This window comes from Shewanella psychrophila (genome assembly GCF_002005305.1).
Taxonomy (GTDB): domain Bacteria; phylum Pseudomonadota; class Gammaproteobacteria; order Enterobacterales; family Shewanellaceae; genus Shewanella; species Shewanella psychrophila.
Genome location: NZ_CP014782.1, coordinates 1614801 through 1730143 on the forward strand (window position 1 = coordinate 1614801; position 115343 = coordinate 1730143).

A 115343-nucleotide genomic window follows, 5' to 3' on the forward strand; every position below is an offset into this window, starting at 1 on the left:
GGTATAAACAGTGATAAAATGGTAACCATATTGCTGCAGATTTGCTTGCTGCGCTGTTGTTTGTACACAACCAAGTGCGCACATAGCAAAAAATAACTCGTAATTTAGCTATACTGCTATTGAGTCAGTTTTATATAAAGAAAGGGAAAAATGAATGAACATTAGCACTGAAGATGATATTAGGCTTGTACTAGCCAACAATCTAGAATACTTAATGACCCTTAACGGACTAGGGCAAAAAGAATTGGAAAATAGAACAAGTTCTTTTCACAAAGTAAATCAACGCACGATTTCATCATATTTAAGAACAGATGGGGAATTGGGCAACGCAACAATATTAAAAGTTCAGGCGCTAGCCAGAGCATTTGATTTATCAGTATCAGAACTGCTTAATCCAAACTTGAGAAGTAAAGGTAATAGACAACTTGAAACACTATCACTCCAAAACACAGATGAAGAAATAGCTCTGGTAAACAACATAAAGTTAGATGACATTAACTTTATGAAAGGCCTTATTAAGTTTTGCATTAAAGAATCAGCTTTTCTTTTGGTTGAAACGAATATGATAAACCAAGATCAAGCTAAAACTATTTTTGATCTTACAGAAGATATATCAACAACATCCACCTTAATTCTCAGACATAAGGGCATAGATAAAACTACTGGGAAATTATCTAACACGTTAAAATCTTATATAAAATAATAACTAATATAAAAATCTGACCAAAGAACTTAATGCCACTGTTTTAATCTTTTCTCAGAATATAAGACCGTGTGCAGCCGCGATCAGCCCCTAGTGTTGAACGAGGCCACGGCGCTGACAACTTGTCAAATAATATTTATAACTTGATAAATCCAAAAGGAATAGCCTATCGATTTGCATCAAAAGATAAAATAATCTCACCAAGAGTCAGTTACAATGTCTCACCATTAGTCGATACAACAAGTAAAAGCTCTAAACAAAGCATTGCTTAAATTCCTATACACCAGATTTAACCACAACTCCAAACCTCTTGACCTCCTGCAAGACGTTAGCAGCAAGCTAACACTGCTACATCAAGCCTTCCGAGAGAAAATTCCTAGGTATACAAGAGATTTATTGCTTCTTCTCTCAGCACTTGATTAAATGCTTCGGTTATCCGGCTCTTCAACCAAGCCTTGATACCATTAACACTCTTCTATGAACCTATTATGACAGATTCTACAACTTATCATTTAATTATTTAGTGATTCCCTAAATAGAGGCTTCCATCCTCATGAGACCTAACGTTTACGTAAATTAACACATAGCCCCTCCCACTCTTAAAAATATTACTTTCACTTTAATTAAGTAACTTAATATATGAATCTAGCTTATTCTGCCAAATCATCATCAACTCAAGTTTGTAAGATCCCGATGGGATTGATTGAATTTCAATATACTCTAACAGAAATGAACGATTTTTATCGTCATAAAAACAACTATATTTACATTTAAAATAGTAAATTATCGATGAAATAATTAAAACGTGCAAAAAAATTAGATCATTAGCAAACAAAATAAAACAAAATAATTCGGCGTTCATATTTAATACCCTTCATTTCAATCTATAGATAACGATTATATTAATCGAAGAGACAATAACTTTAAAGACTATTCAATATACAAGATCAAAAATAAAGCTAAACAGCTACATCTCAACCATACCAGACAAAAACAACAACCAATAACAAACAAGTAAAAACATAAAAACCACACAACAAATACGCAGCAATCACATTTCGAAAGCATGTCAAAGAGAGGGCAACAATATTCACCACACTTTCTATTAACTTGAAATATAAAGTTAATAGAAAGTGGTAATGTTAATGATTATAATTCTCGGCTCTAATTTAAATAAAACTCTGAGTTAGTTAATTTTATTGGGCAGGTACAATTAAATGTGATGTCGTTCAAGCAACTCATATGAGTTGTCGGTGAGAGGTCAAACACAATGATACCAAAGCATATCTCACATTGTTTTACAGGCCATTAAGCCTTGTCTATAAGCTCAAATCCAGAATATAAGAGCTTTACCTTATTTCTGTGCAGCCTAGAGAGTAGCAGAGTGGTAGCCCCCCATCCTTAATCGCAGACTTACCGCTCCTCTTCCTCAAAAATATCTTCTAATGGCTGATTCTCACGAAGTTTCGATTTAAGTAATGAGAGTTTATGATGCTTATACCACCAACTAACAATAAAGGCTCCCCCCCCTATGACAACACCTGAAAGCTCCGACAACTCCGTAATAGAAAGTGAATAAAGCGTGGACACTATAACCGAAAAAATTAGAGCTGATTTGTCAATTGCTGTAATAAAAAACTCAGTGAATGCTCCAATCCAATAAGTCCCAACAAACAGTTCATTTAATAACATATTTACCTCTATTCCTATCTACCGATAAAGCCAGTAATGACCAGCTAAGGCAATGTCTACCCTAGCCGGAACACCGTTCATGATTGGGGCAGTCATCACACCTTCTCCCTCTCCCAACCAACAACGGCAAAGATAGACTTAAGAAATCTAATCCATCATCAGTCACCAGCCTCTTCAAGAAGCATTGGTGTCTCAGGGTATGCAAATGCCTGCAACTCAGCCACCACCAAACCGGGTGTTTCTAATGGATGTATCTTATCACCGATGCTCCTTTCTAACCGGATTACATTGACTTGCTGTGCAGGTAAGTCCTGATCAAAAATCACCTGCTGTGAAGCTCGATCGACACCTCGAATGGTGCCCCTCCAAAGTTCTGTATCAACCATTTTATTATTCCTGTCTAGCAAGGTAACCACTGCATTATTGATTTTGTCTACATAGTTATCGCTAGGCTCGAGATCAAAACCGGTGATTGCCAACTGCTGTAAAACCGTAGGATTTATCAGCGACAGTTCTATGAAATGTTGTTCAACACCTTCATCAGATTTAAAGCAAGTATCACTGCTACTATCATTAATGTTGGCACCAGAACCTAGTGCTCCTGAATTATCTCCAACCTCGAGGTCAACTTTAGTCAGCGCTTTGTTCACTAACTTCGCCTCGGTCTTGGTAACTGGTGCTACTTCAGCAACAGCCTCAGCCAAAGTAATAGGCACTGTCACCGACAGATTCAGCACCAAACGGGGATTATTGTCTAATGCTTGCCAAAAATTACCTAAACTATTGAGCCCATCTTTTGGCGGCATCACCCGTGTGTAAGCACCAGGGATATTCTTCAAGGTGCGGTTATTAATTAAGGCATTAATAATAGTGTTCATCACCATCATTGATTGTGACTCTACTACATCTGATGTGTCTGAAACAGTATCCCAAAAAGTGATGATGTAGTTACAACACATATTAACTTTCCCCGGTGCAAAGCTTCTAGTTAGATAGTTGTAATCTGGTGATTGCGAAGAATTTAATTGCAAGTCCTCATGAATATCGAACAAGAATACATTGACCGTAGGGACGGTAATATTTTTAAATTTGCTTTTCTCGGGGGCGCCAAAAATAATTTCGACACCTTCGCTCCCCGAGTCTGCAGGCAAGTATTCCCTGAGGATGCCCAATATCTCTTTATTAACTTCAATAATATTTTGATTTACTGCTGGTTGTACCATCAGTGCTCTCCTCTCTTTGGTGTTTACAGCGCAATGCGGCCAATCTTAGATAATTCACGCTGCGTGGCTCGATGAATGTGATGTTCGCAAATATATGGCGTATCTGCATCTGCCGCAAAATAGGCAGCTAGCAGGGCTATATTGCGAATATTGGCACCGGTTAACCGGGTACGGGCCGCAATGGCATGCAAGTCAATCTTTGGATCAAGCTGACACCCCTCAGGCCATACACTTTGCCAAAGCGCCTCTCGAGTATTGGTATCGGGCGCGTTAAAGCGGGTAATGAAGGTAAAACGCCGACTGAACGCCTCATCGAGATGGTTGCGGTTATTGGTTGCTAGGATCACTAAACCAGGATAGCGCTCCAACCTTTGCAATAGATAAGCCACATCAATGTTGGCGTTCCTATCCTTTGAATCACTCACTTCAGAACGTTTACCAAAGAGCGCATCGGCCTCATCAAAAAATAATACCCCAGCATCGGCTTCGGCCAAATCGAAGATCCGCGCCAGGTGTTTGGCAGTTTCTCCGATGTATTTATCCACCACATTGGCTAAATCGACTTTGATCAAATCCACACCAAGCAGACCAGCAACCACTTCTGCCGCCATGGTTTTTCCCAGACCAGAATCACCGTGAAACAGCGCACTGACGCCTGTACCATAACCCACTTTTTTAGCGAAGCCTGACTCCAACACTTTATCTCGCTGGCTGGTCGCCGCCAGTAACTCTTGCAGCTGCTCTTTTAGCTCATCAGCCACAATCAATTCTTCAAAAGATCGCATAGGTTCGATCCGCTGCGCCAATTTACCGAAGTTTTTTTGTGAATGAAGCCTAAAAGCCTGATTTAAATCTTCGCTGCTCACCATACTATTTGGCTCTCTCAAAGAGCGATAACACCTTGCTTCTTGCAGTATGTGTGGCAAAGAGGCGTGATTAAAAGAAAAGCGACGACACACGTGGCTAATATCAGTTGGCGCATACTCCCCCGCAGTCAAAGATTGTTGTAACAGTAACTGCTTTTCCAGATAAGAAAGGATCGGCATCGTGAGCGCAATTTGTGGCATATGCGGTATTACCACCCGAGCGCAATCTTGCTCACACAATCCGACAATACGAACATGAGACTGATGAACCATGTCTGCCCAGTCACTCAGTAGCGTTTTTCTTGAATCGGCAAATTCATCCCAGCCACGTACCACCAAAATGGCGCCTCGCATCCTGACTTCACGCAATGCTTGATTTAATGTTGTCTTAGCGTCATGCCTAGATTCTGGTAGCTTAGTCACATCCAGCTCCAGCAGCATGATGTTTTGCGCAGATGCAGCAGCGTTCACCGCCTCAAGGCGACCACTGCCCTGCGCCCCTTTTAACAACACGATAGGCAATAAATTATCCTGTTGATTATATAGCTGAGCTTGTAATCCATCACGCACATTGCTGGGGCACAAGCCTTGATTTGAGTTCATCGGATGCCACTTGGCACAATCCGCGAGCAAAGGTGTTAAAGAAGCATGTCCAACCAAATAATGAAAGACTTCAGTTGTGGTTTGAAATAAGGACTGTGCCCAACCTTCACCTTTTTGCTTATTACTCTTGTAAACCTTGATGAGCTCATGGCGCAATAAGGTTGAATCGGGTAAAAAATCCCCTTGTCGCGTTAACAGTTCATCTGCCGCGGCACCAAACAGGTGTAACGCCAGCTCAATGGATGGGTTATTTCTATCCTCAAAATGTTGCAGGGCAGCAAATAATGCATGGTAGCGACTATCCAAGTGCGTCAATAGCCCAAGTAGCAGAATATTAACTTCTGAGTCCGTGAGTTTAAAGCGCTCTATCAGAGTCGATAATCGACCTTGAGAAGAGTTGATTGAAAGCTCACTGACTGGCATAAACGAGGATGTCTGCATCCAGTGTGGCATGCCTTTAGGCTGTGCAGTGTGGTGTAGAATATCCTCCTCATCCAATAGAAATTCTTCAAGTACGTGTTGCTTAAGTGCTGGCCGACGTTGCTGCGTATACTGTTGCAGGCGCAGATCAATCTGCTCAATCGCACTGAATAGATCATGATGGTCGTCAACGGATCCTGAGGGCGAGATTAGATTTATCATATAAGTGTCTCGAAGGTGTAAATTGAGGCACGCTCAACAGCGTGGCTCAGGGTTGGCAATGATGTGGTTTAACAGGGTTAAGATGAAGATAAACAGGTGTTATAGCGGCTCATCCCATAACACCTTAATTGGCTGCTCTAGCCAAGGCAGGGCGATCATATTCACAGGCCAGGGCCAGTCGTTAAGTAACACATCAAAGCTCGCAGGAGCGATATGTAGCACAGGCTCAGCATCATCAGCAGATAACCAACCGGGACGTTGCAAAAACCATTGCTGAATATCCCCAGCAGAGAGCTTTTGCCATGTTCCTTGCAAGGCCTTTGGCAAATTGTCCAACCAACTTGTTAAGAATGCTTGTGTCGCCTCGTTCAATACTACAGGCTCAGACGTCGCCTCTTGCGTCAGTCCACACAACAGTAAAACAAGTGGTGAATTGATATTTTGTTCGTCATCTTGCCAAGACTGAGTGAACCAAGTTAAACAAGACGCCGCTTGCAACTGCATGTCACGACTCAAAAATTTATTATCCTGGGTTAACTGTAACTGACGAAACACACTGGGTAAAAAAGGCCACAACAAACTTAAGCCTGCTGCAGGAATGTGGATCCATGAGCGGTCATTGTCCATCCCTTTATTGCGCAAGGCAATCCGTGGTGCAGATGCAGACTCCTGTGCCCCCCCGCTATTGTGCAAGGCAATCTGTGGTGCAGATGCAGACTCCTGTGCTGCCCCCCTATTATGCAAGGTAATTTGTGGTGCTGATGCAGACTCCAGTGCTATCCCCCTATTGTGCAAGGTAATTTGTGGTGCTGAAAGCGGCGATTGCCCCTTCTCACGAACCGGACCATATTCAGTATTAACTATCGGCCGATCCACAACACCTATCTGCTCCGATGCAGACCCCTTATTGAGCAAGGTAATTTCTGATGCACAAAGCGGCGATTGCCCCTTCTCACGAACCGGACCATATTCAGTGTTAACTATCGGCCGATCCACAATATCTATCAGCTCCAATGCAGACTCCTGTACTATCCCTTTATTGAGCCAGTTATTGAGCAAGGTAATTTGTGATGCACAAAGCTGCGACTGTACGCGCTTACGCAGCTTTTCATCTCGCCAAAGTACCGTTAATCCATTAGCCTTAACGCTCATGTTTTCCTTGGCAGATAATACCTCCTTAAACAATTTAATTAGCACTTGCTGTTCATATACCGTGTTAACTGTCGGTCGAACAATCGGCTGATGAGGTAGCAGAGTGAATTCAGGATGTACCAGACTGTAGTACAATGCACAAAGTTGCAGTGTAGCAGGGGTTAGGCTGCCTTTCACAACCAATAACGGCACCCACTCTTGGCACAGTTCCTTAAACTTTGAGGCAGGCAGACTACGATGTAATTGCCTTGCCCCACTGTATTCGAGGCAAGCCTGTGCCAGTTTTCCTAGCGCCAATTGAGGTCTTACGCCTAACAGCTCAACAAAGGTTTTATCTATCACGCTAGTAGAGGAAACCGCTCCCGCTGTCAGTAAGCTAAGCTGCTCATCGGTATTGGCAACAGGTTTCCCCGCAGAGTCATGGTCCGTATCTAGCTCTGACAGTAATCGCTTAAGCTCACGCTCCAGCAGTATCTCCAACCTTTGACAAAAATGATGCTCGAAAGCATAAGCGGATAACTCCCCTAAATCGATAACCAGAGGTTTAAGCAGGCAAAACATTTGACCGCCAGCACCGAGCCGCGACAATACGCGATCGAGCCGTTTTTTTAGCTCAGTATGAAACAGCTGGCTGCAACGCTGACTAAAATATTCGCCATGGTTGGCCGCTAGAGAAAGGGAGATGCGCAGTTTGTCTATTCGGTGAGTGGATACCGGTAAAGTATCGGCCATGTAACACTCCTGATTGACTAACTATTGGACAGTGTAGCTGTACGATGAGGCCCTGAGCCTTTATCAGCGATAAGGCTGAGGCCTTTAGACATTTTCAGCCGTCCGAACCTGCCCAGCTAGGATAATTAAATTATTGAAGTCTTCTGCTTTCGGCACCATACCAGTTTTGAAGCTTTGAGCTAAGTTGCATGGGATAATACCCCTATCTTGCTTAGGTTGCTTACTTGTATCATTGTTCACATTTACTCTTTTAAAATTGAGTGAATAAGCCTGCATAGAGATTCATCCCCATACAGGGCAGTAAGTTTGAATATGTCACTGATACTTATTTTGTCTAAGGTACTGCTTCCTCTGGGTTGACCTGGAAAATAGCGCGTTCGTAGATGTAATTTTGACGAGTCGCATCATCAATTGTTGCCAGGTCGTTGAGCTGCTCCTCATTCACAATAAATGAATAGCCGATCCCATGCAGATTCGACGGCTTACGGCCCAGGGTCAGGAAATTAAGCACGGTATAAGAATCAACTCCCATCTTGCAGCCATCGTCTACCCAAGGATCTAGTTGCTGAGAGAAGGAATCGAAATCGTCTTGATCCATCCACTGGAGCAAGGCCTGACAATGATGTGGTAAGTCGGAGCGCAGAATGTCTTTGATCCACTGTTCAACCTCTAACCACTGTTCAGGCTTAGCTAAAGCCTGTTTATTAAGGACAATACTCAGCATAAAGGAAAATCGATCTATCGGATCATCTGAATCTAGATACCAGAAATAGGAGTCCTTGATGACCGTACCATCTGTTATGAGATCCCCGGCGGAGTTTTTCAATGTCACTGTGTGGTTATATCTATCTATGCTTTCGATAGTATATTTTTCTCCAGCCACATCCCGTGTATCTGCTGTCACCGTATCTTGAGCTACTACAAGGATGTTACCCTCTTTGGCAAGCACCGGAAAAGGCTTAAGCGTAAACTTTTGTCCATTCTCACGGAAAGTATCATCGACAACGGCCATAATATTAAAGGCTATATCCGCAATAAAGCGGTCCGAGGCGATAATGTTGACTTCCGTGCCCTCCGCAACAATATCTTCCAAGTGGTTAACTAAAGGGGTTGAGGCTATCTTGATAAAGATAGCCTCAGGTGTAACTTGGTCAACCAGCAAGCACTCAATCGGGAAATAATTTTCTCCTTCCCCAAGTCGTTTGTTAGGAGCTGTCAGGAACTTCAGTGTCACTAACATCCCGGCTCGATACTGATTATTCGAGTTATTCAAGGATAGTTTAAGACGTTCTTTATCCCCGTCGACTTCCCTAGCAGTCACACTAGCCAGGTCAAAACTAGTTACACTAGGAGAGAGTGGCATTGCTCGCCGCGTCTCGACAACACGAATCAACCCAGAGTCAATCCCAATTTTGCCAGCAATGCGTTGAGTGATGTTGTCGTAGCCAGCCCTGTGATATTGATCATAGGGTAAATGTGCCAACTGCTCGCGCTGGCTTTTGATATAATCCTCTCGCAATTTTGAAAACACATTTTGACCGACCGTCTCATTAAAATAACCAGTCAGATATTGTAAACTCGCCAGTGTTTGCCCGTAGTCTTCACTGTGAGCTTTACGGAAAGAGTTAAGTCCCCGTTTATACCCTTCATGAACCGTATCCGATACACTGCCGTCATTAAAGGGCCACTGTGTATCCTCCAAGTTAATACTCTTGCCCAGCGCCGTTTGGTCAAACGACAACAGCCGGGGGATCTGTTCCAATTGCTGGTACTCATTGGCAAGCACTTGCTCGATTGGCAATAAGAACTGATGCAGTTTTGTTGGAGAATCTTTAGGAGTCACGGGCTGCAACAAGTTATAACAAGCGGGGACCACCTCGGTCACAGACCCATACTCAGCCACATTGTTATACTGCCCCACAAAGCTGACTATATCGCTATTATCAATCAGTTTTTTTGGGGGGATCCAAGCTGCTATATTACCAAAGTCTTTCGATAATTCATCCTGACTCTTTGTTTTTAGGCTGACATTAGCAAGAATACTGTCAACTGTATGACCAAAAGACAGGTACATGTTTGGATCTACTTCAACGGTCAGGTCTGTAGGGCCAGTAATAATCTTGCTGACGCCAGATATCGCCTGTAGCTTAGCAAGTAATTGGCTGTATTTAAATGTGACTGCTTGGGTGTAATTCCTAGCAGGTATCAATTCAGGAAGCCAACCGTGCCTTAAAAATGGGCCATTAAATATGTCCTCATTGGCTAAACCTTGCATGTTAAGATCTTGCGTCGAATAACGCTCGATAGGTGAGCAAGCAAAATCTTTGATGGTTCGATAAACCTCAGCATAAATCTTGGCGCAGGAATCCAGATCAGTTGCGCTAATATTGCCTTCAACTTCAATCTCGAGTATCAAGTCTTTCTCTGAAACACCGAGCCAGTTAATATCAGTGAATTTTTCACCTATATTTTCTATCTTCGATAGATATGCTGGGAGCAGACGTTTAGCAGTGTTAAGAAGAGTATAATTCTGCTGCAATTCCTCGCCAGGAACTAAGTACAGGCTATAGTTACCTAATAATTCTCTATCATTACTTCCATCGGCAGAGCCAACCTCCTCTTCAAATGTAAATTCGTGACTATCTGTATCATAGTAATATTTATAGCGGTCCGACTGCGATTCTTTTGCAATATAAACATCGGCAAACAAAAAGAACGCCTGCTTAAATTTATCCCCACCGTTTTGCAGGTTAAGGTCGTCATCGTTACAGTGCAGATCCAGTAGCACTTTACGAAAATCGTCCATAGTGACAGGGCCACAAGTCAGCCCCAGTTGAGGCCCGAAGCTATCAGGAAAAACCGCTAGCTTGGCCACATTATCTATGGGCTGGGGGATGAGGAGATCTTTGAGCGGAAGTGCTTGTCGCCTTGCTAGCTCGGTCACTCTGTCCGTCACCCCCTCGAGTAAGGTGATACCTGGATCATGCTCAGCTTTATCAGACCAGATTTGGCCAGAAAAGTGCTCTAATGATTGTAATGCCCGTCCCCAGAAACTCTCAACACTTGTTTCAGGGAGTGTAGTATCGTTATTGTCCATGTCTTACCTCTAAATTAATCAAGAAATGGTGATGTCGATATAGTCAGCAGCAAACACCAACACCTGCCCACTCTCTGCTAATATGGATTCTGTATCTGATGACTTGGTCGGTTTAGCCAAAGTCAGTGCAGTGACATCATCGACCAATGGGTGGCACTGTATACATGCTAAAACATCATAATAATCAAACTGGTTGCCAACCCGAGGTCCTAGCTCTTGCTTTGACGCCCAGGGCATATAATGTTGCAGCAGTGATTTTGTTAACTGGGCTTTAGCATAAACAGGATTAACATCAGGCTTGAAGTCGACAGTGCACACTAGTGACACAATTATGTATTCAGGGTTAGCCACAAGGATATTTGCCCATTCAGAGCCGCGTGTGGTTAAATCGCTCTGCACCTCACTCAACTTCTGTTGGCCTAGTGCTGGTTCATTAAGTGTACCGACTTCATTATTGACCGCCTTAGGCACCAGCACGTATTTTTGTATTTTGTCTGTCTGAGTACCAAGGACCACATCATACAGATATGCAAACTTGTCTTTGGCTAATGTGATTATATCTGCGCAAGAAACTGCACGATTACGATGCGACAGCTGATTGGCGACTCTAGAGTTAAATTCTGCGGTTGATTCTGCCGCCTTGCCTCCCCATGATTGCCATGGCTGCACGACTTCTGAAACACCTTCAATATCCGTCTGCAGCGCTGCGATACTTTCAGGCGCTAATACTTGACTCGTTACCGTATCTGTCAATTGGTTAGCATTCGATAACACCGCTGTAGAGGCGTTGGTCAAGATGCCGTTTAAAGTTATCCCCTTTACATTCACCATCTGAAAACCAGCAACGGCGAGATACTTATCCCCATCATCCAACCAAGCCAAATTTCTTTCTAGGCGTATAGTTTTTACTCTATTTTTTACTTCAGGCCATGTGAACGTAACAGACTTTTCAGTACTGCCCTCTGGATCATTAATTATCTCAGTGCAAATTACACGTCCATCTTCGTCCATCAATATGAGTTTAGCTTGATCAATGTGACGCCCAGGCCTGGTTATATTTCTGAAATAAACAGTTAGCAGATTAAGGTCACTAGGCCCCTCTAACGTAACTTCTATAGAGGGAGTTGTGTCTACGCTGCCAGAATGCCAACAAGTGTCTATATCGCCATCGATAGCACGATCTTTAACATAATCATTATCCCATGTACTAGACACAACACAGCTTTCCAACCCAACGCTGTTGTCACCCCTTATCCATTTCCTGCCGTTATTTATAGCATCCATTGGCAATATCGCAGACCATGTGCCACTTTGTGACAAGCCGCTGGTGTTATCAACTAAAGATGAATCCAGAGATTGCCAAGAGCGATTAACGTCAAGATAACTCCACTGTACACTTCTTTTATCGGGAGTATTTAAATCTAAAAACAGCGCGAGTGTATCTCCCAGGCTAAGGTCTTTGAAACCGATATAAATGTATCTTTTATCCAGCTCGATACCATCGGTTGGCCATACTTTTATAGCTTCGTCATCTTCATCGAATTTCCCATTCGCATTCGCATTCGAATTCGCAGCTATAGTACTCATGTCATTAATGTCATTATCACTCACATATAGCGCACTGAAGTGATTTTTATTCGCTAACACATCTTGTTCCAGGCAATACTCTATGTCGGTGCCATTGTCATCTTGCCCCGCGAGTAGCACACTGCCTTTCGCTACCATGACTGCTGAGGCTTGCTCCTCCTCTAATAACACCGACACAGCAACCTGTGATGGCTCAGCTTCTCGCGCTGTTAGCCCGAGAAAATCACGATAATACAAATCACGATGTCTTGCAGGAAAGCGATTCATCAAGGCTTGTGGGGTTTCCAGCATTTTCATCAAGGCAAATAAGAATGCTTGCTGCGGGGCTAGGTCCCCTTTCGAGAGCGAGGGATTTGAGTAGAGTTCAGCCAGTTTATCGACAGTTTGGTCTTTAAAATACACATCGGCCCAAGTCGTCTTGTAAGTGACAAAATTGATGTCCTCCACGCACAAATATGAGTATTTAGAAAGGATTCTCTCTATTCTCACTTTTGCCACTAAATCAATGTTACTTATATCAACCTCATATTGGGTTATGCCATCATCTATTTCAAATACTTCAAGAGTTTCCCCCTGTTTGTCCTTTAACGTGATTTTGATATCAGTTAAGTAGTCGGTATCAGATCTGAATGTAATATTTATCTGTTGTTTAATAGGTGCTTTAAAATTGAATTCTACATAGGGGTTAAATGAGTTGTCCGAAGCCCAATCCGCCGTAGTATCATCGAACATACTTTCTATTGAATTTGCCCAATATGTACCACTGACATTAATATCAATATCTGCTCTAGGCACTGAAATAATAGTGTTATCAAATGGAATATTCGCCGCATAGTCATAAATATACTGCAGCTTGTCTTTCACTGTGCGGTTATCGAGTTGAAAGCTTGTATCGTCGTCGATACTGGCTAGATCGCTGGTATTTACCATAAAAAAGTATCCATGATTAACTGACGCATCACAAAGCTGGATGCGTAGGGGATAAATAAAAGTAAGGTGAGTAATGAGCGTGGCGGGCTTTAAAGTCCTTAGCTTACAGCTACGGTTACCCAAGTTTCTGTGGGCGTAAATGTTCCACTTCCAGAGATTTTTTCAGCCCCTTCGTCTTCATGTTTTCCCGTGCTATCTATATAGGTACCCGGCGTTGTTATCGTAAACTCGGCTTCAAACTCCTGTCCTGCTAGGATCAAGATACCAGCACTGTCTACATCAGGCATGTCTTCACTCGCTTGTTGATCATCTTTTAGTTTTTTGATGCTGAGTGTGCCTTGCCCCGCCAGAAAAAGTCCGCGATTATAGCCAACATCTAGGATAGCTGATGCTTCATCGCCTAACACACACACCTGTTTGTTGTTGATGCTTGCGTGCCCCTTCCCACTAATAGAAATATTTGTTTCTCCTATTAGTGTTATGCCACTAAACGATGCTTTGTTATACACAACGTCATCCCCACTGACGATGACATTCCCGCTCATTCCAGTAACCCTTGACCATCAAACATGTCCATAGAAGCTTGCCATTGATGCACCAACTCGCTGTTACTGAGCCGGTACTGTAACAAGACATTCAGCTTTGAGGCTGAGCCACTGTCAGGTTGAACGCTAATATCGATGATCTCTACACGGCGTTCATATCGTAGCACCGACTCGTAAATCATAGCTTCCATATCAGAGATGAGTACGCTGTCAATGTTGGCAAACAGGCGTGAGTGCAAGTCGCTGCCATAAGTATCAAACATCACCCGCTCACCCGATAGCGTCTGAAATAGGATAGACAAACTTTGATTGACATCCTCTTCAAGTGAAGCTGTCATTGTTACGCCTTTATCTAGTGTAAATTCTGGTGGGAAAGCCCAACCAAGGGTTAAATTATTATCCATACTTGCCTCTGCTTATTCCGTCAAATTAATTGTGGGACCTTTAACAGTGATTGTACCGTCACTACCGTCACTATTAATGCCAACAGACTTCGTTCCGGTGATATTTGTTGTACCGTCACTGTTAATGACAACAGAGTCGGTACTCTTAATTGTCACTGCTTTATTCGCCTGATCCAGCTCGATAGTTTGCGAGCCTGACGTAAACGCAAGCGTTTGTTGTTGTGAATTAAGCAACATACTTAATTCGTCCTCTCCTGATTTAATTTTCCAGCCTTTTTCGGTGTGTTCTGCAGGTTTTATTGCTGCGGGATTTTGCGGATTGTGCAACGCACCTATAATAACCGGGTAGCATGGGTCACTTTCAATAAAATTGAGCACGACTTCGTCTCCCGGCTCAGGGTAACAATACAGGCCAGCTTGTTTGCTGGCATAAGGCATGGCAAACCGGGCCCAGAGCTGGTTTTGCTGTTGATCAGGGCCGAGTGCGTGGAGATGCACGCGTATTCGATCCAAGCCTAGCGGATCATCTTTTTTATATTTAGCCACCGTCGCCATATGCATACCACTGATTGACGGTAACGGGGTTAACGGTTCGGCAAGGCCAAGGCTACCTATGGTGATAGTTGTAGTCCACTCCGATGGCATAACGTTATGCACCACCGAGGTAATGATAGCGGTACCATCAAGCTCGTCACCAAAACCGAAAAAAGCAATACTTTGCCCTGGCCTATACTGTGTTGTTCCCGCTAGCTCGAATTCACCTTGTGCCTGCGCCAAGTAAAAATTAACGAGCTTACTGTCAGCCCACGCTTTTATTTCACGGCTATCTTTAGGCGTACTGAAATGGCTCGACCAACTTTTCTTATTTAATGCCCGTTTTCCGCTGACCTCTAACGCTTGGCTACCCAGCGGCGAAGCTGCGGCTTTTTGAGGCTGCATCTTTTGTTTTTTAATATCCCATGAGGAAATGTCTAGCCCCTTAGGTTGATCTAAAGCGGTGAATGTCCAAGTGCCACTTTGCACTCCAACCCCATCTTTGTCGGCAAACAACCTATGGTCGGGTTCAGACTTAAGCTCAGGGGCAATAATCTCAACCTTATCTGGGTGAGCAACCAGCCAGGCACCATTTGTATCTAGGCAACTGCGGATAAAATGCCAGTCACTGCAACGAAATTGCACTTTTTGTTCATGAGTCACTCGACGCATTTGTGTCTTTATTTTCTTTGCATACTTGACCGGGCCGCGACACAATTTCGAGATAATCTGTTGATCATTGTGTTTAAAAAAGACCTGAGAATGGCTTAGGTTGTCTACACGGCTCAAGGTATGATGTACTGTGAGGCTTAATACCCTATCGCCCTTGCTGATCGCTAAAGAATAGCTAGTAATGATGCCTTTAAACAACAATTCATCGTTTTCAGCTTTAACTTCAACTTTCACACCTGTTTTACACTCCGCAACCTCAGCGGCCTCTTCAGATCGACCTTGCCAGCCCCCTGGTATTGACAGCTGTAATTCTGCACTAGGGACCCCGTTGACTTGCAGCTTACTTGTCATGCGCATCAGCTTATGTTTTTGCAACTGTTTTCCTGCAACATACACCTTGATAGAATTCGGAGCGTTACTCTGAGACTTATCTGTGCCTTGCATGACTGACGGCTGTACGCCTCCTTTAATGTCTTCACTTTTCTTATATTTAGGGTCTTCAATCAGTGTCAGTGTAACCTCAGCCCTCAAAGGTGTGCCATCTCGGTCTAAATCTGTATAATTGACTAAAAATGTTTGAACTCTACAACAATATGATGCCCCCATGTCCATGAATAGCCTGCCCCAACTCACTGATAAATAGTTAGGTGCGCCTGATTTTTTACCATAGCACAAAGACCTTATTTGCTTAATTTGATCTGCAACTGAATTTTTATTGCCTGGCATCTTAGCATCACAAATCATGATTACCTTCAGCTCACCAGCTGACTGATGAAAAGTATTAGACTTAGACTCACTGCAAAAATCATCGGTGTGATATATATTATGGTGGGAAAGAGTCAGGGTATCGGGGTTGAACATAACAGGGAGTTCATCCACATAATCTTTCAACTGCCGCTCCTGCTCACTGTACGCGGTAAGTTTAAGTTTCGAGAGCATTTTATTTTGGCCTAACATTATTTAACCTCTGTGATTTAGCAGCCGTCCACCCATCTTATTTATCATTCTGTGCCAGCGACAGATTTTTATACGAACACAGGAGTGGATAATTGATTATGGAGGGGGAGGTGATCTTGGCGTAACCGATCACAGATGACGCCCTTGAGCTTGTTGCAAAGTAAGGCTAGTGTCTTCGACCAGAGCCAGGTGTACCTCAGCCCTCAAAGGGCTGCCGTCTCGGTCAAAAGAAGTGAATATGACAGTACAACCTTTTACCCTGCCCCTGTAATCGCGGAGATCTCCCTCCCCCATGGAAAGCTTACCCCAACTGACGGATAGATAGAGCGGTTCACCTGTCTCGTCGTCAGGTGAGCATAGCGATTTCAGTTGCCTAAGCCGCTCACCCAGAGGGATAGTATTACCCGGCATTCTGGCATCAAATATCAAAACCAAACTAAGGTCACTGGGGCCAGTACTGCTGTATTTGTTAATCTTATCTTGCTGATTAAACACTTTATTCGTATGATACTCTGTATAATAAGACAAAGATAACGAGTCTGGATTATACATAGCTTCGATGCTGGTAACCCACGGCTTTCGTCGCTCTTGGTCTGTATACCCTTGAATTGTCAGCTTAGCTAAAGTCTGCATCTGTTGCCGCTCCTCATCTCTTCTTTAATCAGCTTACGGATCATATTCTGCCAACGTTGCTCGTCCTGCTTAATTTGGGTAACACTTTTTACTGGAGACACATCAGTAACACGAGCCTGGATCACTAACTCCCTGATCTCAATCGTCATGCCTTTATCCCCGGCATCATGCGCATATTTTGGTAACGCAATTCTAAACGGTTGATTAAGATTGCATTAGAATTTGCATCCAAATCCCCTGACTGCCAGCTCACGGGCAACGCATTGTTGATGAACCAGCTTGTCACTGGAACATTACTATTATCAAGCAGCATAATTATTACATTCAAATATGATGGATATTCACCACAAAACTGACGCTCAAATTGTAAAGTCAAGGGAGTTGGGGTCATCACCCCTCGCTCCAACACCAAAGAGCCATGTTCGATTTTACCGGCCAAATGATAATTGCGCATATTTTCGCCACCTTCATTTATCGAGGTGGTTTTTAGCGTACGACTAAGCCCGGATATCTTCTGGAAGGATATGTCGACTGGACTTGGGATGCATGGATATTTTACTGATATTGCTGGGCCCATTCTTCTAGATGTCCTTGGAATACCAGGAATAGCTGGAATGGGTAACTCTCCAAACATGAAACAGGTCGCAAATCGGTGAGATACCGAGGGAGAAAAAGCAATATCGTTGACAGAGTTTATCGTATCTGTCACTGGATTATTAAATGAGGGTATAAATGACACTTGAAACCTCTACAGGTGAAATACAAAAGATGTTACTCAGCGAGCAATCTCTCAATATTTAATTTGGCTAAGTACTTAACGCAACATCGCAACCTTGATAAGCAAACTCATTGGGCGAATACCAAGCTAAATTCAATAAATTCTGCGGGCGCTAAGGGGGATAACTTAATCGTCATAAGCATACGCCCAGCTAAGATATCCTCTTGAGTCATCGTCTCTCCTAACCCCAGAGAAATTTGAAATGCATCATCCTCAATATCTCCGGCTAATGCTCCTTGATACCAAAGCTCATATAACCAGTTATTGACCAGCCCTTTCAACTTATACCAGGTCAGCTCATTATTAGGTTCATACACAAACTGTTGACCCAAAAGACCCAGCTGTTGCTCGCAATAAGAGAGCAAACGTCGAGTTTGCACATACCGTGAGACGAGTTGTGTTGACTTGGATAAAGTGCGGCACCCCCAAATTTTAGTGCCTCGTCCGGGAAAATCACGAATGAGGTTCACCGCAATTTCACAGGGTTGATCAATAAAACCGTAATGAGACCGAGTAGGGTTATTCACCTGTGCCAGTGTCACATTGGCTGGTGCGCACCACAGGCCTTTACCTTGGTCGACTTTTTGAATCGCCGCTATAACCGCGGCCGAGGGCGGCACGACAATATTCGTCGCTTCAGTACCTGGATTAGCAGCTGCATAAGTATCTGGGTAATGTGTTTCCAGATGTGGCCAATAGGCAGCACCATAATTATCGCCGGGTATCTCTGCGTTCAATAACTCTTTCTGTGCAATGATGGGCGTATCAGGCGTATCTAAGATAGCGAACAAGCCTGAGCGTACCTGACATACAGCAAGCAAGTGCTTCCAGGCTAACAGGTGATCCGCAAGCGTTTCCAGTTTGATAATATCAGGAAAGGCCAATAAGCTAATGCTGTCCTCCGCTTCAACTTTAGCGATTAACGGCGTGAACTTATCTTGGATAGCTAACCAGCCACCCTTTACTTCGCTTCCGAGTGAGAAAACAAAACCACTTTGGCCACCATTGTCAAAATAATGTTTGATTGAATAGTAAAATTTAGAATATTGCTCCGTCGGTAACAGATCGTTAAAAAACCTGATCCTAAAGTCCTCAAACGAGGTGATTTCCACTAGGTCTTGATGATCATCACTCTCTGTATAGCCAATAAATAGCGGCACAGCGGTTTGTGGAGCTTCTCGCGAAATGATGCTTGAGTGATTAATGCTCACTCCTGGCTGTTGATTTAGCACATTATACCTCCTGTTATTCACAACTGAGGGAGTAAATACGAGGCCGGCTCAGCCAGCCTCGTATTTACATTCAAACTTACTGAGCAACATCCTGAGTAAATTGCAGGATAATGAACTCAGCAGGGCGGACCGCCGCCATACCTACTTTAACGATCATCTTACCTTGCTTGATGTCATCCATGTCCATGGTGATACCTTTGCCCACCTGAACAAAGAATGCCTCTTCTGGCTTAGTGCCCATCAATGCACCATTTTTCCATAACTTGGTCAGATAGCTGGTGACAGAAGCGCGCACAGCTTCCCAGGTCGGTTGGCTATTAGGCTCAAACATTGCCACTTTCATTGCGTCCTTGATGTCTTTCTCGGCGCTGCTGAATAGACGACGTACCGGCACATAACGCCATTGGTCAGAATCATCACGAGTACGTGCGCCCCAAATGGTGGTAGGTCCATTATTGAATTGACGGATCATATTCAGTGCCCTGCCATCCCCTTGGGTAAAAGCGCCTTGTAGCGTATCTGTGACTTTATACTTAGGCGTCACACCGGCTAAGGTCATATTAGCTGGTGCTTTCCATACCCCGACAGTATTGTCATTTTTACAATATGCACCGGCGATAGCCGCGCTCGGCGGAATATCGTCAACGGTCCAATCCGCTTGTAACCAAGGATAATACACTGCGGTATACGCTGAGCCGCCATAACCTGAAACAGAGGTTCCAATCGTCAATTCAGCTGCTTCATTAGGACCATCATAAATCGCAAACAGGTTGCTACCGAGTCCCGTAAGAGTATTAACAGCATCTGAGAAATCAGAAGTCTCGACACCTGCTTGCACCAACAAGGTGATGTCATCATGCTTTGGCACTTCAGTTAGTAACGAGTCTACAGGGATCAAGTAACAAGTACCGCCGCCGTTGTTAAAATAGACGCGCATGCAGTTATCAACGTCTGTAATCGATGCAGGATAAACATGTACTTTATGTGTAACCTGTAGAGGTAGACCGTCTTGTGAAAACACCACCACGTGATCCGCAGGATTATTTAAATTTGAAACAACACTATACTGAACGCTATCCGCAGTCACAAGAGTCTCGTGCGATGCACGAGGCACCGGTTCGCCGTTCATAAAAAATTCGGCAGTCAGGTCAGCACTCACGGATAAACCACACAAAAACGGCTGGCTTACATTCAGCCCCAGCGCTTTCAGACTCAACATAGCACTTGTTGACCCTGCGCTAATATTCACATCTGCATCAGGGTCTATGTTGATTTTTTGATAATCCATATAGCTATCAAGACGTTTAGCCTTATCGCTACCAAAGCCAATTGCAGCTCCCGTCTTAACGGCAAAAGCTGGTATCGCGGTGTTACTGTGTGATACAGACAGGCTCAGGCGGTTTTGCTCTTCAATATAAACACCTGGGTAAGTTGTTGTTGTTGTCATGTTAAATCCTTAATTAAAATTAGTGAGCGATAAAAGTAACGCGATCAGCAGTCAGGGAAATTTCCTGTACCGCGATGTCATTACTTGTGGCATCAAAAGAAGGCGCGGTCAGGCCTGTAGGGAAAGCATTAACCACGCTCCAGGAAGCCAGCAACTCGCTACCGGTTTCATCCGTCAAACTGATCATCAGGTCACGTTTTTCAACCGCATTCAGACTGATAGTGCTCAACCAGTCATGCAAGGCATTTTTTCCCTTAAATACGCCTTTAGACAGAGTGATATTGCTCACTTGCAGTTGACCCGGCATGCGAAAAATACCGCCGGTGCCGTCTTTATATTCAATTGACTCGTATTTAATATCCAAACCGGAGACCGATTTAAAAGACACTTTTTCATCCCCCAAAGACACGACAAAACGATAAGTTGGGATCGGATATTCTGCGGCAATAGTGTCGGCAGTTGTAGTAGACATAAAGTCTCCTTAGTTAACAGTAATAAAAAATTGATATAACCCTTTGAAGGTTCTTTCGATGAGAATCCACAGGGATAATGCGTCAACAAGACACAAATCCGCCTCGATTGTCAGCAAAGTTATCAGCAGTGAAAGTTATAAACAGAAAAGCGCTAAACCGAATGGTTAGCGGTATCACAATGACTTGCCGCCAGATTTTTACACTAGGTAAAAAGCAGAAGCTAAAGTCAAAAGTCAAAAGTCAAAAGTCAAAAGTGGACTTTAAACTTAAAGAGATAGTTAAGTTTAAAGGAGCTGGCAGCCTTAAAGCCAAAAATTGAATCGACTCATATCAGCCTTATGCTATAAAAAATAATTTAGCTCCCCAAGTGAAAGAAAAGCTACATAACGACCTAAAAACATCAAAAGACCCGATGACTTTACATTTCAACAAAGCCTCGGATCGAGCACCGAGCGAATGCCCAGCTCTCTTAAATCTTCCGCACAAAAATTCAAGACAGATCCGCGTACCACACACCATTTTTAGTCCTAACCCCGATCTTCACAGGTCCTCTCCCAAGGTTACCTTCGGGGTCATTGAATTGTAATTCACCATAGTTCTGCTTATACACCCATGAACCTCCATGTACCCCAAATCCTATACCGTATACGTCCACCGCTGACAACGCCGTCCAATCATTTGCGAGAGCATATCCCTTTAAACCCTCTACTATGACTACCCATCTGGAGAAATTCGAATGCGGAAGACGGTAAGCTCTCACTGTGTACAACGGTTTCGGAAGATTGTTAGAATGATAAACATATGCTATTCCGGTCCTTATATTACTCTCACGAAACGACTCTAAAACACGGGAATTAACCCATTCTTCATTAATGCCTATGCGGGCAGGGACTGAGCCGCTAGCCGCTACATGCTTCAAGCCAGTGCCAGCAAGTTTCTCTACGTTGAGGCCAACCCCGCCAGTATTCACATCCAGAGCGTTGCGGGTATCCTCCCAGCGGTTGATTTTGATGCTAGCTGCATCCGTACCCTCGACAGCCGCCAAGCCAGTGCCAGCAAGTTTCTCTACGTTGACGGCAACCCCGTAATCATTCACCTCCAGAGCGTTGCGGGTATCCTCCCAGTTGTTGATTTTGATGTTAGCACCGCCGTGCGATGCATCCGTACCCTCGACAGCCGCCAAGCCAGTGCCAGCAAGTGTCTGTACGTTGACGGCAACCCCGCCGGCTTCCACCTCCAGAGCGTTGCGGGAATCCTCCAAGCGTTCGAGTTGGATGTGGGCAGCGACTTGAGTTTGACTGTTAGCCTCGACATGCTTCAAGCCAGCGCCAGCAAGTTTCTCTACGTTGAGGCCAACCCCGCCGGCTTCCACCTCCAGAGCGTTGAGGACATTGTCATCACGCTTTAATTGGAGTGCGCCGGAGGTCGCCTCCAGGTCTAAGCCAATACCGGGCCCATTCCCCTGCTCTCCCATGGCGAGGTATCCTTTATCTGCCATGTTGATGAGTTCATTGAAATTCATTTCAGTTGGGACCTGTCCGGCCGCGAACGCTGTTTTTAGGCTTCCTGCTAAATCTGAACTTGGGTTCGCTGCAGATTTGATTTTACTGGTGATAGGCTTTGTCATGATAGTTGTTATCCTGTCGCTTTATTATACAAATCAGTGATTTTTAGCTTGCACAAAAGCGTTATTAAGCTTTTATGCAATTGTCATTGAGTACTGCTAAACTTTTCGCGTTAAAGAGCTACCGAGTTTTTGAGCCGCGGGCCAACAGCACTCTTTTATGCCCCCAAAGACATAACAAGTCGGGACCGGATATTCTGCGGCAATATCCTCGGCAGCTGTAGTAGACATAAAAGTCTCCTTAGTTAACAGTAATAAAAGATTGATATAACCCATTGAAGATTCTTTCGATGAAAATCCACAGCAATAATGCGTCAGCAAGGCTCAAATCCGCCTCGATTGCCAGCAAAGTCATCAACAGTGAAAGTTATAAACAGAAAAGCGCTAAACCTAATGGTTAGCGGTATAGCAATGTCTTGCCCCAGCTTTTTACACTAGGTAAGAAGTAGAAGTTAAAGTCAAAATTGGACTTTAACCTTAATGTGATATTTAAGCTCAAAGGAGTGAATAAGGGTGATTAATCCAACCAGTAATTACGCTATGTGCTGTCAGGCTTACTTGAGCTACACGACCCCGCTTCCCCTGTTGCCCCCGACAAACCCCCTAATCGCCCACTCGACACGAGAGAGTGAGTGAGGATTAAGCTTGTCTTGTTTGCTTAATTTTGGATTCTTGGTTTGCGATTGAGAACAAAGACGAGTATCTGAATGGAAATGCCCCCCACGCTTATAGCTAACTAACACGTTCTGCTCGCCTTGACGCACTTTTTTTATATCGGACATACAACCTCATGTGTAAATTCATTTAAAAATAAGCACAACAAACAAGTGTGCTTATCATTTAAAAAAATTCGTACTAAGCAAACAATGGCCACTTAGTGCCATAGCTTGCTTAGATTTCTTGCCGTTATTACTGCACAGCAAGATCACAGGTTCTAGTCTGGTAAAGAACGCGGCACTACTTGGCCTGCTACATTTTTATAAAAGTAGCCAAAAAATAACTCTAATGACGCTAGCTAAACTGAACTGATAATGGCAATTAACCTCTTGAACTTGGTCACGATGCACAATAAAAACTGACATCAACACACCAACAACAATTACCAGTAAAGAACTAAGAAACACTAGATGCGAGAATTATAATGCTAAACGGTAATTTAGCAACCCCTTTTATTGAAAAAATAAAAAACACTCAAGAATGACTAGTAGTCAAAATAGCGAACCAAACACAAATAACAATAAAAACCAACAAGTTGAAACAACCATCGAGCGACATAAGTAAAGTGATAAATTTATTTACCCATGATTACTTGGTAAAATTAATCTCCTAATATCCCTCTAGGCCACCATTAAAATATGCACAAAAAATAACGTAATGAAAGGGCGAAACGACAAAAGATAACAACAACGCACTGAATTAACGAGACTTAATTTAGTTTTACATCCCTAATCTCACTATTCAAGTTAACGACGTTCGCGTGAATAATGTCCCTCTATCAATCACTAGAGCAATCACTAAAACAACCCAAATTAAGAAATAAACCGCTAAAGAGAGATAAACCGCTAAGAAAAGCATTCAAATAATAAATACAAAAGGATGAAACTAAGTACTAGAAGGTTCTGCTACATCTTTAATCTTCAGAAGTACTCTTCGTACAGACCAGAGAAAATAAAGCTAAAAGTCTGGGCTCGGGAAGCTCGTAGACCGAATATCAGCTCTGCGGGTGTGAGAAGCCTTGCCAAAGTAGTGATGATTAAAAGTACACCGCGAAGCCGTTAACAGGTAGGCAAGTTAATGACACACCTAGAGCTAGTCAGCTGTCAGCTCCCTAGGCATATCTATAAAAGAGCTAACCGGGAGCATATAGGTATACAAGTAACCTTTATGGACTAATGATCGCTGGACTTATTTGGCCGTAAGGTCATGTGTCTGCCATGTTATTTTCACCTGTCAGCCACTAAGGTATCAAGTGGCTGATACACTTGAGGTTAAATTTCAACCAAACGACATCTAGATCTCATATAAAGGGTTAAACCCTTACTCTAAATCACATTTTTGAAACTTATCCAGCATATAATCCCCTTCACGCCTTCAGTGATATCACAAGAAGTATCACCTTGGTCACATGGGACAAATCTCATTTAGTGAGTCTGTCTCGGGGTCTTAAATAAAATGAGAATGATGGATATGTTTAATAAAAAAACGTTAGCAGTGGTTATCGCATCGACACTTGGATTAGCCGCTTGTAGTAACTCAGATGATGACATGATCACTTCCGCGCAGGTTGATCTTCGCATCCTAGAAACAAGCGACCTTCACACCAATATCATGGACTTTAACTACTACAGTGGTCAGGAAGACAAGACCATTGGACTCGCCCGAACAGCCTCGCTTATTACAGCTGCAGGAAATGAGAGCGAAAATTTCGTGCTCGTCGATAACGGTGACCTTCTTCAAGGTAGCCCTATGGGTGATTATGTTGCCGACCAGTTTAAGAAAGACTTAGGCATTGCTGCAGGTGAAACACACCCAGCCTATAAGGCGATGAATACATTAGATTACGTCGTTGGTAATATCGGTAATCACGAGTTTAACTACGGCCTAGACTTCTTAGAGCAAGCCATCTCAGGCGCCAACTTCCCCTATATTAATGCCAACATTTATTGTGACGCATATGATTGCTGGAACGAGCTGCAACGCGGCGATAACCTATTTACCCCATACCTTATTCAAGAGAAAGAGGTTGTCGATATCAATGGCAACAAACATACCATCAAGATAGGTTACATAGGTTTTGTACCACCTCAAGTATTACAGTGGGATAAGCAACATCTTGAAGGCAAAGTCAGAGCCGATGACATCATAAAAACCGCAGAGAAATTTGTTCCTCAGATGAAAGCTGAAGGCGCAGATGTGATTATCGCCATTCCACACTCTGGCATAGGCTCTCCTGAAAACCCAGGCGAAATCGAAGCAGAAAATGCCACCTACGCATTAAGTCTGGTTGATGGAATCGACGCCATCGTGTTCGGCCACAGCCATTCAGTCTTCCCCAGCGAAAATTTTGGCGGTATCGAGAATATCGATATCGACAAAGGAACCATCAACGGTGTTGCAGCGGTAATGCCCGGACGTTGGGGCGATAACTTAGGCGTTATCGATCTAAAACTTGAGCTTAAAGAAGGCAAGTGGTCAGTGATGGGCTCTCAGTCTGAAGCCAGACCGATTGCCTGGACCGATGACAATGGCGACAATGCCTACGTTGAAGCCGATCAATCTATCCGTGATGCGGTTGAACAGGAGCATCTAGGTACACTGGAGTTTGTTGACCAACCTATCGGTGTTGGCTCGGCGAACATGTATAGCTTCCTGACCTTAGTACAAGATGATCCGAGTGTTCAGATAGTCTCAGATGCGCAGCTCAATAAGGTTAAGCAGCAGATAGCGAGTATCCCGGCATTGAAAGACATTCCAGTGCTTTCCGCTGCGGCGCCATTTAAAGCCGGCGGACGCCATGAGGTCCCAAGTGATGCCGATCAGTACGTGCAAGTCGATAAAGGCGAGCTAACCTACAAGAACGCCGCCGACCTTTACCTTTATCCAAATACTATGGTTGCGGTAAAACTTAATGGTGCCGAGCTAAAAGACTGGTTAGAGTGTAGTGCCAATCAATTCAATCAGATTGATATCAGCTCTACAGCGCCGCAAAACCTGATCAACTGGGATACCCACAGAACCTATAATTTCGATGTGATTGATGGCGTGACTTATCAAATTGATGTGTCTGAGCCATCAAAATTTGATAATGACTGTGCCGTTATCGAAGGCAATGAAACGGCAGAACGCATCACAGGTCTTAGCTTTGAAGATGAACAAGGCCTTGTTCATACCGGCGAAGAACTAGCCGCGATGGAATTTATTGTCGCCACCAATAACTACCGTGCTTTCGGTGGTAAGTTTGCTGGAACCGGTCCTGACCATGTGGTACTAGAACTGCCTGATGAAAACCGGGATGTGCTGGCTCAGTACATTACCGCTCAAACTGCAGAGCATGGGGTGGTCAAGACAGAAGCCGACCATAACTGGAGCTTTAAGACGCTTGATACCGCTACAGCATTAGATGTTCGTTTCTAGACTCAAGACACGGAGAAAGCAGCGACTTTCATCAATGAAACTAAACAGCGCACTATGACAAAAGTAGATGTCGATGAACTTGGTTTCGCGGTTTATCAAATTGATTTAACATCAGATCCTGTCGCTAAGTAATTTCTATAATTGACAGTAAAGGCTCCCTAAGGTTAATGCTGGTAAGTTAAGCTTACTGGCATTTTTTAATTCTGGCATACCTCTCTGGCTACGCTTGACCGTTCTAGAAAAAGACCGCGTTCGCCGGGGCTATAAAATCAGGCTTTCCGCCATGTCATAGAACTATTTAAACTGACGAGGTACTCCAGCTGAAATGATTCAGGTCAAGTCCAACCGGACACCTTACTTTGTAATTTTTCAAAGCTGATAGGTGTTAAATCCCCGAGCATAGTATGCAGCCATGAGTGGTCGTAATACCGGATATATTCTTCAACATCTAGCTTTATCAATTCTCGTGTTAAATGAACCAATTTTAACAGCCATTCATGCTTCAAACTTTCAAAGAAACGTTCAACAACAGCGTTACCCAAACAGGCTCCTACACAACTTATAGAAGCAACTATCGAAGCAACTATCCCATGCTTCCTCAACTGCTTTGAAACTGCTTTGAAACTGCTAACAGGTGTATTGTAAGCTTCTGTCACTATGAAACATGACATCTCTTGCTAGCTTACGCAGCGTTAGTATCAGTTGTAATTCCCGCTCAACTAAGCTTACGATCATACATTTTTATATTTTCTCTGCCACCTGTAACTGTTTATATATTATTTAGAAAATAAGTATATTTTTTGATGTTAAGCTGTAAAACCCTCAATAATAGATTCTACCTAATACCTTTTTAAAACTATCAAATTTTTTTGTAACCTAACTAAGAGTGAAGACAAAAATGAAAAAACTTCTATTCCTACTCTCTACTTGCTCGATAACTTTTTCAGTCATGGCACATCCCACTGATAATTTACTCAATGATAACTTAAATATGATTAGTCATAAAAATAGAATCATAGGAGGTCATATTGCTAATGCAGCTCTGTATCCTTCCTATGTTTCAATAAGGGTTATAAGGAAGGACACAGATAAAGAAGAGAATGTCTGCGGTGGTGTATTAATTGCGGACAATTGGGTTTTAACAGCTGCTCATTGTAAATCTGGTTTTGATGCCTCAGGGGACAGCGCTATATTCAAACCTCTAGGTGAAGTAGGAGTTTCACTACGTAATAATGGAAGTTTTGAGGCAAACATAAAAATTGATGATTTTTTTATTCACCCTAATGATCCGACAATGAAATATGGAGGAGATTGGGATGCCGCATTACTTAAACTTTCCGATAAAGCTACAACACATGGGGCTGAAATATCCCCAATTTACCCTACGGAAAAGCCGATTGGTGAAAGTGTAACACTTGTTGGGCTGGGCCTTACTGAAAATGGAGATGGCCATCCTGAAACAAAGTTAAGAAAATTCGACACTTTAGTAACGGAAGATGACCATTGTATTTCAGAAGTTGAGGGTAGTGAGGACATATATAAACCAGAACATAGCCTATGTATTGGTCAAGAGGGTATTGCCCAACGTAGTGGTATGACTGATTCTGGTGGACCAGCTTATATTCGTAATAGTCAAACCAATCAACTAGAAGTCGCTGGTATTGTTCAAGGTGGAGTTCGTATATATGATGATCCTGAACACTGCCACAATAATAGCTGTATTTGGGAATCCGAGGAGTATACACGACTGACAATGACGAGCTCTCTAGTAGAGTGGATAGAAGAGACTGTTACTAACAATCAATGATGCTTGTGGCTTAATAAAATGATTACGGACTTTTGAAGTATCAAGAATCAGCTTAAGATATACAGCTATTGCATTTCACACTGCGGACAGTAATCCCGCAACAACTCTTTACAAAACACGCTTTATGTAAAGAGTTGCTTTGTTCGGTATAGTCTACATGTGGCTTAACATGGCAATGAGAAATTATGACCAACGGGCGTAATGTGAAATGAAACAAACCTTGCTTACCTAAGTGGATCTGGCTACTATCTCATTAAAAATTAATCTACTCACACTAGCTAAAATGTTTAAACATAAATTAACAGATACAAAGAGTCGATGGCTTATTTCATTGATGATGGTATTAAATGTTGGTCTTATCGAAATTCTACTTCTAAAAATGATGCCAGCGGTAGGAATGGCAGGCTTAGCTATATTTCCAGTTATTATTTTCCCATTAGCTTTGTTGAATTTTTTTATTTGTTTCACAATAAAAATAATGAGACGGAAGCAGTCATTAATTATTCTTTTTTTCATACAATTTATATTTTTATTCTTGTTCCATCCTCAAGAAACGGGAAAAAACCCATTGCACATTATAACAAGCTGTATAAATGGTACATATTCCTATGGGACGTGTAACATGAGCTTTTTTACGAAAAAATTCTGTGATTTTTGCCTATAAATTGTAGTAATCGGAGGCAGCCCCCTTGAAATCATCTTTTATTCAACCATAGTCAGGGATAAGCTTCACACTCTTACCAATTAAGATTTCATAAGGATTCAAATACTGTAACAACTTTCTGGGACGAATATTAATTAACAATTGGAGCATTTTCGATTTACTTTCTAATTATTTACTATCGCCAGATTTCAGTCACCTTAGGATCTAAATAGCAGGAAAAGAGTTTAGGCATGGCAATCAGCAAGGCCGTTAAGCTAAAGAGGTATCGAATGAGAACCATATCGATCACCATAGCAAACATACCTAAGCTGATGAATATCGCCAGAACCGGAAGTGCCGCCTTAAATCTGGTTCGTTCGTTCCTGTGGTATTCTAACTCTTCAGGCAATAACAGCTGAACCAGCTCCAATGCATGGGCTTTAACCGTCTGGTTGATGAATACGACTCTATGACGCTGACCTTTGTGCTTAACATAGAAAATATCTGAATTGTGATCACTCACCAATTCAGATATCTCATCGAAGGGAATACGCCGCACTTTTTTGGGGTCGGCTAGTGCAATAAGTTCATCTACTGATGCACTATGTTGATATTCAATTTGTAGCCGTTTAGCAACTCGGCGTTCAAATTCAAAAAAAACCAACTCATCTGCTTGTATTAACACTAAGTATTTATCATCAACATCTAACCAGGAACTTTGTGTATAAAACCCTTCAGGTAGGCTTCCTTGAGAGACTCTGACACACAGATGCTTTAACACAAAATAGGCTATTACGCTGACAAATGCGCTGAATAACACGGCATTTAAAAAGTGCTCTAGTACTCCTTCTGCTGCCGAATAACTATCTACAAATGCAGCTTGATCTAACTGTTTCCACAGATAGGAGTCAGGGTCAAAGTATTCCACAAATAATACCGACCAGAAGGTAGTAAAAATGAATATGGCGAAGGTGACAGACCAAATAACATATTGGCTTTTCTGGCTTGGGGATCGGTATTTTATCATGCTACTTCCCTGTATATGACTGCGTGAGCTTTCCGATGCAAGATCCATCAACTTAGCTCATAGAATGCTGTCAGCTTTGATCATTCACCGCTCCCATCCTGGAACGTAAACTTACAACTGATCAATTACCCGTCACTAAAACTATAGCAGTAAAAACCAGTAATTCTCATTAATGCGAACTTTTCCACTTATTCATACTTAAGGTTTAGATTATCGAATATATTTTCTCTTTCGCCTCTTTGAGCCCAACATCAGGAATAAATTGTTCACTTATCGTCATGATAGAAAACAAGTTATTCCTGAGTTTTTCTTTATCTAAGGGCTTAGCCAACTCCCCATCAACATCCCCAGTGCTCAGGGACGTTTGTAACAGGTGCAGCGCCATATCAGCGAGTAAAAGTCTCTGTTTATTAAGCCATGCTTCATCCCCCTGCACTGCAGGATTATCAAGATAAGCTTGTTCAACAAGACTGTGCATTTTCCAACTTTGGGCAATAAGCTCGTCTCTATCAAGGTCTGTCATTTACCTTTCAAGTCCCCTTTTATCATTTTCGTCCAGGCTCGAAACTATCGTACCTAGGTAACTCAGCGTCTAGCAGTTCCCAATTCGCTTTCGATGATACAAAGTTATGGGAAATGGGCCGCTCTAAAATATCCGAATCGAGAATTCCCAAACGTAGCCTAATTCGACTCTTATCATCGCTATTAGAGCTAAACACAGGAGAGCCACACTGCTTGCAAAAATGACGCGTTCGACCAGGTTTAAAACTAAATTGACTCAATTTATCCAGACCCCTAATTATGCTGAAATCGGCACTATTGACGAAACCATTAGTGGCATAGGCCGTGCCGCTGTTTTTACGACACAAGGAGCAATGGCAATGAATAATGTCTGAGATGTCACCTTCAACTGTCACTTCAACTTCGCCACATAGGCATTTTCCCTGATACATTCTCTCTCCTTTTCTTTTCGAACTATTGTAAAATGTAAAATTAAGTCACTAATATTGATTTCAGTCCAGATATAGCTCGCCTTTACTCACCAGCACACTATTACCACCGATCCAGGTATCACTAACCCGGCCAGTTTGCTTTAGCGCCCGGGCTTTAAGCATACTAGGACGATCCATCTCAACGCCTTGCGCTATGGTCCATTCCAACATACCGTCCTGTAAATGTGAATGATGCGCTAGCAATCCGGCTAATGCACAGTTGGCACTACCGGTAGCCGGATCTTCCGGTACACCATCGAAAGGGGCAAACATCCGAGCCTGAATATCAAACAGTTTCTCTCCTTTTGACGCTTCATCTCGTTTTACATAGAGATGGATATCAGGGGTCACACCTAGGGCTTGTATCTTCTCGAAAGCGTCCAGCTTAGTTCTCGCCCTTGATAACGCATCTAAGCTCATCAGCTCAACCATGAGAAATGGCAACCCCACCGAGGCCACAATGGGCTGATGGGTGCTAAGGCAGATATCATCACTATTGAGCGACAACGCCTCGGCAACGAGAGGTGCATGGATACTCAGTCCCAAGGAAAGCATCTCTGGCGCATTAAGTTCACAGAAAATACCGCCATCGGTACTTTCTGTTATGGAAATGGGCACTAGCCCAGCTTTCTCTTCGAAGATGATAGTTTGCAATACTTGTTTTCTATCTTGGGAAATGAGCTGACCCGTTTTAGCCAATAAAAATGCGGTGCCCACATTTGGATGTCCAGCAAAAGGGACTTCAATAGACGGAGTAAAAATTCGCACCTTTCTGGTGTTTCCATGCTCGGCTGGAAACACGAAGGTGCTCTCAGGAAAATTAAACTCACGGGCTATTTGCTGCATCTGCTTAGGGGTTAATCCTTGTGCATCCGGCAGTACGGCTAATTGGTTGCCACCAAATCGCTTATCAGTAAACACATCACAAATATAATAGGAATAAGACTTCATCGATTAGTTTCCATTTTATGGTTTAATACCAATTGGTTTAACTTTACGTATAACATTCAATGAACACCTGTCATGTAGGCACGATTTGAGTGATCACTTCAGTTTTAACAGAGTTCGCGATAAAGCACTGTTCATGGGACTCTTGCAAAATATTCAGGCATGCTATCCCTCTTTATTTAACCAGATAGAGGCAATCATCCAAGCCAATAGGCTCTGGATATTGAGCTTCTACGAAGCCAAGATGTAGATAAAGGTTTAATGCGGGTAAGTTATGGCTTAAGACAAACAAGGATAAGTTGCCAGGTCTATTTTCTATCCCTAAATGTTGATAGCCAGACTCACTCAACAAGGCGATTAAAACATGGCTGACCTTTTGATTTACAAACCTTCCTGACAAGCATTTTTTACCACGAAAAGCAGGCGCGATAACCAACCGGCCCAGATGACACTTATCATTGCGGCGGTAACACTGGCCAAACCCGGCTAACTCCCCCTCATTGGTGATTAGAGAATATGAGATTAAATCATCTAACTTCAGATCTTCGGTAAAGCTTGTGTCAGTGAAAGGGTACCTAAAATTGGGCCCAGCCCAATTTTTAAGAGCTGCCTCATGGCTAAACCAGGTCATCAACTGCTGTACCTGGTATCTGTCAACACTGAAAAGCTTCATCTTTAATTCCTTTGAGCTATTTGTGCATCTCAAGTTAATGCCAAAACATAAATCTCTGACACAAATGTGTTTGCGAAACTAAGCTTCCAAGATACAGTATTCTCTCATGGCTAAGTAAGCAATTTCTCCGTTTACATTTCATTTATCTATGAATTAGTTGTAACTAAATACTCTGTTTATTTAAGGTTTATATCTATGTCTTTATTGCCCTTTTCTCAAGCATGCGAAAATAACAAGGCCCCAATACTCGAAGTCATCAGCCAAGTCTTTTCATCATCAAGTTTGATATTAGAAATCGGCACCGGAACGGCTCAGCACGCCGTGCATTTCGCACCAGCACTACCCCACCTGACATGGCAAACCAGCGATCAAGCCTGCTATCTCGACGGCATTGAGGCTCAACTTGAGTTCGTACGTTCCCAAGGCGCTCAACACACAGATCCCATCGACAATATCCAAAGCCCGTTAATACTAGATGTCACTCAGACTTGGCCACTGGGAGAGCTACAAAAAGAAATAGACGGTATTTTTACTGCCAATACCTTGCATATAATGGCAAAAGAGATGGTAGAAGCCTTTTTTATTGGCGTGGGTAAACACCTACGCACAGGCGGCAGCTTATGTATTTATGGTCCATTTAATTACAATGGCAATTACACCAGCGACAGCAATGCCAGATTTGATGTCTGGTTAGCACAGCAAGATAATAGAAGCGCTATTCGTGATATTGAATGGATAGCTGAACTGGCCGAAACTCAAGGGCTGAGATTAATAGAAGATCATGAAATGCCAGCCAATAACCGTTTACTGAATTTCAAAAAACTTAACTGACTAATGCTTACCTCTGGATTATTTATAGAGGTAATTTTGTTGTTTATATTAAAGGTAACGCTCATTAAATTTAAAATACAAAACGAGCATTTTTTCACTTCGATGAGCTGAAATAATTTCAAAAAATAAAAATAAAAATAAAACCCTTTAAAATCAAAGCGTTAAAAAAAACTATTTTCTTTACTTAAATGTTACAATATGTATAATTAATGACCACGTTAATAATTTTGAGAGGATAAGATGACAATACTCAATTCACCATTATTCACTCCTCAAGATTTAAATGTATTTATTCCCATCTCCTCAGCTATTCTTTTCTGTTGGTTCACTCAAGATCCAAAAATAAAACTTAACTTTGTCAGCTCGCACTCTCTCTAACTTTTAAAACTAATTTTCAAACTAACTTTTAAAGCTACTTTTGAAATCATTTAATTGAATTAGAGAACTAATGCTATGTTTAATTTACCCCAACCTTATAAAATTAAGGCTGTTGAGCCTATTCACCTACTCTCAGAAAAGGAGCGTTTTCAAGCTTTGACTGATGTAGGCTTTAATCCTTTCCTGTTAAAAAGTGAACAAGTCTTTATTGACCTATTGACCGACTCAGGCACAGGAGCCATGAGCAACCAGCAATGGGCAGCCATCATGCGCGGAGATGAATCCTACGCTGGCAGTTCGAGCTATTATGCATTAGAAGCTGCAGTGACAGATATTTTTGACTATCAATATACGATACCAACGCACCAGGGACGAGGCGCCGAACAAATACTTTTCCCGGTTTTAATCAAAGAAATGAAAGAGAAACGAGGTGGAAAAGAACCGGTATTTATCTCTAACTATCACTTTGACACCACCGCAGCCCATGTTGAACTAAATGGCGCAAAAGCGGTCAATGTCGTCATTGAAGATGCCTATAACGCCAGTACTTTTCACCGCTGGAAAGGTAATTTTGATGTCGATTTATTGCAGACAAATATTGAACATTATGGCGCCGAAAACATCGCGGCCATCATCATGACAGTCACTTGCAATAGTATGGGTGGACAACCCGTGTCTATGGATAATATGGCTGAAGTGTATGCTATTGCCAAATTAAACAATATTCCAGTGGTTATCGATGCTGCACGCTTTGCAGAAAATGCATGGTTTATCAAAGAGCGTGACCCTGATTATTTTAACGTTGATATCAATGAGATAGTTAAAACCATGTTCCACTATGGAGACATGTTTACCATGTCAGCCAAAAAGGACGCCATGGTTAACATTGGCGGGTTATGCTGCTTTAAAAATAGGATCGATCTCTATCAGCAAACTCAAGTACTTTGTATTCCTATGGAAGGGTTTGCCACTTATGGTGGATTAGCAGGCAGAGACATGGAAGCCATGGCGGTAGGACTCTATGAAGCGATGGATTACTCCTACCTCACGGCGCGAATAAGCCAGGTATCTTTACTCAGTGAAAGGCTAGCTGAAGTGGGTATTCCCGTTCAAAGCCCCAGTGGAGGCCATGCCGTATTTATTGATGCCAAAGCCTTCCTGCCCCACATTCCCCCTCATCAATTTCCAGGGCACGCGCTCGCGATTGCCCTCTATCTGGAAGGAGGGATCCGCAGCGCTGAAATCGGCTCCTTACTACTTGGAAGAGATCCAGAAACCGGGAAGCAAAAAGAGTCACCAACAGAGCTTCTCAGACTCGCAATCCCCAGACGCGTCTACACCAATGAGCATATAGACTATGTGGTCAATGCGTTCATTAATGTCATGGAGAAAAAATCAGAAATCCCAGGCTATACATTTACTGTAGAGCCCCCTGTTCTGAGGCACTTCCTCGCACAATTCACCCCAGTTTAAATATTATCAAGACCATCCATGCTGTTCATTAAATAATGAATGGCATGGCTATTTAATTGATGATGTTTACCCGAGTCTATCTCGGCGCAATATGAGGTCATCATCATAAACTAATTAATATAGGTTACTTAGTTATGGAATATTCTAATAATCAACTCTCGCTGATATACGGTGCGGCCGTAGTCGTCAGCACAGCTGTCGGTGTAGGTATGATGAGCCTACCAATAGTCAGTATCGGCATGTGGTTTTTCCTCAGTGTCACAGTCGTGGTATTGACTGCAATATATATGCTCGCCGCGGGCTCATTGTTACTCGAAGTGAATATGAACTACCCCGTTGGGACTGGGTTTCATTCAATGATAAAAGATTGCATGGGGAACAAACCCACTTATTTCAATGATGCCATGATGATATTTAATGGCTTCATTTTATTATATGCTTATATTACCGCCGGAACAGACACAATCAAAGTTTACAGTGAGATTCTAGTTGGGTTTGAAATAAACTCAACATTATCAGCCTTGTTATTCACTGCTGTTTTAGGCGCTATTATCTGTTGCAAGCCCATTATTATCAGCAAGATTTCATGTTCATTAATATTTATTATGTTATGTACTTTTGCTTATCTTCTTATAGACCTTGGTAATACAGTAGAATTAAGCAACATTATAGCTAAGGAGCAATCACTATTCGATAGCACTGTCCCACTCCTGCCCTATGTCATATTAACCCTCCCCTTCTTTATGGCGGCAGCTGGTTACCAACAAATAATCCCCATGCTAAGAAATTTATATAAAAACAAGCCTAAACGTGTCATGAAAAGCATTTTTCTTGGACTGTCCATTGTGAGTATTTTCTATATTTTATGGATGTTCGTCATTATGGGAAACCAAAGCCAAAATGACATGATTGATAAAGTGAATGCTGGTAATACCAATATTGAAGGCATTGTTTCATTGATAAGCCATAACAGTAGTGAGCTTAATGCCCTGCTGTTTTTCTTTGTACAAGTGGCGGTGATCACCTCTTTTATCGGTGTAGCGAAGGGTTTACTTGATTACCTGTCAGACATTTTAATTAATCAATTGGGGTTAACCCCCCGTTATCCACGGTTACTCGTGCTTGTCCCACCGCTTTTATGTTCATTAATGTTCCCACACGGATTTCTTATCGCCATCGGCTTTGCCGGATTAGCCGGGGCGATTTGGGGAGGGATTTTTCCAGCAATATTGGCGCAGATCAGTCGGAAAAAACACGTAAACAATGGAGATGGATATGTCACATTTGGCGGCAAGATGACCCCTTGGTTCACATTGGCCTACAGCGTGTTGATCATCAGCTCTATGCTGCTGTCCTCTTTTGAGCTGTTACCCACCATGCCTCAACGTTAACAATAATGACATTAAAGGACTAATAGCATGAATCATACTCATTTCTCCGTAAATAATTGTTTTGTTTGGCTGGCCATACTTGTCACCATTATTCTTCCAACGAGTCAGGTTATCGCCAAAGAATATCCTGACATTGAGTTACCCGCTACACCTGTGATGCCCCAAGCTCATTCTGCCATCGATATCGATGCTGATTATCTGGCTTATGGCACTGGAGCCACTGAAACAAAGTCAGATAAAGATCCCAATGCAGCTGGAGGCATTATCAGATTGATGTTTAACTGGACACTGATTGAAAACGAGCAAAACGACACAGGTAAATTTGTCTTCAAGGTCGAGCATCGTCATAAATATACAGATACTAGCCCGAAAAAGTTTGTCATCGACAATGTCGGCGCGGTTGGGCTCATACTGCCCATCCTTAGCGATCAAGGCCTGCGTTTAACCAACCTTTATTGGAAGCAGCAGTTTAACCAGAATCAAACAGAACTATTGGTCGGTTTTCTTGATACCACCGACTACATTGACACTTATGCATTAGGCAATCCCTGGAATGGATTTTCAAATTTCATCTTCAGTACTGGTGCTGGCACGATTGCAATGCCCGATGAAGCGACATTAGGCATATCGATTAGGCATATGTTTAATGATGAATTTTATGGCTTAGCCAGTCTCTCCGACGGTAATGCCGATTCCAGTAACCCTTTTGAAGCGGCTAGCAATATATTTGATGAGCAGGCGCTATTTAGCTCACTGGAACTGGGCTGGGTTGAATCACTGGAGCAGTTTTATACCCGAAATCTGCATCTTATTGCTTGGCAACTTGATGGCGGCACCCGCCACAGCACACAGGACAGCCAAGGCATCAATTTATCGGCTACCTATATGATTGAACGATGGATCCCTTTCTTACGTGCAGGCTACGCTGAGGGGGATGCCAGTTTACTCTCAAGCTCTGTAACCGCTGGGGTAGGTTTCGTTGGATTAGGCACAGGACAAGACTCACTTAACCTTGCCCTTGGGTGGGGCAAGCCCAATAAAGACTTGTTCGGTACGCAATTTGATGCTCAATACACGGGCGAGCTTTTTTACAAATACCGCCTTAATGAGCACCTCACGTTCAGCCCAAATATTCAATATCTGCATACTTTACCATTGAACCCTGAGGCTGATAATTCTTGGGTATGGGGGTTAAGAGTTCATTTCACCTTATAAAAACAGGTATTATTTTACAGCCCCTCATTGTTATTCTGTCCTTTAAAACGGCGGATTAACAATGAGGCACTACACAGAGTTAATAGCCATACAATTAATAACGCTATTGGGATACATTTTCAATATTTAGCCTAACTTGATAATAAAATTGGCGCCACCGATCCCTGCATCCTCAACCGATACGGTTCCCTTATGTTTATGAATAATTGACTGCACTATGGCAAGGCCTAGCCCATATCCTCCGGAATCTCTGGAGCGACTCGGGTCTAAGCGAGTAAAGGGTTCAAATATTTGATTTTTCTTACCAGGGGCTAGCCCTGATCCATCATCTTGAATGCTAATGATCACAGAGTGATTGTCACTCTCGACCGTGACTAGGCATCTAGAATAGGCAAAACGTCCTGCGTTTCTTAGAATGTTAGATAAGGCAATGACCATCAATTTAACATCACAATTGAGTGGGTAATGAGTTTCATCATCATAAACATACTGAATTTTTGGATAGAAGCCTTGAACCTTTTCTATGGACGTTTCGACTAACTCTTTAACACTCGTTAAACTCAGTTCAATTTCTGCTCCATCATGCTGAAGGCGTGAATATCTCAGTACTTGTTTAACCAGCTCATCGAGCTCTTTAATTGAGTCCTCAAGTTGCCCCTTTAATTGCGCACGCTTATTACCATCGGCCTCTTCGAGCAACTCTATGGCAAACTCCATTCGAGCTAGTGGGCTTCTGAATTCATGGGCAATTCCATGGAGTAGGTCTCTTTGTGTCACTAGAAGCTGGTCGAGCGCCTTAGATTTTTGCAGATTAGTTTTCGACATCATGTCGGCTTGAGAGATCAGTGAGTCGATATTAATCAAGTCGTTTGAAGTGGAACTGTCTACAGACAGTGACTCACTTAGTCGCCTCATCGCCTTAATATCTTGATAATGAAGCAAGCAGACCGTCGTTATCGCCACAAGCAAGGCAAACATCCAGGTAAATATCTCAGCAGCATAGGCCAAACTCACATCATCGATTGGCCCGGCAACTAACACATACTCAGGGGACAGTGGATAATAAATAAGGCCCATATCGAGATCGATTATACCGTTAGTGCCAATTGGAGAAGCGAGTTGCTCTAAGGTTTCTTCGCTGAAGTTATCTGCATTATGCTTATCAATCGTCACGTGGACGGATAATAGATCCGACAATAGACTGGATTGCTGTTGCCACAACTCAGGGGTGATTTTATCAAATCTGTTGTTAATCTGATCACGATATTGCGACAGATCATTATTGAATGTTTGCATGGCAAATCTATCGATAACATCATAAAAAATGGCCTGACTCAACAAAGCTGCAATACTGAAACTAATTATTAATGCCACCACCGAGCGCACTATTTTATTCATTATTATCTCGCAAGTAAGTAGCCTTTATTTCTTATCGTCTGAATAATGTTTCCGGCGCCACTGTGCTGGTTTAACTTATTTCTTAACCTTGATATTCGAAGATCGATAGAGCGTTCGATGCCATCATATTCAAAATTAAAAATAGTTTGATGTAAGTCATTGCGACTCACTATCTCTCCACTGTGAATTGCAAGTTGCAGCAAGACATCGTATTCGGCACCAGTAAGCTCAATCTCTTGACTGTCAACTGTCAGTGTTCTATTTGTCGGGTTAAGTACAAAACATTGATTGCCAAACGTTATACATTCCAATTCCTGGCGCTTCTTCTGCTTCTCAAGGTGTCTTAGCTGTGCTCGGATATGCGCTAGCAAGACTCTGGGTTTAACAGGCTTTGCCAGATAGTCATCGGCGCCGACTTCGAGGCCCGTAACTTCATCGATATCATCATCTAATGCCGTCAACATGATGATTGAGCCATGATAGTCATCTCTGACTTGTTTACAGATAGAGAGTCCATCAATATGAGGCAGCATAAGATCCAATATGACGATATGTGGCACTTGTTCGAGTATCTGCGCCGCAGCATTGAGGCCATCGTTAAGCACGTTAACCCTATAGCCATTTTGCGCTAAATAATCACTGATGAGGTTACACAGCTCAATGTCATCGTCGATGACCAGTACGGATAATTTTTCTTTCATTTCACACTTTGTCTCATATCGACATATATCCGATATCGCTACCGGATATATATCATTGGCTTATAATCCAAGCTTACGACTTGTTAATCTTATTTAATCAGTAACTTTTTACATACCTCGAATATAGCTTGATTATATGATGTCATAAAGTCCAATAGCTGTTCACGCTTCAGCCTCTGCTCTGGAGAGGAAATAACATCGCCGGTGCCAGTCATATACTGCACTCCACATAACGCCTGCGCCTGTTCATTGTCACTGGCAGCAATACCCGGCAAGGTTATCCTTCTTCCGCTCGTCCCATAGATTCTATAATCGCCTAAAACCTCAGCTTCTTGGATAGCCTCAGCGACGCTAATTTGCTCAGGTTCTACCTCAAGCTGCGACCTATTCTCACAGCCAATAAGCAGAATAATTGACACTAGAGATATCACCATAATAAGCATTGATTTTAACTTTCTCATCTGTGCCTCCGACTCATTCTGCGCCCTGATAAAATGGGGATGAGTATCAATAACCATAAGCCCAGACTTCCGCCGGAAGATTTCTTATCTGTCCCGACGCCACTGCCACCTGTATTGCCGCCAGTGCTTGCTTTTACTGTTACCTTTACAACACCATCAGCTGTGGCCTTCTCAGAATCCTGCACCGTATAAGTAATCGTCTCGCTCCCGGAGAACCCAGCAGCAGGCGTATAACTTAACCTATTGTTGGCAATAGTGACGCTGCCCTTGCCTGTGTAATTAACACTGACGAGACTCAGTTGTTTATTTTTATCAATATCAGAGTCATTGCTTAAGGGGTCGATAATATTCTTGCTCGAATCTTGCTCCACACTGGCTGTATCGTCCACGGTTACAGGTGCATCATTGACAGCAGTGATACTAATGACTGCCGAGAAGGGCGAACTCTTGATATCGCCTTTATGGCCAGTGACGAGTACTGATATCTCACCATTAAAATCTGCCTTAGGCGTGATAGTATCGCCGTCAACCTGATAGTTTTCCCCCGCTTGTAAACTAATTGTGCTGGCCTCAAGTCCTTTATAACTGAACATATTGACCATTAGCTTCAGCTTCTCATCTTCATTGATAACTAAAGGTGCTTTAAGCCCAGTGATGTTAATTTTCTCATCACCAGCACCCGATGAAATCGAAAAGTCTCCGCTGTTAATAGCAAAGAAAATGTTATCTGCACAGCTCAACTTTATACGCGCTTTTTGAGTATTAACATTGGCTAACTGAATCTCGTGGCTACCGTCATTGTCGACCCCAAGTGCTAGCTCGGTTTCGAAACTAGCACCAGCATCAGTTGATAGATGAATATTCACCTTGCTACAGGAAATAGGCGCAGTCTGGGTATTGGCCACATCCCAGGTAACGAGCTGACTATCACTGGACCAAGATGTACCAGCAGCCGGCTCAAGCACGGCAAAAGCCTGATTAGTGTCGATGACACTGACTTTCATCGCATCTCGCGATAAACCATTTTTACTGTCTCTCACCACTAAACGAAAATTAAGTTCACGTGTAGTTTTGGGATAGGTTTCACCTATCGTGAGCTTATTGAGCAATATATCTTCGAGTCTGGGAAAAGTACGACTTGGCTGACTGCTTGGACTCCACACCCTAAATAGCGGGCGTTTACCGTCATCGACTTGCTCTGACTTGCTGTTACTGGCGGGCCCGAGATCATACTGTTGCCAATCGTAAGTTAAGCTATCACCATCTGCATCATTTGCGCTTCCGGTCAGCACGAAGGGAGTATTAGCCGGAATAATATAATCGGCGCCTGCATCGACCTTAGGATTTGAATTAGTTACTGCACTAAGCTGCCCACAGCTCCCGCCACTGCCTGAGGTGATATGCTCTTTGATGACATCGATTGAATGTGAGTGGAAATAAGCGTTAGAGTTATTCTGTAAATCTTGTTGGCCGCAGATCCCCGCATAACCCATCACAGTCGACCCACTTCCGGGTTCATAGGCGCTTGAATCGGCACGATTGCCTTGGCAAGAGTCAGATAAACCATTAAATGTGTGATCGGCGCCAAATTGATGCCCTAATTCATGGGCAACATAATCGATGTTAAATGCATCTCCCGTTGGACTCTCACTGCCTGTGACGCCGTCTCCTTTTGAGTTAACGTCGCATATCACGCCAAATGCAGCCAGGCCACCTCCGCCCGTTCCTACAACGTGGCCAACATCATAACTCGCATTGCCTATGGCATTATCTATGATGCCAGTATTAGCCTCACCATCTGCATCAGTGTTAGCGAAGGGATCGGTATCAGGATCAACGAAAATAAGCGCATCATTATTGGCGACTAACTCTAATTTCACCGCAAGATCGGCTTGATAAACATCGTTGACACGATTGAGCATAGTGATAACAGCAGCTAGTCCTTTCTCTTTGGTACCGCCATGAAATTGGGTGTACTCACCCGTAGCCGATATGGCAATACGGTAGGTTTTTAATTGTGTTACCTGGCCTTGGCTATTACTCACCACCTCTTTCTGGACATGCTTGAGTAATGATGCTTGCTCCTTTCCTAGCCTCTTAGGAGGGAGTCGTTTCGGCATATTTTCAAGTGCTAAGGGTAGCGCATCTTTTCTAAAGTAACTGATATAACGCGCATCATTACCTTGATATTGGGGATCGATATAGACAGTGTTATCACCGTATCGAAAGAGGCCATGAAATCCCTCAGGGGTGATATCGAAGCGACCATGATTGTCCGGATTGTTAAGTTCAAAGCCACTGAAGGTTTTGATATTGGGATATTTCTCACTAAGCTCGCTAGCAACGATGGCGGCAGGCTTTAACTCAAAGTCTGCAAAACGTCCATCGGGAAGCGGTAATGTCACTACAACACGCTTATCCGTTGCTAATAAAATCTGATTTAATGCGGCAATATTCGTTGTTAGCTGATGACTTGAACGCGCCTGACTGTTGAGTTTTTCACTGTCACTGTTTGTGGTTACCTCTCCGTCATTCTTAGCTGTCACCTTGTGCCAATCATTAAACGGGCTCGGTGACACAAATTCCGCAATCGCAGATTGTGAAGCTGAAGCTAGAGCACATAGACTCAAAATCGATATTATTTTTTTCATAGGGACCCCCTTTAACAATGAGAGCCACCACCTTATGTAAATCAGTTGTTAACTTCCTTGGCAAATTGTAGCGTCCACACCTAAACAGATACAAACGGATACAAAGCACGTTTACCTTCTAAGTCGATTTGTTGAAAATCATCTCTTTAGTCTGCAACACCTGATCTTTATCGATATAATCTTGCATAAAGTCACGTAAACACTTGGCTTTGGCGCTCAAGAGCCTACCACTAGGCCAGACGGCGTATAGCTCACGTCTGGGACCTGTCCATTTTGTGAGTAATTGCACTAAATTACCCTCTTGCAAATCTTGGTATACTTCGCTGATAGGCAATAAAGCAATGCCTATCCCATCACAGGCCCACTGACTGGCCATCTTAATATCATTGACAAAAGTATTGATACTAGGTTTAAGCTCCACCTTATGCCCGGTGACGCTATGGGTCAGTGTCCATAGAGAAATATTATTTACCCCAATAATTCTGTGCTGAGAAAGTTCATCCAATTGGGTTGGCGTAGCATTTTGTGCTAAGTAAACATTCGATGCGACAAGAACGGTTGGAATAAAAAAGTGATTGCTTCTCATCCAAAAAAGTATATACCGTTGAGCCTTTATCTTTACCAAAATATTTAAAAGAATAGGCGGCATTGAGTGAATCAACCGCAACATAATATTTCTGCCCATCGCTTGCGGTATGCGTCGCTTCAGGATCAAATTTATAAGCATTGGCTAAAGATAGTTTATCGATATATTCAATGATCCTATCACTGGCCGATTGAATATTGGGTAAACTAAAAAACCAATTCACGGTATTTTCCAACGTGTCTTCATTCAGCCCTATAGAAATATTCGCTATTCTGGTCACGCCGATGTTGCAACCAATCCCCATGATCGCGGCCATTAACATTTCTGGCGAGGGCTTCATTTTATTGTGCTTATTCATAAAGTGAGTAAAACAATCACTGAAATTACACACAGTATTGATGTCTGACAGGATTGTCTGGATTGGCACATATCCAGCCTGCATTAATGTATCACCGATAAATGCAAAATCGTCATTATCAATTTTAGGCGTGATAACCTTGGCTTTATCTGTTGTCTTATCAAATGACAAAAAACGGTTTTCTCCTTGTAAAGCCCGTTGATTGATATCTTGATACTTGCCATTTAGTTGTTTCTTAAGCTTATTTAATACGGTGATAACATCACTAAAATTTTCTAACCCTGCTGTTGCCAATAGTTTATCACGCTGCTCTGCCCAAGTGATATCATCGATCAGGTAATCAAATATACCTTTGTAACGGTAGGTCGAATCGAAAATAAGTCCGCCTGACTTTATTGCATCAGTAATATGAAAGAAGAGCAATGATTTATACAGTGAAACCCGAAGTGGGCTTTCCTCTGTGCAGACTCTTTCCATTTCATTTTCGGTTAGAAATGCTAAAGGGGGCGACTGGCCAATGTCACCATGGGTCTTTTTAAAATGCACAACAGCCTTCAATAATGCCTTATCTGTGCTTCTCTCTGAGAACTCAACGGTTTTGACGATGTTGGAGACTCTGCGTTGTAATTTGATTGATTGTGATTCAATTAAATCATAGAAATAGCCTTGGTCTGACAGACTTTCCAATAAGGCTTCCATTTTTGCGATGCGCTGACGTTTTTTCTCATCAAAGGATTTGAGGTGTTCCTCGACCAGATTTTCTAAGGCCCTGACTTTTTCAATCTCAGTGGTCGGCGCCATTGTGACGATGCTGATCACCTGGTTAGAAAAAACGGTGAGATCTTTGTTGGATTTTGACACCGTTTTTATGGCGCTATTGCGATGATTTCGTTGCTCGCTCTCTCTTTTTTGAATGAGTCGCTGTAATTGAGATCTCGCTGATAATGTGGATTTTAAGAAGATATCGATTAAGGTATCTTGCCTTAAATAATACTGATGTTTAAGGTAAGCCAAAATATGTAAATAAGACTTATGCCGATCGGCAAAACTCGTTAATTGGAATGTCTGAGCTTTTTGCACCCAAGTTGCAAAATATTCATTAGCTTGGTCAGTGAGTGCTAAAGTGTTCATCACACCGGCGTTGTTGATCAAATCCTCGCTATAGATGCAGCTACTCCAAGGGTTTGAGCTAACTAGGCAGCCTGTTTCCTAACTGGCATTCCTAGTCTTATGACTTTGTTCATTGCCTTTACACCTGCCAGCGCTTCACCTACTTGAGCATTATAATCTCGTAGGCTAAGTTTCGGACTAATTAGTTGCTTATATCGGTACATTGCTGTTTCAGATAGTGACCGTAAGTGATAGTCATTTTCCTTCTTCCATTGCGCTAACTCATTATTTTTGAGGGCTCTCACTGCCTCGTTTCGAGGATGCCCATCCTCCCAAAACCCAGCACTGCTTCTTGGTGGGATAGTGGGTTTGCAACCTTTACGCTGAAGTAGTTTGTGACACGCTTTGGTGTCGTATGCTCCATCAGCAGAAACTTGTTTAATCTGTCTTCTTAACGGCTTGATTAATGTGGGTAACACTTCATTATCAGCAACGTTAACCAGAGTGACTTCTGCTGCTACGACTTCATGCGTATTAGCATCTACTGCGAGGTGTAACTTACGCCAGGTACGACGCTTTTCTTTACCATACTTTCGAGTCTTCCATTCTCCCTCGCCGTAAACTTTAAGGCCCGTTGAATCAATCACTACATGTGCCACAGAGCCACGACTCGGTGAGCGATATTTGATATTTACGGTCTTGGCACGTTTGCTAATGCAGCTATAGCTTGGTGAGGTTAGTGGCACATCCATAAGCTGGAAAACCGAGGTAGTGAAACCTTCTAGTGCTCTCAGTGATAAGTTGAATACACCTTTAACAACCAATGCAGTTTCAATAGCAACATCAGAGTAAATATACCCACGGCCACGGCGGCCGTGATGTTCAGAGCAACACCAAGAGCTAATGGCGTGCTCATCAATCCAAAAGGTCAAGGACCCTCGATTAATCAATGCCTTGTTGTACTGAGACCAATTGGTCATTTTACGCTTAGCTTTACCCATCTTGATGTTTCCAATAACCACATTGGAAGATCAGATCACATAAGCTGCAAAAGGTTCAATCGATTTAGGAAACAAGGCCCATCACACCATCAAACCCATCATAGGCCGATTTGATGCTATTAAAGGTGGCGACATTTTTCTGAATATCGCCCGGTGACACGGATTGATTGATACTGCGTAATTCTGTGATGGGCGGCCTATTATAGGCCTTAGTATCCGGCGCATAAAACCAACTATCCAAACGAGCCTTGTCTTCTATGGTTAATGTCTTTTTCAATGTCAGCAATAGGCTATCTTCATATTCATTGTAATGTCGGGTAATGATGTCTGAAAATTTACTATAAGAAGGGATCACAATATGATGATGCCAGCAGAATTCGACCAAAGTTTGTAGTACTTTTTTAGGTGAAAGTTGTTGCTCGATATACCATTTCGCTTGGCTGTTCAGATTATTATCGTCTTCACTGGAGGGGAAACGCCAGCCCGATTGAATTAAGATAAGTTTACGGTGATGTTTACGTGTCGATTCGTTGTATTGAGCAATATCAACTGTAGCCATCTTCAGTGTTCGGGCAACATGATTAATGTCTCGTTTATAAAATTGGTCAGGCCCATAAAATTGTCCTGATGCTCTAAAATATCCCAACTGTAAAATAAATCCAAGTTGATTAATGGGTGAACGAAGTCCATTAAATAAACGCTGTTTAAGCTCATTGGTGAGTGTAAAATAACGACCACGATCCTCTTTTTTTAACCTAGGCGGTGCATCAAATACTTTTTGTTTTTTACTGTCCAAAATAGCTATTTTTGTCATCGATTTTACTTCCTTTGGACGCCCTAAGCGCTCAAATGATTAAGACTGGTTTAGTCTATGTAAGTGATAGTTCCTCAAAAATATCATGTCTATATTTATAATGATGTGACTTGTTGATCGTTATTACGAGCTTAGATTTATACCATAAATGGATACAAAGAGTTAAGTCAAACTGGGTTAGTTTCATTTGCAGAAAGTGTATTGCTAATATTAAGGTGTGTTGATTTTTATGTGGAGGTCTACAGCCAAAGTACCCACTTCTATATAGCAACTGATATGTCGCTCTCAGGAGGAGTTTGAACAAAGCCTAAGATATGTTTACGTTGGTGTAAGTGGTTATCAAACTCGTTAACTCCACTTCTTATTGATAATTTGGTTTTGAGAACGTTTTTGATAACCTGAAACCCATAAATCACGATTACTTTTTAGGGGGGGAGAATCATGCCGAAAGAGCCAAGATTACATAGAAATGACAATTCAGCACAATTTTATGATTTAATCCCTGCTGTCGTTAAATATTAAATTAATATTGTTTTTTTACAAGTATCTATTTGGCGAGGTCAGATTTGTTCACTTGCTTTGAACCACGCCTGAATAAACTGCACCTTCAATGAACACTGGCATATAGCAGGTATAAGTGAAGTTAATTTCATTGTGTCGTCATCTTTCGATAAAGTTTATAGAGCTTAAATATGGAGCAACACATGATTTATTAAAATTTATACAGCTAGATTGAAGAGTGTTGATAATTCAACCAATAGATTAGTTTCTTCAACAAAAAAAAGCTAAGGAAAGCCTGAAACTTAGCTATACCAGCATTCCAAGAGTTAATTTCTAGATAGATACCTTTTTTGAGAGTCTGAGTTTTATAAACAACTGACCTTCATAGGCCCTCTGGTACATGAACGCATCACTCTTTTTAATTGAAATGATATGGTGTTTCTCTTAATAAGAAGCGGCATCACTGAAAAGGAAACCCTTTCCAGAAATCTGAGAACATTTCCAAATTTTTTAACATTATGAAAAGTGAGATGAAACATGAGTAAATATATAGTTGTCGATGGTGATCAAGTTATTTTTTCCCCTACTTTTACACCAGCTATCGCTATTGGAGGGCTAAAGACTAAAATAAATGGGACTGGGCACGCTCAGATATCAGGAAAATCTATCTGCATTGATGGAGATGAAAAGCAAGTAAAATTACAGAATATTAAATATACCAGCGGTTCATTCACTACCCCAGGTGATTGTTATTTAACCATTGAGAGTTTGAATTATGATCAAGTGGCAAATCATGTATTTAGTAAGAAAAAAGTGATTATTGTAGGGAGTTCGTTTACAGCTAAATTAACAGTAACGAAACCTGCACAAATGCCGAATCCTCCCAATACTACAGATCCTGCAAGTGTTTACATGGGAAGCGGAACATTCAGTAGTACCAATAATTTTGTAAAGGCAAACTAACATTAGTCAATGGTTACGCTGAGAACTAGTAGTATAAAACTAACTCAACGGTTCCAAATTAGAGGTTAATCCCACATAGCACTGGTTTGTCATCATAATGGGATGTAACCTTCATCCATAGCTTTCCTTCTAATAAACCATTAAACGATATACCTTAAGGTGTTGAATTTTATATTATTTTAAAAGTTCAAAATATAAAATTAAAACTATGCTGTTTATTATCAATAACTTAACCATCACGAGTTGTCGTTTTTTACCGCTTTTGTACTTAGCTAATTCAAGATAAAGTTGTATCAATAAAGATAAACTTGCTGCTTCAATATTGCATAGATTAAAATAGCGAGTTTATTGGCAGTTTTCCGGCGCGAAAACATAGAAATAACAGGAACCAGAAAAACGAGGTTTTTTTACTCTATGAACATATTGTTTTTATGCAAAGTATCAGAAACAGATTTACTGATAGAATCTCCGCTAATTTTATGCTGTATTGCAGCATCTACTGCTAGTTTTGTGAAAAACATGCCTAAGCTTCCTGCTGATCCACCTTCACTCGTATCATAAGCTAACGTAGGAAGCTTCCTTGAATAACAACCTGAAGTTACTTCATCCATGAAAAATATACCAATTTCACTACTTCTAAGAACTGACAACCCTTTAAGGTAAGTTGAGATATCTTTGCTATAATCCATTTTATTCATATATATAACAGCATCCTCTGGCCCAGAACCAATAGTAATGGGGGGCATTAACTTAGCATGAGATACTCCATCTTTCTGTTCAAGGACAAATTTTGTTAAAGCTTGGAATACCTCAAAATAGCATTCCGGTTTGATTTTCAATGATAGCCTTCCTTCTTGGGTATTAGATATCCCATCTTCTAGCCTTGTTAATACGAGAGAGTGTTCAGGAGCAACACATTTATAAAGGCTATTGTTTGTTAGGGCAGTATCTAGGTACTGAATCTCAACACTAAGTTTATTAGGAACTCTATTGACTATATCTTTCAACAAACCGTAATGTCTGTCTTGGTCAACACTCTTAACATCTTCATCTACAGCTTCTCTATATTGCTGATAAGCCCAAGCTTGTAATCGGTACAAAAGCCCTTTACCTCTGCGAGACTCAAAATCCATATTCTTAACACTAGTTATCGATGGATGATCCATTAGTTCCTCGCAAAATAATTCCAAATCATCAGCTACTTGCTGAGACGTTTTAATTTTATTATTTGGTGTCTGAGAAGACTCTAAAGAGATGGACATATTGGGAAGAGAACTCACTCTTCGTATATTATTGCTCATAAAAGGTAATAGAGCACCTTGACGAGATGATGTGTGTGAATCTGTATTATTTTGACAGTAGCTAGTTGATGCTCTGCGAGCTTGCGTATTTTTCTGTTTGGTCAGTATTTTATACATCGTAACTGTTGCCTTTTTATACTATAAAAAATAACTAATGTGTCGTAAGTACGGTAAACTTGTGACAAAACGCAATGTATACATTACTAAAATTCAAGTTCCTTGTAAGCTTAAATTTACTGTATTTACTGCATCATTTCTCACTAGAACTTAGCAATAATATCTTTTACTGATAACAGTCTCAGCATGTCAGTCTGCGATAATTATTAGGATAAATAATGTGGTTTTTCCCGTTGTTTGGCAACACATTAACTTACTTGGAAATTTTGAGTTTCGCCAAACAGGTAATATTATTAGTATTCAGTATGTTGCAGATTCTTTTGGTGAGAAAAATCTTAGTGCTAAATTAACTGTTCCCTTGTTGTATAAAGGCTGTAGCCCATCATGAATACAAACCAGTGCTATGTGGAATTAACCCCAATTAGTGATATTTTACAAACATCTATTTTTGATTCGATTGCACATTATGTGCCTATATAGGGTAGTGTGCCAGAGAGTAGTGCAACGTTCATCCTTATCTACAGGTGGTACTGGAATTTCTTATCGTACGTTTTCGTTCCATTGGACTTAAAAGGTCATAACAACTTATGTCTATTATGCCTAATCCAATGACAGCCATTGGGATTGATATCAATCGATAGCTCATAAAAACGACCGTTTTTGTGAACTATCGTGTCTCTGTTCGCAACTGTCATTTTCAGAAGACTACTGCACCAGTTGACTGGCTGTAGCGCCTAGTGTGCAGACGCCTTTTGACTGTAAAAGGTCAGAAGTCATCTGCACCAACCTCAACTATGCTTAATACTCGAGTGCACCGAATCGAGGTCTGGGAATGGAGTCTGATACACCGCTAATCACCGAGCTAGGGGTAGCCACTTTGTCTGATAAGGCATCCTATGGACGACAAGATCTGGAGGAGTTACGCAAGATATTTGTCAGAAATGGGATCCCTTCGGAATTTCTGTCACATTATGTTCCTGATTCACCCTTTGCATACCTTAAATTAAATAACGGGTTAAGTGACAAATTTTGACAGCTAGGTCTTCCTCGCGCAGACTGTCACATAATCGAAGGTTTATGTGACAACAGGGTCATTCAGATGAATATCGGCTACGCAAGGATTTCTAAACAGGACGGCTCTCAGTCCACTCAATTACAAATTGACGCACTTACCGAGTTTGGTATAGACAGAGAGCACATTTATGAAGATCAGGCCTCCGGGAAAAAAGATGATCGTCCCGGTTTGCATGCTTGCCTTAAAGCATTGCGTGATGGTGACACACTCGTTATCTGGAAACTTGATCGTCTTGGGCGAAGTTTACGCCATCTTGTCAATACAGTTCAGGATCTGGATAACCGTGGTGTTGGCCTTAAAGTACTTACTGGGCAAGGAGCAACTATTGATACAACGACCCCTGCGGGCAAACTGGTGTTTGGGATTTTTGCCGCGTTATCAGAATTCGAGCGCGAGCTCATTTCAGAACGCACCATAGCAGGGCTTGTCTCAGCAAGATCCCGGGGAAGAAAAGGTGGCCGGCCTTTTAAGATGACCACAGCCAAAGTACGCCTTGCTATGGCGGCTATGGGTGAGCGAGAAACCAAGGTCGGTGAACTGTGTGAAGAACTGGGAATTACCCGACAAACCTTATACAGACATGTATCACCGAAAGGAGAGCTTAGAGAAGATGGTATTAAGTTACTAAATAAAAAATAACTCATAACCCCGTTGCTTGATAGGGTTATGAAGTGAAATCGACTTTTGACAAGTGTGCAGTCGTCTTCTGAAAATGACAAAGGTGTCCCTATTGGCGCTAAATCTTAAAATATACCTATTTAGCAGTTGGTTATGTTTTGAATATTAAAAATGTCATGGTAAAACTCATATAAAAACGTCAGCAACTAATTGTTATTTATCAGTAGTTTATCCATCATGAATTGTCGTTTTTTACCGCTTTTGTACTTAGACCCATTGTTGAGCTAATTATTCTGGCTAATTTACTCCTTGCTTAACTAAATAGATATAAGATATATTCGAAAAATATATCCACGTAACCAATTATAATTTAGGGGAATAATTATGATGGCATTGATATTTTGTTTGTTCTTAATCGCTATGGTTTTAGCGGTACAGGGCAAACGTAACTTGGCATTCTATGGCTTTGGTGTCTCTCTTGCGGTGAGTCTCTACTGGTTCTCACACCATGCAACCGACACTCTCGCAATTTTACTATAGGACGCTCAAGATGACTGAATCATTATCGCGACAACTCAATGCACTTGGCGCTATCGCCATCTCTTTGGTACTGGCATTCGCTTTCTACTCTCAATTTGCCGCTGGTGAGCTTCCCTGCCCCTTGTGCCTATTGCAAAGGGTTGGTTTCGTTGCCGTCATGTTTGGCCTGCTTTGTAATGTTATTTATGGTCCAAGGACCTCGCATTACGGCATTATGCTATTCGGCGCACTATTTGGTGCAGCGGTAGCCCTTAGACAAGTTGCATTACACGTGATCCCTGGGACGCCTTTTTATGGCGACCCATTCCTGTCATACCATTTTTACACCTGGGCCTTTATCACGTTCTCGGTGATCGTATTGGGCACAGGTGTCATGCTGTCATTTACCTCTCAGTATCAAGAGGTAAAGTATCAAAGCCTGTCTAAAATGCCGCTACTGAGTAAAGTCGCTGTTGGCGCAGTGCTTTTGGTCACCCTGATGAACGTACTCAGTACTTTCGCTGAATGTGGTCCATTCGAGTGCCCTGCCGATCCTGTTCAGTACTGGTTATTCAGCTAGACACTTGATAACGATAAACGGACACGGCCTCGGCTCTGTCCGTTTTTTTATGCCTTCAATCGACTCATGGTTCATTCTCTTCAGTCCCTCTAATCACTCAGCCTTTATACGCTCAGTGAACCTTGATCTGCCCGCTATTTATCTTCCACATAATCTTGCTTAAGGCTTTCCTCTTGTTCCCTCGACCAGTATCCCGCTAACAGTGAGCCAGATAAATTATGCCAGATAGAGAATATCGCAGCAGGCAGCGCCGATGCGGGACTGAAAAACTTAATAGATAACGCAGTGGCCAAACCTGAGTTTTGCAGGCCGACCTCGATAGAGATAGTTTTACAAACTGTATGACTAAAGCCTAATAGTCGGCAACAGCTATAGCCCAATACAAGGCCTATAGCGTTGTGCAAGAACACAGCAACAAAAATGATAGGCCCTATCTTGTCGAACTGACCCGCGTTCAAGGCCACGATAATGGTGATTGCCATCACAATGGCCAGAATTGACACTAGAGGCAAAGCTGGCGTTATCTTACTGACTTGAGAGTTAAAGAGGTGATTAATCATCACTCCGACGGCGACCGGCATTAACACGATTTTGACTAAGCTTACCAGCATTGCCGACATTGGAATATCTATCATCTGACCTAGAAGGAGCTCGATAATCAAGGGGGTGAGTAACACGCCTGCCAAGGTTGACAGTGCTGTCATGGTAATAGATAGGGCCACATCACCTTTTGCCAGATAACAGACCACATTTGAGGCTGTTCCCCCCGCGACGCTGCCCACCAGCACCATACCGATAACCATGTCATGCTCTAGTCCCAAAGCTAAACTAATTAAAAGTGCACTGATTGGCATAATACTAAATTGTAAAATCAGTCCCACCAGCACGGCACGCTTCTGCTTTAAGGCTCTCGAAAAATCATCCAAGCTAAGAGTTAACCCCATCGAGAGCATGATAATGATCAGCAAAGGCACGATTAAGAACTTAAGCTCGGTAAACCACTGGGGCATAAAATAAGCCGTTGTAGCACCGAGCAGTGCAAATATAGGGAACAAGCGATTGATCTTTTCTAGCATGGAGCCTCTTTAAACATATTTAATAGGATTGGTATAACACAATCAATTGGCATATTAACATACCAAGCTTTATCACTATTTGAACTAACAGTTTGTGTTCACCTTAGTTAGGCTCGCTATTCGCTTGCATATAATACTCAAACTCATCTTCGCCGGTAATGAGAACAAACAGCAGAAGATCAAGGCGCAAATATATCATAGAAAACCCCTCTGTCAGGATGATATAACCGAATTAATTCCATATCATCACCACAAAATGTACAAACCAATGGATTCCTACCTGCAACCTCTCTAAAAAAATCACAATATTTCAATCGACTAACGTAGCTAATCATACCATCAACTAAATCTCCAACTGCCATAGCAATAATTTCATACCATTTCTTAAAGCTCGCTGTCGCTTGTAACCCATAATAACGAATTCGCTGGAATCCTTTAGGCAGGATATGTTGCACCATGCGCCCAATAAACACCTCAGCTTCTACCCGCTCATATTCTCGTTGCTTACTTTTATGTGATTGATAATAATAACTAACATATCCATCAGAAACACAGGATATCCTCGATACGCCTATTGGTGGGGAAGCTAAGTACTTAATCAGATATTTGAGTAACCCTCGATAATGCTTCGTTGGAACTTTTTTACCATTTCCGGGATGTGCATAGAATCCATCAGGATGTTTAACCCACAGAGCCTTAATTATACCGTTTAAGTCTCCGATACGAGCCGCCATGAAGTGAAGTAAATGCGCTTGCCACTTCAGCCGTAAGCGGCCTAAAGGTAAGTAACTTATTGGAAGCCATTGATTGGTCTCTGGATTCAACCCTCCTTCTCCTAATAAGATATGAAGATGGGGGTTATAGCTCCCATTCCGTCCATGAGTATGAATAAACACGATACTGGCTATTTTAAGCGTATTACAGAGAAGTAAATCCTGAATGAGCGCCTCTAAGCACGCATGGCCCACACTCATTAACTCTGAATACAATGCCCCTTGTTGTGGATGATTATAGAAAATATTCCTGAATTCACAGGGTAAAGTTAACACTACCTGTCTGTAGTTGACTCCAGGTAATAACCGGCTGGCTATTTTTTCCATACTTTCACGTGAATAGCGCTTACCGCACTGCGGGCAGGCTTTGCCTTTGCAGCTAAAGTTCACTGTATGCTCACCTTTACCACATGATAAACACTGAAAGGTAGCAAAACCCAATGCTTCACTCCCACAATCCATCATCTTTTTAATTTCTGAATGATAATACGGTTTATTGTATCTGGGGTGTTTAATTGTAAAGCTTATCCAATGGGTAACAAAAACGGACTTAAACCGCAACAACTTGTTTTTAATTCCCTTAAAACTCATACCACTACACTGAATAATCTCATTATTTGGTCTGTAGATTAATATCTATAGCCACAAAAGACTAGAAAAAGCTTAAACCGAGCTACACCAAGCCTTCCAAGAGCTATTTCCTAGGTAGAACAAGTTAAGCAGGCACTGCACGCTTTGTCTGCAGCAACAATCACTGAAGCTGGCTGTTTGAAATTTGAAGTACTGCAACATCAAGACAATCCGTCTCGATTTACCCTATGGGAACATTGGATAAACAGTGATGCACTCAGCGCACACTTTGAAGCCGAGCATACACTGGCTTATCTCGCGCGTAACTTGACTAAAGTGACCTATATCGAAAAATTAACCAGTGTCACTTACAAGGGGGAATGATGAAACAACCCATGATATTTTCGCTATTAATGTCCTTTGTATTGTCCCTGCTGATGACGCTTTGGATAACATGGATCAACTTAGGGCTACCGGCTAATTTTCTCTGGTTATGGGCCAAGGCCTTCATGCTGGCATGGCCCGCAGCCGCATGCATCTCCTTCCTGTTTGCGCCTAAGGTGCATCAGTTAACTGAAAAGATAGTCAGTAAATGGCTGTAAATACAGAATCGAGTATCTGTATATCCAGCATAAAAAGGAATTTATATGAATGTTCAACGGATCAATTATGCCGAGCTTGGCAAAATTGCGGGGCCTTACGTTCACGCCAGCATTCACAGACATACTCTGTACACATCTGGCCTTACTGCGTTTGGTACTCAGGCTCAATCGAGTAATATCGATGAACAGACCAGAGCCATATTCTCTCAGCTGAGTCTAATCGCGACTCAGCAAAACATCACACTCGAGTCATTGGTTAAAGTCACCCTGTTTGTGACAGACTTAACCGATATCGTCCCTTTACGGCAGACCTTGTTCGATATCTATGGAGATAACTTACCCGCAAGCTCACTAATCAAGGTCGATGCCCTCTTCTGCGGCGACTTAAAAATAGAGATAGAAGCCATACTGGGACTCTAATTTAAGAGTCACTAAAAATGAAGGGAGCTATCTGAATCACTAATATTACAGCCTGAATCCCTCTATCTGCGCCGCAAGCTTCTTGGCATCTGCAGCCAGATTGAGACAGATCTCAGATGCGCCTTGCGCAGAAGCAAGCGCATCATCAGCACCTTGTCCTATCGCGAGTGTCTTGCTGTCTATTTGTGTTGTCGCTGAACGCTGTTCGGCGACGGCATGTGCAATTTCTTGAGTAACGCCAACAATTTCCTGCATGTTGGTAGTCAATTGCTCGATACTCGCGCTAACTTCCTTGGCCTGTGACACTCCTATATCAGCTTGCCTGGTGCCTGAGTCCATAGCGCTTACCGCTTGCTTCACACCGACTTGGACTTGTTCAATCATAGATTGGATCTCCTGAGTCGATGCTTGGGTACGACTGGCTAAAGTGCGTACTTCATCAGCCACGACAGCAAAGCCTCTACCCTGCTCACCGGCTCTTGCCGCTTCAATTGCAGCGTTCAATGCCAATAGGTTGGTTTGATCGGCAATGCCACGGATCACATCGACTACGTTACCGATTTCACTGGTATGAATCGCTAGCTGATTGATCACTTCAGATCCAGTTGTCACCTCTTGAGCGATCAAATCTATACCTTGTACGGTTTCGGTGATGACGGTTTGCCCTTGTGTAACGGCTTCCTGAGCATTGGAAGTAATACTCGTCGCCTCTCCCATGCTAGCTTCGACACTATTTACCGAGACCAGCACCTGTCCAATGGCGCTGGCAATATGATGTGTCTCTTGCTGCTGCGCCGCTAACGTAGTTTCCACGCTCTGGGTCACCTCCAGCATGGTGCCACTGGCCAGCACCACCTGATTACTCAAGGTTTGAACTTCGATTATCAGGGTTCTGATGCTGCCTAACATCAGGTTGAAGGCGCTGGCTATTTTAGAAAATTCATCTCCGCCTGCTTCTGTGCCGGCCCCGTCGTTAGAGCTTGAAGGCTTCCCATGACTCAGGTTGACATCCTGACTCAGATCCCCTTGAGATACACGGTTAGCAATAAGCTCAATTTCATGTACATTCGTTGCGATTGCTTTATAGATAACAATCAATGAATACAAGCTCCCCACAACGACGGCTGTGACCATCAATATTAACCAAAACATGGTGAGCGTTTTGTCACTTTCACGAGCCATCAGTGAATCTAACATGACTCGATGTGTCTGCTCCCTCACAAGTTCTAATTGCTGAGTTAACCCCTCTGCTTGTTGAGTCAATGCCTGAAGACTAACCTTTAAATTATCTGGGGTGATCAAGTCTGTGTTTACTCGCTTGATAAATTGCTTAATAGATTGATGCATGGCTTGAATATCGGAAATCAGTGCCTCTGTTGCATCATCCTTTTCTCGCTCATTGAGTCTTGAAAGTGTCTTTTCACTGCCTTGCAATAGGCGTTGTTGATCAAATCCTCGCTATAGATGCAGCTACTCCAAGGGTTTGAGCTAACTAGGCAGCCTCTTTCCTAACTGGCATTCCTAGTCTTATGACTTTGTTCATTGCCTTTACACCTGCCAGCGCTTCACCTACTTGAGCATTATAATCTCGTAGGCTAAGTTTCGGACTAATTAGTTGCTTATATCGGTACATTGCTGTTTCAGATAGTGACCGTAAGTGATAGTCATTTTCCTTCTTCCATTGCGCTAACTCATTATTTTTGAGGGCTCTCACTGCCTCGTTTCGAGGATGCCCATCCTCCCAAAACCCAGCACTGCTTCTTGGTGGGATAGTGGGTTTGCAACCTTTACGCTGAAGTAGTTTGTGACACGCTTTGGTGTCGTATGCTCCATCAGCAGAAACTTGTTTAATCTGTCTTCTTAACGGCTTGATTAATGTGGGTAACACTTCATTATCAGCAACGTTAACCAGAGTGACTTCTGCTGCTACGACTTCATGCGTATTAGCATCTACTGCGAGGTGTAACTTACGCCAGGTACGACGCTTTTCTTTACCATGCTTTCGAGTCTTCCATTCTCCCTCGCCGTAAACTTTGAGGCCCGTTGAATCAATCACTACATGTGCCACAGAGCCACGACTCGGTGAGCGATATTTGATATTTACGGTCTTGGCACGTTTGCTAATGCAGCTATAGCTTGGTGAGGTTAGTGGCACATCCATAAGCTGGAAAACCGAGGTAGTGAAACCTTCTAGTGCTCTCAGTGATAAGTTGAATACACCTTTAACAACCAATGCAGTTTCAATAGCAACATCAGAGTAAATATACCCACGGCCACGGCGGCCGTGATGTTCAGAGCAACACCAAGAGCTAATGGCGTGCTCATCAATCCAAAAGGTCAAGGACCCTCGATTAATCAATGCCTTGTTGTACTGAGACCAATTGGTCATTTTACGCTTAGCTTTACCCATCTTGATGTTTCCAATAACCACATTGGAAGATCAGATCACATAAGCTGCAAAAGGTTCAATCGATTTAGGAAACAAGGCCCCTTGCAATAGCTCTGCTAGCCTATTGTTAAAAGCGACTAATTGAGTGTAGGACGCTTGAGTAAACCCTTGATTGATGAGAACTTGAGTAGACACGGCAACGACTCTGTCGCTAAAGTCACTGATACTCGAGAGACGTGACAGATAAAGCTCTGCTAAATAAAACCCACTCGGTTCATCATCTAATGACAAACCACTTTCTGCACCTATATCTTCTTTTAAATCTTGAACTCGATCGGAAAGTGCGTTGATCTGGTTGAGTAGGCTCTCTTTACCTTCTTGACTGACAGCAAACTTCTGGCTGAATGATAAGAGCTCTTGATTTATCAAGCGTACTGATTGAGGCGTGACTTCCCTATATAAATCAGCATGTCGCGATACTTGTTCTACCTGCTCGGTTAACGCACCGCCCAGCTGATTTATTGCAAGTTCTCCAGGTTGAATCAGGCTCAATCTCACCAAGCTGACTTGCTTATCGACACCCGATAGTTGCTCCACAAATGCCAAACCACTGAGTTCGTGTTTAACCGTGGTGATTTGCTGATACTGCAATTGAATTAAATAAGCAGCACCGAGAGACAGGGGTAATAAGGTGGCAAGGGCTAATATAGAAAACTTCTTTTTAAAGTTCAGTTTATTAGCTAAATTTATCCCGAAAGAGAAAAAGGAAGACATAGGGAGAATCCATTCTGATATTTACAATATATTTTAGACCAGCATAGAGAATGTTTTATTACAAAGATATAACAAGTTTACCCACTCAAATCTGATACCACGCAAAATGAATCACTCGCCACAAAGCTAAATATGTCTGCTTAAGCATGACAATACCTTTGAAATAAAATACCAACTAGCCCCTGACCGTACTCATGTAATGTTTTGGGGTTATCCCGAATTGTTTAGCAAAGCGTTGGGAAAAACGAGACTCTGATTGATAGCCACAGAGCAGGGCTAAGTCGACCTGTCGATAAGTTTGCTTCTGCATCAGACTCAGGCCGTGGAGCATACGCACTTCGGCCAACACCTCCCTAAATGACGTGTCCTCCAGTGTCAGGTGCCGGGTCAGTGTCGACTTACTCATGGAAAAAAGCTGACAAACTTGCTCAATGTGATGTTCGGCCCCAGGACTCTGGGCCAGATAACGGCTAAGTCTCTGGCGTAATGATTGCGAATCGCCGGGAAACAGCTTGCCCAAGCTGCCCGCTTCCATGAGTTGCTGATAGAAGCCATTAAGGTAGTAACTTTGTACCTGAGGGCTTAAATCTTGCCCCTGCATGGTCAATAATAGCTCTAAGGCAAAGCAGAGTTGACTATTCGCGCTTAATTTAGGCGATTGAGCCGAAGAAAATCCATGATACGCCGATGGCAGGGCCGCCCCTCTCATAGCAGCTTCCTTGTTTCCTCTGTGCTTGCTTTTTTTCCTCTTTCCATCGCTATAAAGTTCAATCTCATCCATCAACTCTTGACTTGGTGGCTGCAAAAAAGATATCTGTACCGAGCTGAACTGCTGATGGTGAGGCTCATTGATGAAGGTAAGCTGGCTATCAGCTGCTGCGATCAGCCAGTCCCCGTCACGAATATCCAATGACTCTTCATGCCAACTCATGAGTTTACGGCCTTGTTTGATAGCAAAAATACTCGGGCTATGCACAGGCACATTTCGCAGTGCCTGTGGTGCTATGCCCTGATAATGACTCACCAAAATTAATTTTGTCATCCATTCAGCCCTCTGAGTATTTTTTGCTGCCGTTATCAACAGCTAGGATAATTAGCGCACATAGGTGGCCGTCAACACTGCTTTCTCAATCACCATACTATTGAGGGTGTAACCTACCACTGCGGGTGAAATATCCGCAGGAAGATCTATCTTAGCTTTCGGTAATGCCCACACGGTGAACTGGTATCTGTGCATGCCATCGCCCTTGGGCGGGCATGCACCACCAAAGCCGGGTTTACCGAAATCAGTGCGAGTCTCCAACCCCGGAGAAACCTTACCCGATGCCCCTTGTGGCAAGCTGAGTGTGGATACTGGAATATTTAATACCGTCCAATGCCACCAGCCACTCTCCGTGGGCGCGTCAGGATCATAAGCCGTAATAGCGAAACTCTTAGTGCCGGGCGGTACCTTAGTCCAGGAAAGTTGAGGCGAGAGGTTACTGCCATTGCAGCCCATGCCTGAAAATTCAAAGGTCTTGCCCATAAGCTGACCTTCTTTAATGTCTTGGCTGGATATCTCCATGGCCGAAGCAGATATGCCGATAAACGCGGCCATAATCGGTAATAGCTTGATAACTTTCATAACTGATCTCTTTAATTAAGTGGAAGCTATAAGATAGCGCTTCTCCAGAGAAATACTTAACTGTAAAGCTCATTATTAATCATATTCACAGTAAAATTGACACTTTAAGCGATAACTTTTCATAACCTAGATCTTCTCCCATAAAAAAAGCATAAATGCCTCGGCATTTATGCTTCTGTTTCTACTATCGACAGTTCAAGTGCTTAGACTCTGGCTAAAAGCGCATAATCAAGCCTCATACTCAAGCTAAGCCTGACAGATTAAAGATCAAAATCGGCTTCTTCAAGTTGGGTCAAAAGCTCACTGCTGGACTCTATCTGCTTACGTAGGCTGCGGGTCTGTACCGTCCAATAACTCATATAAAACTGAGCGGTTTTAAGCTTGCCCTCATAAAAAGCGGTATCTTCCGTACCAGACTCAAGAGCCGCAAGTGCTGCAGCAGCAGCGCGAGTCCACATCCAGGCCAGTACAGTGATCCCAAGGATCTGCATGTATGGCATAGAGCCTGCGCCCAAAATATCCGGGTTCTTAGCAGCATTAACGGCCATAAACTGGGTCGCTTTCTCAAGATCGCCCGATGCATCCATCAAGCCAGCAAGATAGGGCTTCATGGCATCATTATTCATATTTTCGCCGATAAGGGTTTTAACCATATCTGACCAAACCATCAAGGTAGCCCCCTTATCACCCATCAGCTTGCGACCGACGAGATCCAGTGCCTGCACGCCATTAGTGCCTTCATATAACATGGCGATGCGAATGTCGCGTACAAATTGCTCCATGCCCCATTCATGAATATAACCATGACCACCGAAGACTTGCTGAGCATCAACACAGGCATTGAAGCCTCTGTCTGTGATGAAACCTTTCACGATTGGCGTAAATAGCGCCGCGAGCTTATTAGCCGCCTTTGCCTTATCGGCATCGGGGTGACGCTCGGCTTCATCTAGCCATAGGGCTTGCTGACCAATTAAGGCTCTCGCTCCCTCGTTGAAAGACTTCTGCGCCATCAGCATACGTCTGACGTCACCGTGTACCAAGATAGGATCGGCGGCTTGTTGAGCATCTTTTACGCCACTTAAACCGCGGCCCTGAATTCTGTCTTTGGCATAAGCTAGCGCATTTTGATAGGCAATTTCTGACACACCTAAACCTTGAACGCCAACACCGAGTCTGGCTTGGTTCATCATGGTGAACATGGCTCTCAAACCTTGATGGGGCTCACCGATAAGCTCACCTATGGCAGCATCAAAATTCATCACACAGGTAGAGTTACCATGAATGCCCATTTTATGCTCAAGCGCCGCCGCACATAAACTGTTGGCTTCACCTAAGCTGCCATCTGGATTAACCATTATTTTAGGCACGGCGAACAATGAGATCCCCTTCACCCCTTCCGGTGCGTCGGGCAGTCTGGCCAAAACGAGATGGATAATATTCTCCGCCAAATCATGATCACCTGATGAGATAAATATTTTCTCACCCGAGATAGCGAACAGTCCCTCACCAGCTTCTACGGCTTTGGTTCTCAATAACGCCAAATCAGTCCCCGCATGGGACTCTGTAAGATTCATGGTGCCGGTCCATTCACCGGAAACCAGTTTCTCTAAATATTTCTGTTTCAGTGCATCGCTGCCATGGGCATGAATTGCCGCATAAGCGCCATGTGTCAGACCCGGATACATGGCAAACGCCATATTGGTGGCCGTTTTCATCTCGGTAGCAAATACACCGATAGACTCAGGCAGCCCCTGTCCACCGTACTCGGGATCGCAAGTCAGTGTCGCCCAACCATTGTCGACATATTGCTGATAGGCATCGGCAAAACCTTTGGGAGCGATGACCTTGCCATCCACCAACTTACAGCCTTCCACATCGCCACTGCCATTGAGGGGCAACATGACCTCTGTGGTAAAATCCGCCACTCCTTGCAAGATTGCATCACCTAAGTCGGCATCGATCTCATCGAAGCCTTTAAGCTCAGTACGTTGATATATATTGAGGAGTTCATTGAGCACGAACTGATAGTCACGAAGTGGCGCTTGATATATTGGCATTCCTGTTCCCTTTATTTTTATGCTAAATGGTAAAACTCAGGTGTTATTTATCAGGTCTTCTTTCTAAGATATCTTGTGAGTTGATACTTAAGTTCAATTAGAATGAGCTTTCATACACAAGTTTCAATCATGCGTTTAATTTAATCATTTTACAAGTACAGAACTCCGACCACTTTACTTAATTTGGCTAAAAAAAACACCATTAGAGCAAGTTTGTTCCATTGCTAGAACAGCGTTACCATAAATTCAGCATAACGACCCCTTATGAAGGGGGAGAAAACAGGGTAAGCTAATCGTCAGTTTTTGAAATAAGTTCCGCTGCTCAAACATATAAAGACAAATATGGTCTCTTGGATGTACGGCGCGAATTGATGGAATGAGGAAGCAGTAAATGGGCTCAGTCACCACAAAAAAACACACCAATGGTTTAGAATATGTCGATGTAGATACACCATTATGTAAGGCGCGAATTTTCCTGCAAGGCGCGCAAATAGACTTGTTCCAGCCTGTCGGTAAAGCACCACTACTTTGGGTCTCATCCGCCGATGACTATCAGCCAGGCAGTGGCATCCGAGGGGGGATCCCTGTGTGTTGGCCCTGGTTTGGCCAGAGTGATAATCCTGACTGGCCTCAACATGGCTTCGCTCGCACACGCATCTGGGCACTGGAATCTGTACAGATGAAAAACCAGGCCGTCGAACTGAAACTGACTCTAAAGATAAGTGACGAAGACAAGCTCTATTGGCCCCACGACACTCGTGTCGAAATGCTGTTTACCTTAACCGATACCCTAACCGTGTCATTAAAAAACACCAATTTGGCTAGTTATCCGGTGAGTCTGACCCAGGCGCTGCACACCTATTTCCCGATCCAAGATATTCATCAGCTTAAAGCCACTGGCTTTGAAGGCTCAAAATACATAGAGTTTGGCGAAGGTCCATTTAAACAAAATGGCGATGAAGTGCTATTCGACAAAGAAACTGATCGGGTATACACCCAGTTAACCGATGTACAAACGCTGCACACCCCAGACGGCATTATTGAAGTGAGCCGTGAAAACAGCCACTCAGCTGTACTGTGGAACCCTTGGATTGATAAGTCTCAGCGTCTGTCTCGTTTCAATAGCAATGACTACCAGGCCATGGTCTGTCTCGAGGCGGCCAATGTGCTTGAAGATAAGCTCACACTTGCCCCCGATGAGACCCATATGTTGACCACTAAGATTGGCTGGAAAAGTTAACCTATTTTTAATTAGCCAAACCTCAATTAAAGGGCATATTGTTTATCAATAAGCCCTTTTTTCATAGACATGGTCATAACGTTAATGATGAACGCCACAAGGAATTTTGAATGAAACCCACCAAGCTAAAACAGATTTTCATCAATCAGTTGCACCAATCCAATGACACTAGCTTAGCTGCAATATACCTTTAGTGATATTGTTACGGTTGAATATCACTCCATGCTAAACTCAAACAATATTTATCCATGCTAACCGTATTATCTAACATGTTAAGTCGTCTATCCCAAACAAAGCGGCTCATGCTGGCTTTGACTTTCACTCTACTCACTCTCGCTGTCATTTTAGTGAACAGCTACGAGAGAGTATTAATGAGTATTGCAAATCATTATCTCGCCGAATATGACTCTCAGATAACTCAACTCAGCATTAGACCCACCTCGACTCACCATTGGCTGTTTCCCGAACTCAAGCTAACGGTTCATGACAGCGACATAAACATCGAAGGTTTAGCGTTAACCTTAGATACGAATATGAGTCTCTTCAGTCTCTATTCCCAGCCACTCTCTGCCAGTCAGGTGATGAACTTAATAGAGGTAATTTCTGTCAAAGAGATACACGCCCAGCTCAATCCCGGTGTGTTAACTGACGAAGGGAAAAATGTCTACCAGCAAGGGCCGACCGTGGCACTGGATCTCAATGAACTCCCTCAGATAGATATTGGCACCACTTCATTGACCTTGGCAGGCATTTCACCTTCCGCTCTGAGCCTGACCATGGAATATTTAACATTAGATGAAGAGGGCAACCTAAATACGGCAATCAGTCGCAAAGGTCATGGCATTTTCCAATTAGATGCCCGCTTAACAGAGAATCAATGGCGCATATCGAGCCGACTGGTCTTCGATGAGCTATACACATTGCTTAGTGAACTCGCCGCACAAGAACTCGATAATAGTGCCCTCGCCCCCCTGATTGCACTTAAACAGGAGAGTGAACGTTTAGGGTTAGAATTAAGTGGCAGCCTAGCGTCATATGCCACACTGGATCTAAAGTCGGCCCAATTAACATCCTCCCATGTCTTAAAGAACTCGAGTCTGACACTGAGTCATTTCGAAGGGCTCACTTTAGCGCCACATTCGCTAAATACATCGACCAAAGAAACTTCAGAACCAGATAGCGTTAAATTTGAAATCGCCGGACATCTTGCAGATCTCACCTTCTCACTACAGCCTTTCGTCCTTGAGATTAGTCCGAGTCCCCATCAGATAAACAGCTTATTGCCCCTTCTCTTTAATGAGCAGCATAATCAAGGGAGCACTCCCCTTATCAAGGCGATGCTCGAGCCCAGAAGGATGACAGCAGAAGGAAAAGATAAGGATGAAAATCCAGCAATCGAGATGTCATTGACTCTGAACGAGCCTTTAGAGTATTCGTTTGTCTCTAAGCATATTTCTTTAGACCATGCACAGTTTAAAATCCGTGATGCCATGGTGGATGCTCAATTATCAGCAAACGATTTATCACTGCAAATACCCACACAGAGCCAGGCATTCGAGTTTGAAAGCAAATGGCATTTCGCAGCAGCGCGTGAGCAAGCATTACTGCTAAGTTCCTTAATACCTAACGAGCCAGATTCTGTCGCAAATAAAATTTCTGACAGTCCTACCAACAACAAGCTGACAACAGATATCAGACTCGGTGCTTCATCTGTTTCCCTGGCAGGTAAAATTAATATAGGGACAGATACAGACCATGAATCGCCTCAACTTAAGCTCAGTATCAAACCGGGTCTAGAGGCGCACATAACCAGTGTGGAGCTAGTTCCCAGCAAAGTTAAACAACAATCAGCCAAAGAAACTGATAATCATCCCCCTATTAAATTTGAGCTGAACAATCTCAAACTCGTTAGCCATGATGAGCTGGTGATAACCTCGAATGAGGCGAGTCCAATGAGCCTAGATATCCCCAACCTGACATTATCTGTTGGCCCTACGCACTACAAGCAAGACATACCCACTGATTTACCCTCTGGGGCTAAAGCGCTCAGCTTCGATGCTAACAGCCTGGCGTTCAGCACTAAGGGAATGAGCCACTTATTAATTGAAAAGCAGCTTGTTGATCAAGACCTAATAAGCAACAAGCAAGCAGCTAAAGCCTACAGTCAATTAGCCTTATCCGCTTTCTCCCTCGAGTCTGAAGACGTTCAATTTATTCAGTCCACAGGCTCAAGGGACAGCCTCACAGTATCAACAGCAATAACGCATCTAACCAGCCTTGACCAACTGGTGATAAAGCGAATGAGTGGCTCAGCAGACCAAGACAAACAACCGCTCCAAATAAGCGTCCCTCCATTAAACTTCGATCAGCTAGATAATGAGTTGGCCTTCAAACCTGTACCATCGGCAGAAAAAAGCGAATACCTAGGTAAACTATCAGGCCTGTATCTCTCCTTGGAAAAGCCCAGCTCATTACTTGTATCCGGTTTCACGGCGGAGGCTCTGAGTCAGGTATTAACCCAAAACCAGTGGCACAACCTCCTCCACTATAAGCTCAATGGCGCAGACCTGACTCACCATTACCTTAAAAACAAAAGAAAACGTACCGAAAAATGGCTAGGTCTATACACGGCGAGTCTTTCACAATCATTAGACTGGAATGGCGTTAAGTTAGATACCCATGAAAGCTGGGAGTTCGATGGTCTGGAGTTTGTGAGTGAACATAGATTACAGCCAAAAATGAATTCTGCAGCCACAGTTGAAAGCGGAGCTAACAGCTCAGGGTTGCAACTCACAGGAAAGCTGAACTTAGCAACTAGCCTTGGCAATATTTTATCCCTTGTGAGCCATAATTATTCCCTGCCAACATCCCTGTTCATTACAGGTGATGCCCGGCTGCAAGCTCAGTATGAACTCAATAAAAATGATAATTCGACTCAAATGAATATCAATTTTACACCTGAACTCACTTCCCTCAGCGGTAGCATTAACGAGCTTCCCTTCGAGGAAGCCGATGTCCATGCTCATTGCCACTATCAATTGGAGCAATTTAGTCAGTCTTCAGCCCCTGAGTCTAAGGGAGCTAGCATCAGCACCTTAGCCTGCCCGGATATCCAATTTTCTGCAGATGCGTTTAATCCCGGCGTATTGATCACAGATATCAAGGCCGAAGCTGACTTTAGTATCACCCATGACGATAAACTCGCGGCTAAAAACATAAAAGACGCAATAACAGAATCAATAACAGAACAACAAAACACGCAGATCCAAGGTGCAGCCAAAAATGAAGTGTCTATCATTCCTGACACCTTAAGTGCAGCGAGTATTCAAATGAATGCCAGCGGCGATCTCCTTGGCGGACAACTACTATTGCCCGAGTTTAACTTGAGGTTACACGACAAATCTCATGGCTATCTGCTCCTGCAGGGTCTTGAGCTTGAACAGTTACTAGCCATTCAGCCACAGGTCGGCCTCTATGCCGACGGGATCTTCGATGGTGTATTACCGGTTGATTTAGTCCATGGCAAGATCGCTGTTAGCGGAGGACAGCTGGCAGCACGAGCGCCGGGGGGGCTTATCTCAGTAAGCGGTAACCCGGCAGTAGAGCAGATGCGTCTGTCACAGCCCTACTTAGATTTCGCCTTCTCCACCATGGAACACCTCGAATATTCTGAGCTTGCTAGCACCTTCGATATGCAACCAAGCGGTGATGCACAGTTAAAGGTGAGTGTAAAAGGAAAAGCGAAAGGGATTGAACGTCCTATTCACTTGAACTACTCTCAAGAGGAAAACATGCTGCAACTGTTAAAGAGCTTACAGATCGGCGATAAGCTGCAGACTCAGATAGAGCAATCAATGAACTAGATACAAAAGATAGCTGCAGACCCAGACAGCAGAACCAATGAACTAACGATGAACTAACTGCTTGGAGATGATTTGATGATATTTGTGCGTTCAGCTTACAGTCATCTCGAAGCGATATAGTGATACTAACCTGCAACAAAGTTTAATTGATAAAATAAGGAACACTCAGTGAAGAGACTGCCTATTTTGCCCACGACCATTAGCGCGATGATCGCTCTCCTGGCGCTCACAGGCTGTACACCCACAGTCAAAATTGAGCCACCTGATAAGCCAATTGTGATTAACCTGAACGTAAAGATTGAACATGAGATCAGAATTAAGATCGATAAAGAGCTCGATGAGCTACTGACCAACGATGAACTGTTTTAATCTCGGCTATAGAATTTAAGGAGTACAGAATGAAAACCAAATTATTGGTGCTCGCAGCAGGACTATTGCTGAGCCTAAATGCATTCGCTATATCGCTACATGACGCTAAGTCTCAAGGCTTAGTTGGAGAGCAGACAAACGGCTATCTTGGCATAGTGAAAAGCAGCCCGGATGCTAGCGCATTAGCGAAACAGGTCAATGCCAAGCGTAAATCTCATTATCAGAAGATTGCCAAGAAGAATGGGATCTCAGTCGCTGAGGTCAGTAAAATGGCTGCCGAGAAAGCAATGAAGGCAACCAAGAAAGGTCAGTTTATCCAAAGTAAAAGTGGTAAGTGGATAAAGAAGTAAGCGCTTAATTTTTATTGATGTAAAACGAAAAAGCCCGCAACTGCGGGCTTTTTACTGCATCAACTAAAGCTGAGTAACAGTACTAATTAGAACTTAAGACTTGCTTTCCCTTTCAAGCCATCGTCATCCTTAACGATCAACTTCACCTTGTTAGCACGGCTGGAAAACTTGATTGCCAGTGGACCCGATGCACGACTGCCATCGTTAAACTTCCACTTATGCTTAGTGATATAACCATCTTCATCAAAACTCATAGACACAAACAAGTCGATAAACCAAAGGTCGATATGTTGAATCACAGCCACAGGCTTAATCTTGTCAGCTTGTGTATCTATGGTAACGGTTTGCGATACGCTGTGGGTTAACCCGCCATTATCGGTAACCGTTAATGTCACCACGTAATCACCATCTTGGGCGTATTCATGATTAACCATAGCAGTCTCAGCTACAGCACCATCGCCTAACTCCCACGAGTAGCTGGCTATTTCGCCATCTTCATCCGTTGAGTTATCGTTAAAGGTCACCATGGCACCATCAATAGACACTGTAAAGCTGGCTACTGGCGCAAGGTTCTCTTCACCAAGCAATACAGAGATAACTACAGGGTCGTGATCAGATGAGCGATATGCATCATTATTGTACAAATCAGCGAGCTGTGCATCTGACTTAAACTCTTCGTTGTAGTCGAGTAATCTTGGCTCATCGGTATTGATATGCCACTCAGTTACATCAATGACTTTATCCAATAAACTTGCATTGGCCAGGGCGTGATCCAATTGACCCGACTCTCCCGAATAAACATAAGAATATGCATTTTCTTTATCAAGGTGTTCGAACAACTCAACAAAGCCGGCATTTTTAAGTGCAGTTAATGGATTCTCCTGAGCATAGGCATTGAGATCGCCCATCACCAATACATCGGCATCGGCGTACTGGGCCTCTAACCACAAACCAACTGCCTGAGCGGCACTGGTGCGGGTCAAGTTACAGTTACCTTGGCCATCGTTCATATTCGGATCGCCTAAACTATCGCAATCACTGCCCTTAGATTTGAAATGATTCACTGCAACCACAATCACCTCGTCGCTTTCAAGATGTCTGAAGCTCTGAGCTAACATTGGGCGGTTTTTGCCATCATTAAACAGTGGTGCGTTGTTTTCATCCAATGGGGAATTGGCGCTTGATAGCACCTTAGCCGCGCCATCCGGGCTCACCTTGTCTAAGCGATAAATCAAGCCCACAGTGATAGCATCAGTCCCGATGCCAGCGGCTGTTTCAGCACTGATATAGGCATAGCGAGTTTCACCTATTGCCTGATTAAGGCCTGAGACCAGATCGGCAATGGCTGACTCACTGCCAAAGCCATCATTTTCAATCTCCATCAAGCCAACAACATCGGCATCAATGGCAACCATAGCCGCAATGATCTTGTCTCTTTGACGGGAAAATTCAGTAGCGGTATCCGCGCCACGTGGCGTCGGGAATCCAGCGCCCGCACCGTCACCATTGAAATAGTTAAGCACATTGAAGCTGGCAAGCGTTAGATTGCCACCTTCGGCGAGCATAGGCGCAGATGTTCTTGCATTCTCGGCGACAAAATTAACCGTATCCAGTGGCATTAATCGATATTTACCAAAACCATAGTGCATCACAGCATCGAGCCCAGTGATAGTGTCTCCGACACGCACAGTATTTGATGCACTTAAGCCTGGAGCCGGGTAGCGGACAGGATCTGGATTTTGAGATGTTAAGCCATCGTCTAATACTATGGCATCTTTGGCATTAGCCGCCGTAACAGCAAGCGCATCGGCGCCAGGCACTGCGACTTGCGTTCCAATGAAGTGACGTTGGCTACCTAGCAGTAGCTCACCATATCGACCTAAGTTGTACACCTCGTTGACGGTTAAGTTATGACTGAAACTAACGCGCATCCCTTCGAATGCTTCTAAGTCACTCGTTTCATCGATGGGCAATGTCACCACTGCTGCGGTTGGTATCACTTGGGCAGAATCACACAGCATATGTGCGGTGACATCGGTGAGTTCAGTCAAGCCGTTATACTCTTTAACCGCAGCTTGTAAGCGAATACGATCACCAGCAAGATAACCCGTGGCGCTGCCCGTATAAACGAACACACCTTCAGAGGTCAAAGGATCGCCATCGACTTCGTTGTCAGCCATCTGCACAAACAAGCCCTTAAGACCCGCTTCTTGATTACTCGTGACAATGGCTTCAATTTCGACAACTTGACCATTAAGTGGACTGGTATCCGTTACCCCTTGAATAACATGGATAGCCGTGGATGGGTCATTACACACCAGAGTCACAGGTTCTGTGGGATCCGTTGGGTCAGTTGGGTCAGTTGGGTCAGTTGGGTCAGTTGGGTCAGTTGGGTCAGCATTAAACTGCCCAAGATCTGAAAAATCATCCTTAGCAAAACCCTGCCAGGTATCGAATGTCACCTCATCGTCAATAACCACATCGCCGATGAGCTGAGCGGGATCGCGGCGCAGCGTGTTGTCTTGAGTCGACAAATCGCCCGTTCCCCACTGACTACCAGGATCAATGCCGACTTGACCTAGGCTATCAACGACCGCACCCGACTTCCTGAGGACGATAGCATCGTCGCCGTTAAAAAAACTCGCGTTACTCGCTTGATTGGCAAGGGCCAAAATCTCAGCGCTGGCATCATTGTCTGCCAGTACAAACGTCTGCCCAGCAGCTAAGGTTCCAGTCAATGCTATGGTCGAACCTACATCTGTTCTGCCATTGAAATAGTATTCGACTTGGTATTGGCTGAGATCGATATCAGTATTGGTAGGATTGTAGAACTCGATGGCCTTGTTGTTACTGCTGCCTTCGACATATTCAGAAATGATGAGATGATCGGCTGCCTGAGCGAACGTGGAAACACCACTTATCGCCAAGGCAAGTAAACTTGCTTTGGTAAACATATTAACCCCTTAATATTATCCATTTAACCTAGTTTTAATTCGAGTATTTGACTCTTTTGTTCAAATTACTCAGGCTTTTATCCAAAAAACCAGACGATACTATAAAGGAGTTTTGTTTCTGAAGGGTTGCAGTTAAGTTGCGTCAGTTCTATTTTGTATCATTTAATAAGCTAAAGAGTGTTTCACTATCTTTACAGAGATAGTTCAACACTATGCTCGTTACGGGCCGTCAGTCTTAAAGCTGATTTTTAAAAAATATCTAAAATGAATGTTCTGCAGTTTCAACACACCATCATGATTGCCAAAACATCATATTTAATTCACATCGCCCCTCATCGAGTTATCAATGTTACAGGTATCCCTATCCTGGTAGTAACTCACTTGTGCGCTAGGCCAAGTTATGAAAAAGCAGCACGTGAGCCGTATCACAGCTTAAACAAATAGTGAATTACAGCCCTCTACTTAAGGTTTAACAGGAGTAAAATCTAATTTGTTTAACTTAGCTAACATTTCTTCGACATCCACATTTTCGCTAATTTGTTTCAAATAAAGGTTACTTATGATCGCTATAGAGTTTTTTGTTGTACTTGCTTTTATCTATCTTGGCGCGCGAATTGGTGGAATAGGAATAGGGCTGGCCGGCGGCGCCGGCGTCTTAGTATTGACCCTATTTATGGGCGTCGATACCGGACATATTCCCGTCGATGTAATTTTGATCATCATGTCAGTGATTGCTGCGATTGCCGCAATGCAGGTAGCTGGCGGCTTAGACTGGTTGGTTGACCTTTCGGAGCGTTTCCTGCGTAAAAATCCCAAACGCATCACCTTCTACGCCCCCATCGTCACGTATTTTATGACCTTACTTGCAGGCACTGGACACACTGCATTTTCTACCTTGCCCGTCATTGCTGAAGTCGCCAAGGAACAAGGTATTCGCCCTTCACGCCCCTTGAGTATTTCAGTTATCGCCTCACAAATTGCTATAACGGCATCGCCTATCTCAGCCGCTGTGGTGTTTTTCTCCGGTATTTTAGAGCCTCTCGGTGTCGGTTACTTAACCTTGCTCGCCATCTGTATTCCAACCACCTTCACCGCTTGTATGGTGGGCGCGTTCGTCGCAAATTTCTTAGGTTGTGAACTCAAAGATGACAAAATTTATCAGGAGAGACTGGCAAAAGGCTTAGTAACACTTAAGGGACAAACTCAAAGAGAGATACTGCCTACCGCCAAGTTAGCCACCGGAATATTCGTTACCGCCATTGTGGGTGTGATTGTGTATGCAACATTGATTTCCGATGCGGTCAATATCATAGAAAACCCCACACTGGGGCGCAACGATGCCATCATGGTCTTTATGCTTTCAGCAGCAACAGCCATAGTGACCTTCACTAAAATAGATGCATCTAAGATAGCCAATGCCGCTACCTTCAAGTCAGGCATGAGCGCCTGTATCTGTGTGCTCGGGGTAGCTTGGCTCGGTGATACCTTCGTATCCAGCCATATCGATCAAATAAAAGAATTTTCCGCAGACATCCTCAATCAATATCCCTGGATGCTAGCGGTAACCCTATTTTTCGCCTCTATGCTACTTTACTCACAAGGCGCAACTACCACAGCCTTGATGCCAGCGGCTTTAGCCATCGGCGTTGCGCCACTCACCGCCATCGCTTCATTTGCCGCAGTTAGCGCCCTGTTCGTACTGCCCACATACCCGACTCTACTCGCAGCAGTTGAGATGGACGATACAGGATCGACTCGCATAGGCAATTTAGTATTTAACCATCCCTTCTTTATTCCAGGTCTTGTGACCATATCTACCTCGGTAGCCCTAGGATTCTTGATCGGTGGGCTCATCTTATAAATTTAGTGTTTAAGTGTTTAACCATGTTTTGTTCTCATTCTTATTCTGGTCTAATCGATCTGGACACCATGATTGTGGATAATAGAACTATCAATCGAGGTGAGCATGAATACGAAAAGACAGTACCGAACTTATACCAAAGAGTTTAAAGAAGAAGCTTTATGCTTAATAACCGAACAAGGCTATAGCGTTCCACAAGCCGCAGACGCGCTTGGTGTCTCATCCAACCTGCTCTATACCTGGAAACAGAAGGCTGAAGAGCTAGAGAGTTCTAACGTAACTTCAGATGAGAGAGCCGAGCTTTTAGCCCTAAGAAAAGAGGTTAAGCAGCTTCGGGTAGAGAAAGAAATATTAAAAAAGGCCAGTGCCTTCTTCGCGAAAGAAATGAAGTAAAGTTTCGGTATATTCGAGACAACCGCTCTCAATTCGAAATAAAAACAGTTTGTAAGGTGCTGAACGTTAGCCGTAGTGCCTTCTATGATTGGCTATCTAGGCCCGCTAAGATTATTAGCGAAAATGAGCTAAAACTGTATCGTACGGCAAAGCGCCTTTTCAAGCGCAGTCGTAACAGCTTAGGCTCACGTCAGTTATCCAAAAAACTATGTGAAGAAGGCTATATCATCGGCCGTTATCGCACTCGCTCTATCATGCGAAAGCTTGGCTTAGTGGTGACTCAGCGCCAAGCCTATACAGTAACGACTAAGCGAAAACACAGTGATAGTGTTGCAGATAACGTGCTGAGCCAGAACTTTAACCCTGCTGAACCTAACCAAGCTTGGGCAGGTGATGTCACCTATCTGAGAACTAACGAAGGCTGGATGTATTTAGCTATTGTTATGGATTTACACTCTAGACGAATCATTGGCTGGAGTATCTCGAAACGAATGACCGTCAGCTTGGTTGAACGTGCATTACAGGTGGCTATAACACTTCGTCAACCAGGCTGCGGTGTTTTATTTCACAGTGACAGAGGCTCGCAGTATACGAGTAAGCAATTCCAAAGCTTGCTAACAAAGAGCGGAATGACACCTTCTATGAGCAGTGTTGGCGCTTGCCTAGATAATGCTGTCGTTGAACGATTTTTTGGTAGTTTAAAGCACGAATGGCTGTTGAATGTAGTTCATTTAACACGAGAGTCAATGAAGCAAGATGTTGAGGAATATATTAGGTATTACAACCATGAGCGGTTACATACTACGCTAGGTGATTTAACACCGAGCAACTATGAAAAGTTACAAAGTCAGGTGTCCAGTTGTGCTTGACCAGAATACGAGTTGGTAGCCTTTTCTATCTCCACTAAGTTCACTGTCTACCGCAGCTCTAAATGGGCCATAAAAAGAAGATGCAAATTTTGCCGAATGTGCCAAAATTGCTACGTCTTGAAAACCAGCGGCATCAAGTCCTAAACGAATGGCTTTTACTTGGCCATCCATCATTGCCGATGGCGCTAACATGTCAGCACCAGCTTTAGCTGCGGTCACCGATTGTTTGACTAAATTTTCAACTGTAATGTCGTTACATACTTTGTTGTTTTGCATTACACCACAATGACCATGATCGGTATATTCACAGAAACAAATATCTGGAATTACCATCATTTCGGGAACGGCAGATTTTATCGTCTTGACCATACGAGCAAGTAGACCATTGTCGTTCCAAGTATCACTTCCTTGAGCATCCTTAGTGTGAGATATGCCAAAAGGCATAACATAGCGTATGCCAAGAGCGTAAAGCTGTTTAACCTCATCGGCTAAGCAGCCCTCGGGAATACGGTTGATACCAGGTAGGGTAGAAATAGGCACTACTTGATCGATCTGTTCTTCGATAAATATTGGATGAATTAAATCGTTTAGTAAAAGGTGGCTTTCACGCAATAGATCACGCATGACTTCGGAGCTGCGTAAGCGTCTTAGACGACGTAATGGGGTTATGTTCAAAATGGAGTAACCTATTTAGAATATTGCTAGAGACTCAGTTTAAATAAAGGGGAGTAAATTTAAACCTTTTATAATAAGACCTTAAGCGGTGTGAAAAGTTCAGGCAACTCACCCCTTAAGTCTTTAGTTGCAATCCCTTGTTAATCTCATGTTATCAAGTGATAACTAACAAACTATTGTCATCAGCGAACTATAATAAGGCTTTCAAAGTCAAATAGGGTCATATTTTTGAGCAGAGTTTTATTCCTAAGAGAAAGGTACTTCAGATTAAGATTAAGCAAACGTCAAACAAACAGGTGTTTGCTATTTTTCTGTCGCCAAGCCATTTTTTAGCATTTAGTATCAATAAAGATGAAAATCCAGATCATTTAACCTGTAAAGGCAATCAAAAACAGTGAGATGCAAGGCAGTATATTGACAGTATTTTTGTTTGAAAATTAAGCGTATATTGTACGCTAACTTTTACAAACAAGAGATGTTTTACCATGTTTCGCGTTACTATCTACAGCATCGTCGCCTACGCTTTCTGGCTCACCTTCAGTGATATGTCTGATTACTTTAACACTCAAGCACATTCTGACAATTTCAGTAAAAACCAAGTCGAAACCGTTATCTTTCCCATTGAGAATAGTGACCGTGAAAACAGTGGCCTTGAGAAAAATAATCTTGATAAAAGTAATATGCGGCTAAAGACGATGCTCACCCAAGTTACTGCTAGCAACGTCAATATAATCCAGTGTGAAGATGAAGAAGATTGCGGCCTTAGCCTATTGGTAGCAGCTGAATAACGGCATTAATCAAATTATTTGCCCAGTGAAAATGTTACCGCAGCTTCTGAGTGGATTGCGGTCGTATCATACAAGGGTACTTGAGTATCTTGCTGATTAACTAATAGCGCGATCTCAGTACAACCTAATATTACTGCCTGTGCCCCCTGAACATAAAGGCTTTCAATGATCTTCAGGTAGGACTGGCGAGATTGTGGCTCCACTTTACCAAGACAGAGTTCCTCATAGATAACCCTATGAACGACTTCTCTATCTTCAAGATCAGGCGTTAGCACCTCGATACCATATTTCTCGATCAAACGTCCCTTATAGAAGTCCTGTTCCATAGTAAATTGTGTACCCAATAGCCCAACAGTTTTTACCCCATCTGCAATAAGCTTATGAGCTGTAGCATCGGCGATATGCAACAAAGGGATCTCCACAGCGTGCTCCATTTTTTCGGCAACCTTGTGCATGGTATTAGTGCAGATCATAAAAAAATCTGCCCCCGCAGCTTCAACAGAGCGCGCCGCCTCGGCGAGTATCTCTGCAGTTTTCCCCCATTCTCCCAGATGTTGCAGACGCTCAATTTCGGCAAAATCGACGCTATAGAGGGCGATTTTGGCCGAATGTAAACCACCGAGCTCATGCTTAACGCCTTGATTAATTGCCTGATAGTAACTGACTGTTGATTCCCAGCTCATGCCACCTATCATTCCTATGGTCTTCACACTCTCTCCATAATGTAGTCAAGTTAGCAGGTTACAAACTAGCAGGCTTAAACTCACGTGTCAGCAGGATCACCACACCTTCACGGCAACGTGAACGGATTGAGTCAGCTCATCGAGTGTCTTACCCGAGCGGGCAAGCACAGCAGAACCATGAATAAAGCTCAAAATATAATTAACATTGGCCTCAACATCGAAGCTTTTCTCCAGATTGCCTTGAGCCTTCTCCTCTTTAAAAAAGTCGGTCAGCAACTTTTGATGAGAGCCTTGGATCGTTAATATGGCATCCATGGCACTCTGGGGCATATCATGACTAGCAGATTCTGCGGCGCACAGAGAAACAAAACAGCCCTTTGGCAGCGATACATCACAATGCATCTCTATCACAGACAAGAGGTAATTTAACAAGCGTTGTTTGATGCTAAGATTTTGCTGTTGCAACATTTCAACATGGGGCGCGGCATATTTGGCCAGATAGTGCTCAGTCGCTGTGACAAACAGCTGCTCTTTATTGCCGAACGTCGAATACAAGCTAGGCTTGTTAATCCCCATACTTTCGGTCAAATCTGTCATGGACGCGCCCACGAAGCCCTTCTGCCAAAATACTAAGGTCGCTTTCTCTAAGGCTCCATCAATATCGAAGTTACGTTTTCTACCGGAAGCCATACCTGCCTCAGCTCATCTATATAAATAAAATAATCTTGGTTCTTGACAATATTGTACCGATCGGTAAATATAATATCAAATGTACCGATCGGTACAAAATGTATTTTAAACCGTAAAGAAAGTGATAACCTTGAGAAGGAAGTTAGCAATGAGTTTTGATATTACAGATAAAGTGGCGCTGGTTACCGGCGCGAATCGCGGCATAGGCAAGTCAATCGTTGAATCGTTTCTGGCTCACGGCGCTAAGAAGGTCTATTTAGCAGTGCGCGATCTCGACTCTACAACCTAACTCGTAGAGCTATATGCAAATAAGGTCTCCCCTCTGCTGATCGACATGTCCAAACCAGAATCAATTGTAGCAGCCGCGAAACTGACTGCAGATGTACAAGTCGTTGTGAATAACGCAGGCATATTGAAAGTCGCCGCCCCTTTAGATGAACATGCCGAGCAGTCATTGATCGAAGAGCTAAACATAAACGCATTTGGTTTGCTGCGCATAGCCCAGGCATTTACCCCGGTACTAGAGAAAAATGGCCCTGGTGCCTTGGTTCAACTCAACTCGGTAGCTTCAATTAAAAACTTTGCAGCACTCACCACCTATTCAGCATCAAAAGCGGCTGCATATTCTATTACCCAAGGTTTAAAAGAGAGCCTGGCGCCGAAAGGAATCGCTGTATTGAGTGTCCACCCTGGTCCTATCAATACCGATATGGCGGCCCAAGGTGGCATGACTGACATTGCCGAGCCCACCAGCGTTGTTGCCGAAGGGATAGTGAGCTCACTAAAAGCAGGAGATTTTCATCTCTTCCCCGATGCCATGGCCAGAGACTTTCAAGGTGCCTACCAAAGCTATGCCGACAACATCATCGAGGCTGATTTATCTGAATCTTGATGATCGACTCAAATCCGAAGGGGCTGTGATGAGCCTTCAAATCAACGTTCGTAGGACTTGCCTACCCCTGCGGTGAATTGGCCTTTATCTATCATTTGGCCCTTATATACAAGTTTGAATCGATATGTCTAGCTGCCTAGATGCCCGATTATCGGCTTAAGTGTAAGGGCTTTACAGTTTGCAAGCCTAGTTGACCAGCTTCTGTAATAGACGTATCAGCTCTTTCTGCTCACTCGCTGAGAGTGGAGCTAATAACTCTTTATTCACCGCGACAGGAATAGGTAATAGTTGACTCTGTAGTGCTCGACCTTTCTCGGTTAAATAAATGTGAAAACTTCTACGACTGTTTGGATCGCTTTGTCGCTCAACCAGAGACAGCTTAACCAGTTTATCCAATGTTCTGGTAGTGGTTGAGTTTTCAATCATAGATTTTCTGGCAATCTCACTCTGTGTGACCCCCTCTTCCTCAAAAAGGCACATCAAAACTGGCCAAAGGGCTAGAGTTAATCCCTGCTTTTTCAGCTGCTCTTCAAATTTTCTTGCAGCCCTGTTGGCAATAACATTTGTTAACCATCCAAAGCTAGCTTGACGCTCAAACTTTTTACTCATTATTTGCTCACGAACATATTATGACTGTGCAACTATTGCAATGGTAACTAATACCGAAGCAATTAACACTACACATGCACGTTTATTTGATTCAAAGCTTAATACGACCTGTTCTGCTCGGCTTTGAACCCCAAGCACCATAGCCCAAACTAGCGGCTTCGAGCGTAACTTGTAAATCAGAATAGCCATCAAATGTAACCCTATTAGCACAGGTAATAATATTGCTAGCCATGCATGAACACCCATTAAGCTCTCAACCACACCCTCGGTTAACCATATATCAGCAAACGGTATCTTTACTACCAAACCCGCAACGATTAAACCCGTTAAGCACTGGAGGAATAAAACTACCAACATGAGTATAACCATCCACCCTCCTGCAGGATTATGACCAGGTTTCTCTTGCTTCTGACCCTTTATATGATTAATTACAGTCTTGGGCGATTGAACAAAATGAGAAAAACGACTGGTTTCACTACCTACTACTCCCCATAAAACTCGCCAAATAAGCAATGTAGCTAGGCCTAACCCCAAGCCCACGTGAACCATAATACCTTGATAACCTGTCACTATTAATCCAACAACCAAAACAACTTGAAGCCAGTGATATAGACGTGTAGGTAGATCCCAAACTTTCATTTCATACTTCCATCATCAATGCGGTTACAATAATTTACATGACAACTGTTGCGCACGCAATGATTGTCATGTAAATTATTGCTCATACCAAAGGCATGAAGACTTGTTGCCTAGATTCAATACACAACCTACAAAGGAATAATTAGAATGAAATACAGTCCTAGCATAATCATTATCTGCGCGACACTTTCGCTAAATGCTATTGCTAAGGTGAATAAATTTGAGGATGAGATAAAAGAGCGTAAAGCGTCATTTACTCAAATAGAGGAGCTCAATGATCAAATTGAAGCAGATCTTAAAAGTGATGAGATCCCTTGGCCAGTTCTACTGGCTAACAGCAGCAACCTGCTAGCCGCAACCTCCTCATTAAGTGGTTTATTTCCACAGGGGAGTCATGAGAATAGCAGAGCAAAACAAAAGATTTGGAACACGCCTACAAAGTTTAAAAATGAATTAGCACTCATGGATCGCCATTTTCACGCCCTCAATACTGCGATATTACAAAAAGATACTAACGCTGCAAAACTTGCTTTAAAAAAAGCAAATTCCACATGCAATAGCTGCCATAGAAAATACCGTTCATGGTGGTAATCAACTTAACCAAACTATAAATCCAATTAATCTAACTCAATAAATATATAAAGGAAATATTATGAAACGCTTACTAATCACCGTACTGATGATCATACTCCCTACCACTGCCATGGCGCAGAATGTCATACTCATCAACCCTTTTGAGGTGCCAAAGGGTCAAGAAACTGAAACCATTGTCTACTGGGAGGCAGCAAGAGACTTTCTAATGGAACAGCCAGGCTACGTCTCCACCGAGCTACACCAATCTATACAGCCGGATGCAAAGTTTCATTTAATCAATATCGCCGAATGGGAAAGCATCGAAACCTTCAAGGCTGCAACATCAAAAATGAGGAAAGAGTTGAAGCAGAAGCCTATTGAAGGGATGAAGTTTTATCCAGCCCTGTATGACGTCATACGTAAATAGTTAAAATAAGCATCTCGCCCCCAATCACCTAGACAAAACTGGACTCTCCCTGATAGTTAAATGTCAGAGAGAGTCGCTTATATCTTGGTACCAAAAGTATGCATACCAGTAACATTAATTATTCAGGATCGGCGACTAAGAGCACCCCCCTGACATAATCCACTACCGAGCTACTTGCTACCACGGCGCCTGCTGTCACATCTAAATTCATGATCCCTTCGTCAGCAATAACAGGAGTCGATGACCACAGATATGAATAGCCGCCTTCGGCCTGAGCAATCGCATCGACATTAGGGAAAATCACGTTGTTCATCGCTGGATGCACACAGCGTTGCTCACGTATAGAAACAAGCTCTTTGATGTTAGGCACGCGCCAATTTGTCTTATCAGCAAAGTGATATAGTTTATTTGCCTCATTCGTTCTGGCATTGTCTGCTGCTTGCAGCGCACCTTGCCAGAAAACAGCTACTGGCATGCCATCGCAATGCTTAGTCTCATTGTTCCAGCTCTGGCCCACAGAGCAACGCATCCAAGTTAGCTTAGTGGCTTGATCTGTTACCGTGCCGTCATTATTATCGATAAATCTTGCGGTCGGTGTACTGGCATCGAAACTCATTTCACAAGCTTGTTCCACCGCCGACGCAGAGAAACTCAGGATTATCGCCGCAGCTAATAGTAATTTTTTCATTATATTTCCCTAATTCTCTTATTTAACACCGACAAGACGGACAGGTAAGGCTGATGGATAGTCACAATCATCTTGACTAACACAGTATGAGTAAGACGTTGTAGCGCCCATATACCAACGGTTGAAACCTAAGGTCCACATGTAGGCAGACTGATCCATCGAGGCATAATTTTCTACCGAAGGCGTACTTGTCCAATAATCGTTATCCGCTGTATTGGGGAAGAACTTGATATCAACAGCCATCTGCACATCATCGCTACCTGAATCGGTAGAGGCAAAGTTAACTAGGCTATAAAGCTGATCAAAAGTGGGTAACTGCCAATCCTTAACCCCACATAAACCTTGTTTCTCTTCCAACTCATTCAGGTAGGTCTTATATTGCGCTATGGTGCAGATCCCATTGGCATCATCACAACTGGCCTCACTCACCTCACCTTCGATAACGGCTCTGTCATCCTTGATGTAGACCAGCAGATGATCTTTATCTTGTACGCTTGCACCATCAGCTGCTTTATTCTCCCAGATAAGCCCCGTATTTAGATCTTTAACACAGCTCCATTGCTGAGCATCGGCAACCAATGCCTCGCCCTTAGCATCGAGTTTCAGATAACTAAAACCAGCAAGTCCGTCACTGTTATCATTATTGGTTTTATCCAGACCATAGTTAGCATCTTGCCCGGCAAACTGCTCGTCCTGGCTATCGGAAGCGAAAGCGCTGCCATCGGCAAACAAGGTGATGCCAGTGTCTGTCATGGGATAAGCCGAATTTAGCTGGCTGGCGTAACCCACGATATCTTTTGCAAAACTTGCCATCTCTTCATCTGTCATACCAGCCCATGAAGCCAGATGCTGGCTCATTGCGGCCAGTAAAGCCGGCGATTGAACCGCCTCACCACCTATCGCTTGCCACATGATATCGAATTTAGGATTAAAATCGGTCAAGGCATCATGATGCTGTAACAAGCTGGCGTCAGTCGGCAACTCAAGCTTAAATTGCTTGTTTAGGCTTGTTGCTATCGAAGCTAATGCCTTTTCTTGTGTCATACCGTTAAGCATAAGACCTGATACCATGCTGGAAACAGGGCTTAGTGTCACTTCACTCTTGTCAGCGATAGCCGCAGATGCAAGGTAACGCACCATAGGTTTATCACTGCTGGCTCCCTCACTCTGCACTATGTAGTAATTATTCAGCACAGCCACATCTTCGCTGCTCAGATTAGCCACACCGGCTGTCATATCTGCCTGTGTCTCACCCATATCACAGACGAAGTTTTGGTTACTATCGGCGCAGACCTGACCATCTACATCCGTGCCAGCAGCAAAGCTAACGCTGTATATCTTGCCTGGTTCAGTCGTCGGTGTGGTGGTCGAGTCATCGCTCGAGCCACAGGCGGTTAATCCGGCACAAACGAGCGCGAGATAGAGCGGGCTTAAGTTTCTTTTCATGGTCCTACTTCTCCGTTTTTACATATTGTCGTGTTATATAAGCGAAACAAAGCATCCAAAGTGTCCAGCCTAGGCTGCCACCTGAATCTTTCGTTTTTTCATCGGTTTTCTTATCTGGCTGTGGAGTCACATCTGGCTGACTACAGGTGTACTCACTCACCTGACTCAAACTCCATGAAAGCAGCTTGCCCTTATGACCGGCGTCATGATCGATGATCTGCAACTGCCACTGACCTGTCAGGCTCTCATCTATCACTGCAGACCAGTCGATATCGGCCACATTGTTTGGCAAGGTGTGTCTGAAACTCGTACGCGGGTAATAATCCCGATCCCAGATATCGACCTGTAGACCCGACGGACTGATTAGCTTGATACTGAGCTGGTCAAACTGGGGATGCTCGATGTGCAGTGATAGCGTAAGATCTTGATTAACTTTAAAATCCTGCTGACTAAAGTCCAGATAGAAGTTGTTAACCCCCATCTCCTTGGTCAAACCGACATCATTGGCCGTTGCATCATTCAAGTCTCCACCAACACCTGTGGCCGTTTGATGAGCTCCCTCACCAATTGTCATCGCTAGCGCCAACCGAGAATGATTTATCGCGGCGATATCACTGGTGTAATGCACATCGACGGGTAATGTGATCTTCTGTCCACAAATAAGATTATCGCCAAGGGCTAAGGTAAACTGACCCTCTATGGCCTTGGTATCACCGGCCAGCAGCTCAGTAATTGGAGGCATATCACCACTCACTACAAGCCCCTCGGGTAAGTCTGAGAAGCTGAAGCTAATCGCTTCAAGTTTCGCCACCGCAAGGTTTTGCAGGCTAAGGTTTAACGGTACTGAGCCTGTCTGCTGCTTCACCACACTGGAGATGGCTAACTCGATGGGATCTAAGATCAAGCCATGTTGATCAAATTGCTGCTGCAAAATGGCCGCATAGTCTTTCTCTGGATGCATGCGGGCGGCCATGTCGAGAGTAGACAGGGCGAGCTGATCCATACGTACCCCGGCACCCATGCCGTACATGGCTTCGATAACAATTCGTTCAAAATCGTCAATCGCTTCATCGCCATGGCTTTCGAACGCCCGGCGCATCCCCTGAAACAAGGGCGTCGACCAGAGCTGATCGCCTAAGGTATCTTTTACCCACTGGTGAGCGGGATAATTATAATTAGGATTATATTTAGCCGACTGATCGTCTAAGGTTCTGGGCTTACGATTACCGAACCTGGCATCCCAGTTAAACATGACATTTGGCTCAAAAACCTGACCTTGTGGATCCCTGAAACTGTGCACTCCAGCATAGAAATCAGAGAAACCTTCGCCTATGGCACCGCTGTCCCCTCCCTTATCGCTATTATTGATAAAGTGCATCAAACCATGGCCAAATTCATGCCAGATCACGTCGGCATCTTCACCGTCGGGCACACCACCGACACCGAGCAAGATCCTATTTTCCAAGAAGGAATAGGCCGACTGATCGTTAGTGCCACCACGAGCATCAATCTCAATAGGAGAATAAAATATCTGGCTAGCACCTTCATAACCAAGGCTCTGCAGATGACGCTGAGCCTTATCCAGATGATAATAAGCCATGACCTGAACAAACTCATCGTCATGACGGCGCCACTCAATGTCGCCAGTTAGCAAGGGAGCGGGATTTACGGGCTCTGCTAAATCAACGACCTTCACATAGGGGCCACTGAGCATAAAGCCACCATCGACAGCCTGAAGATCTTGCAGCTCGACTCGGCTATAAGCAGCCTCTGGTAAGGTCTCACTCAGAGCCTGTTGCTCCAGACTTTCGTCCATCAGCTTAGTCTTAGGATCTGGATTGAATACCAGCGCCTTAAGACTGTTACCAGTCAGCAAGTCATTCGGAGTAAAGTCAGCCAGATAAGCTTCAACCGTGCGCTCCTTGGCCAAAAATTGTTCATGGGTTAAATCGATATAGAAAGAAAATGTCGCCTCAGGTTTAAACTGTTTGACCTTCACCTGCCACACGGGCTCAATGCCCGACGCCTCAGTCAACCACCAACCTTTGGCCAGACCTTGGATGTCGAAATTATCCGCTTCGATGCCGATCGCCTGAGCTATCACATCCGACTCAGGTGCAAGCTCAGACTCAGGCCAGATGTGTGATTGCAAGGAAGCAACTGACGCCTGATAGTAGCGAAATGGCATGCCGCCACGGTTCACCCCTAAGGCATCCACCACGGAAAATATCGGTAGCCCATCGATTAGAGGATAGAAACTGTAGTAATGGCCGAATACGCCGCGGCGCTCATAGGCTAGCTGGTGTTCCCTTGAGAATTCCTGGCTCAGATAATCTTTAGCCTGGCCTGCACTTTCTACCTGAATGGGAGTCAATGGCGTCAGAAAATGTAATTCACTTGCACCACAGATGCCGCTAACGAGCAACGCCACAGCCGCTAATTTAAAATGATGTTTCATACTTCACCTAAAATGTGTAAGAGACAGAGGCGCTAAAGGTACGTCCTGGTTGAGTGGGCTGATAACCTGACGTACCGGCAACATCCTGGTAGCGCACATACTCTTTATCGAGTAGGTTTTTAATCGACAGGTTAACTTTGAAGTGGGCATAAACTTCGTATTGGGCTGCAAGATCGACAATCACCCAACCCGCTGGCGCCGGACAATCCTGCGGACCAGTGAGAGGATCGACACAGGTGGTCACATTCGCCATCTCGCTCGCCCCATTAACAAGGCCCGAAAGACGTAAGTTGTCGTATCGATAATTGAGAGAGACAGAGCCCTCTAGCGGGGTTAGAGTACGTAACTTTTCATCGGTGTCATTGTTCTTGCCATCGACCCAGCCCATTTGAAACTGGACGTCCAAATTTTCAGTCAAGTTATAATCTAGGTTGAATTCACCGCCCCAAGAGCTGGCACTGTCGATATTGACAAATTGACGTTCAAATACGCCGTCACTCTGACGAAGCCCAACCTCAACCCAATCGATAAATCCATCGAATTGGCTGTAGTAATAGCTTGCCGCAATATCCAGATCTTGCCACTGCCAGCGCATGCCCAGCTCTATGCTCTCACTGGTCTCTTCATGAAGCTCAGAATTAGGGATGATCTCAAACGGCGGGAAGGCAAACAGATGGGGAATACTGCCATAGACCTTGTCATAAGGCGCTGCGCGGTAACCTTGAGAATAGGCAAGGTAACCACTTATTCCGTCACTGGGTTCATAGCTTAAAGAAATACTTGATGAGATATTATCTGAATCGTTATCTTCCAGAGTAATATTTGAGATCTCAGTTTGTTCAGGTGTCAGGCTATTTCTGTCATATCGGCTGCTGAGAAGGACTCCCCAGCTATCTGTTAGGCTAATATCATCAGAAATATAGACACTGAAAGAGTCAGTGCTTGCATCGGCGAAAGGTTTATTCGACCAGTAGGTTTGTTTACCGTTCTCAATCTTATTGCGATTCTTAGTGCGAGAATGATTCAGACTCTGCCCTTCTAAGCCATAGAGAAAATTATGCTCTATGCCATATAGTTCGGTCCAGAGATCCATGTCAACGCTGAATCCATAGGTTTTTTCTTTGAACGTTTCATTACTCTCATATCTACGGTATCGCTCTTGTACATTCATAAATGTGCGCGTGAGCAAGTCGTTAACGTTATTTTCGTTTTCTGTTTCGCCATAGAAGATTTGGCCCGATAAGTTATCAAATAAGATGAATGACTCTGGCGAGTATTGCAGCTTGATCTGTTGCACCATTGAGCTTTGCTCTTCATCATTATCACGCTTTACCACATCCCAGGCACCATCAGGCTGAGGCACGGAACTCGGTGAAGCATTTGTCGACTTGGTCTGACTCTGCCAGTCACTATTGACACTCAACGACCACAGCTTGTTGCTGATAAGATTGGTATTGAAGGAGATACTAGTGCCATCGATATCGGCAGGGGGACGCGTCCCCCCATAGTTCTGTTGCTCATGGCCTTGCCATTGGCTACCGCGCAACATGACAGGAATATCAAATGCTTTGGTGGCTGCGGTGAAAGACAACTTCTTCTGTTCGTTAACCCCGCTATACAGGCCTTTTAACGACAGATAATTATTATGATGATAGAGGTAATCTGCCGCTTCCTTAGTCTCAACTTTCACCACACCACCTAAAGCACCGGAGCCAAAAAATGCCGAAGCGGGCCCTTTGGCCACCTCGATAGATTTCACATCATCGAGATCGAAATTAAATCGCCCAACACTGTCGTTAATGTCGCTGGCACCATAACCATCAGCCATCCGCACGCCATCTTTTATCATCAGGATGCGATTACCTGTTACCCCACGAATAGTAATGTTCTGGGGTGTACCCGCAGAGCCAGTCACTGAAACACCCGGTTCATTTCTAAAAAGATCGGACAGTTCCGTGGCCACCAAGTTTTCTATATCTGCTGCAGTGATCACTACGGCACTACCCGATATTTCGGTCAGCGGTTTCTCCAGACGGGTACCAACAATCTTGATCACCTCCATCTTGTCTTTTTTCTGTTCAACCTTTGTTGAAGGTTCGACCTCTGAGAAACTTAAACCACTGTAAATACAGGTAATAACGGCAACTGAAATGGGTAATAATTTCATAAACATCATGCTGTGATTGAGAAAGGCCAGCACCATACACCCAGATAATAATGATTACCATTTAGATTACAGTGAAACATTCGTTAATATGATGTTGATCACACTAATCGTAATGAGATCGATTATCGTTTGCATTGGTTTTTTATCTATATATTATTCCTGCTTTTTTTACAGGGATCACAATTTATGAACATTTTCTTACTCGAAGGGCTACTCGCTAACCTGTCTGGATATCTGATGACACCGGTACTCATTTGTATCGTCTTATTATTAATTTACTCCATCTATGCCATGGGACGATTTGCGGGCTTATTTTACGTAAGACGTAAGAATGCTCAGGGATACAGGCAGACGATTCAGATAAAAGAGCGTAAATGGTATTCGGGTTATCCCATACATAACTATTTCGTTAATAACCCAAAGGCTTGTGAAGATGAGCTCGAGGTGTTCGCCCTCAAGAAGCTTGAAAACTTGCGTGTTGTTACTCGTGTCGCTCCCATGCTGGGACTCATTGCCACTATGGTACCTATGGGTCCTGCACTCAAAGCACTTGCTGACGGTAATATTCAAGGGATCAGTGAGAGTCTTATCATCGCTTTCGCCTCGGTTATCTGGGGTCTGGTTATCGCAACCCTTACCTTCTGGCCTGCATCGGTAAAGAAGCGCTGGTTCGCGGCAGAATTGATTAATATTCGTAAGTTAAGGGGAGAATGAAGGTGCGTTTCTTAGATGAAGATGAAGAGCTCAACCCTATCCTGTCCAGCGTTAATCTTATCGATGTTTTTCTGGTGCTCATCGCCGCCCTGTTAATCGCCATAGCACAGAACCCCCTGAATACGTTTTCAGCCGAAAATGTCACCCTAGTTAAGAATGCAGGTAAGCCCAATATGGAGGTCATCGTCAAGGAAGGCAAAGAGATCAAACAGTACAAATCATCGGGGAATATCGGCAGCGGAGAAGGTGCTCGTGCCGGCATAGCTTACAAGATGGCCGACGGTTCGATGATTTATGTGCCTGAAGACACTGGCAGTTCGCCCTCAGATAAACAAGCAGCAATAAATAACCAGTAAAGAAGTGAGCAAAACATCATGTTTCTACGTGTATTGATACTGATATTCATGCTAATGCCAGGTTTTAGTCAGGCAGATGCGACAGAGCGTGCCGAAAAGAGTACCAAGCGAGTACTCATGGTCATGTCAAACTATAACTCGACCCCAAAAAAGGCACTATTAACAAAACTAGCAAAAGATCAGCCATTCGAACTCATCCAACTCATCACCAAAGGGAAGTCTGATAAGGAGATTGCTGAGCAGTGGCGCAGCGCCGATCTAGTGATGCTAGATGGCATCAACCCATCTCTATCTGAGTATATGTTCGAAAAATTCGAGACGATACCCACACTGTTTCCTCAGTTAAAAATCGTTTCACTGGGGGATCTTGAAGGTAAGACATTCAATCAGAACCTTGCCGTCGAACAGAGTCAGATGCTGGCAGAGTATTTTCGTAATGCTGGCGGTAGAAACTACAAAAACATGATGGCTTATATTGCTGGTGACGTGTTCAATATCAGTAAGATAAAGGCGCCAAAACCATCAGTCACTCCGGTAACCGGCCTGTATCATCCACAATATACTGATCTACTAACCGATAATGAGCAGGCGTTTTTTACCTGGCTTGCCCCAACTAAACAACAAGCGGTGATCACCATAGGAATCCACCGCTCGGCTATAGATTATGAGCAACAGCAAGTTGTCGATGCCATGATCAACGGCATAGAAGCAAAAGGCCAACGTGCCTTCGCTTTCTTCTATGACGATAAAGAGGATAAGTTAACATACACTGACTTGTTAACAGATGACGATGGGCAAGTACGTGCTAACCTTATGATCAACTATCGCTCGCTTCATTATGTGAAAAAACGCCGCGACGAATTTGAGCAACTTGGGATCCCTATAATTCATGCGCTTAACTATGTCGATGGTGACAGTGAGCATTTCGCACAAGCTCAAGCAGGAATATCCCCAGGCTTAACCCCATTTCTTCTGGTTATGCCAGAAGATACTGGCAGTATCGACCCCTCTATTATCGCAGCCAATGAAAGGGGCAATAAGGTGGTGATGCCCAGAGAGATGAATGCCCTCATCGAGCGCACCGTCAACCATGCCAAACTTGCCATCACCGCTAATAAAGACAAACGTGTCGCGACATTTATCTGGAATTACCCACCTGGTGAAAAAAACATAGGCGCAGCATTTCTTGATGTCCCAGCCTCAATAGAGGTGATTGCCAAGGCAATGAGAGAAGACGGTTATAACGTCAATCCTAAGCCAGCAAAAGAGATCATCGAATCTGCAGGTAAATTACTGCGCCCCTATTATCGTGACGAAGATGCCAGTGGCTTATTAAATGAAGATTTAGCCGACCTACTCCCCCTATCGATTTATAATGCTTGGTTTGCAGACTTACCAATATCGGTTCAAGAATCAATCAACAAGCGATGGGGACAGGCCAAAGACAGCCCTATGCTTACCGACAAGGACGGCGAGCTTGCCTTCATCATTCCTCGGATGAACCTTGGCAATCTTATCGTGCTTCCCCAAGGGGGCCGCAGTAATGATATCAGTGAGCAAGGAGCCCTTTATCATGATATGAAAACCCCTATTAATCATGGATTTTTGGCCATCTATCTCTACGCCGAGCAAGTCTTTAATGCCGATGCCATTATTCACTTGGGCACCCATGGCTCACAAGAGTGGTTGCCCGGCAAAGAGCGTGGACTTTCGGTCAATGACTCACCCAACTTAGCCGTTGGTAATGTGCCAGTATTTTACCCTTACATCATAGACAATGTCGGTGAGGCGATGCAGGCAAAACGTCGAGGCCGAGCAACCACTATCAGCCATCTGACCCCAGGTTTTGCTAAGGCAGGTCTGTATGCCGATATCGCTAAACTCAACGACCTGCTGTCAAATTATCGCCTGTTGGATGAGGGACAAACGAAAGAGAATACCAAGAAAAATATCACCAAAAAAGTTGAAGCCCTTAACCTGCTAAAAGATTTAGCCATGGAAAAGCAGGAGTTTGACCGTGATTTCGACAAGAATTTAGCCCGACTCCAAGATCAGCTTACCGAGATGGCTGAACAGGCTCAGCCGCTCGGAGTACATACCTTCGGCTTGCTACCTAAAGAGCAGCACTTGTATAGCACCATGCTGCAGATGTTGGGCGATGATTTTACCAAAGCGGCCAAAGTCTACGAAAATGACCACGGCCTGACTCTACCTGCTGATAAACAGAAAGACAGGCTGAACGTGACACATCTCGAGGCTTTAGCTGGCTTCCAACTGTTACAGGCCTCGATTCAAGGTAAACAGCTTGATGACTTAAGCCAAGAGTTACAAACCTGGCTCAGTACTGCAAAGCAATACTGGGATAATTTTGCCAAGATTGCCGAGACAGAGAACTTACTCTTAGCCCTATCGGCTAACTATATTCCTGTGTCATATGGCGGCGATCCAATTCGTAGCCCTGAGTCAGTACCAACCGGACGTAATCTTATTGGATTCAATCCGGCAAAGGTGCCATCGAAAGAAGCCTATGCGGCGGGTGTATTGCTGCTGGAACAGACAGTGGCGGATTACCGAGAAAAGCACGGTAAGTACCCAGACAAACTGGCTTTTTCTCTCTGGTCGCTGGAAACCATGCGTCATCATGGGGCCTTAGAAGCACAAATACTTCAAGCGCTGGGTGTTAAACCCCAATGGGACGATCAAGATGATGTCATTGGGGTCGAAGTGATCCCCATGAGTGAGCTCAAACGCCCAAGGATTGACGTGGTGGTATCGGCAACGGGTCTATACAGAGATGCCTTCCCCAATGTCATGCTCTGGATGGCGGATGCTATCGATACCATAGCGACAATGAAGGAGGACAATAATTTTGCCTATCGCCATTCTCAAGCAATGAAACAGCAACTGGTGGATGAAGGTAAAACGGAAGAGGAAGCCGATTATCTCTCCAGCATTCGTATTTTTTCAAATGATTCTGGCACTTACGGTTCAGGTCTTGCGGATCAGACGTTGAACTCTGGCAATTGGGAAACCGATGATCAGATGAGTTCACTCTATGTAAAACGAATGGGTTATGCCTATGGAAAAGACGAGAGTCGCTGGAGCGAGAAAGTCAGCGATGTCGATCTCTATGGCAAGGCCCTGTCTGGTACCGATGCGGTGATATTTTCCCGTTCGACCAACCTCTATGCCCTACTGACTAATGATGATCCCTTCCAATACTTCGGCGGTATTGGTCAGGCAGTAAGAAACATTGATGGTCAGACGCCTGAGATGTATATCAGTAACTTACGCCGTAAAGATAAAATAAAGTCACAAACTATGGCCAGCTTTCTCAATAACGAGATGCGTGGGCGCTACTTCCACCCTCGCTGGATAGAGGCAATGCAAGCGTCAGGTTATGCCGGGGCGACAACCATACTCGATCGTATCAATAATCTCTGGGGCTGGGAGGTAATGACACCAGAGTTAGTAAGAGACGATCAGTGGCAGGAGGTATTTGAGGTCTATATTGAAGATAAGTATCAGTTAGATATGCAGGCCTTCTTCGAAGAGAACAACGCACACGCGCTGGCTCAAATGCTTGAACGCATGATTGAGGCCAATCGTAAGGACTACTGGAAAACCGATGAAGCAACCATTAAAAAGATGCTTGAAACCTATATCAGTCTCGCTAATCGCTTCGATGTAGTCACAGATAACGACAAATTTACCGAATTTGTCGAAACCCGGGGGGCAGGCTTTGGCTTGGCACCACTGGCACCTGCGTTAGAAGTTCCACAGCCCAGCCAGTCAAAACCTACACAGGCAAAACAACAGGTCACGGGACAGAAACTGGAGCAGGTGCAAAAACCAAGTGAACAAAAAGATGATTTCTGGTATCTAGTTCCCCTATTCGCCTTGCTATTTATCTTCTTCGCTGGCGCAGTCAAGCCATTATTGACGAGAGAGCCTCAGCGAGGCAAAGACGTCGGCTAGCTGACGCCGTAAACATCAGAGGTATAGGAATAAAAAAACAAAAACGGCAGAGCGTATTAACGCCCTGCCATTTTATTGAACATGGTAAATGAATTTATAATATTCAATATTAAGCGAGTTCTGCCTCAAGCTCAGCTTTTGACACCCCATGCCACTGATAATGATTATTGGCCTTCTTACTCACCACACCTTCATCGAATAGCCTAGCAAAAATTTCATCCACCTCATCAGTAGAAAAATTTAAGTGCTTACTCACCGCCCGTTTGCTGCAATTCACTCGATTTGAGCTTAATGCCTGGATAACTTGTTCATAGGAGGTTTTCTCGGGTTCACTCACAGTATCTGTTTCATCAAAATGAGACAGTAATTCGGTGGGCATACTCTCCTTCGCGGTAAAGCCCTCGATGGTCAGCGGCTTCATGTTATGAAATTGATGGCGAAAACGATTCTCTTCACCGATAAGACCGACAAAGAAGGCAGCGAAGAAATCTAGCAATACCGAGAGAAAAACCACTAGACCCAGCTGAGCCGTGCTAGCCTGAATGTTCAAAAAGCTGGCTAAGCTGTCGATCAAGCCAATGACAGAGCCTTGACTGACTAGGGGCAAGCTATCTCGCTCCATGGCCAAAGTTTGTTGCTCCAGCCTCAGCTTATTATTCTCTTTCTGAATACGCGTTACCCCGGTAGCAATGCGCTCCATCTGAATGTATTTCTCGGCGGCCACATTATTGAGCGCTATCTGCTTCTCGATGGCCTCAATCTGCATATTAAAAGCATTAACCTTACTTTGTTGTACGTTGACATGCTCCTGAGCCTTGTTAGTCGCGCTGTTGATGCCACCCACTGAACCACCGATTGAGATAGCCGCGAGCACCAGATAGAAGCCTAATGCGGATAACATGCCAGGGTAGTTACGTCTCCCATGACGTTCGCCCACCTCATACCAGGCAAAAAATTTACCCAGTTCGAAAATCACCGCTAGGCCGCCAAACAACAACTGCATCACAGGGTCGTCATCAATGGACAGAAACAGCAATAGGGAGAATACGATGGAGGCTAAGATAGAAGCGCCAGTGAAGCTATAGACGCTCCACATGGCGAACTTACCTTTCGGGAAACGTAGGGCTAAATCTTGATTGTAAAACATATCTGACTTCTATGTCGGCGAGCCGGTGCTCTTGGTCCGCAGCTTAACTCTGCAGACAGAAAAAATGGAGCGCTAGCATACATGAAATCTACGCTATTTCCCTTATAAACCACGGCCTAGCAGCACTTGTTGGCGGTTTTTCATTCGCCGATGAGAAATCTGCTTAAAGCCTGCTCGCCTATGTGTATCGGGTATTGATACAGTGTAAATACAGGGTTAATTGTCAACGCCATAAAAATAACGGCCTTGCATCGCTAATCGATACAAGGCCGTAAACTGACTTATCACTTATAACTTATGACTACGATACAACTGAGACTAATCTCTTTGCAGGGCGACAATCGGATCCAGTTTAGCCGCTTTCTTCGCCGGATAGAGGCCAAAACCCACACCAATAGTCATACACACTCCTAGTGCCAACAAGATAGCAAAGGGAGACCATGCCACCGGCCAACCCGCGGCAGAAGAGATCACGAACGCCAGCAACAGGCCAACACCTATGCCTATAACACCACCCGTAGCCGAAATGACTATACTCTCGATCAAAAATTGACGAGCAATATCTTTACGTCTGGCGCCTAATGCCCTGAGTAAGCCTATCTCTCCAGTACGCTCCATAATGGTAGCCAACATGATATTCATAATACCTATGCCGCCCACCAGCAAGGAGATCCCTGCCACACAGGCCATGACAATATTGAATATCTGTTGTGTCTTCTGATGTTGAGCCAGCAAATCAGCCGGTACCACTATGTCATAATCTTTTTCACCACCGTGGCGACGGTTGATAAGATGCCTCAGACTCTTGGCTGCCAACGAAGGCTCTACACCTTCGGTAAGTGACACCTTAAAAGCATCTAATTCATCTTCCAGACTCTTAAAATTCATCTTCTTCAGAGCTGTGGTGAGAGGAATGAATACTTCATTTCGCTCTCCACCCAGTTTTACTCCCTGAATTTTTGACTTACCGTTCTGGGCATCGGTCAACACCCCAACCACGGTGAACCACTGATGATTTATCTTGATCACGCTGCCGATAGCCTTGCCCTGTGGAAACAAACTTCTGGCAGCTTCCGGGCCTAATACCGCGACTTGTCGATAATGGGCCTCATCCTTGGAATTAAACGCTGCTCCCTCGCTCATCTTCAGGGCACTCAAGTCAAAATAGCTAGGTGTCACCCCTTTAACCTGAGCATCACTGCGGCCTTCAAGGCTGAATAAACTGAAGGTTTTGACCTGCTTCTCGGCGCTCCAATTCTCCACGAAGGGCAAGGTATCCTTGGCACTCTCCACATCTCTGAGGCTCAGACCTATGCTGTGCTCTCGAATCGATTTAAGCGCTTCGCCATCCGCTGGTCTGGCATTGACCACCAGGTTTCTAACCCCCATGGATTCAATCATCTTCAGCGCTTCTCGCTCTGCGCCCTCGCCCACACTCAACATGGCGATCACGGCGCCAACGCCAAATATCATCCCCAGTAGGGTCAAAGCAGTGCGTAATTTATGGTGCCGCATCTCATCGAAAGCCTGCTTAATCCCTTCAATATAGACTTTACTCTCATTGACTAGACTCATATTAGCCTCCTCTTTGGAAGCGTGGTAAGCGCAATCACATTACCCTGATTTAAGCCATCGGTGCTCACTATGACAATATTCATACTCGGCTCCTCTTTGGGGGCGTCGTGAGGGCAATCACATCACCCTGATTTAAGCCATCTGTGATAACGGTGCGATTTAAACTACGACTGCCAGGCGTCACCGCCTGCTTTATGAAACCAGCACGTGTCTTGAGGTAGACCCAATATTGACCCTCTTTCTGAAACAGAGCCTGATTTGGCACTGTGAGCACATCTTGTAGATTAAGCAGGTGAACCTGAGCCTGCACTTGCCTGCCAGGCTGCATGATAGACACTAATGTTTTATCTAAACTGATGGTAAATTGGAAATAGTTGACCGGACTGTCTTTTTCTTTAGGTTTAGCCAAGGCATCAACTTGAGTCACCTTACCGGTGAAAGGTTGATCCGGATAGGCATCCAGATAGACGGTCGCTGTTTTTCCTATGGCAAGACCCGCAGCCTCAGATTCCTGCACAAATAATTTCGCCTGCATCACAGAGGTATCGGGTAATAAGCCAATAGAGAAACCTGACCACATCATGTCTCCAACCATGGGAAACGAGCCATCCCAACCAGACTGATAGACAAATAAACCATCGTGAGGGGCGATGATCTCCATCTGATTAAGGTTACTCTCATAGCGGTTTATCTTAGCCGAATGGCCCTTTTGCTGAAGTTTTATTAACTCCTGCTCGGCATCGGCCTGTTCACCATGCTTATCTAAACCCCAATCAAAATAATGCATCTTAGCCACCAAGTAATCCTGATTACGCATCTGATCGATAATCTCTATCTTGGTATAGACGCGCTCATCTTCACTGAAGAAACGCTCAGCTAATTCTTTCTCTTCGCTGGTCACCCTAGTCCCCGCTGAAAGTGACTGACTGATTGTCTTGTCTTTCTCGGTCTGCATCTGACTATCGAATGCCAACTTGTCGAAATCGAACTGTTCCATCTTGAGGCGATAATTTTCTCGGGTGGGATCCATTCTGGCGACAACGTCCCCCGCTTTAACCTGGCTGAAGTTATCTAATATCCAGGCTAATGACTGTGGGCCACGTAGTCCTGTCGGCACGATAACAGAGGTGGACTGGCTGGCTTCAAGCTCTCCAACCGCTGGGATCTCGACATTGAAATCGGCTCGGCTCACATCCATGGTGAGTACGCCGTCGCTGGCTTGTTGACTGCATGCCGTCAACGTAAGCAGTAACATCAAACTAATGGGTGCCAACTTAACCGTTTTCATCGTTTTGTTTATCATGGCAGTAGTACCTCTTGGCCAGCTTCAAGCCCAGAACGTATCGATACCTGTTCTTTGCCAATCGTCCCTATGGTGACATCCTGCTTAGAGTCGCCAAACAAACCAGGTAAAAGTACATATGCCTGACCAGACTCGTAATGTACGGCGTCCAGAGACAATAAGAGTTCCTCCTTATCGTTGGCAATATCGATGGCAATTTTTGCTGTCATACCGGGTCTCATTAAATCAGTGTCTGCTTCATTAATGCTGGCTACAGCATCGAACACCACCAGAGGCACCTCCTGATTCTTATGACGAAAGACGGCGCCGAGCTCGATAATTTCCCCATGAAAGACTTTATCAGGATTAGCATCTAGTCTTATTTTGAGCTTCTGACCTAACTTTACCCGGCTAGCTTCTACTTCCGGTATCGTCATGTTCACCTGCATATGATTCAAATCAGGAATGCTGAGTACCGCATCCCCCATAAAAACAGACTGGCCTTCCTTAATCTTATTACCTTGAGAGTCATTACCGTATACCACCATGCCTTCACGGGGAGCTATCAGAGTAAGAGATTCTATGCCACGTTTAAGCGCTGCCACCTCGGAAGAAAATTTTTGTCTATCTCCCTCCAACATGGCTTCTCTTTGTTTAGCACTTTGATTTTCAAGTTCAATTTTTTGTTGGGTAAGTTTTACCTTGTCCTTAGCTATGACGGCATCCTTCTCATACTTGACCTTATCGATCGCTGCAACAGTTTCATCTGACAGCTTAAACTTACGCTCCGCTTTATCGAAACTCATCTTAGCCTCGGCGAGAGCTAGCCTCAGCTCCTCCAACTGTTTTGCATTGCGCAGCTTCGAGGTTTCAATGTCCTGTAGGGTTGCTTCTAATTTAGCCGTCTTGACCGATAAACGTTGGGTCAATTCAGAGGTATCGAGTTGGGCAACCATGTCCCCCTCTTGTACTTGAGAGCCTTCCGGTGCGAGCTGCTTTACCTGGTATTGCCACACTCTACGTATCGAAGGTGGCATCATAGAAATCGTATCGGCGGATACCAGCTCACCAGTAGCCTCAATATTTTGTTTCAACACGCCAAGTTCAATGGAAGTCACTGGCGCTCTCATGCACCCAGTTAGCAAGAATAGAGACAGAATTAAACTCGTAGGCAATAAGCGCTGAGGTAACAGTGAAATGTGAAAAGTCCTACTCATGATACGGCTCCAGTACTGACTAAAACACTCATACCAGGCACAATCTTGATATCTTCATCGGCCTTAAAACTCACCTCAACCTTGAACCAATTACTCTGACCCCAAGCTGGTTGTTTCTGAGCCTGACGACCAATACCTTTAATGTTACCGGTAAACGGTTTTTCCGATTGGGAATCCAGTCTCAATGTAACTTGAGTCCCCACAGCGATCTTGTCAACATCCACCTCATTGACCCAAGCGATAACCTCTAACTCCTCCATCGCAGGCAAAGTGGCTATTTGCCTGCCTATTTGCACCGTATCACCAACGGCAAACTTCTTATTATTCCAGGGATCGCTGTCATAGAGCACAGGGCCTTTTATCTTGGCCTTAACTTCGAGTTGCTCTAATCCGTTTAATGCTTGCTGTAACTCTAATTGAGCACGGCGTCGATCTATGGCTAATTGCGCCTTGCTGGCGGCTTGTTTATCCAATACTTCTTTTAGCGCCTGCTCGACTTTAGATAACTCACTTCGAGCCTGCATTAAGTTAAATTGGTTCTCGGCATAATCCTTAGCGGCGATATAATCCGCTGGCACATCGGCATCAAGCTGGCTCTTCTCGAGTTCAGATTTTTTCTGTTTAACATCGAATTTGGCCTGCAACACACTCGCAGTGAGATCGATACCCTGACTCTGCTCCTGAGCCGTGACCCTAAGCAGACTCGCTTCAAGTTGTTCTATCTGGTTGGCTATTTGACTCTTGTCGAAGATAACCACAGTTTCGCCCGGCTCGGCGACGGTCCCCTCGGGCAGCATCCACTGTATTTGATAACGCCAGGCATCCCCGGCCTTTGGCACCATAAAAGATTGAGACTGAACCGAAGAAATTTGCCCGGTGAGCAATAAAGCCTGTTCGCCTGTGTTAGCAATATCTGCAGCAGATACTGCGCTAGGTGCCGTGTTATTTATCACACTCACTTCCCCGGCCACAGCAAAATTAATCGGCAACGAAAATGAAGCAATCAAGACAAGTTTTGATAGAAATGGAGAACGATGAGAACTAAGCAGCATAGACACCACGCTCCTCTATTTCGACGATATGGCCATCTCGCATGCGGATCACCCGGTGGGCATAAGCGGCCACTTCCTCTTCATGGGTGACTAAGATAATGGTTTGACCCGCTTGGTGCAGCTCAGTGAATAACTCCATGATCTCCACCGATGTCTTACTGTCCAGTGCTCCCGTTGGTTCATCGGCCAATAAGATAGCAGGTTTGTTCACCAGTGCCCGCGCGATGGCGACTCTTTGTCTTTGACCACCAGATAGCTGATTGGGCCTATGGTCTTGACGTGTTCCCAGCCCTACCCGCATCAAGAGCTCATTGGCATAAGCTGTGTCGTCATTTGGCGGGATTGAATATCTTAAGGGTAAAATAACATTTTGCAGTGCACTCATTCTGGGTAACAAATGAAAACTCTGAAACACGAAACCTATCTCCTTGTTTCTCACCGCAGATAATGCATCGTCATCCAGGCTGGCAACCTCTTGTTCATTGAGCTGGTAACTCCCCGAGCTAGGCTTATCCAGACAGCCTATGATGTTCATCAAGGTAGACTTTCCCGAACCTGATGGCCCCATGATCGCAACAAATTCATTTTGTTTAATGGTAAAGTCGACTCCCCTCAGGGCAAAAACTGACGACTCCCCCATCTGATACTCTTTAGTTAACCCACTGACTCTTATCATAACGCTCTCTCACTTACACCCATATTCCGTCCCTAGAATTCAGTCATCATTTTAGTTTTGTATCATATAAGAGCCTATGCACAGCTCTTTTCTCTATAGACTACAGAGTACATTGAACCCATCAAGTTCAATGAATATTTGGATTTCGATTATACAATGCCCGATAAGCGAGTGCGCAGACAATTGAATTTAATTAACTTTGCAAAGTTATCGGATGATGAAGGCTACAGGATAGTCAGGTGAAAAGTTAGGTAAAATAGATCCCCATCAGGCTCAAGGCTGAGATGCTTGAAAACAGCGTCCATTGGAAAAGATGCTTGAAGGGAGAATTGATATCACTAAAGAAGGCGAAATAGATCTGCCATACCGCAAAGAGTGCGAAATTAAGGGCGACGAAAAGTACCAAGCTGATCCCTTGCATGTATGACACAAGATCTAAGCCGCATACGGCTAAAACTAAAGTCGATAACACCAAAAATGCCGACACATAGTGAAATACACAATGCATAATAGCTTTAGCCACGGGATCGAAAGACGCGGCGAGCATAGGATTAAGGTACTGTTTCACACCATAGGTGAAATGACCGATACAGGTCAAAAAACCAAGGATTGCAGCGGCGATAAAATAGTAATTCATTGACGTCCTCACGTTTAATTGGCGTGAATAATTAGTGGCACTATTCAGATAGACAGGCTTGGCCATTATTTTCTTTCAAAAAAAGAGCCCTGGGGCTCTCTTTATACGAATGACCATTTTAAATTGCAGTGCTACAGAGTTACATGGTGGCCATTATCCAATAATCCAAGCGCTTCTGAGGCTCTGCAAGTAGCTTTTTACAGCTATCTTTATACTTGCCCATCAAGCCACCTAAACTCTTGCTGTCCGGCAATGATGCCAGCTGCTTCTGCTGAACGTTAGATAGCACATCGGCCACATCTTCTTTAGCCTGGTACTTCTCAGCTATCGAGATAGCCTTAACAGATGAACTCTTCAATCGCTCACCCACAGTCTGCATCTGAGGCGCATTCATGGCCGCTATTGCATCTGAGCTTATCTGGTAATAGGAAGCACACTCGATCACTTCATTGCTAAAAATTATTTCAGCTTCACTGGGAGCCGCAGAAGCTGAAAGCGGTACCAGACATAAAAGAGGGAGAATAAGACTGGGTTTAATAAGACTGTGTTTAATTTGGCTAATACGTCGATTCTTAATCGATACTAGGCGAGTAGTTGAACTCGGCATTGGGTATCCCTTTCTTGTTATACCGTTCAGGTGAAATGAAACGGCTTCTAAGGCGTAACTCGAGACTTCGACTATATTCAGGCCGCCTTAGTTAATCAAGCGCTATATAAGTTAAAGCCATTATTCTTACTTAATATTAACTTGCAAACTGCTAGTCAAGAGCTAATCAAAGCTTCTGGTTTTGCTGTAACCTAAACTTCAAATGTTGTTTCACCGTCGGCCATTCGCTGTCAATAATCGAGTAAATCACAGTATCTCTCACCGTACCGTCTTTGAGAATCTTATGATTTCTCAGCACACCATCTTGCTTTGCACCGAGGCGAGTTATCGCTTCTTTGGAAGCCTGATTATGCCAGTGGGTTCTAAATTCCACGGCCATCACATCTAAAGTTTCAAATGCATAACTGAGCAATAATAGTTTGGCCTCTGTGTTGATACCTGTCTTCTGAGCACGCTTGGCATACCAGGAATGGCCTATCTCGAGACGCCTATTCTCTTGATCCCATGCGCAAATCCGGGTTGAACCGATCAACTCTCCCGAGCGCTTATCTCTCACCGCAAAGGCCAGTACTTCCCCTCGCTGCTCGGCTGCGATAGCCGTTTCAATATAAGATTTCATTTCATCAGGATGAGGCGCTGAGGTATACCAAAGTTGCCAGAGTTCACCATCGGCAACCGCCAAAGATAAAGCAGGAACATGTTCTAAAGTTAAAGGCTCAAGCACCATATATTCGCCCGATAAGTACTCGGTTCGCTCTGTATTGTCCAATGTCCTCTCCTTCATCATTACCATTATGAGTCGTTTAATAAAAAACGGTTACGGGCTATTAAACTCTGCTTATTTATTAGAACTATTTATTAGGGCTAGGTTAATCGATAAAGCAAGACTTCAGAATTGTCCTCTTCCCACACCATAGTCGTATCGAATGCCATACCCACCTTCTCTAACACTTTAATTGAGGCTGTGTTGCCTGGACTCACAATACCCAAGATCCGCGAAATGGACAGGTCTTTACTATGGCAGACAACCGCCTGAGCCGATTCGACCGCATAACCTTTCCCCCAAAACCCTGGCAGAAAAGCATAACCAAGATCGGGAGCGTCGAGTACAAGCCTTTTTACCAAGCCGCTGAGTCCTATCGACTCTCCGCTCGATTTTAACTCCACCACATAAAGCCCGAAGCCATTTTGTTGATAGCTGGATATCGGACCATCGATAAGATAAGTCTGTGCATGACAAAGGTCTCTGACACCGCGATCGCCTATGTTTTCAATAAAGCCAGGGGTGTTTAACAAGGTCAAGATAAACTCAACATCGGTCAATGCCGCATGCCTGAGAATAAGTCTAGATGTTTCCAAAACAATCAATTGTATCCCAACTCCTTTAACAAACGTTATATCGACTATACTTGTTTCAATCATGCAGAGGAAGCCAGATACTATGTCAAGGAAGCGCTCTCAAGTCAGTCAATATTATGTGATTGCAGCCGTTGTTGCCGCTGAACTAAATCACACATTAGCCTACTGTAAACAGATTAACCTTACCGCGAGTAATGCTCAAGCAGCATCATCCAGAGTCGGTAATGCGGCCTTAGGGTTTAAAGCATTAACCGGCTTTATCGATGACTTGGCTTGTTACACCATGAAGGCTGCAACCGACATTAATACTCTGGCTCATACCGCCAGTAAGATGGCAACGGATACCGCCAGAGCGGCTGCGGCGCTCAAACACTTCGAAAAAGCAAAACTCAAGGCCATCGATGCAAAATACGCTGCGAGTATGGCTCCAGCTGTGGCTCAGACGGTGAGCAACTTCAACAAGCTGCAGAAATCATTTCAAGCCTTGATTAACCAGATGGAGCAACAGCTCCATGAGCTGAAAAGGAATCTGAGAACCGCCAATATACTTGCCTCGATTTGTAGAATCGAAGCCTGCAGGGTGGATGTGGCGAATCAGGCAACCTTTAATGATGTTGCCAACAAGGTAGATAGTGTCGCAAACCTAATACGTCAACGGGTCGATAATGCCATTGCACTGTTTGATACTACAGCGACTCAAAAAGCCGCCTAAGTCATTTGCTTTCATATTAACGCTGTCGAACTTAACTCACGTAACGCTAGGTTTAATATCAATATATTAAAGATCAGTTTATAGAAAGTGTAAAAAACATTTAAAAATAGTCGCTTTAAAGACAGGGAGCTTTTGCAAATGAAAAGTCAGCTTATCGTTGAAACACCCACTCACCAATGGATCTACTTTGGCAGGGATCCAGAGAAACCAGATAAAATCATAGATACCAATCAATACATGTTAGTGACTGAAAAAAAAGCCCTCTTGATGGATCCCGGTGGCATTGAATTATTTGCCCCTATGCTCGCCAATATCGTCAAACACATTCCCCTCGAGCAACTGACACACCTATTTGCCTCCCACCAAGATCCGGATATTATCTCTTCTCTCGGGCTCTGGGATCAAACCTTACCTGGGGCAAAGCTCTACTCCCCTTGGCTTTGGGAAGGGTTTATACGTCACTTCGGCATGCACAATATCAGCTATGAAGCGATTCCCGATGAAGGTAACAGACTCGTGCTAGATCAAGTCGAAGTACAGTTTATCCCAGCCCACTACTTGCATGCTTCCGGTAACTTTCATGTTTACGATCCTGCTGCACGTGTATTAATGTCCGGCGATGTCGGCGCAGCCCTTGAAGATCATAATGTCGATATTTTTGTTGATGACTTTGAAGCTCATATCAAAAAAATGAGCTTTTTTCATCAGAGGTGGATGCCATCTAATAGCGCGAAAAACGATTGGATTAACCGAGTTCGTAAGCTCGATATCGATTATATGTGTCCTCAACATGGCAGGATTTTCAAAGGGGAACAGGTGGGACAATTTCTCGATTGGTTTGAGCAACTCGATGTTGGCCAAGCCATTTCGAATGCCGATTGATTGTAGCGTTTGATGACTGTCGAGTCATGCAGCATATATAGCCCATAACCTTTGGGTTATGGGCTATATATGCTCTGTAACTAAAATGGTCTAATGTAGACTGATATGATTAAATCGCTTCAGTTAAAGGTAACGGGCAAATTCACTGCCACTCTTACCCGGCTTCAAAGGGGCCTTTATCGCTTGCGTTCCTAGATAGAGAAACCCGACGATTTGATCGGCATCAGATAAATCCAAGCTTCGATGTACTCGCTTATCAAACGCCAACTCACCCGTTCGCCATATCCCGCCTAATCCGAGTGCAAAAGCCGCCTGCTGCATCGCCATGGTCGAACATCCTGCTGCGATCAACTGCTCGAACTCAGGTACTTTCCCATGAGGTTGAGGTTTAGCGACCACCACAATTACCATAGGAGCCCTCAGCGGCATAGACTTAGCCTTCGCCTGTTTCGCCTCATCCGCCCCATTCTCAGTTACCGCTTGTGAGAAAATATCCCCCAGACGATTAAGGCCTTCGCCCTGGGCGATAATGAACTCCCAAGGTGATAATCCTCCATGATCGGGAACACGCGCACCGGCGTCTAAGATGACTTTCAATTGAGCTTCATCGGGAGCGGGGGCGATAAGGCGTGGGCAAGATTGGCGGGTAAGCAATAATTCAGTCGCGTCCAAGAGTACTTCCTTCTGTGAATGGGTTTGAATAATCAAGTTATATGATTTTAGATTACACAGCAGAATAACAAAGGCGCAAATAAAAATCCCACCAATTTGGTGGGATTTACAGAATCAACAAGCGAGAAACGTCACGTTATAGACGTGTATTCTCGTTATAAGCAGCTATCAGGATAACGTTTCGATACGCCCTTACGGATGAAGTAATCCATGCTGGTATAGCGCCCCCCGCCTATCATAATCAAGGCGAGCAACATGATTGAATAAGTAATCGCAAACTCAATGCCATTATTTAAGATGACAAAATTACCTGAGCTAGTCAGCCATTCATAATTACCATGTTCCTGTAAAATGGTCTTGGCGGCGCTGAGTTTCTCCCCCGCAGCCAATACCTGATCATTTGCCAGCCAAGAGCCGCCATCGGCTATGGCTAACCAGCCATTATTCCAATGAACTGAGAAGGCCGCCACTAACATGGTAACGAGCAAAGGAATGGAGATTAATCGAGTCCCTAGACCTATAATCAGGAGGAGGCCACCGACAAATTCGGTCCCCGCCGCCATAGCCACCATTACTTCAGGCATAGGCAGACCGAGTCCCCAATCAGGGTTGCCAAACCAGGCCACAGTATCACCAAAGTGGGATAACTTGTTATAACCCGCTTGCATCAACACAGGCGCTAGATACAAGCGTAACGCCAATGGGGCAAGTCCCGATACCTGATTGACTAAGTCTAAAAATTTTCTATAAGCATTAACCACTAGCATGTTTACTCCTTACAATTGCTATTGTCAGAATAGACCATATTGAGAGGAAATATCTTTCACCATAAACAGATATCAGAGTAAAAATGTGAAAGTTGTGACTTATTTCAACCGCATCTTCTAGATCAAGGTAAAATTAGCGAATAAAATTGACTGAAACAATCCAGATATTTAGACCCATGATGAGAACCTGGCTCTCTTTGTAAACCAAAGACTTCAGCGATCTCTATGTCGGTTTCGGTTTCAGCATCCGCGGCCATCAGCAGAGACCAACAAGCCGCAAATACCCAATAGATATTGATTGCCGCGGGCAATGCCGCTTTGGCATCAAGGGTCAATTTAGGGTGATTATCCAGATAGGAGTCAATTAAAAAATGCCGTTGTTCCGTCGACAGGGCGTGACTCGATAGCACACCAGCCAGATCGAATAACGGATGCGAACTGCAGGCATATTCAAAATCGATACACATGAGGCGGCCGTTTTGAAATAATAAATTATGGGGATTGAGATCTCTATGGCTGTATTGTTCACCCAATGCGCAGGCATCGAGCTCATCTAACCATTGGCTGATATCGCTTCGAAGAGACAGAAGTTGCAGATGTTTCTCCCGCCAAGCTTTATGCTCTTGGCACACTTGTCCCTGAGATGGTTTATTCCCAATCCTGCTCCATATATCATACAAAGAAGCCTGGTAAATAGACCACTGTCTGGATACGCTAAGGCTGTTTTCAGGGCATTCGAGCCTAGTAATTTGAGTTAACATATCTAATAACGCTGATTCGGCGCCGGGCCATGGCACCGAATCATCGATAAGAGGATGCGCCGATTTGGCGGTGATCAAACTGCCCCAGCTCTGTCCCTCTTCTTGCTCGATATAGTCGCTGAGGTAATATTTTTTATCGTCACTGACAAAATACAAACCTGGAGCGAGTCCCTGCTCCGCCGCTATCTTCCAGTTGCTGACTTCGGCGTTACGATCGCATATTTGACTACTCGCCGTTGAGTTCACTCGCAATACCCAACTGCTATCCCCATCACGAATCAAGTAGTTTTGATTACTTAGCCCCTCGGTTAATACTGAAACTGAAACAGAAGAAGACAATATCAGGCCTGCACTTCTCAGCCCAGTCCTGACCTCATCCGGCACATTCGCTAATCCTTGGGATTGCTTCATCACATTTGATATCTCATGCTCTAAGCCTATTGAGCCAATACTACACGCTGGTCACGCATCGACGTACGCCATAAGAAATAGCCACCTATGGCCATACCCACATACAAGATAAATAACAGTGACGTTAGCATGAGCCCTTTTTGCAGATAAAGATAGATAGAAACAAAATCGATCACCACCCAATAGAGCCAATTTTCGAGCACCTTCTTTGCGACCAAATACGTGGTCATAACAGCAAAACAAGTGGTTGCGGCATCGAGATAGGCATAGGAAGCTTGGGTATAGGTCGCCATTAAATTGCCCACGATCACAGACACGCAAGCGGTCCCTAATATAAGCAGGGTGTGGCGCCTCAAACTCCAGGATATGACTTGGATACCAGAATCATCTCCTCTCCCATTCGACCACTGACGAAAGCCATATATCGCCATCCCCATGTAATAAACATTGAGCACTGACTCCATCAAGAGAGACACTTTCCAAAAGAGCGCCGTATAGATAGCCGTACTGGCGAATGCTGCAAACCAACACCAGATACTGCCCTTCATCGCGAGTATCAGGTAGGCCGCAGCTAACACTACAGCAACTGCCTCCCAAGCCGTTAATGCCGTTGCCTGTATTAGTGCACCATCTATTGTCCTCATGAGCGCGGACCAAAAATCTATCATCACTGTTTCCGAAATAATTCTTTGCTAACGAAAAATAAATACAAATGCTCGCCAGACTCTTACAAGTCAGACGAGCATAGGCTGAACATTAAAACTTAACCCGATAAAATTATTGAGTGTGTGACAAGTCCAGCTCACCACCAATAAACTTACACACAAACACGGCCTTACCCCACTTTTTATGGGCAGCCTGCATTTCTGTTGCTAGCATAGCCATCACATCACCATACTCACCACACACCTGAGTGGCCATGGCATTCGTCTTACGTTCGATATTATCATAGCTATCCAGACGATCGATAAACCATAGGATAGGATCCAGATAGTTATCTTGCAGTGGGTAGCAACTTATCTCGGCTGTTAATTTCATTCTTTTGACCTCAGGTGGCTATCTTCGAAATAGATGCCACCACAATTAAATAAATAACTCATTCAGTAAACCACTCAATAGCTAAGGTAACAGACATTTCAATCAAGCTTGAGGAGAATGCCCAGAGTTTATAAGCATAAATGAGCACTCTCGACAAAAAATTAATTGTAAATGGCAACAGCTGAGTATTGAGCTACATAAACTTGACGTTAACGGTCAAGCCTAGCTGACGCGGATCACCATAACGTATATATTGCTTGTCTGCCCAGTCTTGATCTGGCTCATTACCAAAATAAAAACCTCGAGTGCCGTATTGCTCATCAAACAAGTTCTTTCCCCACAGATAAGCCGACCACACATCCGTTTCATAGCCTACACGAGCATTAAAGATGATATAAGCCTCGGACTTTGACTCGTTGCTGTCTGAGTAGTAAAAATCACTCTTACCACTGGTGGTCATGTTAGCGAACCAGCCAGAATCAGTGCGGTACGTCGCACCAGCGCTATAGGTAAAGTTAGGGGAATGTGCCAGATCTCGGCCTGTCAGATCCACGGTTCCACCGTACTTATCTTGATAGGCATAATCACCATAGGCCGTCTCTAACCAACCAAGGCTGGCATAAAGTTTAAGATTATCTGTGGCATACCAATTGGCATCTAGCTCGGCACCATAGTTATGTGAACTACCGGCATTCTCAGTGTAAAGAATAAATTTCTGTGGTTCTTCTGGGTTTTGCTGTGATGCAGAGACTTGCTGATCACGTCTATCCATGTAAAAAAGTGAGAAGTTAGTACTGGCATCACCATCTAGCCAGCTAGACTTTAACCCTATCTCGTAGTTATAGAGCGTCTCGGTATCGTACTCTTTCTTATCAGACAACTCAGTAGGCAGGGACATGTTAAAACCACCAGCCTTGTAACCGCGAGCTATTCTGGCATAAGTTTCATGGTCATCACTCAGCGCTTTGCTCAAGGCTATATGTCCACCCCACATGGTTTCACCAGGGCTGAACTTATCACCAGCACTGTCACTGTAATCACTGTCTCGACGTTCGACTCTAAGGCCAAAAGATAACGCATAACCCGCACCTAAATCTGAATCTAATTGGCCAAAAACGGCAGTATTATTAGCTTCATATTCAGCAGAGAGAGCGTCTAACCAACCGTTGTAATCTTCAACTGTGTCATTGTCTTCAGTTAAGCGCATACCATAAACACCCAACAACCAATCTGTGCTACCAGAAAAGATGCGGCCTGCTTCGGTTGAGCTGAGTCTAAACTCTTGACTAATGGTATTTCGCTCCCCTTCCTTATCCCAGGTATAATCGTATTGGCAAGGCTCACCACCACAATCTAGCCCGCCCCAGTAATCTGGATTTGCCCAGTCACCATCATAATTATGGTGAGTCTGGGAGTTAGCATAGGATGTCAAAGAAACCAGCTCGAACTGCTCGGCACCTGTATAGGTAAATTTAAGCGAGCTACCTGTGGTTCGCTGCTTGTCGACACCCGGCGCATCGGTCAGGGTATTTTCACCATTGTTATCTAAGGTCCATACATCGTAGCCATTATCATAATCGGCGTGAAGTAAGGTTAAGTCTATCTCTAAATCATCGCTGGCATACCAGCGCAATTTAGCTCGGCCAGTAAACTCATCACGGGCGTTGGTGTCATCGCGATCTAAGTAGAGGTTATTTTGATAGCCGTTCTGCTGATGTTGCTGCAAGGATACCCGGTAAAGTAACTTTCCTGAATCTGTCAGCGGGCCAGAGCTAAAGCCACTAAACGTCGTGAGGTTATCATCACCCATAGATACTTCAGCCCCATGCTCGAACACATCGGTTGGATCATTACTCTTAAGATAGATCAAGCCCGCTAAAGCATTGGCGCCATATCGAGTGCCTTGTGGGCCACGAAGTACCTCAACTTGTTGTAGATCATACATACTAGACACCATGCCAAGACCAGACATGTCAATATCATCGATAATGTAACCAACTGATGAATTCGGCGCACCTTGATATTCCTCTTGCTCGCCGACACCACGGATTTGGAAATACTTAGGGCGAGAGCTACCACCTGACCAGTTAAAGTTGGCGATGGAGTTAAGCACATCTTCAAAATGCTGTGCGCCTTCGTCTTCTATCTGCTGCTGATCGATAACTGTGATGCTCGACGGCATCTTATCGAGTGTCGAGCCGCGAAAATCAGAAGTCACCACAATGACTTCCATCTCATCGACGGGTGTTTCTGCTTGTTCTGAAGCGAGTGCGTGCTGGCTGATTAATGCGGTCGATACCGCAAGCGCTACCGGAGAGAGTCTCTTCAAGACGGTAGAATCGAAACATAAAGATTTAAGTGTAAACATAGGACCCCAAATTGTAATTTTTGAGATCCGGCAACTGGAAAAGCGAGAAAGGATGTTGTGGTCGACTACAGATGTTCTTAACAGACACCTCGAAAGCATCAAACCTATTGGCCCATTCCTACGCCGGTATTAGCCGGATCAGGTTCAAAGGGTTTGTCATCAGACATCTCAGAAACTGGTATATTAAAATAACAGTCTCACCCCTTGGCAGACGGGATTATACATGAATAAAACAAGGTATTGACAAAGACATGCCATCAAATGATGGATTTACATACAAATAAAGAACAAAACGCCAGCTAGGCTGACGTTTTATCGTGTTAAGCACCTATGTGCTTAACACCAACAATGAGAATAATTAATTAGAGAAAGCTTTTCTCACATATAACTCATAGCGTACAGCATTTACATTTGGCGCAACTGCCATGACTTGCATACGTTGCATGCCATGTAATTTCAATGACTTCCACGGGCTGGCTTCGTCTTCTAAGGTGTATCCGTTTATGTCGTACCAGGTAAATTTGTATTGCAGTCGTAAATCGGTGGAGACCTTACTCATGATCACCCCAGATCCTTGCAATAAATCGCCCTGTTGACGGGCCTTTAATTGCTCGACTCCGACCTCACGAGCAAAACTGCTGTTATCGACTCTGACTTCACCGGTGGAGCTGCCCATCACGCCTGCAGTGTGTTGGGCGCAAGCTGTGAAAATAAGGGCCGATGCTAAGACCAAAACGATTTTCTTCATTTCATTCGCTCCAATTTTCTTTAGCCCTGTTCATTGAGGGCTAATCATTACCTACTTTTGTAGGCGAGTGTGTATAAGACGAGCTTAACCTAAACTCGCACTAAGGTTAACTACCAAAATCCTCACTGCTGATGATTTGCCAGACTCATGCATTTGGGTAAAAATCAGTCAATTAAGAAATGGGCTCTGGCGGTAGCGATGAGTTTCTTTCTGTTGGTTTGCCAACAGTTAATACTCACATTAGCAACCCGGCGCCCTTGCCTGGTGATCTTACATTCGGCAAAGGTGTCCTTATGGTAACCGGCTCTCAAGTAATCAATGGAAAAGTCGACCACTTTAGGCACTCTTGAAGTATGCATAAACACCATAAGTTGCACTATCGCCGACATCTCCATAAAACCAGCAATGACACCTCCATGGATAGCCGGCAATGTAGGGTTACCGATATTGTCATCTTTCGCTGGTAGTCTAAACACCAGTTCGTCACCAAAACGCTCAACACTCATCCCAATAAAGTTAGTATAAGGCACATGCCCTAAAAGGTGTCCGAAGTCATTTAGCTCGGTAGCCTTCTTAACGATTTGTTTAACATCAAGTTCTTTGGCAATAGGCGTCTTAACATCGAGCGCTTTAACATCTAAGCCTTTTATATGAGAGGGTAAATTGTTGGATGCTCTTGTCTTACTCAGACCGCTTTCTTCTTCAAGGGGATCAGAATTCAAACTGGATTGACCTAAGAGAGCCTGACGAAATTCATCACCAATCATTTCCGGACTTATCCGCATAAATGAGCCTACGGCATGTGCAATGGGATCATCAATCGAGTCTTGATAAGCGATAGCACGAGTGAAAGAGACGCTGGATGAAATCTTGTAACACTCGGCGAAGCCATACACTGGCTTATTGGGATCGGCAGGCTTCATGTAATCCACTCGCAGATCGAGTGTTGGCGATAACTCTAATGACTGGTACTTATCATAAATAGCACACACCACAGCACTACCACTGGCGGTATCCATTAAGGTGGTGATAACACCACCATGAATAACACCAGTATCGGGATAACCAATCAGTTCCTTATTATATGGCAGCTCAATGAGTACGTGATGCTCGCTGGCCTCGAGCACCTTTAATTTTAGACGGCGACATTGGGCCAGCTGATCGACAAAACGAGTTGCGATTTGTGTCATTGGGAAAAAATCTGAATTGACCTGCATGACAGTTCGCTCTCTATTAGCTGTTAAGGCTTAACATTGGACCTAAGGAGCAACCACCCAATAAGTGCATATGTATATGATACACCTCTTGGCCGCCGTGCTTATTACAATTCATTATGATGCGGTAACCATCTTCGGCAATACCCGCCTCTTCGGCTAGTTTTGCTGCAACCGTGACCATACGACCTAAGGCTTTCTCATCGGAGGCTTTTACATCGTTCGTGGTCGGGATCAAGTGATTTGGAATAATCAGTATATGGGTCGGGGCTCTTGCATTTATGTCTCTAAATGCCGTGACGAGATCGTCTTGATATAGGATATCTGCGGGAATTTCACGTCGAATGATTTTGCTAAAAATGGTTTCTTCAGCCATCTGACTGTCCTCTTTTTCTGGGGGTTGCCACAGTATACGCGTAAATTTATAACTTGTGAGGATTTGAGCGCAAAGAGCTAGCATAACTGACTAGAAAACAATCTTTTATTTAAACTAATTTAATGCAAAAAACTAAAATAAAACCTGAATTACCCGCTAAGTAAACCAAAGAGAAAGTAATATATACAAAATAAAACCAACCAAAAATACATAGCCACAACAAATTACACATATGTGTATACAAAGCAATTGACACAAGGAGCTAAACCCTTTTTAATGATGAAAATTTTAAGGGAATATATTCAATGCTGACAAATAAAGAGACCGCTCTGCTCGACGCCGCCGGTGAACTGATTAGAGAAAAAGGCATGATTGCCTTGAACATGTCCGATGTTCACAAGAAAGCTGGCTACTCTAGGGCCGCGCAGTATCAATCTTTTAGTGATAAGAACTCATTGTTAGCGGCATTGTGTATGCGGGAATTGGTAGAAAACACCATTGCCATCGAAGAGCAAAGGTATAAAGAGCTATCCGCAGATTTCACCGTCGTCCTTAGGCCAGTAGTGTATGACTATTTGAAATTATCTGATCGCCTGATGATAGATTCGGCCTTCTCTCAAATGCACTCAAGTGTAAAGAGCCTACCCGATGTTGAAGAGTTTTCATTCCTGAAGCAAGGATTTGATTTCTTACATACGGAAAGAAGCAAAGCTAAATAATCTGTCTAGCCCTAAAATAAATTACCAATCAGAAGTGTTCATCTTTCAGTGACATTTGAGGAAAAAGAAAGCACCAAACCTTTCAACGTTAGGTGCTTTATATATCAAGCCGCTACCCACTTAAATTTAGTACTCGTAATCTATAATATTTGAATGTGTTCAGCTTCTATTTCTGGAATACTCCCTCCTTCGAATTCTCCATAAATCCTTAATTTTGTCTTCGAATTAATGGGTGTCATTAAATGAATATCATCATCCACTTCTACTTCAATTTGCCCTTCTCCATCAGAAAATAAATATGTATCCTTGCTGATTTGGCTCAAAAAGTGACCTTCGACGATGACGTCTTTCTCATCAGAAAACATGCTTGATTCTTTTATCAAAGTCATCACAGAAGATAGGTCAGCGGGTCCACTAAAGTTCACATTACTTTCTATAGCATTCGAGTTATTAGCTAAAGAGATAGTTGGAATTAAAACGAGTGAACTTACAATAGCAATAGTTGCCTTTTTCATCATTTTTCCTTTTTAAAGGTTAGGGGTTTCGTTTTGATGAAACGATTAAAACATTAACTGTTTGAACTACTGATGAGTACTTCATTCATATTCGATTCATTTAACCTCAGGTATACTAAATACAAACAAGCAAGTTTGTGGGCGCAATGCTAAATTTTATTAGTCGATTCTTATTATTACTGTGTATACCTACTTCGTTGGTGTACGCCAACGAAGTCGAAAAAAACGGACATATTTTGATTCAAGATGAATTTCGTAGCGGTACACACGTAAATATTGAAGAGGATCAAGATGAAGTATATGAGGCTGTAAAAAAAGGGTTAATCAGACCCTTTTCAGAATTATATAACACTATAGATAAGCAGTTGAATGGAAGGCTGATTAAAATTGAGCTTGAAGAAGATGATGACGAATGGATATACGAAATCAAGCTTATACACAACGACAACGTTGTCAAAGTTGAATACAACGCCGCTACGCTTAACATGATTAAGATAGAGGCACGAAATATTATTGATATTATTAAGAAGTAGTACGGTTTTAAATGAAAATATTAGTTATTGAAGATGACCCCCTACTTGGGCAACAGATAATGGCAACCCTTGAACAAGCGGGTTGGGTTCCTGAACTCTCACAAGATGGCATTGATGCGCTATACCGAGCAACAGCCGAACGGTGGGAGGTCATTATTCTTGATCTAGGTCTTCCTAAACTGGATGGCATTACCGTTTTGAAGGGAATAAGAGATGAGGGGATCAATACACCAGTCATAATATTAAGCGCCCGAGACACACTCTCTCAACGGGTAGATGGCCTCAATGCCGGGGCAGACGATTATTTAACTAAACCATTTGATATGGTAGAACTGATAGCAAGAGTTCGTGCACAGCTACGCCGCGCATCCGGACAAACTTCCTCAGTGTTCCAAATCGGTGAACTGAGTTTAGATACAAGGGCCTCTAAGGTGCTCTGGTTAGGTGAGGTCGTTGATTTAACAGCCTTAGAGTACAAAGTTGTTGCTTACTTCATGCAAAATAGTGACAAGGTAATTTCCCGTCTTGAACTTGTTGAGCAGATATACAAACAGGATTTCGATCGAGACTCAAACACCATTGAAGTATTTATTGGTCGTATACGAAAAAAGATCTCCCCCTCTGTCATCAAAACAGTTAGAGGACTAGGATATCAGTTAAATGGTAAGTAACTCTTTAATTTTTAAACGATTAAGCATTCGGAATAGGCTTTTTCTTGCCGCCTGTTTTTGGCTTGGCGGCATGATCATTATCGCAGGTATTGTTATCCCTAAATTGGTTAATGAATATCTAACAGAAAATATGATCACTCAGCTACAGCTTTCGCTGGACGAAATCGCTGGTAATCTAGCACTAAATGATAAAGGGAAACTCTCTCTCACCGAAGGCCTTTCAGATCCACGATTTAAAAAACCCTACAGTGGCCTCTATTGGAGTGCGAACAGTAGTAATCAACTACTCCGTTCTCGTTCACTGTGGGATAAAAAAATTCAAGAAGAAAAAGGCCACTTATCAAAAACACTAGTTGGGGCAAAGAATGAAGAATTACTCTATATATCTCAGTCAATTTACCTGCCTGGCGTTGCCGAGCCAGTTAACGTCATTGTTGGTGTAGACCGAAAACCTCTTGAAGTAACGCTAGAAAAGGTAATAGCTAAACTATGGCTGATACTATCGATTCTGTTTATCGGTATTCTCTTATTTATCATCGCCCAAGTTCACTGGTCACTGCGCCCGTTAAACAATCTACACCGACAACTTAACTCTCTGAAAGAAGGCAAACAAGAAAGTATCAATGGCGAGTTTCCAGTCGAGTT

General features: G+C 43.7%; 99 protein-coding genes, 6 pseudogenes and 1 riboswitch (1 of these 106 only partly in view). Of the genes and pseudogenes, 34 read left to right on the top strand and 71 right to left on the bottom strand.

Going from position 1 to position 115343, the window contains the following annotated elements; translation table 11 throughout:
- The first annotated feature begins 154 nt into the window (after positions 1-154).
- Positions 155-703, top strand: a complete 549-nt coding sequence (locus sps_RS07215; RefSeq protein ID WP_077751919.1) for a helix-turn-helix domain-containing protein — start codon at positions 155-157, stop codon at positions 701-703.
- Positions 704-2116: 1413 nt separating this feature from the next.
- Here sps_RS07215 and sps_RS07225 read toward each other — a convergent pair.
- From sps_RS07225 to sps_RS28055, 18 genes are all read right to left on the bottom strand, one after another.
- The gene (locus sps_RS07225; RefSeq protein WP_077751921.1) at positions 2117-2395 is read right to left on the bottom strand and encodes a hypothetical protein; all 279 of its coding nucleotides are present in this window, start codon (positions 2393-2395) and stop codon (positions 2117-2119) included.
- Positions 2396-2553: 158 nt separating this feature from the next.
- Positions 2554-3618, bottom strand: a complete 1065-nt coding sequence (locus tag sps_RS07230; RefSeq protein WP_077751922.1) for a Pvc16 family protein — start codon at positions 3616-3618, stop codon at positions 2554-2556.
- A gap of 23 nt (positions 3619-3641) precedes the next feature.
- A complete protein-coding gene (locus sps_RS07235; RefSeq protein ID WP_077751923.1) occupies positions 3642-5729 on the bottom strand; it encodes an ATP-binding protein in 2088 nt (695 codons plus the stop codon).
- Between the two features lie 99 nt (positions 5730-5828).
- Positions 5829-7613 (bottom strand): contractile injection system tape measure protein, encoded by a 1785-nt coding sequence (locus sps_RS07240; protein ID WP_077751924.1) that lies wholly within the window; start codon positions 7611-7613, stop codon positions 5829-5831.
- Between the two features lie 334 nt (positions 7614-7947).
- Positions 7948-10710: a hypothetical protein gene (locus tag sps_RS07250; protein WP_077751926.1), complete on the bottom strand. Its 2763-nt coding sequence runs from the start codon at positions 10708-10710 to the stop codon at positions 7948-7950.
- Between the two features lie 18 nt (positions 10711-10728).
- Entirely contained in the window at positions 10729-13227 is a 2499-nt protein-coding gene (locus sps_RS07255) for a discoidin domain-containing protein (RefSeq protein ID WP_077751927.1), read from the bottom strand.
- A 98-nt stretch (positions 13228-13325) separates the two neighbouring features.
- Positions 13326-13772, bottom strand: coding sequence for a hypothetical protein (locus sps_RS07260; RefSeq protein ID WP_077751928.1), 447 nt, complete (start codon positions 13770-13772; stop codon positions 13326-13328).
- On the bottom strand, positions 13769-14176 hold the full coding sequence (locus tag sps_RS07265) for a GPW/gp25 family protein (protein WP_077751929.1): 408 nt from the start codon (positions 14174-14176) through the stop codon (positions 13769-13771). The genes sps_RS07260 and sps_RS07265 overlap by 4 nt, the downstream gene beginning before the upstream one ends.
- A 12-nt stretch (positions 14177-14188) precedes the next feature.
- Positions 14189-16339, bottom strand: a complete 2151-nt coding sequence (locus sps_RS07270) for a CIS tube protein (protein ID WP_077751930.1) — start codon at positions 16337-16339, stop codon at positions 14189-14191.
- A 129-nt stretch (positions 16340-16468) separates the two neighbouring features.
- Positions 16469-16972, bottom strand: a complete 504-nt coding sequence (locus sps_RS07275; protein ID WP_077751931.1) for a CIS tube protein — start codon at positions 16970-16972, stop codon at positions 16469-16471.
- Positions 16960-17121 carry a DUF5908 family protein gene (locus sps_RS28445; RefSeq protein ID WP_169915701.1) on the bottom strand — a complete coding sequence of 54 codons (162 nt, stop codon included), beginning with the start codon at positions 17119-17121 and terminating at the stop codon, positions 16960-16962. Before sps_RS28445 ends, sps_RS07275 begins: the two co-directional genes overlap by 13 nt.
- Positions 17118-17606 (bottom strand): phage tail protein, encoded by a 489-nt coding sequence (locus tag sps_RS07280; protein ID WP_077755582.1) that lies wholly within the window; start codon positions 17604-17606, stop codon positions 17118-17120. The genes sps_RS28445 and sps_RS07280 overlap by 4 nt, the downstream gene beginning before the upstream one ends.
- A gap of 212 nt (positions 17607-17818) precedes the next feature.
- Positions 17819-18982: a phage tail sheath family protein gene (locus tag sps_RS07285; protein ID WP_169915703.1), complete on the bottom strand. Its 1164-nt coding sequence runs from the start codon at positions 18980-18982 to the stop codon at positions 17819-17821.
- 76 nt (positions 18983-19058) lie between these two features.
- Positions 19059-20429, bottom strand: coding sequence for a phage tail sheath family protein (locus sps_RS07290; RefSeq protein ID WP_218919636.1), 1371 nt, complete (start codon positions 20427-20429; stop codon positions 19059-19061).
- A gap of 19 nt (positions 20430-20448) precedes the next feature.
- Positions 20449-20901 carry a phage tail protein gene (locus sps_RS07295; RefSeq protein WP_077751933.1) on the bottom strand — a complete coding sequence of 151 codons (453 nt, stop codon included), beginning with the start codon at positions 20899-20901 and terminating at the stop codon, positions 20449-20451.
- A 491-nt stretch (positions 20902-21392) separates the two neighbouring features.
- Positions 21393-22529, bottom strand: a complete 1137-nt coding sequence (locus sps_RS07305; RefSeq protein ID WP_077751935.1) for a hypothetical protein — start codon at positions 22527-22529, stop codon at positions 21393-21395.
- Positions 22530-22625: 96 nt separating this feature from the next.
- Positions 22626-22757: a hypothetical protein gene (locus tag sps_RS29065; RefSeq protein ID WP_257788643.1), complete on the bottom strand. Its 132-nt coding sequence runs from the start codon at positions 22755-22757 to the stop codon at positions 22626-22628.
- 332 nt (positions 22758-23089) lie between these two features.
- Complete coding sequence (locus sps_RS28055) at positions 23090-23308, bottom strand: hypothetical protein (RefSeq protein ID WP_149027237.1); 219 nt, start codon at positions 23306-23308, stop codon at positions 23090-23092.
- Positions 23309-24713: 1405 nt separating this feature from the next.
- On the opposite strand from sps_RS28055, the pseudogene sps_RS07310 reads away from it, so the two are divergent.
- Positions 24714-26792: pseudogene (locus sps_RS07310) on the top strand (bifunctional 2',3'-cyclic-nucleotide 2'-phosphodiesterase/3'-nucleotidase).
- Between the two features lie 203 nt (positions 26793-26995).
- Here the strand turns inward: sps_RS07310 and sps_RS29215 are convergent.
- A pseudogene (locus tag sps_RS29215) lies at positions 26996-27401 on the bottom strand (IS3 family transposase); the annotation flags it as partial.
- Positions 27402-27558: 157 nt separating this feature from the next.
- Here sps_RS29215 and sps_RS07320 point away from each other — a divergent pair.
- Positions 27559-28467 (top strand): S1 family peptidase, encoded by a 909-nt coding sequence (locus sps_RS07320; protein WP_077751937.1) that lies wholly within the window; start codon positions 27559-27561, stop codon positions 28465-28467.
- Between the two features lie 839 nt (positions 28468-29306).
- Here sps_RS07320 and sps_RS07330 read toward each other — a convergent pair.
- From sps_RS07330 to sps_RS07350, 5 genes are all read right to left on the bottom strand, one after another.
- On the bottom strand, positions 29307-30137 hold the full coding sequence (locus sps_RS07330; RefSeq protein ID WP_077755584.1) for a 2',3'-cyclic-nucleotide 2'-phosphodiesterase: 831 nt from the start codon (positions 30135-30137) through the stop codon (positions 29307-29309).
- A gap of 205 nt (positions 30138-30342) precedes the next feature.
- On the bottom strand, positions 30343-30660 hold the full coding sequence (locus sps_RS07335) for a hypothetical protein (protein ID WP_077751939.1): 318 nt from the start codon (positions 30658-30660) through the stop codon (positions 30343-30345).
- 22 nt (positions 30661-30682) lie between these two features.
- The gene (locus sps_RS07340; protein ID WP_077751940.1) at positions 30683-31090 is read right to left on the bottom strand and encodes a GFA family protein; all 408 of its coding nucleotides are present in this window, start codon (positions 31088-31090) and stop codon (positions 30683-30685) included.
- 60 nt (positions 31091-31150) lie between these two features.
- Positions 31151-32080 carry a PhzF family phenazine biosynthesis protein gene (locus sps_RS07345; protein ID WP_077751941.1) on the bottom strand — a complete coding sequence of 310 codons (930 nt, stop codon included), beginning with the start codon at positions 32078-32080 and terminating at the stop codon, positions 31151-31153.
- A 172-nt stretch (positions 32081-32252) separates the two neighbouring features.
- Entirely contained in the window at positions 32253-32750 is a 498-nt protein-coding gene (locus sps_RS07350) for a GNAT family N-acetyltransferase (RefSeq protein WP_077751942.1), read from the bottom strand.
- A 195-nt stretch (positions 32751-32945) separates the two neighbouring features.
- Here sps_RS07350 and sps_RS07355 point away from each other — a divergent pair, with 195 nt between their 5' ends.
- From sps_RS07355 to sps_RS07370, 4 genes are all read left to right on the top strand, one after another.
- Positions 32946-33581: a DUF938 domain-containing protein gene (locus tag sps_RS07355; protein ID WP_077751943.1), complete on the top strand. Its 636-nt coding sequence runs from the start codon at positions 32946-32948 to the stop codon at positions 33579-33581.
- Between the two features lie 453 nt (positions 33582-34034).
- Positions 34035-35432, top strand: a complete 1398-nt coding sequence (locus sps_RS07360; RefSeq protein WP_077751944.1) for a tryptophanase — start codon at positions 34035-34037, stop codon at positions 35430-35432.
- 134 nt (positions 35433-35566) lie between these two features.
- Entirely contained in the window at positions 35567-36823 is a 1257-nt protein-coding gene (locus sps_RS07365) for an aromatic amino acid transport family protein (RefSeq protein WP_077751945.1), read from the top strand.
- A 27-nt stretch (positions 36824-36850) separates the two neighbouring features.
- A complete protein-coding gene (locus tag sps_RS07370; RefSeq protein ID WP_077751946.1) occupies positions 36851-38038 on the top strand; it encodes a carbohydrate porin in 1188 nt (395 codons plus the stop codon).
- 126 nt (positions 38039-38164) lie between these two features.
- Here the strand turns inward: sps_RS07370 and sps_RS07375 are convergent, their stop codons facing one another.
- From sps_RS07375 to sps_RS07410, 8 genes and pseudogenes are all read right to left on the bottom strand, one after another.
- Positions 38165-39436 (bottom strand): sensor histidine kinase, encoded by a 1272-nt coding sequence (locus tag sps_RS07375; protein ID WP_077751947.1) that lies wholly within the window; start codon positions 39434-39436, stop codon positions 38165-38167.
- A 2-nt stretch (positions 39437-39438) separates the two neighbouring features.
- Positions 39439-40137: a response regulator gene (locus tag sps_RS07380; protein WP_077751948.1), complete on the bottom strand. Its 699-nt coding sequence runs from the start codon at positions 40135-40137 to the stop codon at positions 39439-39441.
- Between the two features lie 89 nt (positions 40138-40226).
- On the bottom strand, positions 40227-40598 hold the full coding sequence (locus sps_RS07385) for a hypothetical protein (RefSeq protein WP_077751949.1): 372 nt from the start codon (positions 40596-40598) through the stop codon (positions 40227-40229).
- A complete protein-coding gene (locus sps_RS07390) occupies positions 40595-43249 on the bottom strand; it encodes a reprolysin-like metallopeptidase (RefSeq protein WP_077751950.1) in 2655 nt (884 codons plus the stop codon). Before sps_RS07390 ends, sps_RS07385 begins: the two co-directional genes overlap by 4 nt.
- Before the next feature lie 118 nt (positions 43250-43367).
- Complete coding sequence (locus sps_RS07395) at positions 43368-43754, bottom strand: LysR substrate-binding domain-containing protein (protein ID WP_237158096.1); 387 nt, start codon at positions 43752-43754, stop codon at positions 43368-43370.
- Between the two features lie 55 nt (positions 43755-43809).
- Positions 43810-45315 (bottom strand): annotated as a pseudogene (locus sps_RS07400) (Tn3 family transposase); the annotation flags it as partial.
- A gap of 71 nt (positions 45316-45386) precedes the next feature.
- A complete protein-coding gene (locus sps_RS07405) occupies positions 45387-46304 on the bottom strand; it encodes an IS5 family transposase (protein ID WP_077751953.1) in 918 nt (305 codons plus the stop codon).
- A 64-nt stretch (positions 46305-46368) separates the two neighbouring features.
- The gene (locus sps_RS07410; protein WP_077751954.1) at positions 46369-47118 is read right to left on the bottom strand and encodes a DUF4158 domain-containing protein; all 750 of its coding nucleotides are present in this window, start codon (positions 47116-47118) and stop codon (positions 46369-46371) included.
- Positions 47119-48156: 1038 nt separating this feature from the next.
- Here sps_RS07410 and sps_RS07415 point away from each other — a divergent pair.
- Positions 48157-48582, top strand: a complete 426-nt coding sequence (locus tag sps_RS07415; protein ID WP_077751955.1) for a hypothetical protein — start codon at positions 48157-48159, stop codon at positions 48580-48582.
- A 407-nt stretch (positions 48583-48989) separates the two neighbouring features.
- Here sps_RS07415 and sps_RS07420 read toward each other — a convergent pair whose 3' ends face one another.
- Positions 48990-50000: a hypothetical protein gene (locus sps_RS07420; protein ID WP_077751956.1), complete on the bottom strand. Its 1011-nt coding sequence runs from the start codon at positions 49998-50000 to the stop codon at positions 48990-48992.
- Between the two features lie 832 nt (positions 50001-50832).
- On the opposite strand from sps_RS07420, the gene sps_RS07425 reads away from it, so the two are divergent.
- The 4 genes from sps_RS07425 (at position 50833) to sps_RS07435 (ending at position 52792) form a co-directional block, all read left to right on the top strand.
- Positions 50833-51033 carry a hypothetical protein gene (locus sps_RS07425; RefSeq protein ID WP_218919612.1) on the top strand — a complete coding sequence of 67 codons (201 nt, stop codon included), beginning with the start codon at positions 50833-50835 and terminating at the stop codon, positions 51031-51033.
- A gap of 66 nt (positions 51034-51099) precedes the next feature.
- The gene (locus tag sps_RS07430; RefSeq protein WP_077751957.1) at positions 51100-51714 is read left to right on the top strand and encodes a recombinase family protein; all 615 of its coding nucleotides are present in this window, start codon (positions 51100-51102) and stop codon (positions 51712-51714) included.
- A gap of 363 nt (positions 51715-52077) precedes the next feature.
- Positions 52078-52233: a DUF5993 family protein gene (locus sps_RS28455; RefSeq protein ID WP_169915707.1), complete on the top strand. Its 156-nt coding sequence runs from the start codon at positions 52078-52080 to the stop codon at positions 52231-52233.
- A 10-nt stretch (positions 52234-52243) separates the two neighbouring features.
- Positions 52244-52792 carry a disulfide bond formation protein B gene (locus tag sps_RS07435; protein ID WP_077751958.1) on the top strand — a complete coding sequence of 183 codons (549 nt, stop codon included), beginning with the start codon at positions 52244-52246 and terminating at the stop codon, positions 52790-52792.
- Positions 52793-52926: 134 nt separating this feature from the next.
- On the opposite strand, the gene sps_RS07440 is transcribed toward sps_RS07435, so the two are convergent.
- Both sps_RS07440 and sps_RS07445 read right to left on the bottom strand, forming a co-directional pair.
- On the bottom strand, positions 52927-53868 hold the full coding sequence (locus tag sps_RS07440) for a bile acid:sodium symporter family protein (protein ID WP_077751959.1): 942 nt from the start codon (positions 53866-53868) through the stop codon (positions 52927-52929).
- 179 nt (positions 53869-54047) lie between these two features.
- Positions 54048-55232 (bottom strand): IS91 family transposase, encoded by a 1185-nt coding sequence (locus tag sps_RS07445; protein WP_077751960.1) that lies wholly within the window; start codon positions 55230-55232, stop codon positions 54048-54050.
- Positions 55233-55361: 129 nt separating this feature from the next.
- Between sps_RS07445 and sps_RS07450 the strand changes: the two are divergent.
- The 3 genes and pseudogenes from sps_RS07450 to sps_RS07460 all read left to right on the top strand — a co-directional run.
- A pseudogene (locus sps_RS07450) lies at positions 55362-55595 on the top strand (putative quinol monooxygenase); the annotation flags it as partial.
- On the top strand, positions 55592-55813 hold the full coding sequence (locus sps_RS07455) for a DUF2798 domain-containing protein (protein ID WP_237158014.1): 222 nt from the start codon (positions 55592-55594) through the stop codon (positions 55811-55813). The pseudogene sps_RS07450 and the gene sps_RS07455, both read left to right, overlap by 4 nt.
- A 45-nt stretch (positions 55814-55858) precedes the next feature.
- Positions 55859-56233, top strand: coding sequence for a RidA family protein (locus tag sps_RS07460; RefSeq protein WP_077751963.1), 375 nt, complete (start codon positions 55859-55861; stop codon positions 56231-56233).
- Between the two features lie 45 nt (positions 56234-56278).
- Here sps_RS07460 and sps_RS28460 read toward each other — a convergent pair whose 3' ends face one another.
- The 6 genes from sps_RS28460 to sps_RS07490 form a co-directional block, all read right to left on the bottom strand.
- Positions 56279-57667 carry a methyl-accepting chemotaxis protein gene (locus tag sps_RS28460; RefSeq protein WP_077751964.1) on the bottom strand — a complete coding sequence of 463 codons (1389 nt, stop codon included), beginning with the start codon at positions 57665-57667 and terminating at the stop codon, positions 56279-56281.
- A 58-nt stretch (positions 57668-57725) separates the two neighbouring features.
- Positions 57726-58643, bottom strand: a complete 918-nt coding sequence (locus tag sps_RS07470; protein ID WP_077751965.1) for an IS5 family transposase — start codon at positions 58641-58643, stop codon at positions 57726-57728.
- Positions 58644-58673: 30 nt separating this feature from the next.
- Positions 58674-59396: a hypothetical protein gene (locus sps_RS07475; RefSeq protein ID WP_077751966.1), complete on the bottom strand. Its 723-nt coding sequence runs from the start codon at positions 59394-59396 to the stop codon at positions 58674-58676.
- Positions 59397-59571: 175 nt separating this feature from the next.
- Entirely contained in the window at positions 59572-60438 is an 867-nt protein-coding gene (locus sps_RS07480; RefSeq protein ID WP_077751967.1) for a helix-turn-helix transcriptional regulator, read from the bottom strand.
- A 51-nt stretch (positions 60439-60489) separates the two neighbouring features.
- Positions 60490-61020, bottom strand: coding sequence for a YbhB/YbcL family Raf kinase inhibitor-like protein (locus sps_RS07485; protein WP_077751968.1), 531 nt, complete (start codon positions 61018-61020; stop codon positions 60490-60492).
- A 260-nt stretch (positions 61021-61280) separates the two neighbouring features.
- Positions 61281-63077, bottom strand: a complete 1797-nt coding sequence (locus tag sps_RS07490) for an acyl-CoA dehydrogenase C-terminal domain-containing protein (RefSeq protein WP_077751969.1) — start codon at positions 63075-63077, stop codon at positions 61281-61283.
- Between the two features lie 391 nt (positions 63078-63468).
- Here sps_RS07490 and sps_RS07495 point away from each other — a divergent pair, with 391 nt between their 5' ends.
- The 4 genes from sps_RS07495 (at position 63469) to sps_RS07510 (ending at position 68899) form a co-directional block, all read left to right on the top strand.
- On the top strand, positions 63469-64317 hold the full coding sequence (locus sps_RS07495) for a D-hexose-6-phosphate mutarotase (RefSeq protein ID WP_077751970.1): 849 nt from the start codon (positions 63469-63471) through the stop codon (positions 64315-64317).
- Between the two features lie 302 nt (positions 64318-64619).
- Positions 64620-68180 carry an intermembrane phospholipid transport protein YdbH family protein gene (locus sps_RS07500; RefSeq protein WP_077751971.1) on the top strand — a complete coding sequence of 1187 codons (3561 nt, stop codon included), beginning with the start codon at positions 64620-64622 and terminating at the stop codon, positions 68178-68180.
- Between the two features lie 207 nt (positions 68181-68387).
- Positions 68388-68549, top strand: coding sequence for a YnbE family lipoprotein (locus tag sps_RS07505; protein ID WP_179948413.1), 162 nt, complete (start codon positions 68388-68390; stop codon positions 68547-68549).
- 29 nt (positions 68550-68578) lie between these two features.
- The gene (locus sps_RS07510; protein WP_077751973.1) at positions 68579-68899 is read left to right on the top strand and encodes a YdbL family probable chaperone protein; all 321 of its coding nucleotides are present in this window, start codon (positions 68579-68581) and stop codon (positions 68897-68899) included.
- 86 nt (positions 68900-68985) lie between these two features.
- Here the strand turns inward: sps_RS07510 and sps_RS07515 are convergent, their stop codons facing one another.
- On the bottom strand, positions 68986-71853 hold the full coding sequence (locus sps_RS07515) for an ExeM/NucH family extracellular endonuclease (RefSeq protein ID WP_077751974.1): 2868 nt from the start codon (positions 71851-71853) through the stop codon (positions 68986-68988).
- A gap of 559 nt (positions 71854-72412) precedes the next feature.
- Between sps_RS07515 and sps_RS07520 the strand changes: the two genes are divergently transcribed.
- Together sps_RS07520 and sps_RS07525 are read left to right on the top strand one after the other, a co-directional pair.
- Positions 72413-73714, top strand: a complete 1302-nt coding sequence (locus sps_RS07520) for an anaerobic C4-dicarboxylate transporter (protein WP_077751975.1) — start codon at positions 72413-72415, stop codon at positions 73712-73714.
- Positions 73715-73819: 105 nt separating this feature from the next.
- A protein-coding gene (locus sps_RS07525) for an IS3 family transposase (protein ID WP_149027232.1) occupies positions 73820-74976 on the top strand; the annotation gives its coding sequence in 2 pieces (ribosomal slippage) (positions 73820-74066 and positions 74066-74976; 1158 coding nt in all).
- A gap of 9 nt (positions 74977-74985) precedes the next feature.
- Here the strand turns inward: sps_RS07525 and sps_RS07530 are convergent.
- Positions 74986-75654 (bottom strand): annotated as a pseudogene (locus tag sps_RS07530) (porphobilinogen synthase); the annotation flags it as partial.
- Between the two features lie 482 nt (positions 75655-76136).
- On the opposite strand from sps_RS07530, the gene sps_RS07535 reads away from it, so the two are divergent.
- Positions 76137-76439, top strand: coding sequence for a hypothetical protein (locus sps_RS07535; RefSeq protein WP_077751976.1), 303 nt, complete (start codon positions 76137-76139; stop codon positions 76437-76439).
- A gap of 14 nt (positions 76440-76453) precedes the next feature.
- On the opposite strand, the gene sps_RS07540 is transcribed toward sps_RS07535, so the two are convergent.
- Together sps_RS07540 and sps_RS07545 are read right to left on the bottom strand one after the other, a co-directional pair.
- Positions 76454-77149 carry an aspartate/glutamate racemase family protein gene (locus sps_RS07540; protein WP_077751977.1) on the bottom strand — a complete coding sequence of 232 codons (696 nt, stop codon included), beginning with the start codon at positions 77147-77149 and terminating at the stop codon, positions 76454-76456.
- Between the two features lie 69 nt (positions 77150-77218).
- On the bottom strand, positions 77219-77812 hold the full coding sequence (locus tag sps_RS07545) for a TetR/AcrR family transcriptional regulator (RefSeq protein ID WP_077751978.1): 594 nt from the start codon (positions 77810-77812) through the stop codon (positions 77219-77221).
- Positions 77813-77960: 148 nt separating this feature from the next.
- Here sps_RS07545 and sps_RS07550 point away from each other — a divergent pair.
- Positions 77961-78704 (top strand): annotated as a pseudogene (locus sps_RS07550) (SDR family oxidoreductase).
- 186 nt (positions 78705-78890) lie between these two features.
- Here sps_RS07550 and sps_RS07555 read toward each other — a convergent pair.
- Positions 78891-79313: a MarR family winged helix-turn-helix transcriptional regulator gene (locus tag sps_RS07555; RefSeq protein WP_077751979.1), complete on the bottom strand. Its 423-nt coding sequence runs from the start codon at positions 79311-79313 to the stop codon at positions 78891-78893.
- An 18-nt stretch (positions 79314-79331) separates the two neighbouring features.
- Positions 79332-79952, bottom strand: a complete 621-nt coding sequence (locus tag sps_RS07560) for a cytochrome b/b6 domain-containing protein (protein ID WP_077751980.1) — start codon at positions 79950-79952, stop codon at positions 79332-79334.
- 147 nt (positions 79953-80099) lie between these two features.
- On the opposite strand from sps_RS07560, the gene sps_RS07565 reads away from it, so the two are divergent.
- On the top strand, positions 80100-80543 hold the full coding sequence (locus sps_RS07565; RefSeq protein ID WP_077751981.1) for a c-type cytochrome: 444 nt from the start codon (positions 80100-80102) through the stop codon (positions 80541-80543).
- A 61-nt stretch (positions 80544-80604) separates the two neighbouring features.
- Positions 80605-80952 (top strand): antibiotic biosynthesis monooxygenase family protein, encoded by a 348-nt coding sequence (locus sps_RS07570; RefSeq protein WP_077751982.1) that lies wholly within the window; start codon positions 80605-80607, stop codon positions 80950-80952.
- A gap of 118 nt (positions 80953-81070) precedes the next feature.
- Here the strand turns inward: sps_RS07570 and sps_RS07575 are convergent, their stop codons facing one another.
- Genes sps_RS07575 through sps_RS07590 form a run of 4 tightly spaced genes read right to left on the bottom strand, consistent with a single transcriptional unit; the run spans position 81071 to position 87711 of the window.
- A complete protein-coding gene (locus sps_RS07575) occupies positions 81071-81640 on the bottom strand; it encodes an Lcl C-terminal domain-containing protein (RefSeq protein WP_077751983.1) in 570 nt (189 codons plus the stop codon).
- Positions 81641-81658: 18 nt separating this feature from the next.
- The gene (locus sps_RS07580) at positions 81659-83086 is read right to left on the bottom strand and encodes an Lcl C-terminal domain-containing protein (protein ID WP_077751984.1); all 1428 of its coding nucleotides are present in this window, start codon (positions 83084-83086) and stop codon (positions 81659-81661) included.
- Between the two features lie 4 nt (positions 83087-83090).
- The gene (locus sps_RS07585) at positions 83091-85544 is read right to left on the bottom strand and encodes a proprotein convertase P-domain-containing protein (RefSeq protein ID WP_077751985.1); all 2454 of its coding nucleotides are present in this window, start codon (positions 85542-85544) and stop codon (positions 83091-83093) included.
- 7 nt (positions 85545-85551) lie between these two features.
- Positions 85552-87711 carry a TonB-dependent hemoglobin/transferrin/lactoferrin family receptor gene (locus tag sps_RS07590; protein WP_169915709.1) on the bottom strand — a complete coding sequence of 720 codons (2160 nt, stop codon included), beginning with the start codon at positions 87709-87711 and terminating at the stop codon, positions 85552-85554.
- A 186-nt stretch (positions 87712-87897) separates the two neighbouring features.
- On the opposite strand from sps_RS07590, the gene sps_RS07595 reads away from it, so the two are divergent.
- The 3 genes from sps_RS07595 to sps_RS07605 are packed head-to-tail and all read left to right on the top strand — an operon-like array spanning position 87898 to position 92759.
- Entirely contained in the window at positions 87898-88425 is a 528-nt protein-coding gene (locus tag sps_RS07595) for a MotA/TolQ/ExbB proton channel family protein (protein WP_077751987.1), read from the top strand.
- Positions 88422-88781: a DUF2149 domain-containing protein gene (locus sps_RS07600; RefSeq protein ID WP_077751988.1), complete on the top strand. Its 360-nt coding sequence runs from the start codon at positions 88422-88424 to the stop codon at positions 88779-88781. The genes sps_RS07595 and sps_RS07600 overlap by 4 nt, the downstream gene beginning before the upstream one ends.
- Before the next feature lie 18 nt (positions 88782-88799).
- Positions 88800-92759 carry a cobaltochelatase subunit CobN gene (locus sps_RS07605; RefSeq protein ID WP_237158017.1) on the top strand — a complete coding sequence of 1320 codons (3960 nt, stop codon included), beginning with the start codon at positions 88800-88802 and terminating at the stop codon, positions 92757-92759.
- Between the two features lie 109 nt (positions 92760-92868).
- Here the strand turns inward: sps_RS07605 and sps_RS07610 are convergent, their stop codons facing one another.
- From sps_RS07610 to sps_RS07655, 10 genes are all read right to left on the bottom strand, one after another.
- The gene (locus tag sps_RS07610) at positions 92869-93906 is read right to left on the bottom strand and encodes a Preprotein translocase subunit SecY (protein ID WP_077751989.1); all 1038 of its coding nucleotides are present in this window, start codon (positions 93904-93906) and stop codon (positions 92869-92871) included.
- 318 nt (positions 93907-94224) lie between these two features.
- Positions 94225-95481 (bottom strand): ABC transporter permease, encoded by a 1257-nt coding sequence (locus sps_RS07615; protein WP_077751990.1) that lies wholly within the window; start codon positions 95479-95481, stop codon positions 94225-94227.
- A gap of 79 nt (positions 95482-95560) precedes the next feature.
- Positions 95561-96769, bottom strand: a complete 1209-nt coding sequence (locus sps_RS07620) for an efflux RND transporter periplasmic adaptor subunit (RefSeq protein WP_149027395.1) — start codon at positions 96767-96769, stop codon at positions 95561-95563.
- A gap of 11 nt (positions 96770-96780) precedes the next feature.
- On the bottom strand, positions 96781-97893 hold the full coding sequence (locus tag sps_RS07625) for an efflux RND transporter periplasmic adaptor subunit (protein WP_077755586.1): 1113 nt from the start codon (positions 97891-97893) through the stop codon (positions 96781-96783).
- A gap of 83 nt (positions 97894-97976) precedes the next feature.
- Positions 97977-99032: an HlyD family secretion protein gene (locus sps_RS07630; protein WP_077751992.1), complete on the bottom strand. Its 1056-nt coding sequence runs from the start codon at positions 99030-99032 to the stop codon at positions 97977-97979.
- Positions 99022-99708 (bottom strand): ABC transporter ATP-binding protein, encoded by a 687-nt coding sequence (locus tag sps_RS07635; RefSeq protein WP_077751993.1) that lies wholly within the window; start codon positions 99706-99708, stop codon positions 99022-99024. Before sps_RS07635 ends, sps_RS07630 begins: the two co-directional genes overlap by 11 nt.
- A gap of 247 nt (positions 99709-99955) precedes the next feature.
- Positions 99956-100345, bottom strand: a complete 390-nt coding sequence (locus tag sps_RS07640) for a hypothetical protein (RefSeq protein ID WP_077755587.1) — start codon at positions 100343-100345, stop codon at positions 99956-99958.
- Between the two features lie 139 nt (positions 100346-100484).
- Positions 100485-100952 carry a hypothetical protein gene (locus tag sps_RS07645; RefSeq protein ID WP_077751994.1) on the bottom strand — a complete coding sequence of 156 codons (468 nt, stop codon included), beginning with the start codon at positions 100950-100952 and terminating at the stop codon, positions 100485-100487.
- A 166-nt stretch (positions 100953-101118) separates the two neighbouring features.
- The gene (locus tag sps_RS07650) at positions 101119-101736 is read right to left on the bottom strand and encodes a GNAT family N-acetyltransferase (protein WP_077751995.1); all 618 of its coding nucleotides are present in this window, start codon (positions 101734-101736) and stop codon (positions 101119-101121) included.
- A gap of 80 nt (positions 101737-101816) precedes the next feature.
- On the bottom strand, positions 101817-102320 hold the full coding sequence (locus sps_RS07655) for a GNAT family N-acetyltransferase (protein WP_077755588.1): 504 nt from the start codon (positions 102318-102320) through the stop codon (positions 101817-101819).
- A 73-nt stretch (positions 102321-102393) separates the two neighbouring features.
- On the opposite strand from sps_RS07655, the gene sps_RS07660 reads away from it, so the two are divergent.
- Both sps_RS07660 and sps_RS07665 read left to right on the top strand, forming a co-directional pair.
- Positions 102394-103023 (top strand): chemotaxis protein, encoded by a 630-nt coding sequence (locus sps_RS07660; protein WP_077751996.1) that lies wholly within the window; start codon positions 102394-102396, stop codon positions 103021-103023.
- Between the two features lie 138 nt (positions 103024-103161).
- Positions 103162-103905: an oxygen-binding di-iron domain-containing protein gene (locus sps_RS07665; RefSeq protein WP_077751997.1), complete on the top strand. Its 744-nt coding sequence runs from the start codon at positions 103162-103164 to the stop codon at positions 103903-103905.
- A 123-nt stretch (positions 103906-104028) separates the two neighbouring features.
- Here the strand turns inward: sps_RS07665 and sps_RS07670 are convergent, their stop codons facing one another.
- The 9 genes from sps_RS07670 to hinT form a co-directional block, all read right to left on the bottom strand.
- A complete protein-coding gene (locus sps_RS07670; protein ID WP_077751998.1) occupies positions 104029-104577 on the bottom strand; it encodes an NAD(P)H nitroreductase in 549 nt (182 codons plus the stop codon).
- A 155-nt stretch (positions 104578-104732) separates the two neighbouring features.
- Positions 104733-105344: an HvfX family Cu-binding RiPP maturation protein gene (locus sps_RS07675; protein ID WP_077751999.1), complete on the bottom strand. Its 612-nt coding sequence runs from the start codon at positions 105342-105344 to the stop codon at positions 104733-104735.
- A gap of 122 nt (positions 105345-105466) precedes the next feature.
- Complete coding sequence (locus sps_RS07680; protein ID WP_077752000.1) at positions 105467-106516, bottom strand: phosphotransferase; 1050 nt, start codon at positions 106514-106516, stop codon at positions 105467-105469.
- 26 nt (positions 106517-106542) lie between these two features.
- A complete protein-coding gene (gene pnuC / locus sps_RS07685; RefSeq protein WP_077752001.1) occupies positions 106543-107184 on the bottom strand; it encodes a nicotinamide riboside transporter PnuC in 642 nt (213 codons plus the stop codon).
- A gap of 109 nt (positions 107185-107293) precedes the next feature.
- Positions 107294-107554, bottom strand: coding sequence for a hypothetical protein (locus tag sps_RS07690; protein ID WP_077752002.1), 261 nt, complete (start codon positions 107552-107554; stop codon positions 107294-107296).
- Between the two features lie 193 nt (positions 107555-107747).
- Positions 107748-109922: a TonB-dependent receptor gene (locus sps_RS07695; protein ID WP_077752003.1), complete on the bottom strand. Its 2175-nt coding sequence runs from the start codon at positions 109920-109922 to the stop codon at positions 107748-107750.
- 98 nt (positions 109923-110020) lie between these two features.
- Positions 110021-110137: riboswitch (TPP riboswitch) on the bottom strand.
- 143 nt (positions 110138-110280) lie between these two features.
- Positions 110281-110670: a YcfL family putative periplasmic lipoprotein gene (locus sps_RS07700; protein WP_077752004.1), complete on the bottom strand. Its 390-nt coding sequence runs from the start codon at positions 110668-110670 to the stop codon at positions 110281-110283.
- A 164-nt stretch (positions 110671-110834) separates the two neighbouring features.
- Positions 110835-111887, bottom strand: coding sequence for a PaaI family thioesterase (locus sps_RS07705; RefSeq protein ID WP_077752005.1), 1053 nt, complete (start codon positions 111885-111887; stop codon positions 110835-110837).
- A gap of 16 nt (positions 111888-111903) precedes the next feature.
- Positions 111904-112260 (bottom strand): purine nucleoside phosphoramidase, encoded by a 357-nt coding sequence (hinT, locus tag sps_RS07710; RefSeq protein WP_077752006.1) that lies wholly within the window; start codon positions 112258-112260, stop codon positions 111904-111906.
- 305 nt (positions 112261-112565) lie between these two features.
- On the opposite strand from hinT, the gene sps_RS07715 reads away from it, so the two are divergent.
- A complete protein-coding gene (locus sps_RS07715; protein WP_077752007.1) occupies positions 112566-112979 on the top strand; it encodes a helix-turn-helix domain-containing protein in 414 nt (137 codons plus the stop codon).
- A gap of 140 nt (positions 112980-113119) precedes the next feature.
- Here the strand turns inward: sps_RS07715 and sps_RS07720 are convergent, their stop codons facing one another.
- The gene (locus sps_RS07720; RefSeq protein WP_218919637.1) at positions 113120-113497 is read right to left on the bottom strand and encodes a YgiW/YdeI family stress tolerance OB fold protein; all 378 of its coding nucleotides are present in this window, start codon (positions 113495-113497) and stop codon (positions 113120-113122) included.
- Positions 113498-113730: 233 nt separating this feature from the next.
- On the opposite strand from sps_RS07720, the gene sps_RS07725 reads away from it, so the two are divergent.
- The 3 genes from sps_RS07725 to sps_RS07735 all read left to right on the top strand — a co-directional run.
- Positions 113731-114027: a PepSY domain-containing protein gene (locus sps_RS07725; protein WP_218919638.1), complete on the top strand. Its 297-nt coding sequence runs from the start codon at positions 113731-113733 to the stop codon at positions 114025-114027.
- A gap of 11 nt (positions 114028-114038) precedes the next feature.
- Positions 114039-114698 carry a response regulator transcription factor gene (locus sps_RS07730; protein ID WP_077752010.1) on the top strand — a complete coding sequence of 220 codons (660 nt, stop codon included), beginning with the start codon at positions 114039-114041 and terminating at the stop codon, positions 114696-114698.
- Positions 114699-114768: 70 nt separating this feature from the next.
- A protein-coding gene (locus tag sps_RS07735) for an ATP-binding protein (RefSeq protein ID WP_218919639.1) crosses the window boundary here: on the top strand, positions 114769-115343 show its 5' portion. 685 nt of this gene lie beyond the right edge of the window; only the first 575 of its 1260 coding nucleotides appear in the window; its start codon is at positions 114769-114771; its stop codon lies off the right edge, out of view.

Bases quoted from the DNA above. Each gene is read 5' to 3' on its own strand.
- sps_RS07695 (WP_077752003.1), bottom strand. From the start codon at position 109,922: ATGTTTACACTTAAATCTTTATGTTTCGATTCTACCGTCTTGAAGAGA.
- sps_RS07495 (WP_077751970.1), top strand. From the start codon at position 63,469: ATGGGCTCAGTCACCACAAAAAAACACACCAATGGTTTAGAATATGTC.
- sps_RS07480 (WP_077751967.1), bottom strand. From the start codon at position 60,438: ATGACAAAATTAATTTTGGTGAGTCATTATCAGGGCATAGCACCACAG.
- sps_RS07385 (WP_077751949.1), bottom strand. From the start codon at position 40,598: ATGAGAAAGTTAAAATCAATGCTTATTATGGTGATATCTCTAGTGTCA.
- sps_RS07445 (WP_077751960.1), bottom strand. From the start codon at position 55,232: ATGAGTTTTAAGGGAATTAAAAACAAGTTGTTGCGGTTTAAGTCCGTT.
- sps_RS07255 (WP_077751927.1), bottom strand. From the start codon at position 13,227: ATGGTAAATACCAGCGATCTAGCCAGTATCGACGACGATACAAGCTTT.
- sps_RS07390 (WP_077751950.1), bottom strand. From the start codon at position 43,249: ATGAAAAAAATAATATCGATTTTGAGTCTATGTGCTCTAGCTTCAGCT.
- sps_RS07420 (WP_077751956.1), bottom strand. From the start codon at position 50,000: ATGTATAAAATACTGACCAAACAGAAAAATACGCAAGCTCGCAGAGCA.
- sps_RS07435 (WP_077751958.1), top strand. From the start codon at position 52,244: ATGACTGAATCATTATCGCGACAACTCAATGCACTTGGCGCTATCGCC.
- sps_RS07640 (WP_077755587.1), bottom strand. From the start codon at position 100,345: ATGAATTACTATTTTATCGCCGCTGCAATCCTTGGTTTTTTGACCTGT.
- sps_RS07510 (WP_077751973.1), top strand. From the start codon at position 68,579: ATGAAAACCAAATTATTGGTGCTCGCAGCAGGACTATTGCTGAGCCTA.
- sps_RS07365 (WP_077751945.1), top strand. From the start codon at position 35,567: ATGGAATATTCTAATAATCAACTCTCGCTGATATACGGTGCGGCCGTA.
- sps_RS07375 (WP_077751947.1), bottom strand. From the start codon at position 39,436: ATGAATAAAATAGTGCGCTCGGTGGTGGCATTAATAATTAGTTTCAGT.
- sps_RS07370 (WP_077751946.1), top strand. From the start codon at position 36,851: ATGAATCATACTCATTTCTCCGTAAATAATTGTTTTGTTTGGCTGGCC.
- pnuC (WP_077752001.1), bottom strand. From the start codon at position 107,184: ATGATAGATTTTTGGTCCGCGCTCATGAGGACAATAGATGGTGCACTA.
- sps_RS07675 (WP_077751999.1), bottom strand. From the start codon at position 105,344: ATGCTAGTGGTTAATGCTTATAGAAAATTTTTAGACTTAGTCAATCAG.
- sps_RS07715 (WP_077752007.1), top strand. From the start codon at position 112,566: ATGCTGACAAATAAAGAGACCGCTCTGCTCGACGCCGCCGGTGAACTG.
- sps_RS07475 (WP_077751966.1), bottom strand. From the start codon at position 59,396: ATGTCTTCCTTTTTCTCTTTCGGGATAAATTTAGCTAATAAACTGAAC.
- sps_RS07665 (WP_077751997.1), top strand. From the start codon at position 103,162: ATGAAAAGTCAGCTTATCGTTGAAACACCCACTCACCAATGGATCTAC.
- sps_RS07320 (WP_077751937.1), top strand. From the start codon at position 27,559: ATGAAAAAACTTCTATTCCTACTCTCTACTTGCTCGATAACTTTTTCA.
- sps_RS07565 (WP_077751981.1), top strand. From the start codon at position 80,100: ATGAAATACAGTCCTAGCATAATCATTATCTGCGCGACACTTTCGCTA.
- sps_RS07275 (WP_077751931.1), bottom strand. From the start codon at position 16,972: ATGCAGACTTTAGCTAAGCTGACAATTCAAGGGTATACAGACCAAGAG.
- sps_RS28055 (WP_149027237.1), bottom strand. From the start codon at position 23,308: ATGTCCGATATAAAAAAAGTGCGTCAAGGCGAGCAGAACGTGTTAGTT.
- sps_RS07600 (WP_077751988.1), top strand. From the start codon at position 88,422: ATGAAGGTGCGTTTCTTAGATGAAGATGAAGAGCTCAACCCTATCCTG.
- sps_RS07215 (WP_077751919.1), top strand. From the start codon at position 155: ATGAACATTAGCACTGAAGATGATATTAGGCTTGTACTAGCCAACAAT.
- sps_RS07340 (WP_077751940.1), bottom strand. From the start codon at position 31,090: ATGTATCAGGGAAAATGCCTATGTGGCGAAGTTGAAGTGACAGTTGAA.
- sps_RS07520 (WP_077751975.1), top strand. From the start codon at position 72,413: ATGATCGCTATAGAGTTTTTTGTTGTACTTGCTTTTATCTATCTTGGC.
- sps_RS07345 (WP_077751941.1), bottom strand. From the start codon at position 32,080: ATGAAGTCTTATTCCTATTATATTTGTGATGTGTTTACTGATAAGCGA.
- sps_RS07235 (WP_077751923.1), bottom strand. From the start codon at position 5,729: ATGATAAATCTAATCTCGCCCTCAGGATCCGTTGACGACCATCATGAT.
- sps_RS07535 (WP_077751976.1), top strand. From the start codon at position 76,137: ATGTTTCGCGTTACTATCTACAGCATCGTCGCCTACGCTTTCTGGCTC.
- sps_RS07265 (WP_077751929.1), bottom strand. From the start codon at position 14,176: ATGGATAATAATTTAACCCTTGGTTGGGCTTTCCCACCAGAATTTACA.
- sps_RS07410 (WP_077751954.1), bottom strand. From the start codon at position 47,118: ATGACAAAAATAGCTATTTTGGACAGTAAAAAACAAAAAGTATTTGAT.
- sps_RS07680 (WP_077752000.1), bottom strand. From the start codon at position 106,516: ATGAAGCAATCCCAAGGATTAGCGAATGTGCCGGATGAGGTCAGGACT.
- sps_RS07700 (WP_077752004.1), bottom strand. From the start codon at position 110,670: ATGAAGAAAATCGTTTTGGTCTTAGCATCGGCCCTTATTTTCACAGCT.
- sps_RS07555 (WP_077751979.1), bottom strand. From the start codon at position 79,313: ATGAGTAAAAAGTTTGAGCGTCAAGCTAGCTTTGGATGGTTAACAAAT.
- sps_RS07330 (WP_077755584.1), bottom strand. From the start codon at position 30,137: ATGATAAAATACCGATCCCCAAGCCAGAAAAGCCAATATGTTATTTGG.
- sps_RS07610 (WP_077751989.1), bottom strand. From the start codon at position 93,906: ATGTTTTACAATCAAGATTTAGCCCTACGTTTCCCGAAAGGTAAGTTC.
- sps_RS07575 (WP_077751983.1), bottom strand. From the start codon at position 81,640: ATGAAAAAATTACTATTAGCTGCGGCGATAATCCTGAGTTTCTCTGCG.
- sps_RS07705 (WP_077752005.1), bottom strand. From the start codon at position 111,887: ATGCAGGTCAATTCAGATTTTTTCCCAATGACACAAATCGCAACTCGT.
- sps_RS07355 (WP_077751943.1), top strand. From the start codon at position 32,946: ATGTCTTTATTGCCCTTTTCTCAAGCATGCGAAAATAACAAGGCCCCA.
- sps_RS07225 (WP_077751921.1), bottom strand. From the start codon at position 2,395: ATGTTATTAAATGAACTGTTTGTTGGGACTTATTGGATTGGAGCATTC.
- sps_RS07380 (WP_077751948.1), bottom strand. From the start codon at position 40,137: ATGAAAGAAAAATTATCCGTACTGGTCATCGACGATGACATTGAGCTG.
- sps_RS07240 (WP_077751924.1), bottom strand. From the start codon at position 7,613: ATGGCCGATACTTTACCGGTATCCACTCACCGAATAGACAAACTGCGC.
- sps_RS07290 (WP_218919636.1), bottom strand. From the start codon at position 20,429: ATGACAACAACAACAACTTACCCAGGTGTTTATATTGAAGAGCAAAAC.
- sps_RS07250 (WP_077751926.1), bottom strand. From the start codon at position 10,710: ATGGACAATAACGATACTACACTCCCTGAAACAAGTGTTGAGAGTTTC.
- sps_RS07720 (WP_218919637.1), bottom strand. From the start codon at position 113,497: ATGATGAAAAAGGCAACTATTGCTATTGTAAGTTCACTCGTTTTAATT.
- sps_RS07490 (WP_077751969.1), bottom strand. From the start codon at position 63,077: ATGCCAATATATCAAGCGCCACTTCGTGACTATCAGTTCGTGCTCAAT.
- sps_RS07500 (WP_077751971.1), top strand. From the start codon at position 64,620: ATGCTGGCTTTGACTTTCACTCTACTCACTCTCGCTGTCATTTTAGTG.
- sps_RS07440 (WP_077751959.1), bottom strand. From the start codon at position 53,868: ATGCTAGAAAAGATCAATCGCTTGTTCCCTATATTTGCACTGCTCGGT.
- sps_RS07415 (WP_077751955.1), top strand. From the start codon at position 48,157: ATGAGTAAATATATAGTTGTCGATGGTGATCAAGTTATTTTTTCCCCT.
- sps_RS07280 (WP_077755582.1), bottom strand. From the start codon at position 17,606: ATGTTTGGAGAGTTACCCATTCCAGCTATTCCTGGTATTCCAAGGACA.
- sps_RS07260 (WP_077751928.1), bottom strand. From the start codon at position 13,772: ATGAGCGGGAATGTCATCGTCAGTGGGGATGACGTTGTGTATAACAAA.
- sps_RS07335 (WP_077751939.1), bottom strand. From the start codon at position 30,660: ATGACAGACCTTGATAGAGACGAGCTTATTGCCCAAAGTTGGAAAATG.
- sps_RS07730 (WP_077752010.1), top strand. From the start codon at position 114,039: ATGAAAATATTAGTTATTGAAGATGACCCCCTACTTGGGCAACAGATA.
- sps_RS07405 (WP_077751953.1), bottom strand. From the start codon at position 46,304: ATGGGTAAAGCTAAGCGTAAAATGACCAATTGGTCTCAGTACAACAAG.
- sps_RS07295 (WP_077751933.1), bottom strand. From the start codon at position 20,901: ATGTCTACTACAACTGCCGACACTATTGCCGCAGAATATCCGATCCCA.
- sps_RS07690 (WP_077752002.1), bottom strand. From the start codon at position 107,554: ATGAAATTAACAGCCGAGATAAGTTGCTACCCACTGCAAGATAACTAT.
- sps_RS07360 (WP_077751944.1), top strand. From the start codon at position 34,035: ATGTTTAATTTACCCCAACCTTATAAAATTAAGGCTGTTGAGCCTATT.
- sps_RS07620 (WP_149027395.1), bottom strand. From the start codon at position 96,769: ATGAAAACGGTTAAGTTGGCACCCATTAGTTTGATGTTACTGCTTACG.
- sps_RS07430 (WP_077751957.1), top strand. From the start codon at position 51,100: ATGAATATCGGCTACGCAAGGATTTCTAAACAGGACGGCTCTCAGTCC.
- sps_RS07470 (WP_077751965.1), bottom strand. From the start codon at position 58,643: ATGGGTAAAGCTAAGCGTAAAATGACCAATTGGTCTCAGTACAACAAG.
- sps_RS28445 (WP_169915701.1), bottom strand. From the start codon at position 17,121: ATGACGATTGAGATCAGGGAGTTAGTGATCCAGGCTCGTGTTACTGAT.
- sps_RS07270 (WP_077751930.1), bottom strand. From the start codon at position 16,339: ATGTTAGGCCAAAATAAAATGCTCTCGAAACTTAAACTTACCGCGTAC.
- sps_RS28455 (WP_169915707.1), top strand. From the start codon at position 52,078: ATGATGGCATTGATATTTTGTTTGTTCTTAATCGCTATGGTTTTAGCG.
- sps_RS07590 (WP_169915709.1), bottom strand. From the start codon at position 87,711: ATGAAATTATTACCCATTTCAGTTGCCGTTATTACCTGTATTTACAGT.
- sps_RS07505 (WP_179948413.1), top strand. From the start codon at position 68,388: ATGATCGCTCTCCTGGCGCTCACAGGCTGTACACCCACAGTCAAAATT.
- sps_RS07425 (WP_218919612.1), top strand. From the start codon at position 50,833: ATGGAGTCTGATACACCGCTAATCACCGAGCTAGGGGTAGCCACTTTG.
- sps_RS07585 (WP_077751985.1), bottom strand. From the start codon at position 85,544: ATGAAACATCATTTTAAATTAGCGGCTGTGGCGTTGCTCGTTAGCGGC.
- sps_RS07545 (WP_077751978.1), bottom strand. From the start codon at position 77,812: ATGGCTTCCGGTAGAAAACGTAACTTCGATATTGATGGAGCCTTAGAG.
- sps_RS07580 (WP_077751984.1), bottom strand. From the start codon at position 83,086: ATGAAAAGAAACTTAAGCCCGCTCTATCTCGCGCTCGTTTGTGCCGGA.
- sps_RS07615 (WP_077751990.1), bottom strand. From the start codon at position 95,481: ATGAGTCTAGTCAATGAGAGTAAAGTCTATATTGAAGGGATTAAGCAG.
- sps_RS07570 (WP_077751982.1), top strand. From the start codon at position 80,605: ATGAAACGCTTACTAATCACCGTACTGATGATCATACTCCCTACCACT.
- sps_RS07230 (WP_077751922.1), bottom strand. From the start codon at position 3,618: ATGGTACAACCAGCAGTAAATCAAAATATTATTGAAGTTAATAAAGAG.
- sps_RS07485 (WP_077751968.1), bottom strand. From the start codon at position 61,020: ATGAAAGTTATCAAGCTATTACCGATTATGGCCGCGTTTATCGGCATA.
- sps_RS07595 (WP_077751987.1), top strand. From the start codon at position 87,898: ATGAACATTTTCTTACTCGAAGGGCTACTCGCTAACCTGTCTGGATAT.
- sps_RS29065 (WP_257788643.1), bottom strand. From the start codon at position 22,757: ATGTCTACTACAGCTGCCGAGGATATTGCCGCAGAATATCCGGTCCCG.
- sps_RS07350 (WP_077751942.1), bottom strand. From the start codon at position 32,750: ATGAAGCTTTTCAGTGTTGACAGATACCAGGTACAGCAGTTGATGACC.
- sps_RS07650 (WP_077751995.1), bottom strand. From the start codon at position 101,736: ATGAAGGAGAGGACATTGGACAATACAGAGCGAACCGAGTACTTATCG.
- sps_RS07460 (WP_077751963.1), top strand. From the start codon at position 55,859: ATGAATGTTCAACGGATCAATTATGCCGAGCTTGGCAAAATTGCGGGG.
- sps_RS07630 (WP_077751992.1), bottom strand. From the start codon at position 99,032: ATGCTGCTTAGTTCTCATCGTTCTCCATTTCTATCAAAACTTGTCTTG.
- sps_RS07645 (WP_077751994.1), bottom strand. From the start codon at position 100,952: ATGCCGAGTTCAACTACTCGCCTAGTATCGATTAAGAATCGACGTATT.
- sps_RS07305 (WP_077751935.1), bottom strand. From the start codon at position 22,529: ATGACAAAGCCTATCACCAGTAAAATCAAATCTGCAGCGAACCCAAGT.
- sps_RS07560 (WP_077751980.1), bottom strand. From the start codon at position 79,952: ATGAAAGTTTGGGATCTACCTACACGTCTATATCACTGGCTTCAAGTT.
- sps_RS07635 (WP_077751993.1), bottom strand. From the start codon at position 99,708: ATGATAAGAGTCAGTGGGTTAACTAAAGAGTATCAGATGGGGGAGTCG.
- sps_RS07605 (WP_237158017.1), top strand. From the start codon at position 88,800: ATGTTTCTACGTGTATTGATACTGATATTCATGCTAATGCCAGGTTTT.
- sps_RS07660 (WP_077751996.1), top strand. From the start codon at position 102,394: ATGTCAAGGAAGCGCTCTCAAGTCAGTCAATATTATGTGATTGCAGCC.
- sps_RS07455 (WP_237158014.1), top strand. From the start codon at position 55,592: ATGATGAAACAACCCATGATATTTTCGCTATTAATGTCCTTTGTATTG.
- hinT (WP_077752006.1), bottom strand. From the start codon at position 112,260: ATGGCTGAAGAAACCATTTTTAGCAAAATCATTCGACGTGAAATTCCC.
- sps_RS07625 (WP_077755586.1), bottom strand. From the start codon at position 97,893: ATGAGAGCGCCAGTGACTTCCATTGAACTTGGCGTGTTGAAACAAAAT.
- sps_RS07515 (WP_077751974.1), bottom strand. From the start codon at position 71,853: ATGTTTACCAAAGCAAGTTTACTTGCCTTGGCGATAAGTGGTGTTTCC.